Below are 91,487 nucleotides of genomic sequence, written 5' to 3'. Positions count from 1 at the left end.
CGCGGCATCCAGGTCCCGCAGGGACTGCTGCAGGACGACCGCCGACACGTCGGCGAGCCAGGCACGTTCCCCGGTGCGCTTGGCCTGGGTGATACAAAGCCGGGACAGCTCCGCCGACTTCACATACGGCAGCCCCGCCGCGTGCGCTTCCTTCCGGTCACGCAGGCAGTCGTTCCACACCACCCATGCGCACCCGAACGCACTCGCCAGCGCACCGCGCTGGGCGGCATCCGGGTAAGCCCGGTAGTTGTAGCGGAGCTGCACAACCACGACCTTAACTGCAACGGGCCTCATAGACGGACAGAACGACTACAGACGTGGCAGACACATTATTTTCGGCGATGCATGTGCACTTGGCCTTCGTGACGAAGTACCAGCGCGGGGTGTTCAACGACGAGATGCTGACACGCTGCGAAGAAATCATGCGCAAGGCCTGCGAGGACTTCGAAGCGGAGCTGAAGGAGTTCAACGGCGAACCCGATCACATCCACCTGCTGGTGCTTCCCCAAGCTCTCGACTCCGTTCGAGCAGGACAGACCCCTATCCCGCCCAAGGCCGCCAATCTCAAAAATGGTCAACAGCCTCAAAGGCGTCTCCGCCCGCCGGATACGGCTGGGGACACCTCCCGGCCGAAGACCGGGGGACAGTTCACCAGCGGCCGGATCAACCCCGCCATCACGCACGGACACCTGTGGTCGCCCCCGTACTTCTCCGCATCATGCGGCGGAACACCGTTGACGATCGTCCGCCAGTACATCGAGCAGCAAAAACGTCCGCTCTGACGTGCACGTCAGAGCAGCCTTGAGACGCATTCACCCCCGACGTGAACGCCCGGGCCTTCTGCAAGACTCCCCAGTAACTGCCGTGCCGTCACAGGCAGTTGACGATCACGTACCCCGGCTGTCACACGCTCGGCACAGACCTGACGACCCGCTGGCGCGGGCCCGGTGACCCCCCGGAACCGGTCAATGGTCCGTCGTCCACTGCTGCAGCTCCCGCGCGATGTCGGTCACCGACGCCTCTCCGCTCTTGACCAGCCGCGCGAGATCGCGGACCTGTTCCGGTGAGGTGGCGACCCCGAGGCCGCCGGCGACGAGATAGGCATAGGCGACGGCGGAGGCGAACAGGGCGTTGGAACGCTCCAGCGCGGGAATGTGGATCAGCAGTTGGAGCAGCGCGGCGGCACGCGCGTGCGGGCCCTCGTAGACGGGGATGCCGAATATCTCGGCCCGGTGCCGCTCGACCGCGGCGACCAGGGCACCCCAGTCGCTGACCTGCGGGTCCCCAGGAGTCTTCTGTTCGGCGAGCATGAGGAGCCAGGCGAGGTCGATGGTCAGATCGCTCAACGGTTCAGCGCCGGCCTTCGATCCGGACGGTGTCCCGGCCGTCACCGAACTCCTCCGCGAACACGTCCTCGTACTGCTTCATGAAGTCGGCGGCGGCCTCCACGAAGGTGCGGCCCGCCTCCCCCGTGTCCTGCTGGACCAGTTCCTCTATATAGCGATTGACGCTCATGCCACGGGCCTGGGCACGCTCGCGGGCGGCGCGGGCGGTGCCCTCGTCCACTCGCACGTTCAGTTGGGTCTTGGCCATACGTCGACGCTAGCGCCAGGATGCTAGCGGTGGCAAGCGGGGGCGGGCTCGGCCGGGGCCGGCGGTTCGGGCCGCGCTCGTCCCGTGCGTACCGCATGACGCGGACGCCCCGGGCGAAAGGGCTGGCGACCCTCGCGTACGGCTGATGGGTGCCGCTGCTGATCGGCGCCAACGGCGACCGGATGCTGCGGCTGACCGCAGAGCACGCGGACATCGCGGCCTTCACGGCGGTCCGTGCGGTACCGGGGAGCACGACCGGGAAGTTGGCGCCGGTCGGCCCCGATGAACTCGACGAGCGCGTGGCCCTCTACCGGGAACTGGCCGCGGGCCGCACGGAGCCCGCCCAGCGACGGGCGTCGGATCCGGGGCCCGGCCGCTCGGCTACGCCCCGGCCGACGAGGCGGGGACGGCCCCGGCCGGCGTTGGCGATCCGCCGAAGGACTGCCGGCAGTGCCGCAGCAGTTCGCGCAGCGCCGGGCTCTTGACCTGCGCCGCGATCAGCGCGAGCACCGCGGGCACGTCCGCGTCGGTGATGGCAACGGTCCGCAGACCCGTGTGCGGGGCGGCCATGGTGGCGGAGAGCACGGCGACACCGAGCCCGCGCTCGGCCAGGTTCACCACCGCCGCGGGAGCGCTCGCCTGGAGGGCGACGGCCGGAGTCAGGCCGCGCGCCGCGGCTGCCTGATCGAGCGTCGCCCGGACACCGGTCCCCTCGGGCAGGCAGATGAGCGGATGGGCCATGAGTTCGGCGAGGGTGATCCCGTCCGTTTCGGCCAGCGGATGACCGACGGGGACCGCGGCGACGATCGGCTCGCTGATCACCGGCCAGCCGTCCAGGTCCTCCGGAGCCTGGCGGGCCGCCCCGATCAGTGCCAGGTCGACGCTGCCCGCACGGACGTACTCGGCCAGCGTCGCGGAGCCGTCCTCGACGAGGCTGATCTCGACACCTGGATGGGCGAGGTGGAAGCTCGACAGTGCGTCGAACAGCGGCTGGACGGTGCAGGCGGTGACCATGCCGACGACGAGCCTGCCCCGCACGAGCCCGTTCATCTCGTCGACAGCCCGCCGCAGCGCCTCCATCGAGGACAGGACGGAGTGCGCATGGGCCAGCGCCACTTCGCCGACCGCGGTCGGCACGACCGTACGCCCCGAGCGGTCGAGCAGCGTGGCCCCGAGATCGTTTTCGAGCTGTCGGATCTGTGCGCTGATTCCAGGCTGGCTGATGTGCATCAGCTCCGCGGCCCTGGTGAAATTCGCTTCCTGCGCCACGGCGACGAAGTACCTCAGCTGCCTGATATCCATAACTTTTTATTCTAAGGCCGATCCAAACTATTGATTGGACTTCTACTCGGTCTCCGCCGGAAAATCGCCACGCCGGTCCCCGTACCGGAATCGCCACGCCGCTCCCGGGTACCGGGACCGCGGCCGGTGCCTGGACCACGGAACAGAACAGCCCGCACCTGAACGACAGGGCAGGAAGGGAACGATCATGCCCGAGCACGAGAAGGCCGTACACCCGGAGGACCTCACCCGTCTCTTCGTGGAGCGAGCCAACGCCGGTGATGCCGCCGGTCTCGCCGCCCTGTACGAGGAGGAGGCGGTGATGGCCTACCCGCCGGGCAGTGTGACGGTGGGCCGCGAGGCCATCCGGCAGCTGTGGGAGAAGGTGCTCGCCGGAGTGCCGCGCTTCGAACCGGAGCAGCCGCTCCCGACCCTGGTCTGCGGTGACATCGCGCTGACCGCCACGCCGCCCCGGGACGGCGCGGGCGCCCGCGCCCAGGTGGTCAGGCGGCAGGCGGACGGCAGTTGGCTGCGCCTCATCGATCAGCCGGAGTTCCGCCCGCCCACGAACTGAACGGGCCACCGCGCCACGCCCGCCGACGAACTGAGCGAACCCCCTGTCACACCCGCCGCGCCGCGGCCCCCGTTCGCCGCCGGCCTGTTGCTACCCGGCAGCCCTGGCGAACGAGCGTTCAAGACCGGTCTTCAGCGTCTTGGCCACCGGCCGCTCCACGAACCGGTGCACCAGCCAGCCCAGCACCAGGAACCCGGCGATCACGGCGACGACCAGCAGCCGGGGGTCCATGGCATCACGCAGGCGGTGGATCAGCGTCGTACCCGCCAGGTAGTGCGTCAGGTAGACGGGGTAGGTCAGGCCGCCGGCGGTGATCAGCCATTTCCAGCGGATGCGGTCGGTCGCGCCGAGGGCGACGGCCACCATCACGAGCATGAACACGGTGAAGATCAGCACGGCTCCGCGCCAGCTGGAGACGCCCTCATAGGCCACCCGGCTGCCCAGTTCCTGCTGGCCCATCAGCCAGGCCATGGCGAGGATGCCCCACAGCAGCAGATCCTGGCCGAAGCGGTACATGAGGTAGAGGGCGAGACCCGCGATGAAGTACCAGGCCCCGGTCGGATCGGCCGCCACCTCCAGCAGCCGGAAATCGGCGATCGGCGCGATCATCGCCGCCACGCCCCACACACAGCAGAAGATCACGACCCTGCGGTACGTCAGGCCCATGGCGACGACCATCAGGAAGAGGAGGTAGAAGCGCAGCTCCGACCAGAGGGTCCAGTAGACCGAGTCGACGTGCGGCACGCCCACGCCGGCCTGCAGCATCGTGAAGTTGACCAGGATGTCGTGCAGAGCCAGCCGCTGCCACACCCCGGGCAGCGCCACCAGCACGGCCGTGGTGAAGACGATGGCGAACCAGTACGCCGGATAGAGGCGGATCACCCGCGAGACGAAGAACTGGCGCGGAGTACGCCCCCAGCACGACATGCAGATGACGAAGCCGCTGATCACGAAGAAGATCTCGACGCCGATCCAGCCGAACGAGGCGAACCGGAAGACCGTGGGCATGATGTCGGACACCGGCCGGTCCCAGATCGCGTTGCCCGGTTTGTTGACCCGGTTCGTGCCGGCGTAGTGGTGCAGCACCACCATCAGGGCGGCCACCAGGCGGATGCCGTCGACGACGTACAGCCGAGGGCGGCTCCGGCCGGCGGCCGACGGTGTCCGGTGGCCCGCGGGTCTGGGCGGGCTCTCGGCAAGTGCGACGCCACCGGCGGGTGTCGACGTTCTGCCGCGCACTTCGTGCATCAGAGCTAAGCCAATCCCTCTTGAGACAACCAGGACCATTGGTCCACGGACGGTTCACGCTACGGCCAGGCCTTCCACGCCTTAGGGGCAGGGACGACTAAATCGCGCATGACGTGACGGAGAGTTACCGCAACGCTCGCCGAGTCGACTCGCAACGTTCTCCAATACTTCACCTGCCGTCACTCGCCGTGTCCGTCAGGTTGACCGGCCGTCGCCCCGGCCTGGGACCCACCGCCCAGCCGGTTCCTTTTGCTGATCCTTTACCCTTGGAGGACGGCGAGTGGCCGACCGGCCTCTCTCCCCGTCTCCCCCGCCTCCCCGACGAAAGGTGTGAGCGTCCACCCATGGACGAACCTCCCAGTCCGCGACATCGCGCGTTCCGCCCCGCCCTGGCCGATCATGGGACGGAGGTGACCCGATGACCGAAGTGCTCCTCCTGCTGGTGGCGGTGCTGCTTTCGCTCGCCTGCGGTGCCTTCGTCGCCGCGGAGTTCTCGCTCACCACGGTCGCACGCGGCGACCTCGAACGTGCGGCCGCACGCGGTGAGCGCGGCGCCGCCGGTGCCCTCAAGGCCGTACGGCATCTGACGTTTCAGCTCTCCGGTGCGCAGCTCGGCATCACGGTCACCAACCTGGTGGTCGGCATGCTCTCCGAGCCGTCCATCGCCAGGCTGATCGCGGGCCCGCTGCGATCGCTCGGCGTCCCGTCCTCCGCGGCAGGCACGGTCGCCCTGGTCATCGGCACCGCGCTGTCCACGGTCTTCCTGATGGTCGTAGGCGAACTGGTGCCCAAGAACTGGGCGATCTCCTCGCCGCTGGCCGTGGCCAAGCGGGTGGGCAGTCCGCAGCGCTGGTTCAGCGCCGTCTTCCGGCCCTTCATCGCGCATCTGAACGACACCGCCAACCGCGTGGTGCGCCGCTTCGGCGTGGAACCGGCCGAGGAGCTGGCCTCCGCCCGCGGACCGCAGGAGCTGGCGGCGCTGGCCCGGCACTCCGCCAAAGAGGGCGCACTGGAGCCGGACACCGCCGAACTGTTCGTACGGACCCTGAACCTCGCCGACCTCACCGCGGAGAACGTGATGACCCCGCGGGTCCAGGTCGTCGCCCTCGACACCCAGGCGAGCTGCCAGGACGTGGCCAACGCGACCCGGGCGACCGGGCTGTCCCGGTTCCCGGTCTACCGCGGGAACCTGGACACGGTCGTCGGGATCGCGCACATCAAGGACGTACTGACGCTGCCCGGCGAGGAGCGGGCCCGGTGCAACGTCGCGCAGATCATGCGCGAGCCGCTGCTCGTCCCCGAGTCGCTGACCGTCGACCGGCTCCTGGACCGTCTCTCCGGCAAGCGCACCATGGCGGTCGTCATCGACGAGTACGGCGGTACGGCGGGCGTGGCGACCCTGGAGGACATCGTCGAGGAGGTCGTCGGCGAGGTGCGGGACGAGCACGACCCGCACGAGACACCCGACCTCGCCCCCGCCGGGGCGGACGCCGACGGCAGGGCGGTGTACTCGGCCGACGGCGCCGCCCGCACCGACCAGCTCGCCCGGGTGGGCCTGCGGACGCCCGAGGGGCCCTACGAGACGTTGGCCGGCCTGGTCGCCGCCGAGCTGGGCCGCATCCCCGTGGCCGGGGACAGCGTCGAGGTCGCCGGGTGGCGGCTCGACGTGGTCGACGCGTCGGGACACCGGGCGGCCCGGCTGCTGCTGCACGCCCCGCCGGACGACATGACCGAGGAGAGCGCGGAGGACGGGACATGACCGCCGTACAGCTGCTGATCGGGCTGGCGACGCTCGTCGTCAACGCCTTCTTCGTGGGCGCCGAGTTCGCGCTGATCTCGGTGCGGCGCTCGCAGATCGAACCGCACGCCGAGGCGGGCGACCGGCGGGCGAAGATCGTGCTGTGGGGGCTGCAGCACGTGTCCGCGCTGTTGGCCGCCGCCCAGCTGGGCATCACGCTGTGCACGCTGGTCCTCGGCGTCGTCGCCGAGCCGGCCATCGCGCATCTGCTGGAGCCGGTCTTCCACGCGGTGGGCATACCCACGAGCGCGGGCCAGGCCGTGTCGTTCGTGATCGCGCTGGCGCTGGCGACCTATCTGCACATGCTGCTCGGCGAGATGGTGCCCAAGAACGTCGCGCTCGCCGAACCGGTGCGCAGCGCACTGCTGCTCGGCCCTCCCCTGGTCGCCCTCTCCCGGGCCCTGCGCCCGGTGATCTTCACGGTCAACGCCTTCGCGAACGCCCTGCTCAAGCTGCTCAGAGTGGAGGCGAAGGGCGAGGTCACCGCCACGTTCTCGGACGCGGAGCTGGCCCAGATCGTGCGCGACGCCGGCGAGGCGGGCCTGATCGACGACCGGGCGCGGGAACGGCTGCACGACGCCCTGGAGCTGGGCCGACGGCCGGTGCGGGACGTGGTGGTCCCGCTGGACGACGTGGTGTACGCGCGCGTGGGCGTCACGCCCGAGCAGTTGGAGCGGCTGTCGGCCCAGTCGGGCTTCTCCCGTTTCCCAGTGGTGGACGACGGACGCCACATCGTCGGCTATCTGCATGTCAAGGACGCGCTGGAGGCCTCGCCCCGGGACCTGCCGCTGCGGCAGCAGGACATGCGGCCCATCGCGCGCGTACGGGAGAACACACCGCTGGACGACGTGCTCACCGCGCTGCGCGGCAGCCGTACGCATCTGGCCGCGGTGCTCGGCGCCGACGGGCGGCTGGCCGGCCTGGTCACCATGGAGGACCTGCTGCGGGAACTGTTCGGCCAGCACGCGTGAGCCCCACCGGGCCCGTGCCACGGCGGCCCGCCGTGGCACGGGCCCGGACCGGTGAGCGGAAACGGACCCGGACGGGTGGGGCGGAAACGCACCGGGACCGGCGGGTACCGCCCCCGGGCCGACCAGCACACACGGGCCCTGGCCGGCCAGCCGGATCCCGGTCCGGACCGACCGGTGGGTACGGCCCCGCGACGCCGGGATAGCATCGCACTCGCCATGCACACGATCCCCTCGCAACCCACGCACTCCAGCCTGGTCGCGGTCGGCGACTCCTTCACCGAAGGCATGTCGGACCTGCTGCCGGACGGCTCCTACCGAGGCTGGGCGGACGTCCTCGCGGCGCGGCTGGCCGCCCGCACACCGGGATTCCGGTACGCCAACCTCGCGGTACGCGGCAAGCTGATCGGACAGATCGTCGCGGAGCAGGTGGACGTGGCCGCCGCCATGAACGCCGACGTGGTCACGCTGGTCGGCGGACTCAACGACACGCTGCGGCCCAGGTGCGACATGGGACGGGTACAAGGGCTGCTGACGGAGGCGGTGGAACGGCTGGCACCGGCCTGCAAGCAACTGGTGCTCATGCGCAGCCCGGGCCGCCGCGGGCCGGTCCTGGAACGGTTCCGGCCCCGCATGGAGCAGTTGTTCGCCTGCATCGACGACCTCGCCGAGCGACACGGCGCCCTGGTCGTGGATCTGTACGCGGCGCCGTCGCTGGCCGACCCGCGGCTGTGGGACGTGGACCGGCTGCACCTGACGGCCGATGGGCACCGCCGGGTCGCGGAGGCCATCTGGCAGAAGCTGGGCTACGCCCCCGAGGACACCGAGTGGCACGTCCCGCCGCTCGCGGACCTGCCGCCGGGCTGGGTCACCCGGCGGGCCGCCGACGTGCGGTTCGCCCGGCAGCACCTGCTGCCGTGGATAGGCCGCCGGCTGACCGGCCGTTCCTCCGGTGACGGCCGCCCGGCCAAACGCCCCGACCTGCTCCCGTACGAGAGCCGGGAGGAGCCCGGCGGCGGGGCACCGCGGCCATGACCACCGAGGTCATCGACCTCAGGGGCCGGATCCACGACTTCGGCCCCCGGCTGGAGGACGCCCCCGCGGACGTCGTCCACGTGGGCCGCCGCTGGACCCTGGGAGGCTGGGACCTGCCCCGGCACCCCGTGTACAACCCTTTCGCCCACGACACGGCGGCCAAGCGACGGGACGGCACCCGGGCCGAGGTCATGGCGATGTACCGGGCGTACCTCCTGGAACACCCCGAACTGCTCGAACTCGTCGCCGAGCTGCGCGGCAGGACCCTCGCCTGCTGGTGCGTCCCCGAGCTGTGCCACGCGCAGGTACTGGCGGAGCCGGCGGACACGGACGACACGCCCTGACTCCCGCCCCGGGCACGCCTGACGAAACGGCGGCAGGCAGCGTCGGCTGCCGATCACCGGCAGCCTCCCCGTAGCCCGCCGTGGCCCCGCGCGGCCCCCGTAGCTCCTCGTAGCCCCTTGTCCTGGTGCCCCGCGGCCCCTCGTAGCTTCCACCAAATCCCCCCGTGGCGCTGGCCTGCAGGAATCGCCAGTAGAATCTGTCCACGTGACTTCCGCGCCCGCCAAGCCCCGCATCCCGAACGTTCTCGCCGGACGGTACGCCTCCGCCGAACTGGCCACGCTGTGGTCCCCCGAGCAGAAGGTGAGGCTGGAGCGACAGCTCTGGCTTGCCGTGCTGCGGGCCCAGAAGGATCTCGGGATCGAGGTGCCGGACGCGGCGATCGCCGACTACGAGCGGGTTCTCGACACCGTCGACCTGGCCTCGATCGCCGAGCGCGAGAAGATCACGCGGCACGACGTGAAGGCCCGGATCGAGGAGTTCAACGACCTCGCGGGACATGAGCACGTGCACAAGGGCATGACCTCCCGTGATCTGACCGAGAACGTCGAGCAGCTGCAGATCCGGCTCTCCCTGGAGCTGATGCGCGACCGCGCGGTGGCCGTGCTGGCGCGTCTGGGCAAGCTGGCCGGCGAGTACGCCGAGCTGGTCATGGCGGGCCGCTCCCACAACGTCGCCGCGCAGGCCACCACCCTGGGCAAGCGCTTCGCGACCGCCGCCGACGAACTGCTGGTCGCCCACGGCCGGGTCGAGGAGCTGCTCGGCCGCTATCCGCTGCGCGGCGTCAAGGGCCCGGTCGGCACGGCGCAGGACATGCTGGACCTGCTGGGCGGCGACGCGTCGAAGCTCGCCGAGCTGGAGGGCCGGATCGCCGGGCACCTCGGCTTCTCGCAGGCCTTCACCTCCGTGGGCCAGGTGTATCCGCGCTCGCTGGACTACGAGGTCGTGACCGCACTGGTGCAGCTCGCGGCGGCGCCGTCGTCGCTGGCGAAGACGATCCGGCTGATGGCCGGGCACGAGCTGGTCACCGAGGGATTCAAGCCGGGCCAGGTCGGCTCGTCCGCGATGCCGCACAAGATGAACACCCGGTCCTGCGAGCGGGTCAACGGCCTCATGGTGATCCTGCGCGGCTACGCCTCGATGACCGGCGAACTGGCCGGCGACCAGTGGAACGAGGGTGACGTCTCCTGCTCTGTGGTGCGCCGGGTCGCGCTGCCGGACGCCTTCTTCGCGCTGGACGGCCTGCTGGAGACCTTCCTGACGGTGCTCGACGAGTTCGGTGCCTTCCCCGCCGTCATCGCCCGCGAGCTGGACCGCTATCTGCCGTTCCTCGCCACGACGAAGGTGCTGATGGGTGCGGTGCGGGCCGGTGTCGGCCGCGAGGTCGCCCACGAGGCCATCAAGGAGAACGCCGTCGCCACCGCGCTCGCCATGCGTGAGCAGGGCGCCGAACGCAACGACCTGCTCGACAAGCTGGCTGCCGACGAGCGACTGCCGCTGGACCGGGAGCAGTTGCGGACGCTGATGGCCGACAAGCTGTCCTTCACGGGAGCGGCGGCCGACCAGGTCGGCGCGGTGGTCGGCCGGATCGAGAAGATCGTCGAGCAGCACCCGCAGGCGGCCGGTTACACCCCGGGCGCGATCCTCTGATCCGGTCCGTCCGTACGTGGCCGCGACGGCTGGGCACGTGGCCCGCACGGGCGTGGGGAAATCCGGTGGCGTGGCGTGAGCGGGCCGCATGGCCCGGGGCCGCACGGGCGCGTTCCCGGGCCGGTGCGCGCAGGACCGACGGCGGCCCGGGACCGCAGCCGCCCCTGCGGGAGCCCTGCGCACCCTGAAGCGGGCACCCGCGTCGCTCCGCCTCCGGCCGTGTCTTCCCCGCCGCCGGGGCGTCCGCGCGGGAAGCGGAGCCCGCACCGGCGGGCGGCACCGCGTCAGGCGTCCCGCCGGTGCACGCTCCACGCTCCCGCGAGCAGTGCCCCCGCCGTCCACACCGCGGTCACCGCGAGGCCGGTCCACGGACCGAGACTGCCGTCCCAGTCGCTGTGCAGCACCACCTGGCCGGCCCGGTCGGGCAGGAAGTCGGCGACGCCGCCAGACAGATCACCGACCACGAACGAGACGATCAGAAGCAGCGGGATCAGCACGCTGAGTGTGGCCACCCCGCTGCGCAGCACCGCCGCGAGCCCGGCCGCGAACAGCGCCATCAGCGTCAGGTAGACACCGCAGCCCACCGCCGCTCGCAGCCCCTCGGACCACGTCGGCCGGTCCGGTCCTGGCCCGAGGGCGGCACGGCCGACCAGCAAGGTCGCCACTCCGGTGACCAGTCCGACGGCGAGGACGGGGGCCGCGATCGCGGTGGCCTTGGCGGCGAACCAGCGCAGCCGGTCGGGAACCGCCGCCAGGGTCAGGCGCAGTGCGCCCCCTTGGAACTCGGACGAGACGGCCGTCGTACCGAACGCCGTCGCCGCGATCTGGCCGAAGGAGACGCCGAAGAACATCGACGACAGGGAGTCGGTGCCGGTCTCGTCCGTCGAGGCGAGCAGGGCGAGGGCGGCCGTGACGAGCAGCACCGCGGCAAGACTGCCGACCAGCGAACGCAGCGTACGGATCTTGATCCACTCGGCGTGGAGTGCGGGCTGGAAGGACATGCTCAGACCTCCTGCGGCTGGGCGGCGAACTCGGTCTCGGCCGACGTCAGATCCAGATAGGCCTCCTCCAAGGTGGGCTCCACCGAGGCGAGTTCGAGGACGGGGACGCCCGCGTCGGCCAGCAGCCGCCCGATGTCCTCCACGCGCGCGTTGCGTACGGCCCACCTGCCGGAGGCGTCCGGGACGGCGTCGTAGCCGTGCCGGGCCAGCAGGTCGGCGGGGGTCGTGCCGTCGGCCGGACGGAGCCGTACGCCGGGTCGCACGCGCGCGTGCACGAATTCCTGCAGCGGGGTGTCGGCGAGCAGACGCCCGCGGCCGAGGACGACGAGGTGGTCGGCGAAGGCCGCGGTCTCGTTCATGAGGTGGCTGGAGACCAGGACGGTGCGTCCCTGGGCCGCCAGCCGGCGCAGCAGTTCGCGGATCCACACGATGCCCTCGGGGTCGAGGCCGTTCGACGGCTCGTCGAGGAGGACGACCTCGGGGTCGCCGAGGAGTGCGGCGGCGATGCCGAGCCGCTGGCGCATGCCCAGGGAGTACGTCTTCACCCGGCGCCGCGCAGCGGCGGCGAGGCCCGTCTCCTCCAGCAGCGCGTCGACCCGGCGCACGGGAATGCGGTTGCCGGCCGCCAGGGCGCGCAGATGGTCTCGTCCGGTGCGGGAGCCGTGCGCGGCCTGCGCGTCGAGCAGCGCGCCCACCGTGCGCAGCGGCTCACGGAGTCCGGTGTAGGGCCGGCCACCGACCGTGGCGGTCCCGGAGGTCGGCCGGTCCAGGCCCAGGACGAGCCGCATGGTGGTCGACTTTCCGGCACCGTTGGGGCCGAGGAAACCGGTCACCCGGCCGGGCCGGACGGTGAAGGTGACGTGGTCCACGGCCCGCCGGGCGCCGTACGCCTTGCAGAGTTCTCGTACGTCGATGCAGGTCATGGCACCACCCTGGCCGTTCGCGGGGGCTCCGCTCCTCCCCCGCCGGTGGGCACCTTCTCCCCCGCCCGGGGGAGGTCCGTTGTCGGTGGTGCGTGCCACGATGGGCCGATGGCCCGTTTTCTGCGCCCGCTGCTGCGCGGGAGGACGTACACGCGCGTGCTGCACCTGTGGGTGCCCATGCTGATCGTCAGCATCTGGCTGTTCATCGACATGTCGACGCCATGGGTGCCCGCGGCGGCGCTGCTCCCGGTGGGGCTGATCGGGGCGGTGCGGACCGGGGAGGGCGTGCAGGCGCAGCTGCTGCTGACGCCCGGCGAGGAGGAGTCCGGCATCTCGGTGACGCCGTCGGCGACCTGGCGGGACAGGATGCGCACCGTGCTCTGGCTGGAGGCACGGATGGCACTCTCCGTGGCCGCCGTGTTCGGCACCGTCTGGCTGCCGGCGCTGACCTGCGGTCTGGTCCGGCTCGCCCTCGGACACACCACCCCGTCCGTGCCGGTGCTGGACCAGGTACAGCCGCACTGGGCCTACGGGCTGCTCACCCCGCTCCCCCTGCTCGCCCTGTACGGCCTGGCGGTGGGCCTCGGCGAGCTGGTCACCGCCGTCGCACGCCGGCTGCTGGGCCCGTCGGCGGCGGAGCGCCTGGCCGCCCTGGAGGAGCAGACCGAACAGCTTCTGGAGCGCACCCGTATCGCGCGCGAGCTGCACGACTCCATCGGACACGCGCTGACGGTCGCGGTGGTGCAGGCGGGCGCGGCGCGGGCCGCGGGCGATCCCGAGTTCACCGACCGGGCCCTGGGCGCCATCGAGGAGACGGGCCGCGCCGCCCTGGGGGATCTGGAACGGGTGCTGGGCGTGCTGCGCGAGTCGCAGCGGCCGGCGGGCAGCCGCCCCACGCTGGCCGACGCCGACCGGCTCCTGGAGTCGGCGCGCGCCTCCGGGGCCAAGGTCGACGCCGAGACGACCGGTCCGCTGGAGACGGTTCCGGGTCCGGTGTCACGGGAGGGCTACCGCATTCTCCAGGAGGCGCTGACCAATGTGCTGCGGCACGCGGGGTCCGTGCCGGTCCTGGTCCGGGTCACGGTGGCGGCCGGTGTCCTCGCCCTGGAAGTGCGCAATCCGCTGCCGGACGGGGTGGCCGGTGCCGGCCGGGGCAGCGGCCTGCGCGGCATGCGCGAGCGCGCGGCCCTTCTCGGGGGCAGCGCGCTGACCGGCCCGGACGCGGGCGACTGGCAGGTACGCGTGGACCTGCCCCTGCACCCAGGGGGGCGGGCAGCCACGCAACCAGCCCCCCGCCCCCCGCACACGGCCGGACGACCCACCAGCACCCCCGTCGCAGCGCATACGCTTGGCGGATGCCGGTCACCGTTCTCCTCGTAGACGACGAACCCCTGGTCCGAGCCGGTCTGCGCGCGGTGCTCGCCGCTCAGCCGGACATCGAGGTGGTAGGCGAGGCGGCCGACGGCGCCGCGGTGATCCCGCTGGTCCGGCAACTGCGCCCGGACGTGGTCGCCATGGACGTCCGGATGCCGCTCATGGACGGCATCGAGGCGACGCGCGCGGTGCTGCGCACGGTGGCCGATCCGCCGAAGATCCTGGTGGTGACCACGTTCGAGAACGACGAGTACGTGTACGACGCGCTGCGGGCCGGTGCCGACGGGTTCCTGCTGAAGCGGGCCCGGCCCGCCGAGATCGTCCATGCCGTACGGCTGGTCGCGGAGGGCGAGTCGCTGTTGTTTCCCGCGTCGGTGCGGCAGCTCGCGGCCCGTTTCGGCGACGACGGGCACGGCAACCGGGCCGCACGGGCGGTGCTGGAGCGGGCCCGGCTGACCGAACGGGAGGCCGAGGTACTGCGGTTGATGGCCCGGGGGCTGTCCAACGCGGAGATCGCCGACCGGCTCGTCGTCGGCACGGAGACGGTCAAGTCGCACGTCAGCGCGGTCCTGGCAAAGCTGGGGGCACGGGATCGCACCCAGGCGGTGATCGCGGCTTTCGAGTCGGGCTTCGTCGCTCCGGGCTGATCACCCGTGCCCTCGCCCGCGACATCCCACATGACATCTCACACGGCATCTTCCGCGGCATCTTCCATGACATCTCCCGACTCATCTCCCGTGCGGCGAGAGGGAGTCGGTGCCAGGCACTCGCCGGGGGTTCACGGCGCCGAGTACGATCCGGCCAACATGCGCACGAGCTGGAAGGACGGACGTTGGGGCGGCTGACCGGCGGCGATCCCTCGCTGCTGCGAAGGATCAATTCCACTGTGGTGCTGCACGCGATGCGTGCGGCCGACTTCGCGACACTCACGGAGATCACCCGGGTGACCGGGTTGTCCAGACCGACCGTCGAGGGGGTCGTCGAAGGGCTCATCGACGCCGGTCTCGTGGTGGAGAGCGCAGCCGAGGAGGGCACCACCCGGCGCCAGGGGCGGCCCGCGCGGCGGTTCCGGTTCCGGGCCGAGGCCGGGCATCTGCTGGGCCTGGAGATCGGGGCGCACCGGGTCGCGGCGGTGCTGTCCGATCTGGACGGGCGGGTCCTGGGCGCGCAGTCCAGAGAGGTGACCGAGGCGGCCGCGGCGGACGAGCGGCTGGAGCGGCTGCGGAACGCCGTCGCTGAGCTGCTCAGACGGGCCGGTGTGGCGCGCAGCTCGCTGTGGGCGGTCGGGGTCGGCACGCCGGGGATCGTCGAGACCGACGGCACCGTACGGCTCGGTACGGCGCTGCCCCAGTGGACGGGCCTGCGGCTGGGTGAACGGCTCAGCCGTTCCTTCAAGTGTCCGGTGCTGGTGGAGAACGACGCCAATGCCGCCGCGGTGGCCGAGCACTGGAAGGGCGTGGCGACCGACTCGGACGACGTGGTGTTCGTGCTGGCCGGACTGAGCCCGGGCGCCGGAGCACTGATCGGCGGGCGGCTGCACCGGGGCTTCAGCGGGGCGGCCGGGGAGATCGGCGCACTGCATCTGCTGGGCCGGGAGGTGACACCGGAGACCCTGCTGTCCACCACGGGCCGGCCGCTTCCCCCGCTGGACGAACAGGCGGTCGCCGAGGTGTTCGCGCTCGCTCGCAAGGGCGACGAGCAGGCGCAGGCCGCTGTCGAACGGTTCAGTCAGCGGCTCGTGCACGACGTGGCGGCGCTCGCCCTGGCTCTCGACCCGGAACTGGTCGTGATCGGCGGCTGGGCGGCCGGCCTGGACGGTGTCCTCGAACCGCTGCGCCAGGAACTCGCGCGGTTCTGTCTGCGCCCGCCCAGGGTCGCCCTCTCCCTCCTCGGCGAGGCGGCCGTGCCCATGGGGGCCCTGCGGCTCGCCCTCGACCACGTGGAGGAGCAGTTGTTCGCGGTGGAGGGTACAGCGACGGCTCCGCGCTGACCGACGGCGCTCACACCGTCAGCGTACGTACGGCCGGTCGGCCGGAGCACGCCCAGGTGGGGAACGCCGCCGTGCGCAGCCTCGGCGCGCGGGGAGCGGAAGGCGACGCTACGAAGCCTGCCGCTCGGGCCCGTGGTGGATCTCCACCCCGCCGGAAGCGGCGAAGGTGAGCCGGCAGGTGTCCGCGCGGTACAGGGCGACGGAGAGCGCGGCCGTGCGTCCCTCGGCGAGGAAGCGCGTGGTGACGACCAGGACGGGCGCCCCGGGCAGCCGGTCCAGTTCCTTGGCGTCGTCCGCGTGGGCCGAGCCGAGTTCCACGGCGCGGTCCTGGCCCTCCAGCTCCAGGCGCTGCAGCTCGCGCAGTACGGCACGCGCGCGTGCGGGACCGGAAGGGGCGTCGATCGCCGGCAGGTCGGGCACCGAGGAGACGGGGACGTAGAGCAGTTCGGAGGCCACCGGCTGACCGCGCGACACCAGGGTGCGGCGCACGACGTGCACGGGCTCGTCGGGAGCGGTGTCCAGGGCCGTGACGACATGCGTGGGCGGCACCGCCTGATTGCATTCGGCGGGCTGCCAGGCGTCTGCGTCGGCGCCCGGCCAGGCGTGCTGCTCGGTGCCGACGGCGACGCCGAGGCGCGGCGGGGCGACGGTCGTGCCGACACCGCGGCGACGCTGCAGCCGGCCTTCCAGTTCGAGCTGTTCGAGGGCCTGGCGGAGCGTGGCGCGGGCCACGCCGAAGCGGGCGGCGAGGTCCCGCTCGTTGGGCAGGATCTCACCGACCGAGAACTCCGAGTCCAGTGCCTCGCTGAGTACGGTCCTGAGATGCCAGTACTTCGGTTCCGGCACCGATTCCAGCTGCGTGGTCCCCACCCTGTCCTCCGCTGTCGCCGTGGTCCGGCTGCGTTTTAGCGCCTTCTTTAATAAAGGTTGTTGCACTATCGGTGACGATAAGGCGGCACCGCACCCTTGGTCAAGACCAATCATCGAATCCTCGGGCCATGGAATGACCGTCCGCAGCGGAGCGTTCACGAAGCGTTCGCACGGAGCCGTCTTCGTTACGCGCAGGCAAAGCGCCCGTCGTACCGGCAAAGCGCCCGTGGTACCGGCGCGGGCGGCACACAACGGGGCTTCGGGCGAAGGGCAGAAGGCGGAAGGCAGAGGGAGAAGGCTGCAGAGGAAGGCGGAGGGCAGCGGAGGAAGCCGGAGGACAGGGGCGGAACGGACCGCCGGTCCGTCAGGGACCGGCGCAGCTTGTCGGGGTTCGGATCAGCGGTCCGTCAGGGAGCGCAGCTTGTCGGGGTTGCGGACGAGGTACACGGTGCGGATGAGGCCGTCGGCGACGTCCAGTTGAAGGACGGTGTCGGGCCGGCCGTCGCTGAGGGCCAGCACCGAGAAGCCGCCGTTGACCTCCAGGAAGCGCACGGACATCCGGGTCGCCCCGTCGCCGGTGACCGCGATGAGGAAGCGGCCCACCTTGTCCGCCGTCTCCAGGACGCGCACCGGCGCCTTCGTCTTGCCGCCGCTGTCGCCCACCAGACGCACGTCCGGGGCGAGCAGGGACAGCAGCCCGGCCAGGTCGCCGCCGGCCGCGGCGGCGAGGAACCGCTCCGTCAGGTCGCGCCGCTCGGCCGGATCGACGGTGTAGCGCGGCCGCCGTTCCTCGACGTGCCGACGCGCCCGCCCGGCGAGCTGGCGCACCGCCGCCTCACCGCGGTCGAGCACGGCCGCGATCTCGGCGTACGGACAGCCGAATGCCTCCCGGAGGACGAACACGGCGCGCTCCAGTGGCGACAGCGACTCCAGGACGACGAGCACCGCGAAGGAGACGGAGTCGGCGAGCACCGCGCGCTCGGCGCTGTCCGGGACGGTGTCCGCGAAGTCGGTGGTGTACGGCTCCGGGAGCCACGGACCGACGTACGCCTCGCCACGGGCCCGGATCTGGCGCAGCCGGTCGATGGCCAGCCGGGTGGTGATGCGCACCAGGTAGGCGCGCGGCTCACGCACCTGGGTGCGGTCGGCGGCGGACCAGCGCAGCCAGGCGTCCTGGACCACGTCCTCGGCGTCGGCCACGCGTCCGAGCATGCGATAGGCGACACCCATGAGGACGGGACGGTGCGCTTCGAAGACATCGGTCGGGGTCTCCACGGTCACCGGTCCATCCCATCCGACCGGTCCCGAGATGTCCAGGCGGCGGACCGGGGACGGGAATACGGCAGACCGGTCATCGGACCGGAGCCGGGCGGACCGGAGCCGCGTAGACCAGAGCCGCGTGTACCGGCGCCGCGCGAACCAGAGGCACGCCGACCGGGCGGGACACGCGGGAGCCGGGGGCTACCCGGCGGTAGCAATTGCTGACAAGCTGTCCACAGCGTCCGCAGCCCGTCCCAGAGGAGGAGCACACCCATGTCCGCGACCGCCTCCTTCGAGGTCCCCACCCCGTACGGCCCCCGGGGCGTCACCGTCTCCTACGCGCGCGTGGGGCAGGGCGAACCGCTGGTCCTCCTGCACGGCATCGGCCACCACCGGCAGGCATGGGACCCGGTGATGGACATCCTCGCCGCCGAACGCGACGTGATCGCGGTGGATCTGCCCGGGTTCGGCGCCTCCCCGGGTCTGCCGGACGGCCTCACCTACGACCTGCCGTCGACCAATGCCGTACTCGGCGCCCTGTTCGGGGCCCTGGAACTGGACCACCCGCACGTGGCCGGGAACTCGCTCGGCGGTCTGCTCGCCCTCGAACTGGGCCGCGAGAAGCTCGTACGGTCCGTCACCGCGCTGTCCCCCGCCGGATTCTGGACGCAGGCCGAACGGCGCTACGCCTTCGGTGTCCTGCTCGCGATGAGGCGGATCTCCCGACGGCTGCCGCCGCCGCTGGTCGAGCGGCTGGCCCGGACGCCGGCCGGACGGACGGCCCTGACCAGCACGATCTACGCCCGGCCCACCCGCCGTCCACCGCAGGCCGTGGTCGCCGAGACGCTGGCACTGGCCCGGGCCACCGGCTTCGACGCGACCCTGCGAGCCGGAACCGCCGTCCGGTTCACCGACGCACTCGCGGACCTCCCGGTCACGGTCGCCTGGGGCACCCGGGACCTGCTGCTCGTGCGCCGTCAGGGGATCCGCGCCAAGCAGATCATCCCGCGGGCCCGGCTGGTGCGGCTGCCCGGCTGCGGGCACTGCCCGATGAGCGACGACCCGGCGCTCGTCGCACGGGTGATCCTCGACGGCAGCCGCTGACCGGCGTGCCGAAGCGGTCGACGCGGCCGCAACCATGGAGGCGCCCTCCGATTCCCGTGTCCGCCGGGCCAGTTGTTCACCCGTGGTTTCCGTGCCGGCTGCGACGCGCCAGTAGTTGTGGCACGGCAGATCGACCGGTCCCCGACCCCGGAGGCGCATTCATGTCGCACCGTCACTCTCCCGGCCGCCGAAGCGTCCTGCGCGGCTCGCTCGCCGCGTCGGCGGCCCTGGCCCTTCCCGCCGGCGCAGGCGCGACGCCGGCGTTCGCCCTGTCGGGACGTCCGAAGGCGGGCTGGGGGGTGCAGGTCGGCGACGTGACCGCCGACTCCGGCCTGGTGTGGGTGCGCTCGGACCGGCCGGCCCGGATGGTCGTGGAGACCTCGGCCACCGAGTCGTTCCGCACCCCGCGCAGATGGTACGGCCCGCTGCTCGGCCGGGACACCGACTTCACCGGCACCACCGCGTTGCGCGGGCTGCCCTCCGGCGAGCAGATCCACTACCGCGTGCTGCTCGCCGACCCGGACGACCCGCGGCGCACCGGCGAGCCGGTGACCGGAACGTTCCGTACCGTCTCGGGACGCCGGCGCGACGGCGTGCGCTTCCTGTGGTCGGGTGACCTGGCGGGCCAGGGCTGGGGCATCAACCCCGACGTCGGCGGCTACCGGATCTACGACGCCATGGCCCGGCTCGACCCGGACTTCTTCCTGTGCAGCGGCGACAACATCTACGCCGACGGCCCGATCGCCGCCACCCAGGCCCTGCCGGACGGGCGGACCTGGCGGAACATCACCACCGAGGAGAAGTCCAAGGTCGCCGAGACGCTGGCGGAGTTCCGCGGCAACTTCCGATACAACCTGATGGACGAGAACCTCAAGCAGTTCAACGCGCAGGTCCCGTCGATCATCCAGTGGGACGACCACGAGGTGCGCAACAACTGGTACCCGGGTCAGGTGATCGCCGACTCGGACGCCCGGTACACCGAGAAGAGTGTCGACGTGCTGGCGGCGCGCGCCCGGCGGGCCTTCAGCGAGTACTTCCCGATCCCGACGCTGCGTCCGGGCGCCGCGGAGGGCCGCGTCCACCGCGCGGTGCGGTACGGTCCCCTGCTCGACGTGTTCGTCCTGGACATGCGGACCTACCGCAACGCCAACTCGCCCGACGACCAGACCGTCGACCCGCAGGGCATCCTCGGCCGCGAGCAGTTGGACTGGCTCAAGCGGGAGCTGTCCCGGTCGCGCGCGGTGTGGAAGGTGATCGCCTCCGACATGCCGCTCGGCCTGGTCGTGCCGGACGCGACGGAGGGCCGGCCGAACATCGAGGCGGTGGCGCAGGGCGACCCGGGCGCTCCGCTGGGGCGTGAGCTGCAGATCGCCGAACTGCTGCGGCACATCAAGCACCGGCGGATCACCGGGACGGTCTGGCTGACCGCCGACGTGCACCACACCTCGGCCCAGCACTACCAGCCGTCGCGGGCCGCCTTCACCGACTTCGAGCCGTTCTGGGAGTTCGTCTCCGGTCCGCTCAACGCGGGCGCCTTCCCGGCCAGCGCGCTCGACGCCACCTTCGGTCCGGAGCGGGTGTTCGTGAAGGCGCCGACCGAGGCGAACGTCTCACCGGCGGGCGGCTACCAGTTCTTCGGCCAGGTCGACATCGACGGCGACAGCGGGGAGCTGACGGTGCGTCTGCACGAACAGGACGGAACGGTGCTGTTCACCCAGCGGTTGCAGCCGGGCCGCGTCGGCCAGTAGGCGCGGCGGAACACACCGGGCGGCCGACTCCCGTACCCTCAATGGCGTGCCGCGCACCGGCGTCATCCCCCGGTGCGCGGCACGGTTCGCCTTCCTCCCCAACTCGGCGTCCGGATAACTGCTTTCGCCGGGTTGCGGCGACGAATCGCGGCGGCTCCGCAGACGTCTTCTGACGTCTCATCAGCTCGTTACCTGACGATTTCTCAAGTGTTCTCCTGACGCTCTTTCAGGCCGTTGAGGTGGCGGGTGATCGCACACCACCCGTCGGGCCGCGACGCGGCGGCGCAGGACGAGTGGGCGGCGGCAGCACGGGCCCGGGCCGGACGGACGGACGGCCGGGGCGGAGACCCGCAAGGGGTCCCGCTGCGAATAAAAGGATGACCAAAAAGCGCTAAATGGGACAGAAGCATGCTTTACCTATCAGTCACAGACCGTTCGTGATCACGCAACACCGCTCCTTCACAGTGGGTGCATGACTGGAAACATGTCGGATGTGACAAGTGCGAAGCGCGGACGCGCCGTACACCGCTGGCGACGGGACATCGTCGAACTCGCCGCCCTCTTCACGGCCGTCGCCGTGGCGGACGTGGTGGCCAACCTGATCGGGCACGGGCCCGACGGCCCGGCGCTGCTGGTGATCGCCGCGGTCGCGCTGATCGCCACGGCGGGGTTCCACACCTGGTGGGCTCGGCGTCATGGACACGCCCCACCGGCGAGCCATACCGGCGCCCGGCCGCCCGCCGAGGCGCGGCGGACCGGGCCGTCCGAGGAAACCGCAGCGACACCCGCGACCGGTGGCCGGGCGAGCGCGCTGTGGCGGATGCGGACGACGGTGCAGGACGAGCCGGGCTCACTGGCCGCGCTCTGCGCGGCCCTCGCGGGCCGCGGGGTCGACGTGCTGAGCCTGCAGACGCACCCGCTGGCCGAGGGCACGGTGGACGAGTTCCTGCTGCGTTCCCCGGCCACTCTCACGGCAGCCGAGATCACCCGGGCGGTCTCGCTGGCCGGGGGCGCGCACACCTGGATCGAGCGGGCCGACGCGCACGACCTCGTGGACGCACCGACCCGGGCCCTCGGCCTCGCCGCGCGCACCGCCCAGGACGCGGCAGAACTCCCGCTGGCACTGCGGCAGTTGCTGGGCCGCTGCACCGTACGCTCGCTGCCCGCCACGGCGGCCCGCAGCGACCCGGAGGCGGCGGAGCCGGCCGAGGCGCTGGAGGGCACGGTGATACGGCTGCGGGCGCCCGAAGGCGGAGTGATCACCGTGGAACGGCCCTGGCTGCCGTTCACGCCGACCGAGTTCGCGCGAGCCCGGGCACTGGTGGAGCTGGACGCGCGGCTCGGCCCGCGGATCCCGCGCGGCCACGACCTGCTGACACCGGCGGACGGCTCCGCGATCACCGTGTGCCGGGCCGACATGAGCGACCTGGAGGCGGCGAAGGCCATGCACGCGCGCTGCTCCGCGCGGACGCTCGGCATGCGCTACCACGGGCCGGCCCGGGACGCCGACCGCTATCTCGACCATCTGCTCAGCCCGCGCTTCGGGCGGACGCTGGCCGTGCGGACCGCGTCGGGCCGCCTCGTCGCTCTCGGGCATCTGCTGTGGGACGGCGACGAGACGGAGATCGCGCTGCTCGTCGAGGACGAGTGGCAGCGGCGCGGCCTCGGCGGCAAACTCCTCGGCCGCCTGGTGGCGCTGGCCGTCGAGGCGGGCAGCGACAGCGTGTACGCCGTGACGCAGGCGTCCAACACCGGCATGCTCGCCGCGATGCGCGGCCTCGGGCTGCCCCTCGACCACCAGGTCGAGGAGGACACGCTGGTCATCACCGCCCGCCTGGACGCAACCCCGGTCGTCTCGCGCCCGCCGTACGACTGCCGGCCGGAGCGGTTCGGCCGGCCGGCCGACCGGGACTGAGCGCCGCGGCGGGCGTCCCGGCCCACCCGCCGAGGGTCCGGCCACGCCCTGAGCAGAATCGGGGTGAAGATCGGTTCGTACAGGTGACGCGGACATCGTCGCCGTATCAGGATGGACAGCATGTCTGAAACCAAGAGCCCGCTGCCCCGTGAGGTGGCCGACGCCTACGTCGACGCGTTCGTCGCCCTGGACCCGGTCACCGGTACCTACCTCGGTGTGAAGGAGAGTTCCAGCCGGCTGCCGGACTTCTCGCCCGCGGGCCAGACGGCCCTGGCGGAGCTGGCGCGGGACACCCTCACCGCGCTCACCGAGGCCGAGCGGCAGCCCGGGGCGGACAGCGCCGTGGAGCGCCGCTGCGCGCGTCTGCTGCGCGAGCGGCTCACCGCCGAACTCGCCGTGCACGATGCCGACGAGCACCTGCGCGCGGTCGGCAACATGCACACGCCGGGGCACGCCGTGCGCGACGTGTTCACCGTGACGCCCACGCAGACGGAGGAGGACTGGGCGGCGGTCGCCGAGCGGCTGCGCGCGGTTCCGGCCGCGCTCGCGGGCTACCGCGAGTCGCTGGCGCTCGGCCTGGAGCGGAAGCTGTACGCGGCGCCGCGCCCGACCGCCACCTTCATCGAGCAGCTGACCGAGTGGTCGGACCCGGACGGCAAGGGCCGCGGCTGGTTCGAGGACTTCGCCGACGCCGGACCCGAGGCGCTGCGGGCCGAGCTGGACGAGGCGGCCCGCGCGGCGACGGCAGCCCTCGTCGAGCTGCGGGACTGGATGCGGGACGGGTACGCGCCGGCCGTCGAGGGCACCCCGAACACCGTGGGCCGCGAGCGGTACGCGCGCTGGTCGCGCTACTTCAACGGCACGGACCTGGACCTGGACGAGGCGTACGCCTACGGCTGGGCCGAGTACCACCGCATCCTGGGCGAGATGCGGCAGGAGGCGGAGCGGATCCTGCCCGGTGCCGAGACGCCGTGGGTGGCGCTCGCCCACCTCGACGAGCACGGCGCGCACATCGAGGGCGTCGAGGAGGTGCGCGTCTGGCTGCAGGGCCTGATGGACCGGGCGATCGGGGAGCTGGACGGCACGCACTTCGAACTCGCCGAGCGGGTGCGGAAGGTGGAGGCCCGTATCGCCCCGCCCGGCGGTGCGGCGGCTCCCTACTACACCTCCCCGTCGGAGGACTTCTCGCGTCCCGGCCGTACCTGGCTGCCGACCATGGGGCAGACCCGGTTCCCGGAGTACGACCTGATGTCGACCTGGTACCACGAGGGTGTGCCGGGCCATCACCTCCAGCTCGCGCAGTGGGCGCACGTGGCCGAGAACCTCTCCCGGTACCAGGCGACCCTCGGCGGGGTCAGCGCCAACGCGGAGGGCTGGGCGCTGTACGCCGAGCGCCTCATGGACGAGCTGGGCTACCTGACCGACCCGGAGCACCGCCTCGGCTACCTGGACGCGCAGATGATGCGCGCCGCCCGGGTGATCGTCGACATCGGCATGCACCTGGAGCTGGAGATCCCGGCGGACTCGCCGTTCCACCCGGGTGAGCGGTGGACGCCGGAGCTGGCCGAGGAGTTCTTCGGCGCGCACAGCAGCCGGCCGGCCGACTTCGTGGAGAGCGAGCTGACCCGTTATCTGACCATTCCGGGTCAGGCGATCGGCTACAAGCTCGGCGAGCGGGCCTGGCTGCTGGGCCGGGAGAACGCGCGCAAGCGGCACGGCGACGCCTTCGACCTCAAGGCGTGGCACATGGCGGCCCTGTCCCAGGGCTCGCTGGGTCTGGACGACCTGGTGGACGAGCTGTCCGCGCTCTGACCGGCGCGGCACGGGCCGGTTCCGGGCATGCCGACAGGTCCCCGTTTCGGCGCAGGTCCCCGTTCAGGACGGCTCGCCGTTCAGGACCGGGGACGACGCCCTGGACGGGCCCGGCGCGTGCCCGCCCGGCCGGTGGTGCGCACGTGTTCCGTCGCGGCACCGACCGGCCGGCGGCCCATCCGTTCAGTCCGGCAGCCGGCGGAGCTGGACCAGGCCGAGCCAGGTCTCCGGGCCGGGCTGCGCGTGTGCCGCGCGGACCGTGTACCGGCCGGGCTCCAGCGGCACGCGCAGGTGTTCGGTGCGGTCGGTCGCGCTGCCGGGCCAGGCCGAGTCGAACAGGACGACCGGGCCAGGCACCTGCCAGCTGACCTCGTTCTGCCACACGGCCACGTCCAGCGCGGCGGGCACCCCCGCCAGCAGCTCGTCCTCCGAGCCCGCGGCGCTCCACCGTACGAAGATTTCGTGGTCCGGCAGGAACGAGGTGGCGGCCGGTTCGTCGCCGAGCACGAGGGCCGCGCTGTCCCCGACCGGGAGCAGACCGACGTACCCGTCGACCTCGCACGCCCGGTCGTAGTCCGTGGCGAGATCCTCGCCGTCGGCCCCGGCCCAGAACGGCAGCACCGCCTCGGGAACCACGATCAGCGGGCCACCGCCCGATTCCACCCACTCCACCGTGCCTGGATCCGCGTATCGCGCCATGGGCAGAACCTACACGGAAAGCGATCAAGACGATTCACTGACCTGCCTTCGTCCGCCCGCCGGTCCGCTGACCCTGCGTCAGCACGCCGGCCCGTCCGCCGGTCAGCGCCGCCGTCCGGTCATCCGGCGTCCCGCTGCCGCAGCACCGAACCCGATCTGCCCTTCACGACCTCCAGTTGGGCGTGGACACGGCGGCGCAGATCGGCGACATGGCTGACGATGCCGACGCTGCGGTCCCGTTCACGCAGGGAGTCGAGCACGTCCAGGACCTCGTCCAGGGTCTGGTCGTCGAGGCTGCCGAAGCCCTCGTCGATGAAGAGAGTGTCCAGCCCGGCGCCGCCCGCCTCGTCGGTGACGACGTCCGCGAGGCCGAGGGCCAGCGCGAGGGAGGCGAAGAACGTCTCACCGCCGGACAGGGTCGCCGTGTCCCGCTCGCGGCCGGTCCAGGCGTCGACGACGTGCAGTCCGAGCCCGCTGCGGCCCCGCCCGGTGCGGTCGTCGGAGTGGACCAGGGTGTAGCGGCCGGAGGACATCCGCAGCAGCCGTACCGTCGCGGCCGCGGCGACCTGCTCCAGGCGGGCCGCCAGCACGTACGACTCCAGGCGCATCCGGCGCTCGTTGTCGGCGGCGGTGCCGGCGGTGAGGGCGGCGAGCCGGGCCACCCGGTCGTACTCCTCGCGCAGCGGGGCGAGCCCGCGCACGCCGTCGGCGGCGCGGGCGGAGAGCCGGTCGAGTTCGGCGCAGCAGCGGGCCGCCGCGTCGCGTGCGGACGCGGCCTCGCGCAGCCGCCCGGCCGCCGAGGCCGCGGCCCGTTCGGCCGCTTCGAGGTCGGCGGGCGGCCGTTGGGCGGCGGCGGCCGTGTCCGGCTCCGCGAGGATCGCGCGCATGGCGGCCTCCTCGGCCTGCCGGGCGTCCAGGCGGTGTTGCAGTTCGCGGTGGGCCGCGTCGTCGAGCAGGGCGGCAGCGGCGGCCCGCGGGGTGTCGAAGCCGGCACGGTAGGCGGCGTCGGCCAGCCGGGCGTCGGCGTCCTTGAGCCGCCGGGCGCATTCCTCGGCGGCGCGGGTGGCGTCGGCGGCGTCGGTGAGCAGCGCCGCCTGCCGCTCCAGTTGCCCGGCGCGGGCCGTCACGCTGACGGCAGCGCCCCGGGCCTGCGCCAACTCGGCCTCCAGAACGGCGCGTTCCCGGTCGAGGGTTTCCCTCCGGGTGAGCCGGGAGGCGGTCCTGACCTCGGCCTGCTGCCGGTCGGTCAGGCGGCGCTCGCGCTCCTGCTCGGCACGCCGCAGTTCCTCGCGGGCCGCATGCAGCCCGGACGCGTCCCGCCGGGCGCGCTCGTACGCCTGCTCCAGCTCCTCCGTCTGGGCGGCGAGTCGTTCCGTCGGGGTGTCGCCGGCCTCGGCGGTCGCCGCGGCCAGCGCCTCCCGTACGAGGCCCAGTCGGCGTTCGTCCTCGGCGCGCTGTTCGTCGGCGCTCCGATGGGCCGCGAGCGCGCGCTCCTCCGCCTCCCGGTCGACGTGCCCGACGGCTCTGCGGGTGGGCGCGGGATGTTCGGTGGCGCCGCAGACGGCGCACGGCTCGCCGTCGGTGAGGTGCGCGGCGAGTTCCGCGGCGATGCCGTTCAGCCGCTGTTCCTTGAGGTCGAGCCAGTGGGCGCGGGCCGCCAGGGCGGCTGCCTGGGAGCCGAGCGCCCGTTCCTGGGCCGCTTCCGTGTCCCCGGCCAACTGGTCGCGCAGTCGGGCCGCGTCGAGCCGGCGTCCGGCCGGTTCGCGCTGCACGGCGAGCTGTTCGGCGCGGGTGGCCGCCTCCTGGGCGGACTCCAGCCGGGCCTGGAGCCCGGCGCGGGCCGCGTCCCAGCCGGCCAGCCAGCTCCCGGTCTCCCGCAGGACGTCCTCGTCGGCACGTTCCTGACGGTCCAGGCCGGCGCGCTCGGCGACCAGTTCGGCGAGCCGCTGCTCGGCGCGGCGTGCCGACTCCAGTCCGCCCCGTTCCTCGGCCGCCCGGCGCGCGGCGGCGGCGAGCCCGGCGGTGCCGGCGTCCGCGAAGGTCTCCGGCAGCCGCCCGCGCGCCCGGGTCTCGGCGGCGGCGGCCCGCCGGTGCTCGGCCTCGGCGGCCTCCCGCAGCTCCAGGGCGGGCGCCACGGTCTCCGCCTTGCGGCCCCGCTCCATGCGGGCCTGTACCTCGCGGTGCGCGCCGGCCCGCTCCTCCAGGAGCGCCGCGCGCCGTCGGGTCTCGGCGAACCTGTCCTGGAGTCTGGCGAGTTCGCGTACGTCGGTCAGGGCGCGGTCGGCGGCGGCGTGGGCGGACTCGGCGGCGGTGAGCCGGCAGTGGGCGACGGTGAGCCGTTCGCGGGCGGTGCTGCGCGCGACGGCGGCGGCACCCAGGACGGCCGCGGCCAGGCCCGGTTCACCGGGGGCGAGTTCCGGCAGCTCCATGGCCTCGCCCGCCGCCTGCTGCATGCGGTGGGCGCCGGCGAGCAGCGCGGCGTCGCCCTCGCGCACCCGGGCCTCGGTGGCCCGGCGCCGGTCGGCGAGGCGTTTTTCGACGTCGGCGAAGCGCCGGGTGTCGAAGAGGCGGCCCAGCAGCCGTCCCCGGGCCTCGGCGTCGGCCCGCAGGAACCGGGCGAAGTCGCCCTGCGGCAACAGGACGACCTGGCAGAACTGTTCCCGGCTCATGCCGAGCAGCTGGGTGATCTCCTCGCCGGTCTCCTGGTGCGAACGGCTCAGGTCCCGCCAGGCGCCCACCGCCGGATCGTAGCCGCGCAGCCATGTCTGGGCCTTGTCGAGCGTCGTTCCCGACCCGCGCTTCTTGGGCCGCTCCCAGGGTGGTTGCCGGGTGACCTCCAACCGCCGTCCGGCGACGGTCAGTTCGAGCCGGACCTCGGTGCGGGTGCCGGGGTCGGCGTGGTCGCTGCGCAGGGAGAGGCCCTGGCCGCTCTGCCGGGCGCCCGGCACGGAGCCGTAGAGGGCGTAGCACACGGCGTCCAGGACGGAGGTCTTGCCGGCGCCGGTCGGTCCGTGCAGCAGGAACAGGCCGGCGGAGGACAGCGCGTCGAAGTCGACACGCTGGGAGCCGCCGAACGGGCCGAAGGCGGTGACGTCGAGCCGGTGCAGCCTCATCGCGCCACCTCACGCGGCGTCGTGTCCTCACCGGTCACGTCCGCGCGCGCCCCGTCCGCCCGCAGGGCCTCCTCGGCGCGCACGGCGTCGAACGCCTCCCGCAGCACGGCCCGCTCGCGCTCGTCCGGTGCCGCGCCGCGCACATGGGCCACGAAGTCCTGGGCGATCTGCTGGTCGCCACGGCCGGCGAGGCGGCCGGCGTACGTCGTGTCGGGGTCCTCCGGGGGCCGGTCGGGGGCGAAGACGAGGCTGAGCGTGTGCGGGAAGCGGCCGGTGAGCCGGGCCATCGGGTCGGCGGGGCGCACCGGGTCGGTGAGCGTGGCCTCGACCCAGGCGGCCTCGCTGCCGGTGAGGGCCGGGTCGGCGAGCAGGTCCTCCAGGGTGCCCCGGATCCGGGCGAGCGGGCGCGGCACCGGGCAGTCGACGCGTTCGGCGGCCACCGAGCCGTCGGCGCCGAGGTCGACCAGCCACATGCTCTTGCGGTGGGCGGCCTCGGAGAAGGAGTAGGCCAGGGGGGAGCCCGAGTACCGCACCCGCGGGGTGAGGGTCTGGCAGCCGTGGAGATGGCCGAGCGCCACATAGTCGACGCCGTCGAAGACTCCGGCCGGGACGGCGGCCACCCCGCCGACGGTGATGTCCCGTTCGCTGTCGCTGGCCTCGCCGCCGGTGACGAAGGCGTGCGCGAGGACTACGGAGCGGGTGCCGGACGGCCGGGCGGCGAGGTCGGCGCGCACCCGGTCCATGGCCGCGCCGAGCACGCTCTCGTGGCCCGCGCGGTCGACTCCGAACGCGTCCTTCACCAGGGCGGGTTCCAGGTAGGGCAGGCCGTAGAAGGCGACGTCCCCGAAGGCGTCCGCGAGCAGGACCGGGGTGCCGCAGCCGGCCGGGTCGGTGCGCAGGTGGACGCCCGCGCGGTCGAGGAGTCCGGCGCCGACCCCGAGCCGGCGGGCCGAGTCGTGGTTGCCGGAGATCATCACCGTGGGCACGCCTAGGTCCGCGAGCCGGTGCAGCGCGTCGTCGAACAGCTCGATCGCGGCGAGCGGGGGCACCGCCCGGTCGTACACGTCTCCCGCCACGACCACCGCGTCCACCTCGCGCGCACGCACGGTGGCGACGAGGTGTCCGATGAACTCGGCCTGGGCGCCGAGCATGTCCACCCGGTGGAACGCCCGGCCGAGGTGCCAGTCGGAGGTGTGCAGGAGTCTCATGATCCCCGAGACTAACGGCCGGGTCCGACAACACCGGCGGTTACTCCCGTACGGGGCCGTCACCAGCCGTGCGCCGACCGCCCGTCATACCCGGCCGGCCGCGCAGGTCACGGGTGTCACGGGTGTCACGCGTCCCCGTAGGACTCCCCGCCGGTCTCGAACAGGGCGGTCCCGGCCGTGATGTCGGCCAGCCAGGCGCGGAAGGCGGCCACGTCCGCGTCCGGCAGGCCGATCTCGATGGTGACCGCCTCTGCGTAGCGGACGTCGCGCACCGTGCGGCCGGTCGCGCGCAGGTCGTTCTGCACCTTGCCCGCGCGCTGGTGGTCGACGGTCACCGTGGCCAGCCGGAACCGGCGCCGGGTGACGGTGCCCAGCGCGTCCAGGGCCTCGCCGACGGCCCCGCCGTACGCCCGGATGAGGCCGCCCGCGCCCAGTTTGACGCCGCCGTAGTAGCGGGTGACGACGGCGACGACGTACCGCATGTCACGGCGCAGCAGCATCTGGAGCATCGGGACGCCCGCGGTGCCGCCCGGTTCGCCGTCGTCGCTCGCCTTCTGGACGGACGCGTCGGCGCCGATGACGTACGCCCAGCAGTTGTGGGTGGCGTCGGAGTGCTCCGCGCGGACCGCGGCGATGAACTCCTGCGCTTCCTGTTCGGTGGCCGCCGGGGCGAGCGCGCACAGGAAGCGGGAGCGGTTGACCTCGGTCTCGTGCACGCCCGCGCGGGGGACGGTGCGGTACTCGTCCTGCATCCGGCCAGCCTATGCGGACGCCCGCGGCGGCCCCGGGCCGAGGGGCGGTACGCGAGGCCGCCGCCGTCCCGGTCCGGGGTGCGGTGCGGCCTTCTGGGGTCGCCCCCCCGGGGCACGGGGCGTTGCGGGCTTCGGCGGTCGCCCCGCGGCACGGGGCGGTGCGGGCATCTGCGGTCGCCCGGGGACGAGGGGCGGGTCACGATGTGGTGGACGCCGCCCGCCGGCCGGACGTCCCGCCCAGGCAGCCGTCGTGAGCCCGAGCAGGCAGGAGGAGACCGATGACCGGCACCCCGGTGCGCAGCACGGCCCTCCATGACCGCTGCCGGGGGTGGCTGCTGAAGGGGCTGAACGAGCAGCCCGCGCGGCACCCAGGGCCGCACCGCAGACCCCGGCCGGGCCAGGAGGGCCACTCGTGGTGGCGGGTGATGTGCCTCACCGGGGTGGACTACTTCTCGACGCTGGGCTACCAGCCGGGCATCGCCGCCCTCGCGGCCGGTCTGCTCTCCCCGTTGGCCACCGTGGTGCTGATCGCGCTGACTCTGCTGGGTGCGCTCCCGGTCTATCGCAGGGTCGCCCACGAGAGCCCGCACGGCTCGGGTTCGATCGCCATGCTGGAGCGGCTGCTGCCCTGGTGGACCGGGAAGGTCCTGGTCCTGGTGCTGCTGGGCTTCGCGGCCACCGACTTCATGATCACGATCACCCTGTCGTCCGCGGACGCCACCGCCCACGTGGTGGAGAACCCGTACGCGCCGCACTGGCTGCGGGGCGGGAACCTGTGGATCACCCTGGTGCTGATCGGTCTGCTCGGCGCGGTCTTCCTGAAGGGCTTCCGGGAGGCCATCGGCGTCGCGGTGCCGCTGGTCGCCGTCTACCTGGGGCTCAACCTGATCGTGCTCGCGGTCTGCGCCCAGGAGATCCTCACCCACCCGGCGCGCGTCGGCGACTGGACCACCGCGCTGACGGCGCAGCACGCCTCGCCCCTGGCGATGATCGGCGTGGCGCTCGTCGTGTTCCCGAAACTGGCGCTCGGCATGTCCGGCTTCGAGACCGGCGTCGCGGTGATGCCGCAGATCAAGGGCGACCCGACGGACACCTACGACAACCCGGCCGGCCGCATCCGCCGTACCCGCAAGCTGCTCACCACCGCCGCGCTGATCATGAGCTGCTTCCTGCTGCTGTCCAGTCTGGCGACGACGCTCCTCATCCCGCAGGCCGACTTCAGGAGCGGCGGCCCGGCCAACGGCCGTGCGCTCGCCTATCTGGCCCACGTGCACCTGGGCCAGGTCTTCGGCACGGTGTACGACCTGTCGACCATCACGATCCTGTGGTTCGCGGGGGCGTCGGCGCTCGCCGGGCTGCTGAATCTCGTCCCGCGCTACCTGCCGCGGTACGGCATGGCGCCGGAGTGGACCCGCGCGGTGCGTCCGCTGGTCCTCGTCTTCATGCTGGCCGCCGTCCTCATCACCGTGTGGTTTCGCGCGAACGTCGACCGGCAGAGCGGGGCGTACGCGACCGGGGTGCTGGTGCTGATGCTGTCGGCGGCGTTCGCGTCCACGGTCGCGGTACGCGCGCGTGGCCGTCGCGGTGCCACCGTCGGCTTCGGTGCGATCACCGTCGTGTTCGCGTACACGCTCGTGGCGAACGTCCTGGAGCGGCCCGACGGCATCAAGATCGCGGCCATTTTCATCGTGGCGATCCTGGTCACGTCGTTCTTCTCACGGGTGCACCGGTCCTTCGAACTGCGCGCGGGCGAGGTGGACCTGGACGAGACGGCACGGCGGCTCGTCGACGAGGCCGCCCGCGCCGGTCCGCTGCGGCTGATCGCGAACTATCCGCAGGAGCGCAGCAGTCGGGAGTACCGCTCCAAGGAGCACGATCAGCGCCGGCACACGCTCATCCCGAAGGGCGCGCGGGTGCTGTTCCTGGAGGTGACGGTGACGGACTCCTCGGAGTTCACCACCGATGTGACCGTGCACGGCGACGAGCGGTTCGGGGTGCGCAGGCTGCGGGCGACGGGGCCGACGGTGCCCAACACCATCGCGGCCGTGCTGCTGGCGCTGCGCGACCGCACCGGCGAGGTCCCGCACGTCTACTTCAGCTGGTCGGAGGGCAGCCCGTTCGGATTCCTCATCCGCTTCCTGGTGTTCGGCGAGGGCGAGGACGCGCCGGTCACCCGTGAGGTGCTGCGGCGGGCGGAGCCGGATCCGCGGCGACGGCCGTGGGTGCACGTGGCGTGAGCCCGGGGCTGTCCCGCTGGTCCCCGGGCCGTCGGGCCCGCCCCTGTCCTACGGTTGCCGGCCTGCCGTCCCAGGGCTCTCCGCCGGCCCGGTCCTACGATTTCCCGCCGGCCTTGCCGTGGGCCTTTCCGCGCGGCACGGTGACCGAGGTCAGCAGGGCGGTGCCGGGGGCGAGGGCCTGCCAGCCGGTGCCGTGCCAGGCCAGCACCGCGATGGCCGAGGTCGGGAACTTCCCCCGGACCACGGTCAGGGTGTCGTCGAGGCCGTCCCCGGCCAGGTCGAGGACCAGTTCCGCCAGTCCCGGGTTGTGCCCGACCAGCAGCAGCGTCTCGACCTCGGGCGGCACCTCGTGCACGACGCGCAGCAGGTCCGCCACGTCGGCCGCGTACAGCCGCGGGTCGAACCGGGCCGGCGGCGGGGTGCCCCACTGGGCGGAGGCCAGTTCCCAGGTGTGCCGGGCGCGCAGCGCGGTGGAGCACAGGGCGAGATCGGGCAGGCAGTCGGCCTCGGCGAGGGCGCGGCCCGCGGCGGGTGCGTCACGTCGGCCGCGCGGCCCGAGGGGGCGCTCGTGGTCGGCGATGTCCTCCGGCCAGGCCGACTTGGCGTGTCTGAGCACGATCAGGCGGCGCATCGGGCCGACGCCCGCGCGGGCTCTCACGCGAGGCTCCCGACGTCACGGACGAGGTCGAGGCCGAGCAGCCGGTCGGCGTACGCGTACGTCTCGAAACGGGCGCCGTCCGGTACGTCGGCGGCGTCCGCCACCGTGTTCAGGACGTTCAGTACCTCGGTCACATCCAGATTGTCCTCCCAGGCGGCGCGCAGCCGCCCGCGTACCTCGTCGGGGATCGGCCGGGACGGCTGCCGGGCCCACCGGGCGACGGCCCGCCGCCAGTGGGCGAGCGTCCGGCCGGCCTGGTCGAGCGCGCCGGGGTCGACACGCACGGGTGCGTCCCTCCGGGTGGCGAGCAGGGCGAGGCGGAGCACGGCGGGTTCGGCGTGCGGGTCGGTCGGGGCCGTGCCGGACCCGTCGGCGGCGCGTGCCACCGGGGCTTTCCGGATGCTGTCGGTGCCTACGGCGGGGGCGACTCCGACGACGACCCCGCTCGCGGGCATGGCCTCGTCGGCCGCGACGACGTGCACGACCTGTGCCTCGCCCAGCCCGCCGGAGAGGCCGTGTCCCTCCTCGAAGGGCCGGATGCCGAGGGTCGCGGCCGCGGCCCGCAGTTCCGCCTCGCGCTGTCCGCCGGTGAGCAGCGACCACACGGGCGTGCCGCCGAGTTCCAGGGCGCGGGTCAGCAGATCGGCGACGAGCAGCACGCGCAGGTCCGAGGTATCGGAGCCGGACGCGTGCGCCTCGACCCGGGTCAGGCCCCGGCGGGCGGGAGCGGCATGGACGGGGCGGCCGGTTCGGGTGTCGATGATGCGCAGCACGGGGTGAGCGTAGGCGTACGGGGCCCCGTACGCAGGAATTGGCACCGGAACCGGACACCGTGCGGACGCGTGCGGTAGGACGGCGCGACGTCCGCCGGGTAGGCGTGCCGCACGGGGAATCACCGCCCGGCGGGCGCTGTTGCCCCGAGGACAGTCCGGTGCCACGTCCGAGGAGGCCGCGTCCGTGTACGGCGACGAAGAGACGATCCGCAGGATCATGACCGAACTGGGTGACACCTGGGCCGTCGTCGGCCTGTCGAACAACCAGGGGCGGGCGGCCTACCGGGTGGCGGAGGTGCTGCGGCGGTTCGGCAAGCGGGTGGTCCCGGTGCATCCCGAGGCGGAGACGGTCCACGGTGAACAGGGGTACGCCGCCCTCGCGGACATCCCGTTCGACGTGGACGTCGTCGACGTGTTCGTGAACAGCGATCTCGCCGGGCAGGTCGCCGACGAGGCGGTCGCCAAGGGGGCGCGGGCCGTCTGGTTCCAGCTCGGGGTGATCGACGAGGCCGCGTACGACCGCACCCGGGCCGCCGGACTCGACATGGTGATGGACCGCTGCCCGGCGATTGAACTCAACTCGCTGCGTTAGCGCCCGCCGGCCCGCCCCCGCGTCCGCCGGTGTGCCGTCTGCGCCCGAGTGACCACCAGTTGACGGTGAACAGCGCCACGATCAGGCCCGCGACGGCGGTGTCCGTGACGCGTGCCCGCAGTGCGACCGGGGACGTGGCGACGGTGGGGTCGGCGAGGACCAGCACGATGACGGTGACCAGCCCGGTGTGGAACGTGTACGCGGCATCGGTGGCACCCGGGAGGACCGTGCCGACCACCAGGGCGAGCAGCAGCACCTCCCAGCCGTGCGGTGCCGCGGCGGCGACCGCCAGGACCAGGAGGGCGCCCAGCGCCGTCCCTGCCGTGCGGTGCTTGAGACGGCTGGTCTGTTCGGCCCTGTCCAGACGGCAGATCATGATGGCGGTCAGCGGCAGCCAGTAGGCGTAGGCGGGGTGCATGAGGTTCGCCACCAGCGCCGCGGTCCCGATACAGGCGGTGAGACGGGCGACGTCGAGCCAGGGTACGGGTGGACGCCGGGCCCGGACGGGGCGACGGGCGGGTGCGATCCGGGCGGGCCGCGCGAGGAAGGCGGGAAGGAGCAGCAGGCCCATCGGGGCGAGTCCGAGCAGGAACAGCAGACCGGCCTGCCAGGCGGGGGCCGCGCCGTTCATGCCGACGCCGATGGCGGTGAGCAGCATGAGTTTGACTCCGCCGAGTTGCCCCACGGGACCTTCGGCCGCCGCGACCGCGGCCAGCAGGGCGGCCACCGTCATGGCCACGACCTGCGGCCATCCGCTGTGGTGCACCAGGGTTCCCAGGGTGACGCCTGCCGTCCCGCCGGCGGCGACGGCGCCGAGGCGGGCCAGCCGCTCCCCCCGCGGACCGCTGTGGTCCCCGTTGATCGCACTCAGCCCGCCCACCACCAGGGCGGCGGACGCGTCGACGTGGGTGACGAGCGCCAGCCCCACCGACCAGCCCATCGCGATCGCACCGCGGAGGGTGCGGTCCCACGGGATACGGCCGAACCGCCCGGGCACGCCGCCGCCGGCCGGGGGGCGTCGGGCCTCCTGCCGGTCCGTCATGTCAGGTGTCTCCTCGCACGGTCCTGCCGCTGGTCGGCTCCGGGATTAACTTAGATGCAAGTTGCATCTCACTCTGGAGCGTGATCGGCCCCGGGCACACACCGAATTCGCGGTCGGCCCGAGAGCATGCACGCAGACATGCCCACACGCACGCAGATGGGTCGACGAACGACCCGACCGGCCCGGCCTGAACGGCCGCCTGAGGCGACCGCCGTACGGCGCTAGACCAGGCCGAGCGCCGAACGCGTGCTGGCCAGGTGGGTGCGTACGGCCGCGAGCGCCCGTTCCGCGTCGCCGGCCCGGACGGCGTCGGTGATCTCGGCGTGTTCGGCGAGGATCGAGTCGCTTCGCCCGGGGGTGGCCAGCACGGAATCGGCGGTCATGCGGACCTGCCGGTCCCGCAGCGAGGTGTAGAAACGGGCGAACAGCGGATTCTCGGCCGCGGTCAGCAGGCTGGTGTGGAACAGCCGGTCGTCCTCGAAGAAGCCGTCGAGGTCGCCGGTTCTCAGCAGCGCACGCTGGCGTTCGATACTCCCGGCGAGTTCCTCGGTGAGCGCCTCGCGCACCGCGGCCCGGCCGTCCATCACCTTCCGCACCGCGAACTGCTCCAGGACTTCGCGTGCCTCCAGCACGGACCGGACCTCGCCGGGAGAGACGGGCACCACCAGGGCGCCCCGCTGCGGATAGAGCCGCAGCAGCCCTTCGATCTCCAGTCGCAGGAACGCCTCACGCACCGGAGTGCGCGACATGTCCAGTTCCTTGGAGACATCCCCCTCGCTGATGAGGTCGCCGCCCTCGTACGCGCCGCTCAGGATCTGGCGCTTGACGAATTCGTACGCCCGGTCCTTCGCCGGCACCTTCACGCTTCCGGCCACCGCGTCCTCCAGCACTGCCGCATCCGCCCCGGGGTCCAAGTCCGGTTCATTCTAGATCCCGGCGGGATCCCGCCCGCCGGAACGGGTACGGGCGGCCTCCGGCCGGCTGAGCGCGGTCCCGAAGCCAGTACCCGGGACCGCGCCCAGCCGGCCATGCCCGGCCTCAGCGGCGGTTGGTGAAGCGGATGTCGAGGGAGCGCAGGTAGGTCTGCAGACCTGCGTCCTGGACGGGGATGAGGTGGGCGTCCTGGTCGGACTCGTTGAAGTGGGCGTGCCACTTGCCGGGCGGCGTGACGAAGGCACCGCCGGGCTCCCAGTCGACGCGCTGGGGGTTGATGATCTCGCCGCGCTCGTCGAGCCGGTCACCCAGCAGGGTGTAGCAGCCCTCGGGGGCGTCCAGGATCAGGTCCAGGGCGACCGACTGGTGGCGGTGGGGCCGCTGTTCCTGACCGGCGGGCAGGACGCCGAACATCGCCCACAGCGTGTGGGTGATGGTGAGGGTCTGCTCCTGGTCGGCGTTGTTCAGCAGGACACTGACCCGGGACTTGTCGTTCGCGCCCGGCCGGGAGGCGATCCGGTCCAGTTCCGCGACGGCGTCGGTGCGGGCGAACTTCGTCGCGCGAAAGCGCGGCTCGGTGGCGGTCGCGCCGAGGTAGCGCAGCAGCGGCTCGTCGGTGACGTAGTAGAAGACGGTCTCGGCCTGCGCGTAGTGCACGGCGGCGCTCTGGGCGGGCAGGACGACGAAGTCGCCCTTCTCCCAGTTGACCAGGCGGCCGTTGACCGCGGAGTAACCGTGGCCCTTGAGCACGTAGTACAGCTCGCTCGTGGCGTTCGGCCGGGTCGGCACGGACTCGCCCGCGTTGATGCGCACGAAGTGCGCGAGCAGACCCGGGCTGGTCGCGGGGCCGTCCTCGATGCCGAGTTCCTTGGACAGGTCCAGCGGGATGATCCGCGAGGGGCCCTCGGCGTGCAGGGACGGGCTGAAGGTGCGCACCGGAACCTTCGGCGTGTGCCCGGACCCGATCGGGTTGGCGGCCTTGGAGTACTCGAAGTAGCGGGCGTCGGCCGCCCAGTCCTCGAACCGCCCCTCGAAGCCGTACTCGGCGACGTTGACGACGGCGGGGACCGTCGGGTCGAACTCGTCGCTCTTGGTGGATGAAACCTGCAAGGTCGCGAGGCCCATCTCGGATCACTCCCTCTCATAGGCACAACTTGTATCTCAGTCGTGCCTCGCACGGTACCCCTGATGCATCTATTACGCAAGGGGGTGCAGGCGAGGCAGATCGGGCGAGAATGCCGCCATGGGAAGATCATGCTCATGACAACACTGATCCTTCCGGAGTCGTAAGGAGGACCGGGCCGGGGGCGCGGCCCGGTCCTGCTCGTCGTCTCCGCCCGCGTCCGCGCCATGCGGTGCACGCGGTGTGCGGGGCAGGGACGGTCTGGTTCGGTTCCGGTGCCCGCGGGCGGCACCGGAACCCTCGGACCCGGAGCCGCCTCAGCCGACCGGCTCGGCCACCCGGACCCGTTCGGTGCCGGTGTAGACGTTCATCGACCTGCCGCGCAGGAAGCCGAGCAGGGTCAGTCCTGCCTCGTCCGCCAGGTCCACGGCGAGCGAGGACGGGGCCGACACCGCGGCCAGCACCGGGATGCCCGCCATGGCCGCCTTCTGCACCAGCTCGAAGGAGGCCCGGCCGCTGACCATGAGCACGCTCCCGCGCAGCGGCAACAGCCCCTGCTGCAGCGCGTGTCCGACCACCTTGTCGACCGCGTTGTGCCGCCCCACGTCCTCGCGCAGGCACAGCAGTTCGCCGGTGGCGCCGAACAGTCCGGCCGCGTGCAGCCCGCCGGTGCTGTCGAACACCCGCTGGGCGGCGCGCAGCCGGTCCGGCAGGGTGAAGACCACTTCGGGGTCGAGGCGCGTCTCGTCCTCCGCCACGCTCCAGCGGGCGGTGGTCCGTACGGCGTCCAGGCTCGCCTTGCCGCACAGACCGCAGGAGGACGTGGTGTAGAAGTTGCGCTCCAGGGACGAGTCCGGGACGGGCACGCCCGGAGCCAGTGCGATGTCGACGATGTTGTAGGTGTTGCCGCCGTCGTCCGTGGCGCCGGCGCAGTAGCGGATCCCGAGGACATCGCTCGCGGCGTGGACGACGCCCTCGCTGACGAGGAACCCCACGGCGAGGTCGAAGTCGTTGCCGGGTGTGCGCATGGTCACCGTGAGCGGCCGTCCGGCGACCCGGATCTCCATCGGCTCCTCGGCGGCGAGGGTGTCCGGACGGTATCCGGACACCCCGTCCCTGAACCGCAGAACCCGTTTACGGGCGGTCACACGCCCCATGGTTCCCTCACCCCTCGTCCGGACCAGCCGGCTCCAGCCGGACGACGATGCCCTTGGACGTGGGGCAGTTGCTGATGTCGGCCACGCTGTCCAGCGGAACCAGGACGTTGGTCTCCGGGTAGTAGGCGGCGGCCGAGCCCCGGGAAGTGGGGTACGGCACCAGCCGGAACTGCTCCGCGCGCCGTTCGACACCGTCCTGCCAGATGCTCACCAGGTCGACCAACTGCATCTCGGCCAGGCCCAGGTCCTTGATGTCCTCGGGATTGACCAGCACCACCCGGCGGCCGTTGTGGATGCCGCGGTAGCGGTCGTTCATCGAGTACGGGATGGTGTTCCACTGGTCGTGCGACCGCAGCGACTGGAGGATGAGGTACCCCTTGGGGGCCCGCAGGTCGACGAAGTCGTTGCTGGTGAACACGGCCTTCCCGGTCTCCGTGTGGAAGGTATGGCTGTTGACCGGGTTGGGCAGATGGAAACCGGCCGGGTGGGCGACCCGCTCGTTGAAGTCCTCGAAACCGGGGACCACCCGGGAGATCCGGTCGCGGATGGTGCCGTAGTCCCGCTCGAACTCCTCCCACGGGATGTCCGGCGAGTCACCGAGGGCGCGCCGGGCCAGGCGGGAGATGATCGCCACTTCGCTGAGCAGGTGCTCGGAGGCGGGGCTGAGGCGTCCGCGGGAGGCGTGGACCATGCTCATGGAGTCCTCGACGGTGACGAACTGCTCGCCGCCGGCCTGGATGTCCCGGTCGCTGCGGCCCAGCGTGGGCAGGATCAGCGCGGTCTCCCCGCACACCGCGTGGGAGCGGTTGAGCTTGGTGGAGATGTGCGCGGTCAGCCGGCAGCGGCGCATCGCCGCCTCGGTCACGTCGGAGTCGGGGGTCGCCCGGACGAAGTTGCCGGCCACGCCGAGGAAGAACTTCGCCGTGCCGTCCCGCATGGCCCGGATGGCGTTGACCGAGTCGTGGCCGTGTCTGGTGGGCGGGGTGAAGCCGAACTCCCGCTCCAGCGCGTCGAGGAAACTCTGCGGCATCTTCTCCCAGATGCCCATGGTGCGGTCGCCCTGCACGTTGCTGTGTCCGCGCACCGGGCACACGCCCGCGCCGGGCTTGCCGATGTTGCCGCGCAGCATCAGGAAGTTGACGATCTCCCGGATCGTCGGCACGCCGTGCTTCTGCTGGGTCACGCCCATCGCCCAGCAGACGATGACGCTCTTGGCGTTCAGGACCCGCTCGTGGATCTCCTCGATCTCCTCGCGGGTGAGACCGGTCGCGGCCAGGACGTCGTCCCAGGAGGTCTTGCCGACGTGCTCGGCGAACGCCTCGAAACCGGTGCTGTGCCGACGGATGAAGTCGTGGTCCAGCACGGTGCCCGGGCGGGCTTCCTCGGCCTGGAGCAGCAGCAGGTTCAGCGCCTGGAACAGCGCCAGGTCGCCGCCGGCCCGGATGTGCACGAACTGGTCGGCGATCTTCGTACCGCGGCCGACGATGCCGCGCGGCCGCTGCGGGTGCTTGAACCGCATGAGGCCGGCCTCGGGCAGCGTGTTGACGGCGACGACCTGGCCACCGTTGCGCTTGGTCTCCTCCAGCGCCGTCAGCATCCGCGGGTGGTTGGTGCCCGGGTTCTGGCCGACGACGAAGACCAGGTCGGCGTTGTGGATGTCGTCCAGGCTGACGCTGCCCTTGCCGATGCCCAGGGTCTCGTTCAGTGCCGATCCGCTGGACTCGTGGCACATGTTGCTGCAGTCCGGCAGGTTGTTGGTGCCATACGCACGGGCGAGGAGCTGGAGGAGGAACGCCGCCTCGTTGTTGAGCCGGCCCGAGGTGTAGAACAGGGCCTCGTCCGGCGAGTCCAGGCCGCGCAGTTCACCGGCCATCAGGTCCAGGGCCTCGTCCCAGCCGATCGGCTCGTAGTGCTCGGAGCCCGGCCGCTTGACCATGGGTTCGGTGAGCCGGCCCTGCTGGTTCAGCCAGTAGTCGGACTTGCCGTTCAGCTCGTCGACGGTGTGCTGCGCGAAGAACTCACGGGTGACGCGGCGCGAGGTGGCCTCGTCGTTGATGTGCTTGGCGCCGTTCTCGCAGTACTCGTTGAGGTGCCGCTTGCCCGGCTCCGGCTCCGGCCAGGCGCATCCCGGGCAGTCGATCCCCTTGCCCTGGTTGATGTTCAGCAGGGTCAGCATGGTCCGGCGGGGCGATGTCTGACTCAGCGAGTACTGCAGTGCGTGCACGACGGCCGGGACACCTGTCGCCCAGGTCTTGGGCGGCGTGACCTCCAGAGCGTCGTCCCTAGGATCTTCCAGAACACTCATGGCCCGCCTGCTTTCCTTTCAGAACTTCACACAAATAGCCGCGAATACGCGCCGCCGGAAAGCTACGCCTGCCGCAGACCTGCGTCAAAAAGCTTTTTCCTTTCTCGCGATAGACCGCTTCTATCAGCCGCCTTGACTTTTCCCCGGAAAGCACTTCAGGATTTCTGGCCGTGGAGACTGGTTCAGTGAATTCCGACGCGGCCGCCCGGCCCGACCGCCCTGCCCACCAGGTCAGTGCGCCATTGATCGATCGATTCGGCCGGATCCACACCGATCTACGGTTGTCCGTGCTCGACCGGTGCAATCTGCGCTGCTCGTACTGCATGCCGGCCGAGGGTCTGGAATGGCTTGCCCGCACCGATGTGCTGACCGATGACGAGATCCACCGCCTGGTCCGAATTGCGGTTGCCCGGCTGGGTGTACGTTCCATTCGGGTCACCGGAGGAGAGCCGCTGTTGCGTCGGGGACTTCCCGAACTCGTCCACCGAATTTCCACCCTCTCCCCCACACCCGAGGTCTCCCTCACCACGAACGGAATCGGCCTGGCACGCCTGGCCGGGCCGCTGCACGCCGCGGGTCTTGAGCGGGTGAACGTCAGCCTGGACACCCTGCGCCGGGAGCGGTTCCGCGAGATCACCCGGCGCGATCATCTCGGCCGGGTTCTGCAGGGGCTCGCCGCGGCGCGGGACGCCGGGCTGCGGCCAGTGAAGATCAACGCGGTGCTGGTGCGCGGTGTCAACGACGACGAGATCCTCGACCTGGTCTCCTACGCGGTCGACGGCGGGTACCGGCTCAGGTTCATCGAGTCCATGCCCCTGGACGCGCAGGGCGCCTGGGACCGCGAGCGGATGATCACCGCCGACGAGATCCTTGCCGTGCTGGGCTCCCGTATGACGCTTCGTCCCCTGCCGCGGGCCGACGGCGACACCGCTCCCGCCGAGGAGTGGCGCATCGCCGGAACGGACACCGTCGTCGGCGTGATCGCCAGTGTCACCAGGCCGTTCTGCGGTTCGTGCAACCGGCTTCGGCTGACCGCCGACGGACAGTTGCGCACCTGCCTCTTCGCCACCGAGGAGTCCGACCTGCGCGGCTTGATGCGCAAGGGTGCCGACGACGAGGAGATCGCCGCCGCCTGGCGCCGCGCGGTGGCCGGCAAGGGCCGCGGTCACGCCATCGGTGCCGCCGATTTCCGGCAGCCGGACCGGCCCATGTCCGCCATCGGCGGCTGACCGCACACGTTCAGGCCGTCCTCCCCAGGACCATCCGCCGGGGAAGAAACCCGCGCCCCTCCTCGACGCCGGGACCACGGTCGTCCCCGGCCGTCGCCGCACCGGCTGCGGCAGCCGGCGACGACCGGCGGCACGTCCGCCCGCAACCGATGGCGGCAGTTGACGGTGACGGGCAGGCAACTCAGTACGCCCGGACGGAACCTCGGCGGACACCGGCGTGGAAGCACCCGATCCACCCCGGTGACGCCTTGCGGCCGCCGTCGACCTGGGCTCCGCCCAAGGGTCCGTCGCCCCGCGGCGGAACGGCACACCGCCGCACCGGAGGCCGCCCCACCCCCGATGGCATGGAGCTGACAAGTCACCGTCATAAAATGACCGGGTGACATTCCCCTCCCCTCGCCCCGCGTCCGCGGGCCGGCGGCCGGTCGTCGTCGTGGGTGCCGGTCCGGCCGGGCTCACCGTCGGCAACATCCTGCGGGCCGCCGCCGTCGACTGCCTGGTCCTGGAGACCGAGAGCAGGGAGTTCATCGAGACGCGGCCGCGCGCGGGCGTCATCGAGGAGTGGGCGGTGCGCGGGCTCGACCGGCGCGGGCTCGCGGCCGGTCTGCCGGCGCGGGCGCAGGTGCACGAGGAGTGCGAGTTCCGCTTCGGCGGCGAACGGTACCGGCTCTCGTACAGCGAACTGACGGGACGTCATCACTACGTGTATCCGCAGCATTTGCTGGTGACGGACCTCGTGCGCGAGTACGCCGACGTCCGCGGCGGGGACATCCGCTTCGGCGTGCGCGACGTACGCCTGCACGGCCTGGACACGGACCACCCCTCGGTGTCGTACCTGTGCCCGGAGACCGGCGAACGCGAGGTCGTTCACTGTGATTTCGTCGCCGGGTGCGACGGGGCGCGCGGGGTGTCCCGGCAGGCGCTGCCTCCGGAACGGGCCCGGCTCGCGCGGCACGACTACGGCATAGGCTGGCTGGCGCTGCTGGCCGAGGCACCGCCGTCGGCCGACTGTGTGGTGTTCGGCGTCCATCCGCGCGGATTCGCCGGACACATGGCACGCAGCCCGGAGGTCACCCGCTACTACCTCCAGTGCCCGCCCGGCGACGACCCGGCGGCCTGGTCGCACGAGCGGGTCTGGTCCGCACTGCGGGAACGGCTCGGCGCCGCGGGGGCGGCGCCGCTCACGGAGGGCCGGCTGATCGAGAAGCGCGTTTTGGACATGCACAACTACGTGGTGGAGTCCATGGCGTCCGGGCGGCTGTTCCTCGCGGGCGACGCGGCCCATCTCACCGCGCCGATAGCGGCGAAGGGCATGAACCTGGCCCTGCACGACGCCTTCCTGCTCGGCGACGCCCTCGTCGCCCACGTCACGAAGGGCGACCCGAGCGGCCTGGCCGGATACTCGGCGGCGTGCCTGCGGCGGGTGTGGGACTACCAGGAGTTCTCCGAGTGGCTGTCCGGTATCTACCACGGCACCGCGTCGGGCGACCCGTACCAGGTCGGCACCGCCCTGGCCCGGCTGCGCCGGCTGTTCACCTCGCCGGCCGCAGCGACGGCGTTCGCGGAGCAGTACCTGGGCGCCGCCGCCTCGTTCTGAATTGGCCGGGACATCCGGCGCGGCTCAGTCCGGCGTCCCCGAGCGGGTTTCGCCGAGCCGGTGATCCGCCACGTCCAGCGCCTCGGCCACCAGGCGGCGCAGATGGTCGTGGCGCAGCGAGTAGACCACCCGGCGGCCGTCCTTGCGCGTGTTCACGAGTCCGGCCAGCCGCAGCCGGGCCAGATGCTGGCTGACCGCGGGACGGGCCGCGCCGCACGCCTCGGTGAGCGTGGTGACGTCGGCCTCCCCCGCCGTGAGGGCGTGCAGCAGGGTGAGCCGGGTCCGGTCGCCGAGCAGCGCGAGCAGGTCGGCGGCGACCGCGAACTGTTCCTCGCCCGGGTTACGCGGGTGCGCATGATGCGCAGGTGATAGGTGCAAGCGTGCGCTCATACGCACATAATGGCTCCATGGGCGTCGTGCGTCCACTCACGCGCACCGGAAGGGGATCCACGTGAGCGACCGGCACCAGCACGACCACGCGCACGGACACGAGCACGGCCACGGACACGGTCATGGGGACCGGCCGGGAGCCGGGCAGGCGGACGGGCAGGCACAGGCACCCGGCCACGGCCACGGCCACGGCCATAGCCACCCGCACGAACCCGCACCCGGACACGACCACGTCCCCAGGCACGAGCACGGTCACGACCACGGCCACGGCCACGAGCACGGGCGTTCCCGGCCGGTTTCCGGTCTGCGGCACCGCCTCGGGCATCTTCTGACCCCGCATTCCCACGACACCGGCGACAAGCTCGACGCGGCCCTGGAGGCATCGGCGCGTGGCCTGCGCGCGCTGTGGGTCTCCCTGGCGGTGCTGGGCGTGACCGCGCTCGTGCAGGGCGCGGTGGTGGTCGTGTCCGGATCGGTGGCGCTGCTCGGTGACACGGCGCACAACACGGCGGACGCGCTGACCGCCGTGCCGCTCGGCATCGCGTTCGTGCTCGGCCGCCGCGCCGCCAACCGGCGCTTCACCTACGGTTACGGCCGCGCCGAGGATCTGGCGGGCATCGCCATCGTGCTGACCATCGCCGCGTCCGCGGCCTTCGCGGCATGGACGGCGGTGGACCGGCTGCTCGACCCGCGTCCGGTGCAGCACGTGTCGGCCGTGGCCGTGGCCGCCCTGATCGGGTTCGCGGGCAACGAGTGGGTGGCCCGCTACCGGATCCGGGTGGGGCGGGAGATCGGCTCCGCCGCACTCGTCGCCGACGGACTGCACGCCCGTACCGACGGCTTCACCTCGCTGGCGGTGCTGGTGGGCGCCGCCGGATCCGCGCTGGGCTGGCAACTGGCCGACCCGCTGGTGGGGCTGGCGATCACCGCGGCGATCGTGCTGGTCCTGCGGGACGCCGCGCGCGAGGTGTTCCGGCGGGTGCTGGACGCCGTCGACCCGGCGCTGGTGGACCGGGCCGAGCGGGCGTTGCGCGAGGTGCCGGGGGTGCACGGGGTGGGCGAGCTGCGGCTGCGCTGGATCGGGCACCGGCTGCGGGCGGAGGTGGCGATCGTGGTGGACGGCGACGCCACGGTGCGGCGGGCACACGCCATCGCCGTCGACGCCGAGCACGCCCTCCTGCACGCCGTCCCGAAGCTCGCCGCGGCCCTGGTGCACGCCGATCCTGCGCCGCTGCCCGGCGAGGCGGACCCGCACCGGGTGCTGGCGCACCATCTGACGGCGTGAGTCAGGAGACGCCGAGCCCCTCCAGGACCACCGCGCCCGGCAGCTGTGCGAACGCCTTGCCCGGCACGAGCAGCTTGCCGCGCCGGCGTCCGCTGCCGACCAGGACGTAGGGCAGGTCGACGACGGCGGAGTCCACCAGCACGGCCCAGTCGGCGGGCAGCCCGACCGGGGTGATGCCGCCGTACTCCATGCCGGTCTCCCCGGTCGCCGTGTCCATCGAGGCGAAGGAGGCTTTGCGGGCGCCCAGTTGGCGGCGGACGATCCCGTTCACGTCGACCCGGGTGGTGGACGGCACCACGCACGCCGCCAGCGTCGTCCCGCCGCCGCGCCTCCCCGCGACGACCACGCAGTTCGCGGACCGCTCCAGCAGATCACGGCCGTAGTGCTCGACGAAGACGGCGGTGTCCGCCCACTCGGGTTCGGTGTCGACGTACACGATCTGCTCGGCGGGGACGGCGCCGCGCCAGGTGCGCACGGCATCGGCGACCGGGGCGACCAGGTCGTCGAGGCAGTCGGGAGCCGGGAGGGCGGTGTCGAAGTCTCCGAGGGGTGCGCGCATGTCCGCACGCTAACAGCCCGGCGGGACGGCGACGGGACGGCCGCCGGTGGCCGAACGACGGCGGACGGGCGAACGGAACTGCGGCCCCGCCGGCCCGACGACGGGACGGTGGCCCGAGGGCAGGACCGCGAGGCGCGGGCAGGACCGGGCCTCCGGTTTCGGGGTCAGCCCACCGGCGGGACCGAGACGGCCATCACCATCTCCATCGGTACGTCGCCGTCGTTGCCGTAGGTGTGCGCCGTCCCGGCGTCGAAGGACGCACTCGCGCCGGCCGGGACGCGGTGCCCGACCCCGCCGACGGTGAGCGTCAGCTCCCCCGCCGTGACATGGACGAGTTCCACCGTGCCCGCAGGGTGCGGATCGGAGGAACTGCTTTCACCCGGCATCAGCCGCCAGTCCCACATCTCCAGCGGGCCGGGGGCCTCGGCACCCGCCAGGAGCCGGTTGTAGCTGCCGGCGTCGGTGTGCCAGAGCCGTACGGCCCGTTCGGCGGGGACGATCCGGACCACGGGGCCCTGCACGTGGTCGAGCAAGGTGGTGATGCTGACCCCCAGCGCGTCACCGATCTTCACGACCGTGCCGAGGCTGGGGTTGGTGCGGGCCTGCTCGATCTGGATGACCATGCCGCGGCTGACCCCCGCCCGGGCGGCCAGCGCGTCCAGGGTGAAGCCGCGCTCGGAGCGCCAGCGCTTGACGTTGCGGGCCAGTGACTGGGTCAGCAGATCGAGGTCCGACACGGTGGGTCCCGACCCTCCCGGGGGTCCAATATTTTACATGAGCAGTTTGCTTGACTGCACTACGGTGGGGTGCACCCGAGCGTTCACCGAACTGTACTGCGAAGGAAGGGGGCCGGCCCGCGGACACTGTGGCCGACGTGGTCAGCCGTCCAAGTCACGTTCGGCGAGCCGGGCCACGGCCTCCTCGTCGAGGTCGGCCAGTGCCAGCAGTTGCTCCGGGGTGATGCCGGCCGGGATGGGCACCGGGGCGGGCGTGCGCAGCGGGGGCTGCCAGCCCTCGTCGGGCGTCCAGCGCCGTACCACCCGGGCGGGTGCGCCCGCGACCACGGCGTGGTCGGGCACCGTGCCGCGCACGACGGCGCCGGCCGCGACGACCACGTTCCGGCCGAGCCGCGCACCCGGCAGGATCACGGCACCCGTCCCGATCCAGCATCCGGGCCCGATCGCCACCGCCTCCATCCGCGGCCACTGCCGGCCGATGGGCTGGTGCGGGTCGTCGTACGAGTGGTTGGTGGACGTGACGTACACGTACGGACCGAAGTAGCAGTCGCTGCCTATGGTGACCGTCGTGTCCGCGATGACGTGGCTGCCGCGGCCGAGGACGACTCCGTCGCCGATGCGCAGGATCGGCTCGGGGCCGAGGTCGAGGTCCGGCATCAGGCCCGCGGTCAGGGTGACCTGTTCGCCGATGATGCAGTGGGCGCCCAGGTGGATCCAGGGTTCCCCGAAGACCGTGCCGAGGGGGAAGGCGAGTCTGGTACCTGTTCCCATCGCGCCGAAGCGCAGCCGCCCGGGGTGCTCGGCGCTGACGGAGCCCATGCGCTGCGCCCAGGCCCAGCCCGCCTGGACGGCTCGCTGGGCGAGGCGGCGCCCCCAGGACGAGAACGTGTTCTTGGGCTTCGGCACCCGCTCACGGTACTCAGCGCGCGCCACGGCCATGCGCCGGTACCGCTGTGATCTTCGCCCTACCGGTGGCGTACGGTGCCGGTGGACTTCCCCCGGCAGACCAGAACTTCCCGCGCCTGACCGCGGCAGACGAAACGGTGGACGCACATGACGCACAGGGCGCTGATCGTCGGCATCGGCGGCAAGGAACCCCGCATCGACGAGGGGGTGTTCGTGGCCCCCACCGCGTCGGTCATCGGTGACGTGACGCTGCACGCGGGTGCGAGCGTCTGGTACGGCGCGGTGGTGCGCGGCGACGCCGAGCGGATCACCGTCGGGGCGGACGCGAACATCCAGGACAACGTCACGCTGCATGCCGACCCCGGTTTCCCGGTCAGCATCGGGGAGCGGGTCTCCGTCGGGCACAACGCGGTGGTGCACGGGGCGACCGTGGCGGACGACTGTCTGATCGGCATGGGGGCGACCGTGCTGAACGGGGCGGTGATCGGGGCGGGTTCGCTGGTCGCCGCGCAGGCGCTGGTGCCGCAGGGAATGACGGTCCCGCCGGGTTCACTGGTCGCCGGGGTGCCCGCGAAGGTGAAGCGGGAACTCACGGACGAGGAGCGGCAGGCGGTGACGCTGAACGGCACCCTGTACACGGGACTGGCCGCGGCGCACCGCGAGGTGCACGAGTAGGCCGGTGGCGGACGGACCGGAGCGGTACGGCCCGCGCTGCCGTCGCACGGAGCCGGTACGGCCGCCCGCGCTGCCGTCGCACGGAGTCCCACCCCGTGGACTGCTTCCGCTGAGTCCCCTGAGGGCCGGTCCCCGGTCCCCTGGGGGCCCGCCTCACTCGCTGGCGGGTACCGATTCCGCCTCGGCCCGGGACTCCTGTGCCTGCTGCTCGGCCTTCTTCGCCCGGCGCTTGAGGACCAGCAGCGAGCTCAGGCCGATCAGGACCGCCGCCACCAGGCCCAGCCAGGAGAACTTGCTCAGCCACTTCTCGGCGACCACGCCGACGTAGTAGATGACGGCTGTGGTGCCGCCGGCCCAGCAGATACCACCGAGGACGTTGGCGATCAGGAACTTCCAGTACGGCATGTGGAGCACGCCCGCGAGCGGTCCGGCGAAGATCCGCAGCAGGGCGACGAAACGGCCGAAGAACACCGCCCACATGCCCCACTTCTCGAAGGACCGCTCGGCGGTGGCGATGTGTCCCTCGCTGAAGTGCCTGGGGAACTTCTTGCCGAGCCAGGCGAGCAGCGGACGCCCGCCCTTGCGGCCGATGAGATAGCCGATGGAGTCGCCGACGACGGCACCGAGCGTCGCGCAGGTACCCAGGATGACCGGGTTGACACCGGAGTTCTGTGAGGAGAGCAGCGCCGCCGAGACCAGGACGATCTCGCCCGGCAGCGGGATGCCCAGGCTCTCCACGCCGATGATCAGGGCCACTACGGCGTAGACGGCCACCGCGGGCACGGTGTCGAGCCATTCCTGGACGTGCAACGCCGATTCCTTCCCTGTCGGATCCCTGCTTCATCGGGCGGCGTTCAGCGCGCGCCCCCTGTGCAGGCTACCCGCTCGCCGCGATGATGCGGTCGCAGTACCGGTCCGCGGCACCGTCCCGCCGACGGTCCTTCGGTTTTCGGACATCCCCCGGTCACACGGAACGGGAATGCTCCGGGCGGATTCCCGCCTCGCACCCAGGTCCCCCGCCGCGCGGCCCGATGCGGAAGGACGACGTACCCCGTGTCCTCAGTCCCGACCGTCCGGCCCGGAGCCTCCCCACTCCGGCCGCAAGCTCCCGTGCTCGGGGCCGCAGCGCCCGTGCCCGGACCCGAGCCCGCCCCGCCCGGGGCCGAACCGCCCGTACCCGGATCCGAGCCGCCCGCGCCCGGCGCCGAGGCGCTGACGTCCGGATCCGGGCCGTCCCCGTTCGGGGCCGACGCTCTCGCGCGTCCGGTGCCGTTCATGGCGAGCCGCCCGGTCCGGCTGGCGCTGTGCCTGAGTCCCCTCCTGCTGGTGGGGAGCTGGGGGCTGGTCAACCGTCCCCTCGTGTCCGAGGGCGCCTCCCGGCTGGTCGCGGCCGACCCCGCTTGGCTGCTGGCCGGGGTCGCCTTCACCTGCCTGGGCTGGGTCGCGGCCTCCTGCGTCCGGCAGGGCGCCCTGCCCGACCGGCTGCCGCCGGGACTCCTGCTGGCCTCGCAGTTCGCCGCCGGGGCCGCGAACCACGTGCTGCCCGCGGGCCTCGGTGCGCACGCCGTCACCCTGCGCTTCCTGCGGGGCCGCGGCATTCCGCTCGACCGGGCCACGGCCTCGATCGCCCTGTACTCCCTGGTGAAACCGGTCGCCAAGACACTGGTGCTGCTGGCGTTCCTGCTGGCCTCGCCCGCCGGGCGGCGGCTCGGCGACCTCGTCCCGGACGGGCGCACCCTGATCGCGGTGGCCGCGGTCGCGGGCAGCTGTGTCGCCGTCGCGGGCCTGCTGGTCACGGTCGTACGGCCGCTGCGCCGCCCGCTGACCGGTCTGCTGCGCACCGCCCTCGCCGACGCGCGCCAGTTGCACACCCGGCCCTGCCGCATCCTCGCGCTGTGGGGCGGGGCGGCGGCGATGCCGCTGCTCCAGGCGTGCGTGCTCGCCTCGGTCGGGGCCGCGCTCGGGCTGCCGGTGCCGTGGACGCATGTGGTCGTCGCGTTTCTGGCCGCGGGTACCGCCGTGGGGGCCGTGCCCGCGCCGGGCGGCCTCGCGGTGGACGCGGCGGTGGTGTTCACGCTGGTGGCGTTCGGTTCGCCGGTCGCCCTCGCCACGACGACCGTCATCGGATTCCGGGTGGTCACGGACTGGCTGCCGCTGCTGCCGGGTGCCCTGGTGCTGTCGGCGCTGATCCGCGCCAAGGTGCTGTGAGGGCGGCTCGGCCACTCCTGGCGCGGGGTCACGGGCTCGCGGGCCGCCTCGGGTCGGCAGGTCGGCTTGGGTCGGCAGGTCGCCGAGCGGGCGGGCAGGTCCGCCCGGTCGGCGGCCGGCCTGGACCGATCCGGGCTGACCCAACCCGGACCAGCCCGAGCCGCCGCCGCGGCGAGCTACCGCTTCGGTACGTACCTGACAAAGTCCGGTGACAGAATCGGGCCCCGCGCGGCACTAGGGTTGCTGCTCATGTGGCCAGGACAGCAGCCGCCGGGGGGCGAGCAGAATCCGCAGGACAACCCGTATCAGCAGCCGGGTTACCAGCAGCCGAATCCCTACACACAGCCCGGCTACCAGCAGCCGGACCCGTATGCGCAGCAGCCGCAGTGGGGGACGCCCGGGCCCGTCGGGGCGCCCTGGCCGCCCCAGCCGCCGCAGGGAGACGGCGGGAACCGGACGAAGGTCATCGCGATCGTCGCGGCGACGGCGGTGGTCGTCACGGCCTGCGTGACGGGATTCCTGGTGCTGGGCGGGGACAAGGACGGCGGGAACGGCAGGGACGGCAAGGCGGACGGCGGCGGGGCGGGCGGGAAAGCCAGCCGGTCGGCCTCGGCGGAGCCGACCGCTGCCGAGGCATCGGCCACGGACGACAATCCGCACGGCGCCGAGACCGAGAAGCCGCTCGTCGCGGGCTGGAAGACGGTCATCAACCCGAAGTGGGGCACGGCCTTCGACGTGCCCGCGGACTGGCAGGTCGGCATCCCCGGTGCGCTCGTCGGCTTCGAGGACCGCAAGTCGCCCGACGCCAAGCCGCTGATCGCGATGTCGGCGCCGGCCACGTACAAGCCGAAGTGGTGCACCTCCGACGGCGACAAGAACGGCCGGAGCCACGACACACCGCTGGCCGTCGCGGGCACCAAGGGCCACAACGGCGCCAGGAATCCGGGCGACGCGGCGGTCAAGACCGTGCCCTGGTGGGTCTACGGCGGCTACACGCAGCCGGACAAGAAAAGCGTCACCCAGGACAAGCAGGCCACCGACTACACCACTGCTTCGGGCGTCGAGGGCGCCTACGCCTGGGCGAGTTCGACCGGCACCCCGCGCAGGGGCAAGTGCGCCGGCGACGGCAAGGCGATCACGTTCGCGTTCCGGAACGCGGCCGACGACATCGTGTCCTTCAACCTCTACGCCGCCAAGGGCGTGAAGGGGGAGGTCGACAAGGCGACCATCATGAAGATCCTCAACACGGTGCGGGTGCACGGCCAACCGACGGAGCCCTGACCGCGGCCCGGCCGGGCGCCGCGTGCCGACCCGCGGATGTCCGGCCGGGGGACTTCCGCGCGCGGGAACGGGGGACGGCACGGTCCGTGCCCCGGCATTTTCCGGACGGCCGCGCGGGCACTTACGCCCGGCCGGGATGCCGTCCCGGATGTCCCGCGGCTCACCGAACATCAAGACCAGCGGTCAGGCGTCAGGCACCAGGTATGAGGCGTCGGGCGTCAGGTGATGCTGAACGCCCCCTCGGGAGGCTCGGGCGACGGTGCGGCCTCCGCGTCCGAAACCGGCCGGGCCGCGCCGATGAACTCCCGTAGCGCGGCGCCGTGTTCCACCCGGGCCGGGAAGGCGTCGGCGGCGGTTCGCCGCGCCACCGCCGCCATGTCCAGGGGCCGGTGCGAGGCGACGAGCACCGCGTTGCCGAACCGGCGGCCGCGCAGCACACCCGGCTCGGCGATCAGCGCCAGCTCCTCGAACACGGCCGCGAACGTGGCGAGTTGGGAGCGGAGGAAGCCGAACGGCGCGGCGTCGGCCAGATTCGCCAGATAGCAGCCGTCGGTGCGCAGCACGCGCTCGGCCTCGCGGGCGTAGCCGAGCGAGGTGAGGTGGGCCGGGACCCGGGAGCCGCCGAAGACGTCGGCGACCAGCACGTCCGCCGTGTCGTCGGGGGCCGATTCCAGCCAGGTTCGGGCGTCGGCGGGGTGCAGGGCGATGCCGACGCCGTCCGGAACCGGCAAGTGCTCGGTGACCAGCATGATCAGGCCCCGGTCGGCCTCGACGACGTCCTGCCGTGAGCCCGGCCGGGTCGCCCCGACGTACCGGGGCAGGGTGAGCGCTCCCCCGCCGAGGTGCACCACGGCCAGCGGCCGGCCCGGCTCCGCCGCCGCGTCCAGCACGTGTCCGAGCCGCCGCGCGTACTCGAACTCCAGATGCGTGGGCTCGTCCAGGTCGACGTACGACTGCGGGGCCCCGTCGACCGTCAGCAGCCAGGCCCGCGCCCGGTCGACGTCGGGCATCAGCTTCGCGGTGCCGTGGTCGGTGGTGCGGACGACGGGTATGGGTTCGTTCACGTCCCCATTGTGCCGGTTCCGGGTGCGCGGCCGGTCGGGCCCGGCGTCCCCGAATCGGGGCGCCGGACCCGGCCGAGGTGCCGGACCGACCGCCTCGTCGGACCGACCGACCCAGCGAGGCGGCGGCCGTCAGCCGACGGAGGTCACCGTCCCGGCGCCCACCGTCCGCCCGCCCTCGCGGACCGCGAACCCGAGACCCGGCTCCAACGGGACCGCACGGCCCAGCTCGACCGTCATGGTGACGGTGTCGCCCGGCCGCGCGACCGCCGTCGCGCCGAGGTCGACGTCCCCGACCACGTCCGCGGTGCGGATGTAGAACTGCGGCCGGTAGCCGGTCGACACCGGGGTCCGCCGGCCACCCTCGCGCGCCGAGAGCACGTACACGCGCGCAGCGAAGCGGTGGCTCGGCACGACGCTGCCGGGCTGCGCCACGACGTGCCCGCGCCGCACCGCGTCCCGGGGCACCCCGCGCAGCAGCAGCGCCACGTTGTCCCCGGCCTGCGCCTCCTGCATCGGCTTGCCGAAGGTCTCCAGGCCGGTGACGACCGTCTCAAGACCGGCACCGGGTACCTCGACCCGGTCGCCGACGTGCAGCGTGCCGCGCTCCACCGCGCCGGTGACCACGGTGCCCCGGCCGGTGATGGTGAGCACATTCTCGACGGGCAGCAGGAACGGCGCGTCGAGATAGCGCTCCGGGACGGGCACATAGGTGTCCACCGCGTCCAGCAGCGCCTCGATCGCGGCGGTCCAGCGCGGGTCGCCGTCGAGAGCCCGGAGCCCGGAGACCCGTACGACGGGTACGGAGTCACCGGCGTAGCCCTGCGCGGTGAGCAGTTCGCGGACCTCCAGTTCCACGAGGTCGGTCAGCTCCTCGTCGCCGGCGTCGGCCTTGTTGAGGGCGACGACGATGTGGTCAACGCCCACCTGCCGGGCCAGCAGTACGTGCTCGGCGGTCTGCGGCATGATCCCGTCGACCGCGGAGACGACGAGGATCGCCCCGTCGAGCTGCGCGGCGCCGGTCACCATGTTCTTGACATAGTCGGCATGACCTGGCATGTCGACGTGCGCGTAGTGCCGCGTGTCCGTCTCGTACTCCACGTGCGCGATGTTGATGGTGATGCCCCGCGCCGCCTCCTCCGGGGCGCGGTCGATGCGGTCGAAGGGCACGTAGCGGGTGCCCGAGCCGGTGCCGCGCTCGGCCAGCACCTTGGTGATGGCGGCGGTCAGGGTGGTCTTGCCGTGGTCGACGTGGCCCATGGTGCCGATGTTCAGGTGCGGCTTGGTGCGCACGTATTCCGTCTTGGGCATGGCTGTACCTCGAAGCCTCAGAAGTGGATCAGAAGTGAAGACGGGGACCCCGGCCAGGCACCGACCCTCCCCCTGCGGGGTCCGCCGGACGATCCGGAGAGGGTCAGCTTCGGGCGCCGTCGACGGCCACGACGATCGGGACGGCAGCCTTCGGAGCATCCGCTACCGCGGATGCTGCGAGGACGAAGGCGTGCCGGAACATGACATCGAGCATCGCCGACGCGGCGTTGCGCGTCGAATGGTTTTCCGGCGCGCGGCCGTGCCCGGTGGCTGGTATTCCCGTGCGGGACGGCGGCCGGTCGTCCGGTGCGGCCCGGTGGCCGGTGTCCCGGCGGGAACTGATGGTTCGTCACCGGAATCGCGGTCCGGCAGCAGCGGCGGGACGCGACGGTGACCGGCATGAGACGGTCCGTGCGGCGATCGGACACGTTCGTCGGTTACTGTCACCGGCATGCTCGATGCCACCGACCGCTCTGGGGGCACCGCCGCGGCCTCACCCCGGGCCGGCACCGCGCTCGTCTCGCGCGCGGGATTCGCGGCTCGCTGCATGCGTGTGTTGCTGTCGCCCTGGTCGCGGCTGTCCCTGCTCGTGGTACTGCTCGCGGGGTCCGCTGCGGTCGTACTGTTGTTCGAACCACAGAAGCTGCTCACCCACGGCTGGCCGCCGCAGCTCGACGGGGCCGCCGCCGCGACCGTGTTCGCGGTGGCCTACGGGCTGTGCACGGTGGCGTTCGTGCCACGGCCGCTGCTGAACCTCGCGGCGGGTGCCCTGTTCGGCTCCCAAGTGGGGCTCGGCACGGCCCTCGTGGGCACCGTGCTGGGTGCCGGTGTCGCGTTCGGCCTCGGCCGGGTGCTGGGGCAGGACGCGCTCCGGCCGCTGCTGCGCGGGCGCTTGCTGCTGGCCGCCGACGGTCAGCTCAGCCGGCACGGCTTCCGCTCGATGATGGCGGCACGGCTGTTCCCGGGCCTGCCCTTCTGGGGTGTGAACTACTGTGCCGCAGTCTCCCGGATGGGCTGGCCGTCGTTCCTGCTCGCGACGGCGCTCGGTTCGATCCCGAACACCGCCGCATACGTCGTGGCGGGCGCGCGCGCCTCGGCTCCGACGTCACCCGCCTTCCTGATCGCGATGGCGTGCATCGCCGTACCGGCGCTGGCGGGTGCCGTGGTGGCCTGGCGCAAGCGGCACAGCCTGCGCGCGCGGTGAACCGTCGTACCACCCGTCGGTCCGTCCCTGCGACGCACGGGGCGGCCCGGCGGCCGTCGACGCCTGGTCCGGCCTGGTGTTCCCCGCCGAACCCCTGTGCAGTCCCCGTCACTTCGGGACGCTACGCTGTGCCCTCGGTACAGAAGATCACCACATTCTCCGACTTCCCCGATCCGCACTTGGACGTCTCACCTCCATGTCTTGGTTTGAATCCCTCATCCTCGGACTCGTCCAGGGGCTGACCGAGTTCCTGCCCGTCTCCTCCAGTGCGCATCTCCGGTTGACCGCCGCCTTCTCCGGCTGGAAGGACCCGGGCGCAGCCTTCACGGCCATCACCCAGATCGGCACGGAGGCCGCGGTGCTGATCTACTTCCGCAAGGACATCGGCCGGATCGTGTCGGCCTGGTTCCGGTCACTGTTCGACAAGGCGATGCGGCACGACCACGACGCCCAGATGGGCTGGCTGGTGATCGTCGGTTCGATCCCGATCGGGCTGCTGGGCTTGACGCTCAAGGACCAGATCGAAGGGCCGTTCCGCGATCTGCGGATCACGGCGACCATGCTGATCGTCGTCGGCCTCGTCATAGGCTTCGCGGACCGGCTCGCGGCCCGCGACGAGAAAGGCGGCCGGCACCGCGCCCCCAAGCAGCGCAAGGGCCTGGAGGACCTGGGCGTACGGGACGGCCTGATCTACGGTCTGTGCCAGGCGTGCGCGCTCATCCCGGGGGTCTCCCGCTCCGGCGCGACGATCAGCGGCGGTCTGTTCATGGGCTACCAGCGGGAGTCTGCGGCGCGGTACTCGTTCCTGCTCGCCGTTCCGGCGGTCCTCGCCTCCGGGGTGTTCGAGCTGAAGGACGCGATGAGCAGCGGCCACATCGCCTGGGGCCCGACCCTGTTCGCGACGGTGATCGCCTTCGCCTCCGGGTACGCGGTGATCGCCTGGTTCATGAAGTTCATCTCGTCCAAGAGCTTCATGCCGTTCGTCTACTACCGGGTGGCTCTCGGCATCGTCATCATCGCCCTGGTCACGGCGGGTGTACTGAGCCCGCACGCGGCCGAGTCGGCGGGCTGAGGGGGGAAGTCGCTCCAGGGTTTCCGCCATCGGAACCTCGTGGCTTCTCGCGGTCGCCCGCAATTGATTGCGTCCGCTCCTCGTGATCATCTCCCAGTTGTCTCCCGCTCTCCCGCCACCCACCGTGGATGGCGATGGCCCCCGCGAAATTCTTGCGGGGGCCATCTGCTGCCGCCAGCCGGTTCGGAGCCGGACATGGACGCCCCTCGGCCTCGTCGGCCTGGTGGCGGCCAGGGCGCCTTTCCCCGGACCGCGCCCGAGGCGGCAGGTCGCGTGGCCGGGACGCAGTCCTGAAGTCCTGGCGGCGACACGCAAGATCTGACCATTTAGCTCGATCGGGTGCGGTAGGCCCGATTCTCCAAAGAGGCAACCCGACAGCGTGGATGATCTTGGCCGAGGTGCCTTCCGCCCTGGGCCACGTTCCGGCCCCGGGGCGTTTTTTGCAGATCCTGGAGGATCCATGCGACACCCTGTCTCCCGCCTGCGAACGCGCGCGCTGGCCGTCGGGCTCGCGCTGGCGGCGTCCGCGCTTCTGCCCTCGGGCTCCGCCGGTGCGGCCGACCAGTACGAGTGGGCCGCGTTGGGCGACTCGTACACCGCCGGCGTCTTCGTCGGCGACCCGCTGCCCGCGCTGGGTGATGCGTCGCGGGACGGCTGCGACCGCACCACCAACGCCTACCCCGACGTCGTCGACCGGGAGCTCGCCGAATTCCCGCCGGGCAAGCCCGTGCACCTGGACAACGTCAGCTGCGGCAACGCCACCATCGCCGACATCGCCAAGGACAAGCAGACGCCGATCAGCCCGGTCCAGCCCACCGAGCGCGGCTGGCCCGCGGTGGACCCGCAGATCCAGCGGGCCAAGCTGGGCGACCAGACCGACATCGTGACCATCGGCGTCGGCGGCAACAGCCTGCCCTTCGGCGGAATGCTCCTCAAGTGCCTCGAACAGGGTGTGACCGGCAAGTCCTGCCGCGACTACTACACCAATCCCCCCGAGGGGGAGGAAAGCATCCAGGACAAGCTCGCCCGGGTCCAGGACGAGTACATCGAGATGCTGGCCCAGGTGCACCAGGCCGCACCCAACGCCAAGGTGATCACGGTCGGCTACCCTGCCGTCCTGCCGGACAACGGCAGCGACTGCAACCGCCTTGCCCTCACCGAGCTCGGCTCGATCACCCACGCCGACGTCGACTGGCTCCGTGACAGCGTCCTCAAGCAGCTGAACAGCACGATCCAGCGGGTCTCGGAGTTCTTCGGCGACCGCTACGTCGACGTCTACTCCTCCAGCGTGGGCCACGACGCCTGCCAGCCCGCGGGCACCAAGTGGGTCGAGGGAATCTGCGGCGACGCCGCGGACTACTGGCCCGCCAAGCTCCCCGGCACGCTGCTGAACTGCGGTCTCATCGGCAAGCGCATCACCCTGGTCCACCCCAATGCCGCAGGACACGCCAACACCGCGGCCCACGTGGAGCGAGCGATCCGTATCGCCCTCCTCGAAAGGTGACCGATCGGACCAACCTCCGGCGTGAGGGCATTCCCCCGGGCTGCACCCCTACGGACTGACCGGGCGCCATCGCGGACCGGATCCTGATCCTCCAACGCCGCTGTCGCGTCACGGCGATGGGGGATCAGACCGCCGCAGACAGCTTGACGGGGGCATTGAGAACGGGGGCATCGAGATGCCCCGGCCGGGCGGCGCGAGGCGGGCGGGGCAACGGCGTGGAGTCAGGTGGCGGACTGGTAGGTGCCCCCGACGCGGACGATGCCGCCTGGTCACGGCGGGCGCGCTGGGCCCGCACGCGGCCGAGTCGGCGGGCCGACCGCCCGGCGCCCCGCCCCGGATCGCCCCGCCCGTCACCGCGGGCCGTCCGGGCGGCGCCGCGCCCGTGACCGACTCCATACGGTCTGAGTATCTGTGCGGTAGCGCAGTGTCAGTCCTTGCCCCTAGGCTTGTCCGCATGTCCCCCAATTCCGTGCTCCCTGGTTCCGTGCGGTCTGCCGCCGAGGTGAACGAACAGATCCGGGCGCTGTGGCTGCGTGCGGGTGGATCGCTGTCGGCCCAGGAGCGCGCGGAGTACGAGTTGCTGGTGGTCGAGTGGGCCGAGGCCATCCGCGGCGAGATCATCGAGGCGGCCTGAGGTTCCGGGCCGTAAAACACCCGCCTCGCCTCGCCACGCACGGCTCGTCAGCCCCGGAACCGGTTGCCGGGCCCGAGCGGACCGGGCAGCGCCCCGCCCCGTACTCGACCCGCCACGTTCACGATCCGGCACGCTCTCGCTTTTACGTGCCGCCGAGTGCGCGCGAATCCACGCCCGCCCACCACAAAAACCCCATCTGCCCCGCCCGCACACCGAGATACGCGCCGACCCGCACCGAAGCTGGATACGACACGACGCCACCCGATCGGCGCAGTCCCTGCCGTGTACGGTCCGCCGGTCCGCCGATCGCCCGCTACCGGCCGCCCGCTACCCGCAGCACCGCGCCCGTGGTGTACGAGGCGTCCGGGGACATCAGCCAGGAGATCGCGGCGGCGATCTCCTCCGCCCGTCCGGGGCGGCGCAGCGGGATCGCCTCCGCCATGCGGTGTGCCCGGTCGGGGTCGCCCATCGTCGCGTGCATCTCCGTGTCGATCGCCCCGGGGGCGACCGCGTTCACCCGGATGCCGTCCGGGCCGAGTTCCTTCGACAGGCCCAGGGTGAGGGTGTCGACGGCCGCCTTGGTCGCCGCGTAGTGGACGAACTCACCGGGGCTGCCGAGCGTGGCGGCTCCGGACGAGACGTTCACGATCACGCCGCTCCCCCGCGCCGCCATGAGGCGGGCCGCACGACGTGAGCAGAGCAGTGTGCCGAGGAGATTGACCTCGACCACCCGGCGCAGATCGGCGGGGTCCGCATCCGCCAGCCGCCCCAGCGGGCCGGTCACCCCCGCGTTGTTCACCAGCCCGGTGATGGGACCCAGCCGCTCCTCCGCCGTGTCGAACAGCCGCTCCACGTCCGCCTCCACGGCAGTGTCCCCGCGTACGGTCGTACACCGGGCCCCCGCCGCCCGTGCCGCCTCGGCGACCGACTCGGCCGCCGCCGCGTCCCGGACGTAGCCGACGACCAGGTCGTGGCCGTCCGCCGCGAGCCGCAGACAGGTCGCGGCGCCGATCCCGCGGCTGCCGCCGGTGACGACGGTGACGGGGCGTGTCATGGGAGCCTCCCGGTGACGCTGGTGACGCATACGATCCGAAGATCGCTCACTCTACGGCGGGCGGGGACGCGAGTGCCCGTGGGCGCGAGAGTTCCCCGGACCGTGGGGTCTCATGGTCCGCGGACACGGGAGAGCCCCGTGGTCAGATCGGATCACCCGGGCGGCCCGCTGCACGGCGGTCGGGGCGACATCGACCGCGGTGACCTGCCGTCCGCGCCCGGCCAGCCAGTGCGCGTCGGCGCCCTCTCCGCAGCCCACGTCGAGTGCGTTCCAGCGTTGCCGGCCGTTCCCCGTCTGAGGCCGGACCGCGCCGGTCCTGCTCTGCTTCAGGCGCGCGGGCGTCGCTACGCCGCCGCGGGCAGCATGACGTGGTCCTTGACCAGCTCGTACGACCTCAGGCGGTCGGCCAGGGCGTAGACGGGCGTCACCAGCATGAGTTCGTCGGCCCCGGTCTCCGCCACCACGTCCGCGAGGCGCCGCGCGACCGTCTCGGGCGATCCGTACGCCTGGTGGGCGTGGAAGGCAGCCAGTGCCTTCGTCTCCTCCGCGGTGAACGTGTGGGCCGCCGCCGCTTCGGGGGTGAGGAAGGGACGGCCGCCGCCTCCCACGAGGAGACCGGCCCTGAAGACGTCCATCGGGCCCGCGAGCCGGGACGCCTCCCGCTCCGTTTCGGCGCAGACCGTCTCCACGCAGACCAGGACGCGCGGGCGCGGGCACCAGCGGGACGGCGAGAAGTGTTCGCGGTAGTGCTGGAGCGCGGCGCGCGTGTTGCCGGGACGGATGTGGTGGGCCAAGGCGATCGGCAGACCGACCCGGGCGGCGAACGCGGCACCCGCCGTGCTCGATGCCAGCAGCCAGGGCTCCGGCAGCGTCCCGAGGTCGATCTCGTCCACCAGGAAACGCAGTATCGCCGACACGTCGTCGTGGTATTCGTCGTCCGTCGTGGGTCCGGCACCGCGCCGCAGGGCCCGTGCCGTCGCCTCGTCGAGGGTGCCCGGGCCGCGGCCGATGCCCAGGTCGATCCGCCCCGGGTGCAGTCCGGCCAGCGTGCCGAACTGTTCCGCCAGCATGATCGGGGCGTGGTTCGGTGCGAGCACACCGCCGGATCCGAGCCGGATGGACGACGTCGAGGCGGCAGCGTGCGCGGTCAGGACGACCGGCGGGAACGCTCCGATGGCCGGGGAGTGGTGATGCTCGGCGTACCAGAGGCGCCGATAGCCGAGGTCGTCCAGACGCCGGGCGAACTCGCCGGTGTCCTTGAGCGTGTCCACGGCCCGGGTGCCGGTCTGGACCATGGCCACTTCGAGCGCGCTGAACGGAACGTTGATCATCTCGTCAGTATAGAAACCGTGTTGACGAGGGCGAGGCGTGAACCACCGCGGGTCGCTCCGGACTTCCCCCGAGCCGAGACGAACTGCGCCTGGCCGTCCCGGACTTTCTCGAGCCGAGACCAACTTCGCCTGAACGTCCGGGACTTGCCTCGGGCCGTCTCGGGCCACCCCGATCCCGCATCCGCTTTCCTGCCCACCCCGGGATCTCCCGGACATCGTGGACCTCCCGGCCGGTCCGGCCTGCCGCACGAGCCTCCCTACGTCCGAATGTTCGCCCGAATGTCGCCGCACACCCTCTTGGCTCCGTGCGTCCGTTGGCCAACACTGAGCCGATGACGCAGCGCGTGGACCTCGCTACCGTGATGGACCGGCTGGCCGTGGACGAACTCGTCACCGAGTACGCGATGGCCGTGGACGACGCGGACTGGGCGGCGTACCGGGGCCTGTTCACGGACGACGGGCGGGCGGACTACCGGTCCGCCGGCGGCATCGAGGCAGAGGCGGCCCGGGTCGCCGAGTGGCTCGCCGAGAACCTGGGCCTGTTCGCGATGCGTCAGCATCTGATCGTCAACCGCCGGGTGCGGTTCGGGAATCTGCAGCGGGACGCCGGTGACACCGCCCGGGTGCGGGCCGACTACATCAATCCGATGCGGTTCGCGGCGGGCGACGGTGGGGCGACGGCGCCCGACTTCGTGTGCGGCGGCCGGTACTCCTTCGGGCTGCTGCGCACCCGGGACGGCTGGCGGCTGTGTGAAGTGGTGGTCGAGGAGAAGTGGCGCCGCCTGCCCGCACCGCGCCGGTGACCGGCCGAGCCGGCCGGCGCCGGTGACCGACTGCACCCGAGGCACCCTGTCGGCAGGGGCCGCCCGGCGCGCACACTGGAGTCAGCGGCTGCGCGCAGGGAGGCTACGCATGATCACGCTCGACCACCTGCTCGCCTCCGGCCGGCGGCGCTCCGTCGCCGCCGTCCTCGCGGGCGCGCTGCCTGTGCTGTCCTTCCCGGCGCCCGCGCTGTGGTGGTTCGCGTACGTCGCCCTGGTCCCGTGGATCCTGCTCGCCCGCTCCGCTCCCACCGGGCGACGGGCCGCTCTCGACGGCTGGTTCGGCGGCATCGGCTTCATGGTGGCGGTGCACCACTGGCTGCTGCCGAGCCTGCACGTGTTCCTGTTCCTGATCGCGGCGCTGCTGGGCGCACTGTGGCTGCCCTGGGGCTGGCTGGTGCGCCGGTTGCTGGGCGGGGTGCCCGGGCCGCGGCGGGGCGCGGCCGCGCTGCTGGTGCTGCCGTCGGCGTGGCTGGCGGTGGAGCTGGTCCGGTCCTGGCAGGGGCTCGGCGGCCCCTGGGGCATGCTCGGGTCGAGCCAGTGGCAGGTCCAGCCCGCGCTGCGGCTCGCCTCGGTGGGCGGGGTGTGGCTGCTCAGCTTCCTGGTGGTGGCCGTCAATGTCGCCCTCGCCGTACTGGTGGCGGTGCGCGACGTGCGGTTTGTGGCCCTCGCGTCGCTCGTCGCCACCGCGGCGGTGTCCTCGGCGGCCTGGGTGTGGTCGCCGCGGCCGTCCGTCGACGAGCGGGTCCGGATCGCGGTCGTCCAACCGGGCGTGGTCGGCGGCAGCGACAGCGGCGACCGGCGCTTCGACCGCGAGGAGCGGCTGACCCGGCAGTTGGCGGGGCAGCGCGTCGACCTGGTCGTCTGGGGCGAGAGCAGCGTCGGTTTCGACCTCGGCGACCGGCCCGGCCTGGCGCGCAGGATCGCCGTGCTGTCCCGGGAGACCGGCGCGGACGTGCTGGTCAACGTGGATGCCCACCGCTCGGACCGGCCCGGCATCTACAAGAGTTCGGTGCTGATCGGTCCGGACGGCCCGACCGGCGCCCGTTACGACAAGATGCGGCTGGTCCCCTTCGGCGAGTACATACCGGCCCGTTCGCTGCTCGGCTGGGCGACCTCGGTCGGCAAGGCGGCGGGCGAGGACCGCAGGCGGGGTACCCGGCAGGTCGTGATGGACGCCGGGCACGGGCTGCGCATCGGCCCGATGGTCTGCTTCGAGACCGCGTTCCCCGACATGAGCCGGCACCTCGCCGAGGACGGCGCGGACGTACTGCTGGGCCAGTCGGCGACCTCGACGTTCCAGGACAGCTGGGCCCCCGCGCAGCACGCCTCGCTGGCCGCGCTGCGCGCCGCGGAGACCGGCCGTCCGATGGTGCACGCGACCCTGACCGGGGTCTCCGCGGTCTACGGCCCGGACGGGCGGCGGCAGGGCCCGTGGACCGGCACGGACGCGAGCACCGCCCGCGTCTACGAGGTGCCGCTCGCGCACGGGACCACGCCGTACGTCCGCCTCGGCGACTGGCCCGTCGAGGTGGCGCTGCTCGTGCTGGCGGGCCTGGGCGCGACGGAGGGCGTGCGGGCGGTCAGGCTGCGCCGGGGCCTTCCTGCACCGCACGTACCACGCGCTCGCACAGTTCGTGAGTCGCCAGTGCGTCACGGGCGCTGAGCACCTCGCCCGCGCGCACCGCGTCGAGGAAGGCGAGCACCGCCTGTTCGATGCCGCGCTGCCGGGCCACCGGCACCCAGTCGCCGCGCCGCCGTACGGACGGCTGGCCCTTGTGGTCGATCACCTCGGCGAGGTTGACCACCTGACGCTTGGCGTCCCGCCCGGAGACTTCGAGGATCTCCTCCGTGGAGCCGCTGAGCCGGTTCATCACACCGAGCGCGGTGAAGCCGTCCCCGGCGAGTTGCAGCACGACGTGGTGCAGCAGTCCGTCCCGCAGGCGGGCGCGCACGGTCAGGTCGTCGAACGGGCCGGGCAGCAGGAAGCGCAGGGTGTCGACGACGTGGATGAAGTCGTCGAGGATCATCGTGCGGGGTTCCTCGGGGAGCCCGACGCGGTTCTTCTGCATCAGGATCAGCTCACGGGGGTGGTCGGCGCACTGCGCGTACCCGGGGGCGTGGCGCCGGTTGAAGCCGACGGCGAGGGCGGTGCCGCGCTGCTCGGCGAGCGCCACCAGCCGCCGGGAGTCGGTGAGTTCGTACGCCAGCGGCTTGTCCACGTAGGTCGGTATGCCCGCTTCCAGGAGCCGGGTGACGATCTCGGGGTGCACCTCGGTGGGGGCGTGCACGAAGGCGGCGTCGAGATCCTGGGCGAGCAGGGAGTCGAGGGTGGCGTGCCGCTGGGCGGCGGGCACGTGCAGGGAATCGGCGACCCGGTCGAGGGTCGCGGGCGTCCTGGTCTGCAGGTGCAGTTCGAGACCCGGCTGCATGCCGAGGACCGGCAGGTACGCCTTCTGCGCGATGTCACCGAGTCCGATGCAGCCGACCTTCACGTGCTCTCCTTCAGCGCTCGCCAACCGGTGCCTGGTCGGAAGCATACGGCGGCCGCCAGTCGGCGACGCCGTCGAGTCCGCGCAGGAGCAGGGCCGGTGCGGCCTTGGACAGTGCGGTGATCGCGGTGTTGCGGACGGCGGCGGCGCCGCGGTTCCCGGTGAGGTTGAGGCGGCCGGTCCGGACGGCCTGCCGGGCGATGGCGGTGGTGCGGGGCAGCCGGGCCGCCGTGTAGGCGCGGAGGTCGCGGGCGTGGTGGGCGAGGACGACGGCGTCCTCGATGGCCTGGTTGCCGCCCTGGCCCAGGGTGGGCGGCATGGCGTGCGCGGCGTCACCGAGGAGCGCGGCCCGGCCGCGGTGGTAGGCGGGCAGTGGCTCGGCGATGTGGTGGACGTCGTGCCGCAGGACGTCCGCCGGGCGGGCGGCGGCGAGGACGGCGGGGATCGGGTCGTGCCAGTCGCCGAACCGGCGGACGAGCTCGGCCTGCTCGTCGTCGGGGGCGTGGCCGCCGGCCGGGACCGTGGCGGCGGCGTACGCGTACACCCGGCCGTCCTTGAGCGGCTGGGTGCCCCAGATGCGGCCCCGGCCCCAGGTCTCGTGCGGAGCGAACGCGCATCCGGGCACCGGGATCACGAGGCGCCAGGTGGTGAACCCGGCGTACACCGGCCCCGGATGGGCGGGGAACAGGGCGCCGCGCACGGCGGAGCTGATGCCGTCCGCGCCGACCACCAGGTCGGCCTCCCACTCCTGGCCCGCGGCGGCCACCCGGGCGGGCCGGCCCGTGTCACCGGGGTCGGTGAGGACGGCGTCGGCGGCGGTGCGGACGGCGCCCGGCGGGAGCAGCGCGGCCAGGGTGGCGACGAGGGTGGCGCGGTGCAGCAGGACGACCGGGCCGCCGAAGCGGGCCGCGACGGCGACGGCGTCGGTGCGGGAGAGCCAGCGGCCGCGCGGGGTGCGCAGCCCTCCCCCGCCGTCCTGCCAGGCCGCCAGGTCGCGGATCCGGTCGCCGATGCCGATGACGTCGAGGGCGCGCAGGGCGTTCGGGGCCAGTGAGATGGCCGCGCCGACCGGTTCCAGACAGGCGGCTCGTTCCAGGACGGTGACCTGCCAGCCCTGCTGGTGCAGGGCGGTCGCGGCGGTCAGGCCGCCGATTCCGCCGCCGACGACGACGGCGCGCGACGACTGTGCCATGGCTCCTCCTGGGGCGCGCGGCCGGCGCACCGCGGACTTCGTCACCGGCCTTGACGGTCCACTACAGCTGTAGTGCGAGCGGACCTCGACCGTACTACAGCTGTAGTGCCACGGGTAGGGTCGTGCCATGCCCGTCCACACCCCGGCCGCCTCCCGTGCGGATCTCGTCGCCGACACCGCCATCGCGCTGTTGGCGGAGCGCGGCATGCGCGGCCTGACCCATCGGGCGGTCGACGAGGCGGCCGGACTGCCGCAGGGCTCCACCTCGAACGTGGCCCGGACCCGTCAGGCCCTGCTGGAGCTGGTGGTGCGGCGGCACGCGGTGCGGGAGGCCCGGGTGCTCGCGCTGGACGAGATGCCCGATCCGCGCGGCGGCCGGGACGCCCTCGTCCAGGCCCTGGCCCTGGCGACGCACCGGTCCCTCACCGGCCACCGCGACCTGCTGGTCTCCCGTTACGAGCTGGCCTTGGAGGCCACCCGCCGCCCCGCGCTGCGGGCTTTCTACGACGCGACGGGCGCCGTCTTCCGCGACCAGCTCGCCGCGATGGTCGGCGCACTGGGCTCGGCCGACCCACAGCGGCACGCGCTGTCCCTGGTCGCCTGGACGGACGGGCTGATGTTCTCCTGCGTGGCCGGGTCGTTCAGCGCGCGGGTGCCGAGCCTGGACGAAGTGCGGGCAGGGATGGGGGAGTTGCTCGACGGGATGCTCGGCCGCTGAAATCCGCTGCCCGGCCCGGTCGGGGCGGACCAGAATGACGGTCATGACGAGTGATCGCCGGGAACCGGCCCTGGACGCGGACGAACGGACCATGCTGGAAGGCTGGCTCGACTACCACCGCGAGACGCTGGCCCGGAAGTGCGCGGGCCTGACCGGCGCACAGCTGAGGACCGCCTCGGTCGAGCCGTCCGAGCTGTCCCTCATGGGGCTGGTCCGGCACATGGCGGAGGTCGAACGGAGCTGGTTCCGCAAGGTGCTGACGGGCGACGACCCGGGCCCGATCTACTACAGCGAACAGGACCCGGACGGCGAGTTCCACCTCACCGAGGCGGACACCTGGGAGGAGGCGTACGCCACCTGGCAGAGCGAGATCGACACCGCCCGGCGGCACGCGGCCCGCTTCGCGCTCGGCGATCTCTCCGAGGGGGTGAGCCGCCTCACCGACAAGTCGTTCAGCCTCCGCTGGATCTACACGCACATGATCGAGGAGTACGCCCGGCACAACGGCCACGCCGACCTGATCCGGGAACGGATCGACGGCACCACCGGCGACTGACGTCAGCCCGCACGCACCCGAGCCACCCGTACGGGGCAGGAGATCACCCGTGTGGGCCATCGCGCGCTGGCCCGTCGCCTCGATCAGGAGGCTGAACCAGCAGAGTTGCGCGGGTGCATCGAACGACGACCGCCGCCGCGCTCCTGGTCACCGTGGCCGTCTCGGCCCTCTCCGGCTGTGTGACGGTCCAGCGCCCGCCGGCCGCCGGGCCGCCGGGTACCGCTCCGGCGCAGCCGCCGGCGCCCCGGCCGGACGGCACCACCGAGCCCCGGGTCGTCCAGGCACCGGCGCGGGAGGCACTGGAGATGGTCGGACCGTCCCGGCTGCCCGAGCGGCCCGAGCGGGCGGAGCCGGTCGCGCCGAGCAGGCCGGCGGCCACGCCCGCTCCGCGGCAGCCGCCGTCGCCCCGCGACCGCCCCCGCCCGCACCGCGCGCCTGCTCAGCCGCCGCACACCGACGCACCCGCGCCGCCCGGGCCCGGCCCCGTGGCCTCCGACGTGTGCGACCTGGGCAAGCGGTACGGCGGCTGGCGCGGGGACAGCCCGGAATCGCGGATCTGCGAGCAGGCGCACGGCCGCTGAGCGGGGCCGGGCGCGGTCCACTGCGGCAGACCGGTACCCGGAGGAAGGGGCACGCGGAGCCGCGGGACCGGCCACGGTGCCATCACGTGGCGCTTCCTCCTGTGAAGGGACCCGTTCGGACGGGCGCGCTCGGACGGACCCCTGCAGACCGGATCCCTTCGGAGCGGGAATTTGGGGTAGGGCGCGATGGTCTCCCCCGTCGGCGGTCTCTCCCCGTCGGCGAGGCGCTCGGCCGTGCGCCGGTCACGAGTGGTCGTGGCCCGGTGGCTCCCCGGGCTCGTCGTCGGGCGGGTCCGTCTCGCCCAGCCGCCGGGCCAGTTCGCCGATCGCCGCCCGTACTCCGTCGCCGTAGCCGTCGTCGGCGAGGGCGACGGCGGCCCCACGGGCCCGGCGCAACTGGCTGCGGGCGGCGTCGGGGCGGCCCAGCTTCGCGTAGTCGGCGGCGAGGTTGAGGTGCAGGGAGGGGTAGAAGCCGCGGACCGTGTCCCGGTCGCCGTCCGGCCGCCCGGCGGCGGCCTCCTGGGCCGCCGACAACGCCCGCAGGTCCCAGGCCAGTTCGTCCGTGGGATCGTCCTGCGTGTCGGCCAGGTAGTGGGCGAGCGTGCAGCGGTGCAGCGGGTCCCCGTCCTGCCCGACCTCCGTCCACAGGTCGAGGAGGCGGCGCCGGGCCTCCTCGCGGTCCCCGCCGTGATGCAGCATGACGACCTGCCCGATCCGGGTCGGCACGCCGTCCGGCGCGGCCTGCTCGTGTCGTTCCACCACGGCGATCTCCTCCGTCTCGTGGCCGGTCCGACGACCGCGGGCACCGGTTCCCGTCCCAGGGATGCCGCACCCCCGTCGTCCCACCGACGCTAACCGGGGGCGCCGGGAATCCCGGTCAGGCGGCCCCGTACGACACCGAGCTGCCCCGGCGCGGTCAGCCGAGGTCGGGGACGGTCCAGTCGACCGGCTGGTGGCCCTGCCGGGCGATCGCCTCGTTGATCTGCGTGAACGGGCGGGAGCCGAAGAACTTCTTCGCGGACAGCGGCGAGGGGTGCGCACCCTTGACCACCACGTGGCGGGTCTCGTCGATCAGGGGGAGCTTCTTCTGCGCGTAGTTGCCCCACAGGACGAAGACGGCCGGGTCGGGCCGGTCGGCCACCGCGCGGATCACCGCGTCCGTGAACTTCTCCCAGCCCTTGCCCTTGTGCGAGTTCGCCTCGCCGGCGCGGACCGTGAGCACCGCGTTGACCAGCAGGACGCCCTGCTCGGCCCACGGCATCAGATAGCCGTTGTCCGGGATCGGCGTGCCCAGTTCCTCCCTCATCTCCTTGTAGATGTTGCGGAGGGAGGGCGGGGTCTTCACCCCGGGACGGACGGAGAAGCACAGGCCGTGGCCCTGGCCCTCGCCGTGGTACGGGTCCTGACCGAGGACGAGCACCTTGACCTTCTCGTACGGCGTCGCCTCCAGCGCGGCGAAGACCTCCTCGCGCGGCGGGTAGACAGGACCCTTCGCCCGCTCCTCCTCGACGAACTCGGTCAGCTCCTTGAAGTAGGTCTGCTGCAGTTCGTCGCCCAGAACCCCGCGCCAGGACTCGGGCAGCATGGCGATGTCGGTCACGTCAACGTCCTTACGGTGTGCGGTCGCTTGCAGGTTCCCGAACCTACAGGCGGGCACTGACATCCGCTGCCGCGACCGCCGTCGCCGGCGGGCGGGGGCGCCGTCCCCCGGCGGGAACGGCGCCCCGGGCGTCCCGTCGTCGTCCTCGTGGCCGCTCGCCCGGACCGTGCCGGTCAGGCCACGCTCACGTTGAGGAACAGGCCGCCGTCGAGGACGAGCGTCTGCCCCGTGATCCACTCCGACTGTTCCGAGGTGAGGAAGGCAGCGGCGCCCGCGACGTCGGAGGGCAGGCCGAGCCGGCCGAGCGGGTAGAGGGCGGCCGCCTCCTCTTCCCGGCCCTCGTACAGCGCCCTGGCGAACTTGGTCTTGACGACGGCCGGGGCGATGGCGTTGACCCGCACCCGGGGCGCGAACTCGTGCGCCAGTTGCTGGGTCAGGTTGATCAGCGCGGCCTTGCTGACGCCGTAGGCGCCGATGAAGGGCGAGGGCGCGAGACCGGCCACCGAGGCGATGCTGACGATCGCGCCGCCGTTGTCCTTCTGCCAGGCGTGCCAGGTCCGCTGGGCGAAGCCGAGCGCCGAGATCACATTGGTCTCGAACACCTTGCGCGCGACGCCCAGGTCGAGGTCGGCCATCGGCTCGAACACCGGGTTGGTGCCCGCGTTGTTGACGAGGAAGTCGACCCGGCCGAACGCCGCCATGGTGCGCTCGACGGCCTCGGCCTGGTGCGCCGGGTCGTGGGCCTTGCCCGCGACGGCGATGGCCCGGTCGGAACCGAGCCGCTCGACGGCCTCCTTGAGGGCATCCTCGCCCCGCCCGGTGATACAGACCCGGTCGCCGCGCGCCACCAGCGCCTCGGCGATGCCGTAGCCGATGCCCTTGCTGGCACCCGTGATGAGGGCCGCCCTGCCGGACGGCTCCGGAAGTTCAGTCATGTCTGTGCTTCCCATCGCTGCCTGCTCGTCTCCCGTCACGTCCTAGTCGAGCGGCCCGCCGGCCACGTACAGCACCTGCCCGGAGACGAAGCCGGCCGCCTCGCCGGTGAAGAAGGCGATGGCGTTCGCGACGTCCTCGGGCTCGCCCACGCGCTGCACCGGGATCTGGGTGGCGGCGGCGGCCTTGAACTCCTCGAAGCGCATCTTCACCCGCTCGGCGGTGGCCTTGGTCATCTCGGTGGCGATGAAGCCGGGGGCGACGGCGTTGGCGGTGATGCCGAACCGGCCGAGTTCGACGGCGAGGGTCTTGGTGAAGCCCTGGAGACCGGCCTTGGCGGCCGAGTAGTTGACCTGGCCGCGGTTGCCCAGCGCGGAGGACGAGGAGAGGTTGACGATCCGCCCCCAGCCCGCGTCCACCATGTGCTTCTGCACGGCCCTGGTCATCAGGAACGAGCCGCGCAGGTGCACGTTCATGACGGTGTCCCAGTCGGCGGCCGTCATCTTGAACAGCAGGTTGTCGCGGAGCACACCGGCGTTGTTGACGAGGATCGCCGGGGCACCGAGGCCCTCGGCGACCCGCGCCACGGCGGCCTCGACCTGCGCCTCGTCCGCGACGTCCGCGCCGACCGCGAGCGCCCTGCCACCGCCGGCGGTGATCTTCTCCACGGTGTCCTTGCAGGCGGCCTCGTCGAGGTCGACGACCGCGACCGCTCGGCCCTCGGCGGCCAGTCGTACGGCGGTGGCGGCGCCGATGCCGCGCGCGCCGCCGGTGACCACGGCGACCCGCTGCTCGGTGGTGGACATCGCTGGTTCTCCTCACCCTAGAGAAAGTCCGGTCGGCAGAGCCGGTCGGCAGGTGGTCTGCGGCTGCCACGGCATGTCCCGCTATGAGCAACCGCTTAGTACCTTCGGTGGACGTGACGCTAGAAGCCCCGGCACCCGGTGTCAACGGCATCCCGGGCGCGTGTGATCCATTACCGCACCAGGAGGTCCAGCAACCGCTCCGCCTCGGCCGCCGGATCGGTGGTGAGCCCGGTGTGCACGGGACCGGGCTGCACGACCGTCGAGCGGGGCGCAATCAGCCAGCGGAAGCGGCGCCCCGCGTCGTCCGCCGCCGCCTGTCCGGCCGCCGCGCCACCGGCGCACACCCGCTCGATCGCGCCCAGCGCCGCCCGTACGCCACCCGTGTCCGCGTCCGGGTCGAGCGCCCGCAGTCTCGCCTCGTCGAGGTGGATACGGGCACCCACATAGCCCTGGGCCCGGCAGTACACGACGACGCCCGCGTTGATGCACTCGCCGCGCTCGACGCGGGGCACGACGCGCAGCACGGCGTACTCGAAGACGTCACGGCCACCGCCCTGGCCCGGCCTGATGATGTGCCGCTCGGTCACGTCGCCTCCTCGATGCCGGTGAGGCGCTGGTGGACGACGGCGGCCCGGGCGAGCAGCGGCCGTGCGTAGGCCCGCCGGAGGTCGTCCGGCGTGTCGAAGCCGGGCTCGTCCAGGAGCCAGGCATCGGGGATCTCGGCGGTCACCTCGGCGAGCAGGTCCTCGGTCACCAGGGGGGACAGCGTGGCGGCGGCCGTCGCGACATCCGGCGCGAACCGGGCCAGGGCGTGGTCCGAGGCGTCGTAGGAGCGGGCGGCCGAGGTCTCGGCACCGGGCCAGTTGTGGTGCCAGATCATGGTGGCGCCGTGGTCGATGAGCCACAGGTCGCCGTGGTGCATCAGGAGGTTGGGGTTGCGCCAGGAGCGGTCGACGTTGTTCACCAGCGCGTCGAACCAGACGATCCGGCCCGCCTCCCGGGGGTCCACCGGGAAGGCCAGCGGATCGAAGCCGAGGGCACCGGAGAGGAAGCCCATGCCGAGGTTGGTGCCGCCGCTGGACCTGAGCAGTTCCTGCACTTCCCGGTCGGGCTCGCCGAGGCCGAGCACCGGGTCCAGCGCGATCGTCACCAGCGGCGGCACCCGCAGGCCCAGCCGGCGGGCCAGTTCGCCGCAGACCACCTCGGCCACCAGGGTCTTGCGGCCCTGGCCCGCGCCGGTGAACTTCAGGACGTACGTCCCCGAATCGTCGGCCTCGATGAGCCCCGGCAGTGAGCCGCCCTCGCGCAGCGGCGTGATGTAGCGGGTCGCGGTGACCTCTCTCAGCATCGTCCAAGGCCCCACAGGTCGTTCGGCTTGTTTTCCACGGCCAGCTCCACGCGATGCACTCCATGCGCCCGTCGTCGACGGGACTTCGGCAGGAAGTGAGCATAGTAACCGAGCGTGACACCCGGGGAGTCGGGCCCGACCCGTCGCACCACTGGGCCGACGGCGGCCGGGCGCGGGGCGGCGGCCGGTCAGGACGGGTGGGTCGTCAGCTGTCCCGTGGCGCTGCCCGTCAGCCACTGCGGCCAGGCCACGTTGTAGTCGGCGTACCCGTTGTCCCCCGCGGCCTTGCCGCGCGGGGAGCCCGAGACGGTGACCGGGTCGCCCTGTTCGACGTAGCCGTAGAACCATTTGGCGTCGGCGCCGGACAGGTGGACGCAGCCGTGCGAGCCGTACGAGTGCCCCGGCTTCGGGTCGCCGGGGGAGTAGTGGACGTAGGTGCCCGAGGCGGTGAGGTGGACGTCCCAGGGAAGCGTCAGGTCGTAGAAGTCGGGGCTGTGCTTGTCACAGCTGATGCGCACGCTGCAGGACGTCATGTGCACCTTGCGCTGCTTGTCGATCACCGCCATGGTGCCGTCCCAGGAGGGCCAGCTCGGGCTGCCGGCGTCGATCGGCATGGTGCGCACCAGTGTGCCGTCGCGGTAGACCTTCATGGTGTGGCCGGGGACGTTCACCTTGGTCTCGACGTCCGCTCCGACGGTGAAGGCGTGCTGGTAGTCGTGGGTGCCGTAGCGGCCGTTCCCGTCGCCGACCCCCTTCAGCCGGGCGTCGAGCGTCACGGTGGTGCCCGACGGCCAGAACGCCTTGGGGCGGAAGTCGACGCGGGTGCCGCTGAACCAGTGCCAGGCGCCGGTGACCGGCGTGGACGTGGTCACCTTCAGATGCCGCTCGACCGTGGCGCGGGCGGACGTGGCCACCGGTTTGCTGAAATCGACTGAGATCGGCATGGCCACGCCGACGGTGCTGCCGGGCTCGGGAACGATCGTGTTGAGCAGCATCGCCGGGGGCGGCGGCTTCGTCGGGACCGGGCTCGCACTCGCGTAGGCCGTTGCCGAGGGCCCCGAAGCCGCCGAAGCGGAGCCGCCGCCACCGGCACCGAGCCCGGTGACCAGCAATCCCATGACACCGGCGGCACCGGCCGTTCGCGCTATCCGATTGATGTTGATGTTCCTGCTCCACTCGCGTCGCTGCATATTCAGGGGAACGTGGCCCCGGTTTCCTAAGTTGCCATATGACAGTAAAGATAGTGACTTGGCTAGGTTACGCAGACGCCAAGAACCGACCGTATTGGACTGGTTACCGAACGCATTTGACCAGCGCAGCGGGCGGGGTGTCTCACCGCGGCGGCCCCGGAGAGGCAAGCCGGAGCCTCGTCCGCGGCCGTCGCGCCGGCCGGGTCTGAACACGCGGCGCCTGTGGGCCGTACCCCTGAGCGGTTCACCACACAGTTCCGCGGAAGGGAATCCCATGACCAGTGCATCCTCCGAGCCCACAGTGGGGCCGGCCCGCCGTACCGTCATGACGGCGGCAGGAGCGGCGGGGCTCGCCGCCGCGTTGACCGCCTGCGGTTCGCAGGACGGTTCCGGCTCCTCCGACACCGCCCGTGCCGCCGACCCGCAGGGCGGCGGGGACGGCGCCACGGGCGGTGGCACCGTGCTCGCGAAGACCTCCGAGATACCGGAGGGCGGCGGCAAGATCTTCAAGGACCGGGGCGTGGTGGTCACGCAGCCGACGGCGGGCCGGTTCAAGGCGTTCTCGTCGCAGTGCACCCACCAGGGGTGCGCGGTGGGCAGCGTCTCCGGCGGCGCGATCGTCTGCCCGTGCCACGGCAGCGAGTTCTCCGTCACGGACGGCGCGGTGCGGCGCGGCCCCGCCACCCGGCCGCTGCAGACCCAGGACATCACCGTGTCCGGGGACGAGATCACGCTCGCGTGAGGCTCAGCCGCCCCGGCCCGGTCGCCTGAGACAGCCGAGCACCTCGTCGGTGGTCACGACCGTGGCGACCAGGGCGAGGGTGTTGCGAATCATCGCGGGGGTGTAGTCGGCGGGCACCCCCGCGATCGCGTCGGCGGGCACGACGGCGGTGTAGCCACGGTTCACCGCGTCGAACACCGCGTTGGGGATCGCGACGTTGGCCGAGACACCGGTGACGACCAGGGTGCGGCAGCCCAGGTTGCGCAGCAGCGCGTCGACGTCGGTGCCCTGGACGGGCGAGAGGCCGTGCAGCCGCCGTACGACGATGTCCTGCTCGGCCACCTCGATCGGCGGCGCGACACGTACCGCGGCGGTGCCGGACAACTGCTGGACGGGGAGCCGTTCGGCGGCGCGGAACAGCCGGGCGTTGCGGCTGGCGCCCCGCCCGTCCGGGCGGCGTTCGGCGACGGCGTGGACCACCTGGACACCGCTGTCGTGCGCGGCGGCGACCAGCCGGGCGACCCGGTCGAGGGCCCCCGACGAACGGGCCTGGGCGGCGAGTTCGGGCAGCGCGCTGTCGGGTCCCACGACGCCCTGCTGGCATTCCACGGTGAGCAGCACGGTGGTGGGGGGATCGAGGAGTTCACGGAGCCGTTCGTGCGACGGCACGACGCCCCCTTTCGCTCGGGTGCGGGGCGGGCGAGACTAACCAGCATTGCCCGAGAGGGGAAGAAAGGGGGCCGTATGACTGTCGCGCAACGCCGGGGCCGGAGAATCATGATGACGCCCGGTGAACTGGACGAGTTCCTCGCCGGCCAGCGCACCTGCCGGGTCGCCACCGTCTCCGCGGACGGCGCACCGCATGTGAGCGTGCTCTGGTTCGCCTGGGACGGCACCTCGTTGTGGCTGTATTCGGTGGTGCGCAGCAAGCGATGGACCGATCTGTGCCGCGATCCGCGGGTGGCGGTCGTGGTGGACGCGGGCGAGGAGTACGGGCAACTGCGCGGCGTCGAGCTGTCCGGCACCGTGGAGTTCGTCGGCGAGGCCCCGCGCACGGGCGAGCTGTGCGCCGAACTCGACACTCCGGAGATCCTGTTCGCCCGCAAGAACTTCGGCCTCGACGAGATGCCGTACGACGGCCGGCACGCCTGGATGCGACTGACCCCGCACAAAGTCGTCTCCTGGGACTTCCGCAAGATGGGCTCGGCCTAGGACCGGGCGCGTAGGACCAGGCGTGGCCCCGGAGCCCCTCCGGGGTTCAGCGCATCGTCTCCGGCGTTCAACGCATCGCGTCCGTCTCCGGCGTTCAGTTCATCGTCCGGGCCACCGTGCGCAGCGCCTCCACCGCCGCCCTGATCGACGGCCGGCGGTCGGCGTCGGCCCGCCAGACGACGTACACATGACGGCGTACGCGCTGCTTGAGCGGGACGGTGACGACTCCGGGCGGTACCGGGGTGCGGCCCAGGCGTGGGACGATGCACACACCCAACCCGGCGGCGACCAGACCCAGTTGGGTGTGCGTCTCGGCGGCACGGTGGCCGAGGATCGGTTCGACGCCGCGGGAGCGCAGCGTGAACATCAGCCACTCGTGGCAGAACTCGCCCTCGCCCCAGGTGATCCACTCGTCCTCGGCGAACTCCCCGAGGTCCACCTCCGTGCGCCCCGCGTGCCGGTGGCCCGCGTGGACCGCGACATCGGCGGGATCGTCCAGCAGGGGCGCCTTCACCAGCCCGTCGGGCACCGGCATCGGCTTGTTGTACCAGTCGAGGACGACGGCCAGGTCGAGGTCACCGCGCACCACCCCGGCGACGCCGTTCGCCGGTTCCAGTTCGCACGAGCGGATCCGCAGCGCCGGGTGCCGGTCGCGCAGGGCCGCGAGGGCGGTGGGAAACAGACCGCGGGCGGCGGTCGGGAACGCGGACAGCCGGAGTTCGCCGACCACCTGACCGCGGTGCGCCTCCAGGTCGGACTGGGCCAGCTCCACCTGGGAGAGGATGCGTGCCGCGTGCTCGGTGAGCAGCCGCCCCGCGTCGGTGAGGCGCACGCCCCGCCCGTTCCTGGCCAGGAGCTGCTGCCCGACCTCCCTTTCCAGCTTGCCCAGTTGCTGGGAGACGGCGGAGGTGGTGACGTGCAGCGCCTCGGCCGCGCCGCTGACCGAGCCGTGCCGGGCGAGGGCGTCGAGGGTGCGCAGGCGCTCCAGGTTCAACATGTAAGCAAGGCTAATAGGTAGCTGGTGAGAAATTTCGATTGTGCTACGAGGTCGGCTACCGCATCGTTGCGTCCATGACAGCCGCCTCCGCCCCTCGCACCGAGGCCCGGCCCGCCTCCGCCGCGCGCGCCCGCCCCGACTGGCGCCTCCGGTTCGGCGCCCTGTCGCTGATCTGGGGTTTCAGCTTCCTGTTGATCAAGGTGGGGACGGACGGATACGCGCCTTTCCAGGTCACTCTGGGCCGGCTGGTGTTCGGCACGGCGGTGCTCGTGGCGGCGATGGCGGTGAAGCGGGAGCGGCTGCCGCGCGGGGCGCGCGTCTGGGTGCATCTGACCGTCGCCGCGTTCCTGCTGAACGCCCTGCCCTTCTCCCTGTTCGCCTACGCGGAGCTGACCATTCCGTCCACCTTGGCCGGCATCTGCAACGCCACTTCGCCGCTGTGGGGCATGGCCCTGTCCCTGGTCGCCCTCTCCGAGGACCGCCCGACGCGGCTGCGGGTCGCGGGGCTCGGCCTCGGCTTCCTCGGCGTCCTGACGGTCCTCGGTGCCTGGCAGGGCTTCCACGGGCTCGACGCGACGGGCACGGCGATGGCCCTGCTGGCGTCGCTCAGCTATCCCGTCGGCTGGATCTACGTCCGCCGCACGCTGACCGGGACGGGCCACTCGCACCTGTCGATGACGGGCGCGCAGTTGTCCCTGGCCACCGTCCAACTGGCCGTCGTCACCCCCCTGTTCACGTCCTTGCCGGGCCGTTTCCCGGTGGTCCCGCTGCTCGCCGTCGCCGCCCTGGGCGCGCTCGGCACGGGGCTGGCCGTCCTCGTGCAGTACGGCCTGGTCGCCGAGGTCGGCCCCACGACGGCTCAGATGGTCACCTACTTCATCCCGGTGATCGCCACCGCCGCGGGCGTGGCGGTCCTGGGCGAGTCCCTGCACTGGACGACGCCGGTCGGGGCGGTGATCGTGCTGGCGGGCGCCGCCCTCACCCAGGCCCGCCCGAAACCCGGCACCACCCCTGACCCTTGAGCCCGCCCTCGACGAACACCGAGGCCGTCCCCGCCCCTTGAGGGCGCTTCTGATCTTTGAGCCTCCCGCGGCCCGCGCGTCCCGGGCCGTCTAGACGTAACTCCGGGAGCGCACCGGCGCCAGGGCCGCCGCGACGGCCTCCGCCAGAGGGACGGTCTCCTCCGCGGTGAGGGTGGAGACGGTGATGCGCACGGCAGGCGGCGCGGCGAGACGGAAGGGGGCGCCCGGGGCGACGGCCCAGCCCGCGTGCAGCAGACGGGCGACCGCGCCGGTCTCGTCGGGGACGGGGAGCCAGACGTTCATGCCGCTGCGCCCGTGGGCGCGGATCCCGCGTTCCGCGAGCGCGTCGGTCAGCAGCTCCCGGCGGGCCCGGTAGGCCGCCGCCACCGCGGGTCCGTCCACCGCGCCATCCGTCCACAGCCGGACCACGGCCCGCTGCAGCAGCCGGCTGACCCAGCCCGGTCCCAGCCGCTGCCTGCCCCGCACCCGGTCGACGGTGACCGGGTCACCGGTGAGGACGGCAAGCCGCAGGTCGGGGCCGTACGCCTTGGCCACCGAGCGGACGAAGGCCCAGTGGTCGGTTCCGCCGGCCAGGGGGTGCAGCGGCAGATCGACGATGCCGTGGCCGTGGTCGTCCTCGATCAGCAGCGTCCGGGGGTGCGCGCGCAGCACGGAGCGCAGGGCACGCGCGCGTGCGGCGCTGACCGCGGCGCCGGTGGGGTTCTGCGCGCGGTCCGTGACGATCAGCGCACGCGCCCCGGACTCCAGGGCGTTGCGGAGGTCACCGACGAGCGGCCCGTCGTCGTCGACGCCCACGGGGACCGTGCGCAGTCCGAGCGCGGGCATCAGGTCCAGGGTCCGGCCCCAGCCGGGATCCTCCACGGCGACCGCGTCACCGGGCCTGAGATGGGCGACGAGGACCCGTTCGACGGCGTCCAGCGAACCGGACGCCACGTCGATCGGGCCGTCCGGCACCCCGTCCGCGTCGAGTTCGCTCCGGGCGATCCGGGCCAGGGCGGGCTCCACCGACTCGGCGCCGTACAGGACGGGTTCCCCGTCCCCCGCCGCCGCCACCGCCGCCAGGGCGGACGCCAGCGGCGGCAGCAGCGCGGGGTCGGGATTGCCGCTGGACAGGTCGCGCACTCCGGGCGGCACGGTCACGTGCAGCTGCTCACGGCCGGTCGTGGCCGGCTTGGGCCGGATCCGGCTGCCCCGGCGCCCGGCGGTCTCGATGACCCCGCGCTCGCGCAGGGTGCGGTAGGCGGCGGCCACGGTGTTCGGGTTCACGCCCAGGCGGACCGCCAACTCCCGCATGGGCGGCAGCAGTCGGCCCGGCTCCAGACGGCCGTCGCCCACCGCGCGTTCGACGCTCGTCGCGATCTCCGCTGCGCCGCGGCCTTCGATCGGATACTCTCCTAGCACAAATGACATTATGCACTAGTGCAATGGAGACCGCAGATGCAGGGGCCCCAGCTGACACCGCAGCCCGCCGCCTACCCCGCGACCGAGCGCACCGTGCCGACCCGTTCCGCGGACCGTGCGTCGTACGACCACGACGTGGTGCACGCGATACTCGACGAGGGTTACGTCTGCCACCTCGGCTTCGTACGCGACGGCGCACCGGTGGTGCTGCCGACGCTGTACGCCAGGGTCGGCGAACGGCTCTACGTCCACGGCTCCACCGGTTCGCGCCCGCTGCGGATGACCGGGCAGGCCGATCCCGGGCTCCCGGTCTGCCTGACGGTGACCCACGTGGACGGCCTGGTGCTGGCCCGGTCCGCCTTCCACCACTCGATCAACTACCGCTCCGTGGTGGTGCACGGCACCGCACACGAGGTCACGGACCCCGAGGAACGGCGCCTGGCCCTGGACGCGCTGGTCGACCACGTCGTCCCGGGCCGCGCCGCCGACTCCCGGCCCGCCAACAGGAAGGAGCTGGCCGCCACCGCGGTGATCCGGCTCGACCTGGAGGAGGTCTCCGCCAAGTACCGCACCGGCGGCGCGGACGACGAGCCCGAGGACCTGGCCCTGCCGCACTGGGCGGGCGTCGTACCGCTGCGCAAGGGCTACGACGCCCCGCTCCCCGACGCCGGCCTCGCACCCGGCACGGAACTCCCCGGTTACCTCAAGGCCCTGTGATGCTGATCCACCCCTGGGACGCGCCGCGGGACGACACCGAATGGCAGACCTGGCTGGCCGCGCACGACTTCGGCCAGCTGGCCGTCAACGGCCTGCCCGGCGAGCCGCCCACCGTCCAGCCCCTGCACTTCGCCTACGACGCCGAGCGCGCCGAGGTCGTCACCCACTTCGCCCGCCCGAACCCCCTGTGGGCCGCGCTGGAAGCCGATCCCCAGGTGCTGCTGAGCGTGGTCGACGACTACGTCTACGTCCCCGGCCCCTGGCAGGCCGCCCCGGGCAGCGCGGCCGAGCACGGCGTCCCGACCAGCTTCTACGCGGCCGTCCAACTCCGCTGCACGGCTCATGTGGTGGACGATCCCGCCGAGAACGCCGGCCTCCTCAACCGCCAGCTCGCCCATTTCCAGCCCGCGGGCGGCTCGGCCCGTGCGACGCCGGACGGGCCGCCGTACGGCAGGATGCTGCCCGGCATCCGCGGACTGCGGCTCGAAATCACCGGCGTACGGGCCAAGTTCAAGTACGCGGGCCAAAAACCCGAGGAGGTCCGGGAGCGGATCGCCTCGGGACTCGCGCAACGCCGGGGCCCGCGCGACGAGGCGGCGCGGGAGCACCTGATGCGTCGGCGGAACGGCTGAGTCCCGGCGGCTACCGGGCCCTCGGGAGGCTGGTTCCCCAAGAGGAGACCGAGTCCCCGAGGGGAGACCGGATCCCGTGGGAAAGCCGTGCCTTACGGCCTCGAAGCGCGGCGGCCCCGGCTCAGGCCAAGGCAGGTTCGCCCTCCGTGCGGCGGGCGTCCCGTGCCTCCGCCGCCGCGAGGCCGCCCACCGAGCCCAGCATCAGGAGGGTGCCCGCCACGGTGGCCGCCGTCAGGTGCTCGCCAAGCAGCGTGACCGCGAGAACCGCCGCGCTCACCGGCTCCAGGAGCATGATCACGGAGACGGTGGCCGACCGCACCACGGCGGCGCCCGCGAAGTAGAGGACGTACGCGAGCGCCGTGGGGATCGCCGCGATGTAGACCAGCAGCCACAGGACCCGCGCCGGATGGGCGGTGTGCGGGACCAGGCCGTCCGCCAGCGCGAACGGCAACAGGCACAGACTGGTGACCGCGAACGCCCACACGGTCGTACCGGAGCTGTCCGCGCCGCCGTGGCGGCCCCACCACCGGGTGAGCAGGGTCATCGCGGAGTAGCCGGCCGCCGAGGCCAGCGCGAGCAGCACCCCCGAGGGGCGCACGGTCGCGCCGCCGCTGCCGAGCGTGAGCACGGCCAGCCCGGCGAGCGCCCCCGCGACGGCGGCGGCCCCGGCGCGGCCCAGCCGCTCCCCCAGCGCGAACCGGGCGCCGAGCGCGATGAGGACGGGCCCGGCGCCCAGGGTCACGACGGTCGCCACGGCGAGCCCGGTGGCGGCGACGGCCGCGAAGTACGCAGTCTGGAAGACAGCCAGGCCGAGGCCGGTCGCGACCGCCTTCACGACCTTGCGGCCGAGCGGTTCGACGACGGCCGGACGGGGGCCGCGGCGCAGCAGCCGCCCGGCGAGCAGCAGCACGAGCCCGGCCGCGCAGCGCCAGAACGACAAGGTGACGGCGCCCACGTCACTGGCCCGGTAGACCAGGGAGGCGGCGGCGCCCGCGGTGCCCCAGGCGGCACCCGCGACGGTCAGATAGAGCAGGCCGCGCCCGACGGGCAGGCCGAAGGAAGGGTTCGACACGAATCTTCTCCGCAGATGTCCAGAAGTACGGAAGGCGACCCGCTCAGGCGGGGCGCGCGGACTTCATCTGCGGGCAGCACCGTCCGGCCCGGCGAGGTGCCGGGCCTGGTCCCGGAGGCCCGCCTCAGGCGGCCGGAGGCGGAAGGACGAGTGCGTTCGTCTGCATGTCCGGCACCCTACGCGGCCGTTCGCCGGACGGCCAGTTCGCGTTCCGCGGCCGAGCCCGCCGCGGGCTCGGCCATGTCCCTGGCGGGCGTCGACGACTGCGCGATGAACGCGCCCACCAGCACGACCGCGCCGCCGGCCAGCTGCGGCAGGGACAGGTGCTCGCCGAGCAGCACCCAGGCGAGCACGGTCGCGACGACCGCTTCGAGGCAGGCCACGACCCCCGCGACCGGCGGGGAGAGGCGGCGCACGGACAGCACGCCGGTGATGTACGCGACGACCGTGGCGACCAGGACGATCCAGACGAGCAGCGCGATCGCCGGCACCGTGCCGCCGTTCATCCGCGCGCTGCCGGTGAGCACCGTCCAGTCCATGGTCCAGGGGCGGGCGACCGCGGTGAGGACGACGGCGCCGGCGAGCAGGCCGTAGGCGATGACACCGAGCGGATCCGGCGCCTCGGCGCCCGCGTCGCTGCCCTGGTCGGACAGGACGAAGTAGCCGACCTGGCAGCAGGCGGCGCCCAGGGCCAGCAGCAGCCCGAGGGCGTCGAAGCTCAGGCCCGACCACACCTCGACCACGCAGGCGAGGCCGGCGGCCGCGAGGACGACGCCGAGCGCGGCGGCACGGGTCACCGGCCGCCGCTGCACGAACCGCACCCAGCCGAGCACCAGGGCGGGGGCGAGGTACTCGATGAGAAGCGCGACACCGACCGGGATACGGGAGAGCGCGGCGAAGTAGCAGGCCTGGACACCGGCCACGGCGAGCAGCCCGAATCCCGCGAGCAGCCCCGGGCGGCGACGCAGCAGCGCGCGATGGCGCACGGCGAACGGCAGCATCACCGCGGCACCGCCGGCCACCCGCAGCCACACCACGTGCAGGGGATCGAGGCCCGCCTCGATCAGCGGCTTCGCCGCGACACCGGACCCGCCGAAGGCAAGCGCCGAGCCGAGCGCGAGGCCGAGTCCGACGCCCTTCCCACGGCCGCCCGGCCCGCTCTCAGAGGTACGCACCGAGCCATGATGACATGCGGCGACATGACCGTCACCCCTGTTGACACCTGTCTCGCCGGGCGGATGGAAGCAGTCGCGCCACCGCACGGTCCGCACGCCGCGCAACCCGCCCGCCCCGCACCTCCCCGGAATCCCGGGGATCCCCTGAATTCTTGGAGTTCTCCGGATTCTTGGAATGCTCGGGATTCTTGGAAACCCCGGAATCGAGCGGCCCGCGCGCCCCGGCCGTCCACTGGGCGCGCACCGGCGGGCGCCGTCCGCCCCACGTGCCCAGCGGGCCGCGCCGGCTCAGCAGGGCGCCCCGCCGTCGGCCGCGTACTTCCCCGAGCGGCCGTCGATCCGCGCGAACACGCCGGGCACGTCGACCCCGGCGCGGCCGAGCACCTCGACGGCCCGGGACTGCGGGTCCGCGACGATGGCCGCGAGCAGATCGGTGCAGTCGGCACGGCCGGCGCCCCGGAGGGCGGCCCGGGCGACGGCGCACCGCATCGCGGTCGCGGCCAACGGCGACCAGCCGTCCGTCTCCTTCGCGTCGAGACCTCTCGTATCCGGGCCCAGGGCAGGGCTCTTGAGGTCTGTTCCGGTCAGCCCCGGACCCGTCAGTTCCGCGGCGCTCACCACGGCGATCGGGCCCGAGTCCTCCACGGAGTTCTGCCAGCGCAGGCCGTAGCCGATGCTGCGCTGCACGAGGTAGCCGAACAGGCGGGCGTTCTGCGGGACGTCGCCGATGACGGCGCGCACGTCCGGGCCGGACTCCAGTAGCGAGTGCAGCAGATGGGCGGTGTCGACCTGCCGGTCCCCGTCCCGGACGGCTCTCCGGCGGGCACCGGCGACCACCGCTGCCAACTCGGCACTGAGTACGACGTCGCCGCCCGCACGGTCTGCGCCCAGGTCATGGGCGGGCTGGCGGGGAACACGAGGTTGCACATCCCCTACCCCATCAGCCCCGCAGGCCGGAGTCATCCCCGGTGGGGAGCATTTCGGCGTCCCACACAAAGTGGACGCCGCCGGCCGGAATCTCCTCCTTACGGAGGAGATCAGGCCGTTTTACCCGCGAGGGGCGCGCGTCGCCTTGCCCCGCGCCCGGCAGGAAACCGCCGACGCGCCGCGGCACGTCCACAGGAACGTGGAGAGCGGGTGCTGGCTGGTGGCCCTGCCGGCGATCGACGGCAGGCAGTACGTGTACCGGGTGTACGCCCCGGCGGACGCACTGCCCGCCGACCTGTTCTGGGACGCGTGGCACTGCCACGACGAGAGCAGGCTTCCGCGCGCATGGGACCTGTTCGATGCGGCGGTGATACGGCGGGTGGGCTGATCCGGGACGGTCGGCACCGGCCCGGGTCGCCCCGGCAGCCCCGGAGTTCTGGTAACCCCCGGCATCCTGACAACTCCCGGCTCCCCGGGCGGTAGCACGGCCTCCGCATTTTCTGACGGTTCATCAGTATTGAATGTTTGCGGCCCTGCGGCTACGTTCCGCGACACCGTAGCCCGACACGAAGGGGTGGTCGCATGGCCGAAGTCAGCGCGGAAGCACGCATCCAGGCACCGGCCGAGAAGGTGTGGGCCCGGCTCACGGACTGGTCGACGTACGGAGAGTGGAACGCCACCCACGCCAGTTTCCCCAAGGGCGGCCCCGCGACCCTGGCGGTGGGCGGGACTTTCCAGGAGAACATGAAGCTGATGGGCTTCCCGGCGGAGGTCGAGTGGACCGTCGAGGAACTGGAACCGGCCCGGGTGTTCGCCATTCGCGGCAAGGGCCCGATGGCGGTGACCGTCGCCACCCGCTACACCCTCGCCCCCGAGGGCGAGGCCACGACGGTCCGCATCGACGGCGAGTTCACCGGCGCCGCCGTCTCACTGATGGCAGGCAAGCTGAAGGATTCGGCGACCGCCGCCCTGACCGAGTCGCTGCGCAAGCTGGAGGGACTGCTGACCTGAGCGATCGCACGGACGCGCGGATGGCGCCTCGCGGAGCGCTCCACGAGGCGCCATCCGGAGCTTCTCTGCGCCTGCCACGCCTTCCCGGGGCTCGCATCCCGGTCTTCGGGCCCCGAGCGCGCGCCACACCGGCGGCGACGGCTCGCCGGCCCAGTCCGCAGACCGTTCCGGCGCTCAGCGCCCAGAACCCAGAACCCAGAACCAAGAACTCATCACACAGCGCTCAGCGCTCGTCCTCGTCGGCGAGGATCAGATACAGCCGCTTGCGGGTCTCGTTGATGAGGGCCAGCGCCTTGTCGCGCTGCTCCTTGCTGCCGGACCTCCACACCTGGCCGAATGCCTCCATCAGCCCGAAGCCGGCCTGCCGGATCTCGCCGAGCGCCTCCCAGTCGACCCCGCGCGACGCCTCCTCCCAGGGGGCGTCGGGCCCTTCGTCGGCCGCGGTGCGACCGGTCCCGGTGAGCGAGAACAGCTTCTTGCCGCCCTCGCTCTCACTGGCGATCAGCCCCTCGTCCTCCAGTAGCTGAAGGGTGGGGTAGACCGAGCCCGGGCTGGGTTTCCACGCCCCGCCGCTGCGCTCGGCGATCTCCTGGATCATCTCGTATCCATGCATCGGCCGGTCCTTGAGCAGGGCCAGGATCGAGGCCCGCACGTCGCCGCGCCGGGCCCGGCCGCGCGGTCCGCCACGCCCTCGCGGGTCCCAGGGCCCGGGTCCGAAACCGGGGCCGCCCGGCCCGAAACCAGGTCCGAAACCGCGCCCTCCGGGCCCGAAGGGGCCGAAGGCCGCCCGCCGCCCGCCGAAGCCGCCCCTGCTGCGCCAGGAAGCGCCGTCCTGCCGGTGTCCATGCTCGAATCCGTGGCTGCGCATCGCCATCACTCCATTCGGTCGTTGATCTGTCGCGATGCCTCAACGATATATCGGTAGAGTTGGTACGGCAATCCCCCTTGGACCTCCGCTTCACCGCCGGGTCCGGCACCGGAACAGGGCCAGGATTCGCGGATTGGCCGTGGCCCGCCGGGCGCCCGGGCCTCTAGCGTCGGCGCCATGCGCATCCGAATCGTCGACGCCTTCACCGACCGCCCCTTCGCCGGCAACCCGGCCGGAGTCATGCTCCTCGACGCCTTCCCCGGGGACGACCGCCTCCAGGACATCGCCAGAGAGGTCAACCACGCCGAAACCGCGTTCGCCCACCGGCTGCCCGAGGGCGGTCCGGCCGACTGGGCCCTGCGCTGGTTCACCCCGGTGACCGAGGTCGCGATGTGCGGCCACGCCACGCTCGCCACCGCCCACGTCCTGCACACCACCGGCGCCCACGACGGGCCGGTGCGCTTCGAGACCCGCAGCGGCGTGCTCGTCGCGACGCCCGGCGCGGACGGTTCGATCACCCTGGACTTCCCGACCGCCCCGCTGACGGCCGTCGCGGTACCGGCCGGCGTGGCCGGGGCACTGGGCGCCGAGCCGGTCGCGGCGTTCGACACCGGTCCGCAGGTCGGCGACCTGCTGCTGGAGCTGGCCGACGAACAGACCGTCCTCGCCCTCTCCCCCGATCACAAGGCGCTGGCCGCGTACTCGGCGCGGGGCATCATCGCCACGGCGCGCGCCGCGGATCCGGCCCGCGGCTACGACTTCGTCTCCCGCGGCTTCTTCCCGAACGTGGGCATCGACGAGGACCCGGTCACCGGCAGCGCGCACACCGCTCTCGCCCCCCACTGGTCCGCACGCCTGGGCCGCTCCGACCTCACCGGCCTGCAGGCGTCCCGGCGCTCCGGGACGGTCCGTACCGGGCTGCGCGGCGAGCGCACGCTGCTCACCGGTCGCGCGGTCACCGTCATCGACGGCGAGCTGCTGGTCTGAGGTCCCCGCGCGGGGACCTACGAGGATCCATGCGCGGACGTCGGACAGGGTGCCGGTCCGAGGTCCCCGCGCGGGAGCGTACGAGGCGGGGTACGCCTCACCTCCAGGCGGACCGGTTCACGCCGTGGGCAACCATCCCACCTTTCCCGCGAGCAGCGCGTATCCCACGAACGCGCCGATGTCGAGCAGGGAGTGCGCCACCACCAGGGGCCCGACCCGGCCCCAGCGCCGGTACAGCCAGACGAAGACCACGCCCATCGCCATGTTCCCGATGAAGCCGCCCACGCCCTGGTAGAGGTGGTAGGACCCGCGCAGTACGGAACTGGCCAGCAGCGCGGCGCCCGGGGTCCAGCCCAACTGACCGAGCCTGCGCAGCAGATAGCCGACGACGATCACTTCTTCAAGGATCGCGTTCTGCAACGCGGAGAGGACCAGGACGGGGTACTTCCACCACACGTCGGGCAGCGCCTCGGGCACCACCGTGAGGTTGAATCCGAGGCCGCGGGCGGCCAGGTAGAAGGCGATCCCGGTGCTGCCGATCACCGCCGCGACCCCGGCTCCGCGGGCCAGGTCGGGCAGGCGGCGGGTGCGGTCGAAGCCGAGGGTGCGCAGGCTCTCGCCCTCGCGCAGGAGGAGGTGCGCGACGAGCGCGACGGGGACGAGCGCCGTCGCGATGCCGAACATCTGCCAGGCCAGATCCAGCCAGGGGCGGCCAGGCGCGGCCGAGGGGTTCAGGGTCGCGGCCTGGTCCTTGAGGCCACCCGGTTTAGTGACCGATCCGATGAAGCTGATCAGCGCGGACACTCCGCTCGCACCGAGCGACAGCCCCAGTACGAGCAGCGTCTCGTCCCGGAGAATCCGCCGCGGAGACCGCCTCCACGACACAGAACCGGCCTCCGGGTCCGCCTCCACCTGCACACCTGCCTCCAGTTGAGTGATCCCGCTCCACGCTCATCTTCGCCCAGCCAGGGTCCCGGCAGAAGCAGCGAAGATCGTGCGCGGCAGGCGGCCGGCGGACGCCGTACGGGTCGTATCTGCCCCGGGCCTGCCCCGCGGCCGGTTCCCGGGAGCGAGGTCCGCCGAGGCGGGCGCCACCGGCCTGGGATGTCACAGCTTGCCCGATCCGCATCGGACGGGCGCGGGCGACCCTCGCACCGCTTCCGGCGGCAGCGGCGTGCGTGCCTGAGGAGACCACCCGGCGGAGGCGATCGTCGGAGGTCACGAGCAGGAGTGACCGGCAGAGGTCACCGGCAGCGGGACCTTCGGAGGCCACCGGGCGGGACGGTCCCGGCGCTCGATGGTCCCGCCCCTCGTCCGGCCGGCCGGTCCGTGCCCGCCCGCGGCCCCGCTCAGCCGAGCGTGGCCGGCTGCGGCAGCCCCACCGGCCAGCTGTGGACCGGCTCGCCGACGTGCATCAGCTGGGCGTAGCGGCGGGTCGTGGCGGCCAGGGCGGCTTCGCGGGACATGCCCTGGGCCAGCGCCTGGTGGAAGGTCGCCGCCTGCCAGGAGGCGCCGTTGACCCGGCGCCGGCAGCGCTCCTCGATGACGCCCAGGTAGACGTCCCGGTCGGCGGCCTCGACGCCCCATGCGTCCAGGCCGGCCGCGGCCAGCGGGAGCAGTTCGTCGCGTACGAGGGTGACCGCGTCGACCTCTCCGGTACCGCCGTAGCGGCCCCGTCGCGGCCAGACGAAGCGGGCGTCGATGCCGTACCGGCAGGCGGCGTCGAAGTTGGCCTCGGCCGCCTCGAAGGACATCCGGGTCCACACCGGCCGCTGCTCCTCGGCGAGGGCGCGCACCAGACCGTAGTAGAAGGCCGCGTTGGCGATGACGTCGGTGATCGTCGGGCCCGCGGGCAGGACGCGGTTCTCCACCCGCAGGTGCGGTACGCCGTCCGCGATGCCGTAGACCGGGCGGTTCCAGCGGTACACCGTGCCGTTGTGCAGGACGAGTTCGGCGAGCCGGGGCACGCCTCCGGCGTCGAGCACCGCCAGCGGGTCCTCGTCGTCGCACATCGGCAGCAGCGCCGGGAAGAAGCGCAGGTTCTCCTCGAACAGGTCGTAGGCAGAGGAGATCCACCGCTCGCCGAACCAGGTGCGCGGCCTGACCCCTTGGGCCTGGAGTTCCGGCGGGCGGGTGTCGGTGGACTGCTGGAACAGCGGCGGCCGGGACTCGCGCCACAGTTCGTGGCCGAACAGGAAGGGCGAGTTGGCGCCGACGGCGATCTGGGCGGCGCAGGCCGCCTGCGCGGCGTTCCACACGTCCGCGAAGCGCGCCGGGGTGACCTGGAGGTGCAGTTGTACGGAGGTGCAGGCCGCCTCGGGCACGATCGACTTCGAGGTGCAGACCAGGTGCTCCACCCCCGCGATGTCGAGGAGGAAGTCCTCGCCGCGCGCGGCCACGATCTGATCGTTGAGCAGCGCGTAGCGGTCGGCCTCGGAGAGGTTGGAGGAGACGAGGTCGTCACGTCCGAGGGTGGGCAGGATACCGATCATCACAATGCCGGCATCCACCTCTCCCGCCTTCCGGTCGGCGTATGCGAGCGAGGTACGGAGTTCTTCGGCTAGCCGGTCGAATACCCGGCCGCCCAATCGGTGTGGAGCTATGTTGACTTCCAGATTGAACATGGCAAGTTCTGTTTGGAAATCGCGGCTCGCGATACGTTCAAGCACTTGCCCATTCAGCATTTTGGGCATGCCGTCCGGCCCGGCGAGATTCAATTCGATCTCTACGCCCATGAGGTTCTTCGGGCGGTCGAACCGCTTCTCGGCCAGCAGTCGCTCCAGTCCCGTCAGGCACCTGGCGAGCTTTTCTCGGTGGCGCCGGCGCTCGGACAGGTCGAACTGCCCCGCAACGACCTTCTCCCCCATCGAAGCGTCCCTCCTCGGATGGGCGGGCCGAGCATGCGGCCGCCGGTGGTACCGGGTCAGGTTGGATGATGCCCAGCCGAAGCGATTGATAACGCCCCACGCGGCCCCGGCGCCCGCTAGTCTGTCGTTTGTGGCCTGCGGCACATTCACGGGGCATGACGGAGCCCGTCGCTCCGAGTACCCCTCGGGCCTCGTGAAAAACGCCGACGACATTCGGCCGACCGCACGGGGAGCGTATTCCGAGGTCAGCGGGGGCGGACCGGGCGAGAAATCGGCATGAATACCGCGAATCGGCGACCGATTAACGCCTTGCGTTATTCACCGGCAACGGTTAGCTGAAACATCGGCTGAACATTTGTCGTATAAACTCCACCAACAGGCAGAAGGCTGGCGCCCGCGGTCCCGATACCTGCCGTCAAGGTGACGTGCCGGCAGGTTCTCGCCCGTACGTCGCTCACCGACCCGGGCCCCCGCCTCTCTGACCTCCATCGAGCTGACAGCGTCGTCCGCCCCCGCCCTCGCGCCCTCGCGCCTGTCGAACGAGAGAGGCGACCCACCATGCCGCTGCAAGTACCCCCTGCCCCCGCGCCCGCACTGCGCTCCGTCCTCACGGCCCTCGGTTCCCCCACCGCCGTCCGTGAGGCACCGACGCCCTCCCTGCGAAACGCGGAGGAACCCACCACCGCGGAACTCCCGCTGCCCGTACACGTGTTGGACTCGATCACCGAGGAGGGCAGGTCGGCCACCCGGCTGACCGGCTGGCGGTTCCTGATTCGCTCCGGCGGCCGTTCGGTGGCCGCAGCGGAGACCATGCTCACCGCGGACGGCTGGGCGTTCTCGCGCTTCTTCGAGGGTCCGTACATCGCATCCACCGAACTCGCGCTGCGCCAGGCCGAGGCACTGCCCGAGACGTACCAGCCGCGTCTGCTGTCCGTTCCGGGCCTGTACATGCTCACGCTGTGGCTGCACGGGGACTGCGCGGCGGACGGCGCCGAGGGCCATCCGGCCGCCACCGACCTGCTGGTGCCGCTGGCACCGGCACCGCCCGGGATCGCGGCCCACCGCCCGCACCGGGTGGCCGAACTGCTGCCGGTCCTCACCCTCCGGGTGACCCCCGGCCCGCTGCTCGGCTCACCCGCCTGACCGCCCCGTCCCCACCCGCGCCCCGCCTCCGCCGCCCGGAGGCGGGGCGCGTCTCTCCCTTCCGGTGCCCCGGTCGGGCCGCTGAGCAGGCCGGACGACGTTCGCCACGGCGGCGGCAGCACCCGCAGAGGAGCACCGCGTGCGGTGCCCCGGCGGCGCGGACGACGGGCGGCGCAGGACGGCCTTTCCGGCAGCGTCCTCCGCTTCGCGGGCCAGGACCAACCAGCCGCGGGGGCCGCCCGGTTGCCACCCGCCGGCGTTGAACCATACGCGTGCGCGATGCGTCATCAACCCGTGAAGAAGCGGTGCGGTGAAATCCCTGCGAAGCGACGCCCAGACGGGAAAACTGGATTCCGACCGACTCATCATCACGGGGGCCAGCCATGACCACGACACAGCGAAAGATCCCACCCATGTGCCAGCACCAACCAGCCTGTCCGACCGCCGAGTCCGCCGACCGGGAGTCCGCCCGCCTCGTGGCGCACCACCCGGAGCAGGGCTGGAGCCTGCTGTGCAACGGCGTTCTCCTCTTCGAGGACACCGGTGAGCTCCTGCCCGACGGGCAGGTCATCGCACCGCACCGCCAGGTGATGACGGCCGCCTGACCGGCCGGATCCTCAGCGCCCCTCGGCCAGTTCCCTGACCGCGATGTTGAGCCGGAGCACGTTCACCCTGGGCTCGCCGATGAACCCGAGGGTGCGGCCGGAGGTGTGCTCCGCGACGAGCTTCTGCACCTGGGCGACGGGCAGGTGGTTGCGTTCCGCGACCCGGTGCACCTGGATTTCCGCGTAGGCCGGGGAGATGTCCGGGTCCAGTCCGGAACCGGACGACGTCACGGCTTCGGCGGGCACCTGGGCGGGCCGTACCTGGTAATCCGGCGTGGAGTTGTCCCTGACGACCTTGGCCTTGGCCTGCTCGACCGAGGCAACGAGTTTCGGATTGTCGGCCGCGAGGTTCGTCGCGCCGGACACCAACAGCTTGTACTGCGTGTTGACCGTGTTGGTACTCAACCCGTTCGCCGGACGCGGCTGGAAATAGTCCAGGCTGTAGCCCTGCTGCCCGATCAGGGCGGAACCGACGACCTTGCCGCCCGCTGTGATCTTCGAGCCGTTCGCCTTGTCGTCGAACAGCCCCTGGGCGATCCCGGTGATCACCAGCGGATAGCCGACGCCGGTCACCACGGTCAGCACGATCAGGGCCCGCAGCCCCGCACCCAGCAGGCGTGCGGTCTTGCCCATGGACGAGTTCATGATGCGTCACCCGACCCCGGGGATGAGGGAGATGAGCAGGTCGATGATCTTGATGCCGATGAAGGGTGCGATCAGGCCGCCGATGCCGTAGATCCCGAGGTTGCGGCGGAG

At 72.5% G+C, this 91,487-nt stretch carries 90 protein-coding genes and 2 pseudogenes; 42 read left to right on the top strand and 50 right to left on the bottom strand.

Annotated elements, in window-relative coordinates; all coding sequences use genetic code 11:
- A partial coding sequence (locus tag ACFYPJ_RS35185; RefSeq protein WP_389025676.1) for a helix-turn-helix domain-containing protein occupies positions 1–264 on the bottom strand: 264 nt, incomplete at its 3' end.
- 28 nt (positions 265–292) lie between these two features.
- Here ACFYPJ_RS35185 and tnpA point away from each other — a divergent pair.
- Positions 293–782 (top strand): annotated as a pseudogene (tnpA, locus tag ACFYPJ_RS35180) (IS200/IS605 family transposase).
- A 183-nt stretch (positions 783–965) separates the two neighbouring features.
- Here tnpA and ACFYPJ_RS35175 read toward each other — a convergent pair.
- Positions 966–1,346, bottom strand: a complete 381-nt coding sequence (locus tag ACFYPJ_RS35175) for a fic family toxin-antitoxin system, toxin component (protein WP_389025674.1) — start codon at positions 1,344–1,346, stop codon at positions 966–968.
- 4 nt (positions 1,347–1,350) lie between these two features.
- Positions 1,351–1,593 carry a toxin-antitoxin system HicB family antitoxin gene (locus ACFYPJ_RS35170; RefSeq protein ID WP_389025673.1) on the bottom strand — a complete coding sequence of 81 codons (243 nt, stop codon included), beginning with the start codon at positions 1,591–1,593 and terminating at the stop codon, positions 1,351–1,353.
- 149 nt (positions 1,594–1,742) lie between these two features.
- On the opposite strand from ACFYPJ_RS35170, the pseudogene ACFYPJ_RS35165 reads away from it, so the two are divergent.
- Positions 1,743–1,940 (top strand): annotated as a pseudogene (locus tag ACFYPJ_RS35165) (LLM class F420-dependent oxidoreductase); the annotation flags it as partial.
- A 34-nt stretch (positions 1,941–1,974) separates the two neighbouring features.
- On the opposite strand, the gene ACFYPJ_RS35160 reads toward ACFYPJ_RS35165, so the two are convergent.
- A complete protein-coding gene (locus ACFYPJ_RS35160) occupies positions 1,975–2,895 on the bottom strand; it encodes a LysR family transcriptional regulator (RefSeq protein ID WP_389025672.1) in 921 nt (306 codons plus the stop codon).
- A 187-nt stretch (positions 2,896–3,082) separates the two neighbouring features.
- Here ACFYPJ_RS35160 and ACFYPJ_RS35155 point away from each other — a divergent pair, with 187 nt between their 5' ends.
- On the top strand, positions 3,083–3,448 hold the full coding sequence (locus tag ACFYPJ_RS35155; protein ID WP_389025671.1) for a YybH family protein: 366 nt from the start codon (positions 3,083–3,085) through the stop codon (positions 3,446–3,448).
- A 90-nt stretch (positions 3,449–3,538) separates the two neighbouring features.
- Here the strand turns inward: ACFYPJ_RS35155 and ACFYPJ_RS35150 are convergent, their stop codons facing one another.
- Positions 3,539–4,696, bottom strand: coding sequence for an acyltransferase family protein (locus tag ACFYPJ_RS35150; RefSeq protein ID WP_389025670.1), 1,158 nt, complete (start codon positions 4,694–4,696; stop codon positions 3,539–3,541).
- A gap of 418 nt (positions 4,697–5,114) precedes the next feature.
- Between ACFYPJ_RS35150 and ACFYPJ_RS35145 the strand changes: the two genes are divergently transcribed.
- The 5 genes from ACFYPJ_RS35145 (at position 5,115) to purB (ending at position 10,489) form a co-directional block, all read left to right on the top strand.
- Positions 5,115–6,455 (top strand): hemolysin family protein, encoded by a 1,341-nt coding sequence (locus ACFYPJ_RS35145; protein ID WP_389025669.1) that lies wholly within the window; start codon positions 5,115–5,117, stop codon positions 6,453–6,455.
- Complete coding sequence (locus tag ACFYPJ_RS35140; RefSeq protein WP_389025668.1) at positions 6,452–7,465, top strand: hemolysin family protein; 1,014 nt, start codon at positions 6,452–6,454, stop codon at positions 7,463–7,465. Before ACFYPJ_RS35145 ends, ACFYPJ_RS35140 begins: the two co-directional genes overlap by 4 nt.
- Before the next feature lie 216 nt (positions 7,466–7,681).
- Positions 7,682–8,497 carry an SGNH/GDSL hydrolase family protein gene (locus ACFYPJ_RS35135; protein WP_389025667.1) on the top strand — a complete coding sequence of 272 codons (816 nt, stop codon included), beginning with the start codon at positions 7,682–7,684 and terminating at the stop codon, positions 8,495–8,497.
- A complete protein-coding gene (locus tag ACFYPJ_RS35130) occupies positions 8,494–8,841 on the top strand; it encodes a DUF4326 domain-containing protein (RefSeq protein WP_389025666.1) in 348 nt (115 codons plus the stop codon). The genes ACFYPJ_RS35135 and ACFYPJ_RS35130 overlap by 4 nt, the downstream gene beginning before the upstream one ends.
- Positions 8,842–9,046: 205 nt before the next feature.
- Positions 9,047–10,489, top strand: a complete 1,443-nt coding sequence (gene purB / locus ACFYPJ_RS35125) for an adenylosuccinate lyase (protein ID WP_389025665.1) — start codon at positions 9,047–9,049, stop codon at positions 10,487–10,489.
- Positions 10,490–10,773: 284 nt separating this feature from the next.
- On the opposite strand, the gene ACFYPJ_RS35120 is transcribed toward purB, so the two are convergent.
- Entirely contained in the window at positions 10,774–11,490 is a 717-nt protein-coding gene (locus tag ACFYPJ_RS35120; protein ID WP_389025664.1) for an ABC transporter permease, read from the bottom strand.
- A 2-nt stretch (positions 11,491–11,492) separates the two neighbouring features.
- Entirely contained in the window at positions 11,493–12,413 is a 921-nt protein-coding gene (locus ACFYPJ_RS35115; protein ID WP_389025663.1) for an ABC transporter ATP-binding protein, read from the bottom strand.
- Positions 12,414–12,521: 108 nt separating this feature from the next.
- Here ACFYPJ_RS35115 and ACFYPJ_RS35110 point away from each other — a divergent pair, with 108 nt between their 5' ends.
- The 3 genes from ACFYPJ_RS35110 (at position 12,522) to ACFYPJ_RS35100 (ending at position 15,777) form a co-directional block, all read left to right on the top strand.
- Positions 12,522–13,793, top strand: coding sequence for a sensor histidine kinase (locus tag ACFYPJ_RS35110; RefSeq protein WP_389025662.1), 1,272 nt, complete (start codon positions 12,522–12,524; stop codon positions 13,791–13,793).
- Entirely contained in the window at positions 13,769–14,434 is a 666-nt protein-coding gene (locus ACFYPJ_RS35105) for a response regulator (protein WP_389025661.1), read from the top strand. Before ACFYPJ_RS35110 ends, ACFYPJ_RS35105 begins: the two co-directional genes overlap by 25 nt.
- Before the next feature lie 185 nt (positions 14,435–14,619).
- On the top strand, positions 14,620–15,777 hold the full coding sequence (locus ACFYPJ_RS35100; RefSeq protein ID WP_389025660.1) for an ROK family transcriptional regulator: 1,158 nt from the start codon (positions 14,620–14,622) through the stop codon (positions 15,775–15,777).
- A 108-nt stretch (positions 15,778–15,885) separates the two neighbouring features.
- Here ACFYPJ_RS35100 and ACFYPJ_RS35095 read toward each other — a convergent pair whose 3' ends face one another.
- Positions 15,886–16,647, bottom strand: coding sequence for a GntR family transcriptional regulator (locus tag ACFYPJ_RS35095; protein ID WP_389025659.1), 762 nt, complete (start codon positions 16,645–16,647; stop codon positions 15,886–15,888).
- A gap of 396 nt (positions 16,648–17,043) precedes the next feature.
- Entirely contained in the window at positions 17,044–17,928 is an 885-nt protein-coding gene (locus tag ACFYPJ_RS35090; protein WP_389025658.1) for an RNA polymerase sigma-70 factor, read from the bottom strand.
- 252 nt (positions 17,929–18,180) lie between these two features.
- On the opposite strand from ACFYPJ_RS35090, the gene ACFYPJ_RS35085 reads away from it, so the two are divergent.
- The 4 genes from ACFYPJ_RS35085 (at position 18,181) to ACFYPJ_RS35070 (ending at position 24,486) form a co-directional block, all read left to right on the top strand.
- Positions 18,181–19,011 (top strand): alpha/beta fold hydrolase, encoded by an 831-nt coding sequence (locus ACFYPJ_RS35085; protein ID WP_389025657.1) that lies wholly within the window; start codon positions 18,181–18,183, stop codon positions 19,009–19,011.
- Positions 19,012–19,172: 161 nt separating this feature from the next.
- Positions 19,173–20,759 (top strand): alkaline phosphatase D family protein, encoded by a 1,587-nt coding sequence (locus tag ACFYPJ_RS35080; protein ID WP_389025656.1) that lies wholly within the window; start codon positions 19,173–19,175, stop codon positions 20,757–20,759.
- A gap of 472 nt (positions 20,760–21,231) precedes the next feature.
- Positions 21,232–22,674 (top strand): GNAT family N-acetyltransferase, encoded by a 1,443-nt coding sequence (locus tag ACFYPJ_RS35075; protein WP_389025655.1) that lies wholly within the window; start codon positions 21,232–21,234, stop codon positions 22,672–22,674.
- Between the two features lie 120 nt (positions 22,675–22,794).
- Positions 22,795–24,486, top strand: a complete 1,692-nt coding sequence (locus ACFYPJ_RS35070; protein ID WP_389025654.1) for a DUF885 domain-containing protein — start codon at positions 22,795–22,797, stop codon at positions 24,484–24,486.
- Positions 24,487–24,669: 183 nt separating this feature from the next.
- Here the strand turns inward: ACFYPJ_RS35070 and ACFYPJ_RS35065 are convergent, their stop codons facing one another.
- The 4 genes from ACFYPJ_RS35065 to ACFYPJ_RS35050 all read right to left on the bottom strand — a co-directional run bounded on the left by ACFYPJ_RS35065 (position 24,670) and on the right by ACFYPJ_RS35050 (position 30,258).
- A complete protein-coding gene (locus ACFYPJ_RS35065; RefSeq protein WP_389025653.1) occupies positions 24,670–25,185 on the bottom strand; it encodes an immunity 21 family protein in 516 nt (171 codons plus the stop codon).
- 119 nt (positions 25,186–25,304) lie between these two features.
- Entirely contained in the window at positions 25,305–28,298 is a 2,994-nt protein-coding gene (locus ACFYPJ_RS35060; protein ID WP_389025652.1) for an AAA family ATPase, read from the bottom strand.
- Complete coding sequence (locus ACFYPJ_RS35055) at positions 28,295–29,506, bottom strand: exonuclease SbcCD subunit D (RefSeq protein ID WP_389025651.1); 1,212 nt, start codon at positions 29,504–29,506, stop codon at positions 28,295–28,297. Before ACFYPJ_RS35055 ends, ACFYPJ_RS35060 begins: the two co-directional genes overlap by 4 nt.
- A 125-nt stretch (positions 29,507–29,631) precedes the next feature.
- The gene (locus ACFYPJ_RS35050) at positions 29,632–30,258 is read right to left on the bottom strand and encodes a YigZ family protein (RefSeq protein ID WP_389025650.1); all 627 of its coding nucleotides are present in this window, start codon (positions 30,256–30,258) and stop codon (positions 29,632–29,634) included.
- A gap of 278 nt (positions 30,259–30,536) precedes the next feature.
- On the opposite strand from ACFYPJ_RS35050, the gene ACFYPJ_RS35045 reads away from it, so the two are divergent.
- Complete coding sequence (locus tag ACFYPJ_RS35045; protein ID WP_389025649.1) at positions 30,537–32,495, top strand: amino acid transporter; 1,959 nt, start codon at positions 30,537–30,539, stop codon at positions 32,493–32,495.
- A 94-nt stretch (positions 32,496–32,589) separates the two neighbouring features.
- On the opposite strand, the gene ACFYPJ_RS35040 is transcribed toward ACFYPJ_RS35045, so the two are convergent.
- Entirely contained in the window at positions 32,590–33,153 is a 564-nt protein-coding gene (locus ACFYPJ_RS35040; protein WP_389025648.1) for a SixA phosphatase family protein, read from the bottom strand.
- Positions 33,150–33,926 carry a hypothetical protein gene (locus ACFYPJ_RS35035; protein ID WP_389025647.1) on the bottom strand — a complete coding sequence of 259 codons (777 nt, stop codon included), beginning with the start codon at positions 33,924–33,926 and terminating at the stop codon, positions 33,150–33,152. The genes ACFYPJ_RS35040 and ACFYPJ_RS35035 overlap by 4 nt, the downstream gene beginning before the upstream one ends.
- Positions 33,927–34,110: 184 nt before the next feature.
- Here ACFYPJ_RS35035 and ACFYPJ_RS35030 point away from each other — a divergent pair, with 184 nt between their 5' ends.
- Complete coding sequence (locus ACFYPJ_RS35030) at positions 34,111–34,518, top strand: CoA-binding protein (RefSeq protein ID WP_389025646.1); 408 nt, start codon at positions 34,111–34,113, stop codon at positions 34,516–34,518.
- Here the strand turns inward: ACFYPJ_RS35030 and ACFYPJ_RS35025 are convergent.
- The 6 genes from ACFYPJ_RS35025 to ACFYPJ_RS35000 all read right to left on the bottom strand — a co-directional run bounded on the left by ACFYPJ_RS35025 (position 34,502) and on the right by ACFYPJ_RS35000 (position 41,403).
- Positions 34,502–35,560 carry an FUSC family protein gene (locus ACFYPJ_RS35025; RefSeq protein WP_389025645.1) on the bottom strand — a complete coding sequence of 353 codons (1,059 nt, stop codon included), beginning with the start codon at positions 35,558–35,560 and terminating at the stop codon, positions 34,502–34,504. The genes ACFYPJ_RS35030 and ACFYPJ_RS35025 overlap by 17 nt on opposite strands.
- A 221-nt stretch (positions 35,561–35,781) precedes the next feature.
- A complete protein-coding gene (locus tag ACFYPJ_RS35020; RefSeq protein ID WP_389025644.1) occupies positions 35,782–36,474 on the bottom strand; it encodes a GntR family transcriptional regulator in 693 nt (230 codons plus the stop codon).
- A 124-nt stretch (positions 36,475–36,598) separates the two neighbouring features.
- A complete protein-coding gene (locus tag ACFYPJ_RS35015) occupies positions 36,599–37,618 on the bottom strand; it encodes a cupin domain-containing protein (protein WP_389025643.1) in 1,020 nt (339 codons plus the stop codon).
- Between the two features lie 315 nt (positions 37,619–37,933).
- Positions 37,934–38,773, bottom strand: coding sequence for a formate dehydrogenase accessory sulfurtransferase FdhD (gene fdhD, locus ACFYPJ_RS35010; protein ID WP_389025642.1), 840 nt, complete (start codon positions 38,771–38,773; stop codon positions 37,934–37,936).
- A gap of 7 nt (positions 38,774–38,780) precedes the next feature.
- A complete protein-coding gene (locus ACFYPJ_RS35005; RefSeq protein WP_389025641.1) occupies positions 38,781–41,078 on the bottom strand; it encodes an FdhF/YdeP family oxidoreductase in 2,298 nt (765 codons plus the stop codon).
- Positions 41,056–41,403, bottom strand: coding sequence for a hypothetical protein (locus ACFYPJ_RS35000; RefSeq protein ID WP_389025678.1), 348 nt, complete (start codon positions 41,401–41,403; stop codon positions 41,056–41,058). Before ACFYPJ_RS35000 ends, ACFYPJ_RS35005 begins: the two co-directional genes overlap by 23 nt.
- Here ACFYPJ_RS35000 and moaA point away from each other — a divergent pair.
- Both moaA and ACFYPJ_RS34990 read left to right on the top strand, forming a co-directional pair.
- Positions 41,321–42,307: a GTP 3',8-cyclase MoaA gene (gene moaA, locus ACFYPJ_RS34995; RefSeq protein ID WP_389025675.1), complete on the top strand. Its 987-nt coding sequence runs from the start codon at positions 41,321–41,323 to the stop codon at positions 42,305–42,307. The two genes, ACFYPJ_RS35000 and moaA, sit on opposite strands and share 83 nt — an antisense overlap.
- Positions 42,308–42,686: 379 nt before the next feature.
- Entirely contained in the window at positions 42,687–43,904 is a 1,218-nt protein-coding gene (locus ACFYPJ_RS34990) for a 4-hydroxybenzoate 3-monooxygenase (RefSeq protein ID WP_389025640.1), read from the top strand.
- Between the two features lie 24 nt (positions 43,905–43,928).
- Here the strand turns inward: ACFYPJ_RS34990 and ACFYPJ_RS34985 are convergent, their stop codons facing one another.
- Positions 43,929–44,294, bottom strand: coding sequence for an ArsR/SmtB family transcription factor (locus ACFYPJ_RS34985; protein WP_389025639.1), 366 nt, complete (start codon positions 44,292–44,294; stop codon positions 43,929–43,931).
- A 61-nt stretch (positions 44,295–44,355) separates the two neighbouring features.
- On the opposite strand from ACFYPJ_RS34985, the gene ACFYPJ_RS34980 reads away from it, so the two are divergent.
- Complete coding sequence (locus tag ACFYPJ_RS34980; protein WP_389025638.1) at positions 44,356–45,579, top strand: cation diffusion facilitator family transporter; 1,224 nt, start codon at positions 44,356–44,358, stop codon at positions 45,577–45,579.
- Position 45,580: 1 nt separating this feature from the next.
- On the opposite strand, the gene ACFYPJ_RS34975 is transcribed toward ACFYPJ_RS34980, so the two are convergent.
- The 3 genes from ACFYPJ_RS34975 to ACFYPJ_RS34965 all read right to left on the bottom strand — a co-directional run bounded on the left by ACFYPJ_RS34975 (position 45,581) and on the right by ACFYPJ_RS34965 (position 47,781).
- Complete coding sequence (locus ACFYPJ_RS34975) at positions 45,581–46,138, bottom strand: YbaK/EbsC family protein (RefSeq protein WP_389025637.1); 558 nt, start codon at positions 46,136–46,138, stop codon at positions 45,581–45,583.
- Positions 46,139–46,302: 164 nt separating this feature from the next.
- On the bottom strand, positions 46,303–46,875 hold the full coding sequence (locus ACFYPJ_RS34970; RefSeq protein ID WP_389025636.1) for a helix-turn-helix domain-containing protein: 573 nt from the start codon (positions 46,873–46,875) through the stop codon (positions 46,303–46,305).
- Positions 46,876–47,016: 141 nt separating this feature from the next.
- Positions 47,017–47,781, bottom strand: a complete 765-nt coding sequence (locus ACFYPJ_RS34965; RefSeq protein WP_389025635.1) for an acyltransferase — start codon at positions 47,779–47,781, stop codon at positions 47,017–47,019.
- 147 nt (positions 47,782–47,928) lie between these two features.
- Here ACFYPJ_RS34965 and ACFYPJ_RS34960 point away from each other — a divergent pair, with 147 nt between their 5' ends.
- Positions 47,929–48,456, top strand: a complete 528-nt coding sequence (locus ACFYPJ_RS34960) for a gamma carbonic anhydrase family protein (RefSeq protein ID WP_389025634.1) — start codon at positions 47,929–47,931, stop codon at positions 48,454–48,456.
- Between the two features lie 153 nt (positions 48,457–48,609).
- Here ACFYPJ_RS34960 and ACFYPJ_RS34955 read toward each other — a convergent pair whose 3' ends face one another.
- Positions 48,610–49,266 (bottom strand): DedA family protein, encoded by a 657-nt coding sequence (locus ACFYPJ_RS34955; protein WP_389025633.1) that lies wholly within the window; start codon positions 49,264–49,266, stop codon positions 48,610–48,612.
- Between the two features lie 321 nt (positions 49,267–49,587).
- Here ACFYPJ_RS34955 and ACFYPJ_RS34950 point away from each other — a divergent pair, with 321 nt between their 5' ends.
- Complete coding sequence (locus tag ACFYPJ_RS34950; RefSeq protein ID WP_389025632.1) at positions 49,588–50,664, top strand: YbhN family protein; 1,077 nt, start codon at positions 49,588–49,590, stop codon at positions 50,662–50,664.
- 249 nt (positions 50,665–50,913) lie between these two features.
- A complete protein-coding gene (locus ACFYPJ_RS34945) occupies positions 50,914–51,945 on the top strand; it encodes a hypothetical protein (RefSeq protein WP_389025631.1) in 1,032 nt (343 codons plus the stop codon).
- Between the two features lie 218 nt (positions 51,946–52,163).
- Here ACFYPJ_RS34945 and ACFYPJ_RS34940 read toward each other — a convergent pair whose 3' ends face one another.
- Positions 52,164–53,009 carry a spermidine synthase gene (locus tag ACFYPJ_RS34940; protein ID WP_389025630.1) on the bottom strand — a complete coding sequence of 282 codons (846 nt, stop codon included), beginning with the start codon at positions 53,007–53,009 and terminating at the stop codon, positions 52,164–52,166.
- Between the two features lie 129 nt (positions 53,010–53,138).
- On the bottom strand, positions 53,139–54,317 hold the full coding sequence (tuf, locus tag ACFYPJ_RS34935; RefSeq protein WP_389025629.1) for an elongation factor Tu: 1,179 nt from the start codon (positions 54,315–54,317) through the stop codon (positions 53,139–53,141).
- Between the two features lie 451 nt (positions 54,318–54,768).
- On the opposite strand from tuf, the gene ACFYPJ_RS34930 reads away from it, so the two are divergent.
- The 4 genes from ACFYPJ_RS34930 to ACFYPJ_RS34915 all read left to right on the top strand — a co-directional run bounded on the left by ACFYPJ_RS34930 (position 54,769) and on the right by ACFYPJ_RS34915 (position 58,731).
- Positions 54,769–55,521 carry a TVP38/TMEM64 family protein gene (locus ACFYPJ_RS34930; protein WP_389025628.1) on the top strand — a complete coding sequence of 251 codons (753 nt, stop codon included), beginning with the start codon at positions 54,769–54,771 and terminating at the stop codon, positions 55,519–55,521.
- 196 nt (positions 55,522–55,717) lie between these two features.
- Positions 55,718–56,593, top strand: a complete 876-nt coding sequence (locus ACFYPJ_RS34925) for an undecaprenyl-diphosphate phosphatase (RefSeq protein WP_389025627.1) — start codon at positions 55,718–55,720, stop codon at positions 56,591–56,593.
- Positions 56,594–57,053: 460 nt separating this feature from the next.
- Complete coding sequence (locus ACFYPJ_RS34920; protein WP_389025626.1) at positions 57,054–58,097, top strand: SGNH/GDSL hydrolase family protein; 1,044 nt, start codon at positions 57,054–57,056, stop codon at positions 58,095–58,097.
- A 454-nt stretch (positions 58,098–58,551) separates the two neighbouring features.
- Positions 58,552–58,731: a hypothetical protein gene (locus tag ACFYPJ_RS34915; RefSeq protein WP_389025625.1), complete on the top strand. Its 180-nt coding sequence runs from the start codon at positions 58,552–58,554 to the stop codon at positions 58,729–58,731.
- 313 nt (positions 58,732–59,044) lie between these two features.
- Here ACFYPJ_RS34915 and ACFYPJ_RS34910 read toward each other — a convergent pair whose 3' ends face one another.
- The 3 genes from ACFYPJ_RS34910 to ACFYPJ_RS34900 form a co-directional block, all read right to left on the bottom strand.
- Entirely contained in the window at positions 59,045–59,785 is a 741-nt protein-coding gene (locus ACFYPJ_RS34910; protein WP_389025624.1) for an SDR family NAD(P)-dependent oxidoreductase, read from the bottom strand.
- Positions 59,786–59,836: 51 nt separating this feature from the next.
- Positions 59,837–60,043 (bottom strand): methyltransferase domain-containing protein, encoded by a 207-nt coding sequence (locus tag ACFYPJ_RS34905; RefSeq protein WP_389025623.1) that lies wholly within the window; start codon positions 60,041–60,043, stop codon positions 59,837–59,839.
- A gap of 86 nt (positions 60,044–60,129) precedes the next feature.
- Complete coding sequence (locus ACFYPJ_RS34900; protein WP_389025622.1) at positions 60,130–61,116, bottom strand: LLM class flavin-dependent oxidoreductase; 987 nt, start codon at positions 61,114–61,116, stop codon at positions 60,130–60,132.
- Between the two features lie 332 nt (positions 61,117–61,448).
- Between ACFYPJ_RS34900 and ACFYPJ_RS34895 the strand changes: the two genes are divergently transcribed.
- Together ACFYPJ_RS34895 and lnt are read left to right on the top strand one after the other, a co-directional pair.
- Complete coding sequence (locus ACFYPJ_RS34895) at positions 61,449–61,919, top strand: nuclear transport factor 2 family protein (RefSeq protein WP_389025621.1); 471 nt, start codon at positions 61,449–61,451, stop codon at positions 61,917–61,919.
- 109 nt (positions 61,920–62,028) lie between these two features.
- Positions 62,029–63,603, top strand: a complete 1,575-nt coding sequence (lnt, locus tag ACFYPJ_RS34890) for an apolipoprotein N-acyltransferase (protein ID WP_389025620.1) — start codon at positions 62,029–62,031, stop codon at positions 63,601–63,603.
- Here lnt and ACFYPJ_RS34885 read toward each other — a convergent pair.
- A complete protein-coding gene (locus tag ACFYPJ_RS34885; RefSeq protein WP_389025619.1) occupies positions 63,521–64,432 on the bottom strand; it encodes a Gfo/Idh/MocA family protein in 912 nt (303 codons plus the stop codon). The two genes, lnt and ACFYPJ_RS34885, sit on opposite strands and share 83 nt — an antisense overlap.
- Before the next feature lie 10 nt (positions 64,433–64,442).
- A complete protein-coding gene (locus ACFYPJ_RS34880) occupies positions 64,443–65,621 on the bottom strand; it encodes an FAD-dependent monooxygenase (RefSeq protein WP_389025618.1) in 1,179 nt (392 codons plus the stop codon).
- A 127-nt stretch (positions 65,622–65,748) separates the two neighbouring features.
- Between ACFYPJ_RS34880 and ACFYPJ_RS34875 the strand changes: the two genes are divergently transcribed.
- The 3 genes from ACFYPJ_RS34875 to ACFYPJ_RS34865 all read left to right on the top strand — a co-directional run bounded on the left by ACFYPJ_RS34875 (position 65,749) and on the right by ACFYPJ_RS34865 (position 67,476).
- Positions 65,749–66,339, top strand: coding sequence for a TetR/AcrR family transcriptional regulator (locus ACFYPJ_RS34875; protein WP_389025617.1), 591 nt, complete (start codon positions 65,749–65,751; stop codon positions 66,337–66,339).
- 43 nt (positions 66,340–66,382) lie between these two features.
- The gene (locus ACFYPJ_RS34870) at positions 66,383–66,895 is read left to right on the top strand and encodes a DinB family protein (protein ID WP_389025616.1); all 513 of its coding nucleotides are present in this window, start codon (positions 66,383–66,385) and stop codon (positions 66,893–66,895) included.
- A gap of 113 nt (positions 66,896–67,008) precedes the next feature.
- Complete coding sequence (locus ACFYPJ_RS34865; protein WP_389025615.1) at positions 67,009–67,476, top strand: hypothetical protein; 468 nt, start codon at positions 67,009–67,011, stop codon at positions 67,474–67,476.
- Between the two features lie 243 nt (positions 67,477–67,719).
- On the opposite strand, the gene ACFYPJ_RS34860 is transcribed toward ACFYPJ_RS34865, so the two are convergent.
- From ACFYPJ_RS34860 to ACFYPJ_RS34830, 7 genes are all read right to left on the bottom strand, one after another.
- Positions 67,720–68,238, bottom strand: coding sequence for a hypothetical protein (locus ACFYPJ_RS34860; RefSeq protein ID WP_389025614.1), 519 nt, complete (start codon positions 68,236–68,238; stop codon positions 67,720–67,722).
- Between the two features lie 154 nt (positions 68,239–68,392).
- Positions 68,393–69,076: a uracil-DNA glycosylase gene (locus ACFYPJ_RS34855; protein WP_389025613.1), complete on the bottom strand. Its 684-nt coding sequence runs from the start codon at positions 69,074–69,076 to the stop codon at positions 68,393–68,395.
- Between the two features lie 173 nt (positions 69,077–69,249).
- Positions 69,250–70,011, bottom strand: a complete 762-nt coding sequence (locus ACFYPJ_RS34850) for an SDR family oxidoreductase (RefSeq protein WP_389025612.1) — start codon at positions 70,009–70,011, stop codon at positions 69,250–69,252.
- A 42-nt stretch (positions 70,012–70,053) separates the two neighbouring features.
- Positions 70,054–70,815, bottom strand: a complete 762-nt coding sequence (fabG, locus tag ACFYPJ_RS34845; RefSeq protein ID WP_389025611.1) for a 3-oxoacyl-ACP reductase FabG — start codon at positions 70,813–70,815, stop codon at positions 70,054–70,056.
- A 170-nt stretch (positions 70,816–70,985) separates the two neighbouring features.
- Positions 70,986–71,402, bottom strand: a complete 417-nt coding sequence (locus ACFYPJ_RS34840) for a DUF3037 domain-containing protein (protein ID WP_389025610.1) — start codon at positions 71,400–71,402, stop codon at positions 70,986–70,988.
- On the bottom strand, positions 71,399–72,163 hold the full coding sequence (locus ACFYPJ_RS34835) for a HipA family kinase (protein ID WP_389025609.1): 765 nt from the start codon (positions 72,161–72,163) through the stop codon (positions 71,399–71,401). The genes ACFYPJ_RS34840 and ACFYPJ_RS34835 overlap by 4 nt, the downstream gene beginning before the upstream one ends.
- A 188-nt stretch (positions 72,164–72,351) precedes the next feature.
- A complete protein-coding gene (locus ACFYPJ_RS34830; RefSeq protein ID WP_389025608.1) occupies positions 72,352–73,281 on the bottom strand; it encodes an Ig-like domain-containing protein in 930 nt (309 codons plus the stop codon).
- 346 nt (positions 73,282–73,627) lie between these two features.
- Here ACFYPJ_RS34830 and ACFYPJ_RS34825 point away from each other — a divergent pair, with 346 nt between their 5' ends.
- The gene (locus ACFYPJ_RS34825) at positions 73,628–74,095 is read left to right on the top strand and encodes a Rieske (2Fe-2S) protein (RefSeq protein ID WP_389025607.1); all 468 of its coding nucleotides are present in this window, start codon (positions 73,628–73,630) and stop codon (positions 74,093–74,095) included.
- A 3-nt stretch (positions 74,096–74,098) separates the two neighbouring features.
- Here ACFYPJ_RS34825 and ACFYPJ_RS34820 read toward each other — a convergent pair whose 3' ends face one another.
- Entirely contained in the window at positions 74,099–74,743 is a 645-nt protein-coding gene (locus tag ACFYPJ_RS34820; protein WP_389025606.1) for a cysteine hydrolase, read from the bottom strand.
- A 75-nt stretch (positions 74,744–74,818) separates the two neighbouring features.
- On the opposite strand from ACFYPJ_RS34820, the gene ACFYPJ_RS34815 reads away from it, so the two are divergent.
- A complete protein-coding gene (locus ACFYPJ_RS34815) occupies positions 74,819–75,286 on the top strand; it encodes a pyridoxamine 5'-phosphate oxidase family protein (protein ID WP_389025605.1) in 468 nt (155 codons plus the stop codon).
- Between the two features lie 94 nt (positions 75,287–75,380).
- Here the strand turns inward: ACFYPJ_RS34815 and ACFYPJ_RS34810 are convergent, their stop codons facing one another.
- Entirely contained in the window at positions 75,381–76,283 is a 903-nt protein-coding gene (locus ACFYPJ_RS34810) for a LysR family transcriptional regulator (protein ID WP_389025604.1), read from the bottom strand.
- Positions 76,284–76,357: 74 nt separating this feature from the next.
- Between ACFYPJ_RS34810 and ACFYPJ_RS34805 the strand changes: the two genes are divergently transcribed.
- Positions 76,358–77,305 carry a DMT family transporter gene (locus tag ACFYPJ_RS34805; RefSeq protein ID WP_389025603.1) on the top strand — a complete coding sequence of 316 codons (948 nt, stop codon included), beginning with the start codon at positions 76,358–76,360 and terminating at the stop codon, positions 77,303–77,305.
- Positions 77,306–77,395: 90 nt separating this feature from the next.
- Here the strand turns inward: ACFYPJ_RS34805 and ACFYPJ_RS34800 are convergent, their stop codons facing one another.
- Positions 77,396–78,727 (bottom strand): aminotransferase class I/II-fold pyridoxal phosphate-dependent enzyme, encoded by a 1,332-nt coding sequence (locus tag ACFYPJ_RS34800; protein WP_389025602.1) that lies wholly within the window; start codon positions 78,725–78,727, stop codon positions 77,396–77,398.
- 36 nt (positions 78,728–78,763) lie between these two features.
- Between ACFYPJ_RS34800 and ACFYPJ_RS34795 the strand changes: the two genes are divergently transcribed.
- Together ACFYPJ_RS34795 and ACFYPJ_RS34790 are read left to right on the top strand one after the other, a co-directional pair.
- Positions 78,764–79,444 carry a pyridoxamine 5'-phosphate oxidase family protein gene (locus ACFYPJ_RS34795; RefSeq protein WP_389025601.1) on the top strand — a complete coding sequence of 227 codons (681 nt, stop codon included), beginning with the start codon at positions 78,764–78,766 and terminating at the stop codon, positions 79,442–79,444.
- The gene (locus ACFYPJ_RS34790) at positions 79,444–80,076 is read left to right on the top strand and encodes an FMN-binding negative transcriptional regulator (RefSeq protein WP_389025600.1); all 633 of its coding nucleotides are present in this window, start codon (positions 79,444–79,446) and stop codon (positions 80,074–80,076) included. Before ACFYPJ_RS34795 ends, ACFYPJ_RS34790 begins: the two co-directional genes overlap by 1 nt.
- Before the next feature lie 121 nt (positions 80,077–80,197).
- Here the strand turns inward: ACFYPJ_RS34790 and ACFYPJ_RS34785 are convergent, their stop codons facing one another.
- The 3 genes from ACFYPJ_RS34785 to ACFYPJ_RS34775 all read right to left on the bottom strand — a co-directional run bounded on the left by ACFYPJ_RS34785 (position 80,198) and on the right by ACFYPJ_RS34775 (position 83,250).
- The gene (locus ACFYPJ_RS34785) at positions 80,198–81,148 is read right to left on the bottom strand and encodes a DMT family transporter (protein ID WP_389025599.1); all 951 of its coding nucleotides are present in this window, start codon (positions 81,146–81,148) and stop codon (positions 80,198–80,200) included.
- A gap of 176 nt (positions 81,149–81,324) precedes the next feature.
- Positions 81,325–82,323: a DMT family transporter gene (locus ACFYPJ_RS34780; protein ID WP_389025598.1), complete on the bottom strand. Its 999-nt coding sequence runs from the start codon at positions 82,321–82,323 to the stop codon at positions 81,325–81,327.
- Between the two features lie 288 nt (positions 82,324–82,611).
- Positions 82,612–83,250 carry a Clp protease N-terminal domain-containing protein gene (locus tag ACFYPJ_RS34775; protein WP_389025597.1) on the bottom strand — a complete coding sequence of 213 codons (639 nt, stop codon included), beginning with the start codon at positions 83,248–83,250 and terminating at the stop codon, positions 82,612–82,614.
- Positions 83,251–83,395: 145 nt separating this feature from the next.
- Between ACFYPJ_RS34775 and ACFYPJ_RS34770 the strand changes: the two genes are divergently transcribed.
- Together ACFYPJ_RS34770 and ACFYPJ_RS34765 are read left to right on the top strand one after the other, a co-directional pair.
- Positions 83,396–83,638, top strand: coding sequence for a hypothetical protein (locus tag ACFYPJ_RS34770; protein WP_389025677.1), 243 nt, complete (start codon positions 83,396–83,398; stop codon positions 83,636–83,638).
- A 194-nt stretch (positions 83,639–83,832) separates the two neighbouring features.
- Positions 83,833–84,261: an SRPBCC family protein gene (locus ACFYPJ_RS34765; RefSeq protein ID WP_389025596.1), complete on the top strand. Its 429-nt coding sequence runs from the start codon at positions 83,833–83,835 to the stop codon at positions 84,259–84,261.
- 223 nt (positions 84,262–84,484) lie between these two features.
- On the opposite strand, the gene ACFYPJ_RS34760 is transcribed toward ACFYPJ_RS34765, so the two are convergent.
- Positions 84,485–85,129: a PadR family transcriptional regulator gene (locus tag ACFYPJ_RS34760; RefSeq protein ID WP_389025595.1), complete on the bottom strand. Its 645-nt coding sequence runs from the start codon at positions 85,127–85,129 to the stop codon at positions 84,485–84,487.
- Between the two features lie 177 nt (positions 85,130–85,306).
- On the opposite strand from ACFYPJ_RS34760, the gene ACFYPJ_RS34755 reads away from it, so the two are divergent.
- Positions 85,307–86,116: a PhzF family phenazine biosynthesis protein gene (locus tag ACFYPJ_RS34755; RefSeq protein WP_389025594.1), complete on the top strand. Its 810-nt coding sequence runs from the start codon at positions 85,307–85,309 to the stop codon at positions 86,114–86,116.
- 117 nt (positions 86,117–86,233) lie between these two features.
- Here ACFYPJ_RS34755 and ACFYPJ_RS34750 read toward each other — a convergent pair whose 3' ends face one another.
- Both ACFYPJ_RS34750 and ACFYPJ_RS34745 read right to left on the bottom strand, forming a co-directional pair.
- Positions 86,234–87,034: a CPBP family intramembrane glutamic endopeptidase gene (locus tag ACFYPJ_RS34750; RefSeq protein WP_389025593.1), complete on the bottom strand. Its 801-nt coding sequence runs from the start codon at positions 87,032–87,034 to the stop codon at positions 86,234–86,236.
- A 431-nt stretch (positions 87,035–87,465) separates the two neighbouring features.
- Positions 87,466–88,983 (bottom strand): glutamate--cysteine ligase, encoded by a 1,518-nt coding sequence (locus tag ACFYPJ_RS34745; RefSeq protein WP_389025592.1) that lies wholly within the window; start codon positions 88,981–88,983, stop codon positions 87,466–87,468.
- A gap of 558 nt (positions 88,984–89,541) precedes the next feature.
- On the opposite strand from ACFYPJ_RS34745, the gene ACFYPJ_RS34740 reads away from it, so the two are divergent.
- Positions 89,542–90,126 (top strand): hypothetical protein, encoded by a 585-nt coding sequence (locus ACFYPJ_RS34740; protein WP_389025591.1) that lies wholly within the window; start codon positions 89,542–89,544, stop codon positions 90,124–90,126.
- A gap of 413 nt (positions 90,127–90,539) precedes the next feature.
- Positions 90,540–90,731: a DUF5999 family protein gene (locus tag ACFYPJ_RS34735; RefSeq protein ID WP_389025590.1), complete on the top strand. Its 192-nt coding sequence runs from the start codon at positions 90,540–90,542 to the stop codon at positions 90,729–90,731.
- Between the two features lie 12 nt (positions 90,732–90,743).
- Here ACFYPJ_RS34735 and ACFYPJ_RS34730 read toward each other — a convergent pair whose 3' ends face one another.
- Entirely contained in the window at positions 90,744–91,376 is a 633-nt protein-coding gene (locus tag ACFYPJ_RS34730) for a potassium-transporting ATPase subunit C (protein WP_389025589.1), read from the bottom strand.
- Between the last annotated feature and the right edge of the window lie 111 nt (positions 91,377–91,487).

It is taken from the genome of Streptomyces sp. NPDC006012, assembly GCF_042871185.1.
Lineage (GTDB): Bacteria > Actinomycetota > Actinomycetes > Streptomycetales > Streptomycetaceae > Streptomyces.
This window is presented reverse-complemented; position numbering and strand designations above follow the sequence as displayed.

Coding starts and splice junctions, on each gene's coding strand:
- ACFYPJ_RS34730 (WP_389025589.1), bottom strand. CDS start 91,376: ATGAACTCGTCCATGGGCAAGACCGCACGCCTGCTGGGTGCGGGGCTG.
- ACFYPJ_RS35140 (WP_389025668.1), top strand. CDS start 6,452: ATGACCGCCGTACAGCTGCTGATCGGGCTGGCGACGCTCGTCGTCAAC.
- ACFYPJ_RS34735 (WP_389025590.1), top strand. CDS start 90,540: ATGTGCCAGCACCAACCAGCCTGTCCGACCGCCGAGTCCGCCGACCGG.
- ACFYPJ_RS35150 (WP_389025670.1), bottom strand. CDS start 4,696: ATGCACGAAGTGCGCGGCAGAACGTCGACACCCGCCGGTGGCGTCGCA.
- ACFYPJ_RS34895 (WP_389025621.1), top strand. CDS start 61,449: ATGACGCAGCGCGTGGACCTCGCTACCGTGATGGACCGGCTGGCCGTG.
- ACFYPJ_RS35085 (WP_389025657.1), top strand. CDS start 18,181: ATGTCCGCGACCGCCTCCTTCGAGGTCCCCACCCCGTACGGCCCCCGG.
- ACFYPJ_RS35135 (WP_389025667.1), top strand. CDS start 7,682: ATGCACACGATCCCCTCGCAACCCACGCACTCCAGCCTGGTCGCGGTC.
- ACFYPJ_RS35145 (WP_389025669.1), top strand. CDS start 5,115: ATGACCGAAGTGCTCCTCCTGCTGGTGGCGGTGCTGCTTTCGCTCGCC.
- ACFYPJ_RS34745 (WP_389025592.1), bottom strand. CDS start 88,983: ATGGGGGAGAAGGTCGTTGCGGGGCAGTTCGACCTGTCCGAGCGCCGG.
- ACFYPJ_RS35160 (WP_389025672.1), bottom strand. CDS start 2,895: ATGGATATCAGGCAGCTGAGGTACTTCGTCGCCGTGGCGCAGGAAGCG.
- ACFYPJ_RS34765 (WP_389025596.1), top strand. CDS start 83,833: ATGGCCGAAGTCAGCGCGGAAGCACGCATCCAGGCACCGGCCGAGAAG.
- ACFYPJ_RS34880 (WP_389025618.1), bottom strand. CDS start 65,621: ATGGCACAGTCGTCGCGCGCCGTCGTCGTCGGCGGCGGAATCGGCGGC.
- ACFYPJ_RS34760 (WP_389025595.1), bottom strand. CDS start 85,129: ATGCGCAGCCACGGATTCGAGCATGGACACCGGCAGGACGGCGCTTCC.
- ACFYPJ_RS34850 (WP_389025612.1), bottom strand. CDS start 70,011: ATGACTGAACTTCCGGAGCCGTCCGGCAGGGCGGCCCTCATCACGGGT.
- ACFYPJ_RS34960 (WP_389025634.1), top strand. CDS start 47,929: ATGACGCACAGGGCGCTGATCGTCGGCATCGGCGGCAAGGAACCCCGC.
- ACFYPJ_RS34875 (WP_389025617.1), top strand. CDS start 65,749: ATGCCCGTCCACACCCCGGCCGCCTCCCGTGCGGATCTCGTCGCCGAC.
- ACFYPJ_RS34900 (WP_389025622.1), bottom strand. CDS start 61,116: ATGATCAACGTTCCGTTCAGCGCGCTCGAAGTGGCCATGGTCCAGACC.
- ACFYPJ_RS34925 (WP_389025627.1), top strand. CDS start 55,718: ATGTCTTGGTTTGAATCCCTCATCCTCGGACTCGTCCAGGGGCTGACC.
- ACFYPJ_RS35060 (WP_389025652.1), bottom strand. CDS start 28,298: ATGAGGCTGCACCGGCTCGACGTCACCGCCTTCGGCCCGTTCGGCGGC.
- ACFYPJ_RS34810 (WP_389025604.1), bottom strand. CDS start 76,283: ATGTTGAACCTGGAGCGCCTGCGCACCCTCGACGCCCTCGCCCGGCAC.
- ACFYPJ_RS35065 (WP_389025653.1), bottom strand. CDS start 25,185: ATGGCGCGATACGCGGATCCAGGCACGGTGGAGTGGGTGGAATCGGGC.
- ACFYPJ_RS34870 (WP_389025616.1), top strand. CDS start 66,383: ATGACGAGTGATCGCCGGGAACCGGCCCTGGACGCGGACGAACGGACC.
- ACFYPJ_RS34825 (WP_389025607.1), top strand. CDS start 73,628: ATGACCAGTGCATCCTCCGAGCCCACAGTGGGGCCGGCCCGCCGTACC.
- ACFYPJ_RS35045 (WP_389025649.1), top strand. CDS start 30,537: ATGACCGGCACCCCGGTGCGCAGCACGGCCCTCCATGACCGCTGCCGG.
- ACFYPJ_RS35015 (WP_389025643.1), bottom strand. CDS start 37,618: ATGGGCCTCGCGACCTTGCAGGTTTCATCCACCAAGAGCGACGAGTTC.
- ACFYPJ_RS34945 (WP_389025631.1), top strand. CDS start 50,914: ATGTGGCCAGGACAGCAGCCGCCGGGGGGCGAGCAGAATCCGCAGGAC.
- ACFYPJ_RS35155 (WP_389025671.1), top strand. CDS start 3,083: ATGCCCGAGCACGAGAAGGCCGTACACCCGGAGGACCTCACCCGTCTC.
- ACFYPJ_RS34755 (WP_389025594.1), top strand. CDS start 85,307: ATGCGCATCCGAATCGTCGACGCCTTCACCGACCGCCCCTTCGCCGGC.
- ACFYPJ_RS34975 (WP_389025637.1), bottom strand. CDS start 46,138: ATGCGCGCACCCCTCGGAGACTTCGACACCGCCCTCCCGGCTCCCGAC.
- ACFYPJ_RS35005 (WP_389025641.1), bottom strand. CDS start 41,078: ATGAGTGTTCTGGAAGATCCTAGGGACGACGCTCTGGAGGTCACGCCG.
- fabG (WP_389025611.1), bottom strand. CDS start 70,815: ATGTCCACCACCGAGCAGCGGGTCGCCGTGGTCACCGGCGGCGCGCGC.
- ACFYPJ_RS35080 (WP_389025656.1), top strand. CDS start 19,173: ATGTCGCACCGTCACTCTCCCGGCCGCCGAAGCGTCCTGCGCGGCTCG.
- ACFYPJ_RS35120 (WP_389025664.1), bottom strand. CDS start 11,490: ATGTCCTTCCAGCCCGCACTCCACGCCGAGTGGATCAAGATCCGTACG.
- ACFYPJ_RS35055 (WP_389025651.1), bottom strand. CDS start 29,506: ATGAGACTCCTGCACACCTCCGACTGGCACCTCGGCCGGGCGTTCCAC.
- ACFYPJ_RS34740 (WP_389025591.1), top strand. CDS start 89,542: ATGCCGCTGCAAGTACCCCCTGCCCCCGCGCCCGCACTGCGCTCCGTC.
- ACFYPJ_RS35115 (WP_389025663.1), bottom strand. CDS start 12,413: ATGACCTGCATCGACGTACGAGAACTCTGCAAGGCGTACGGCGCCCGG.
- ACFYPJ_RS35025 (WP_389025645.1), bottom strand. CDS start 35,560: ATGACGGACCGGCAGGAGGCCCGACGCCCCCCGGCCGGCGGCGGCGTG.
- ACFYPJ_RS35105 (WP_389025661.1), top strand. CDS start 13,769: ATGCCGGTCACCGTTCTCCTCGTAGACGACGAACCCCTGGTCCGAGCC.
- ACFYPJ_RS35170 (WP_389025673.1), bottom strand. CDS start 1,593: ATGGCCAAGACCCAACTGAACGTGCGAGTGGACGAGGGCACCGCCCGC.
- ACFYPJ_RS35070 (WP_389025654.1), top strand. CDS start 22,795: ATGTCTGAAACCAAGAGCCCGCTGCCCCGTGAGGTGGCCGACGCCTAC.
- ACFYPJ_RS34795 (WP_389025601.1), top strand. CDS start 78,764: ATGCAGGGGCCCCAGCTGACACCGCAGCCCGCCGCCTACCCCGCGACC.
- ACFYPJ_RS35110 (WP_389025662.1), top strand. CDS start 12,522: ATGGCCCGTTTTCTGCGCCCGCTGCTGCGCGGGAGGACGTACACGCGC.
- ACFYPJ_RS35000 (WP_389025678.1), bottom strand. CDS start 41,403: ATGCAGTACGAGCAGCGCAGATTGCACCGGTCGAGCACGGACAACCGT.
- ACFYPJ_RS35050 (WP_389025650.1), bottom strand. CDS start 30,258: ATGCAGGACGAGTACCGCACCGTCCCCCGCGCGGGCGTGCACGAGACC.
- ACFYPJ_RS34830 (WP_389025608.1), bottom strand. CDS start 73,281: ATGGGATTGCTGGTCACCGGGCTCGGTGCCGGTGGCGGCGGCTCCGCT.
- ACFYPJ_RS35130 (WP_389025666.1), top strand. CDS start 8,494: ATGACCACCGAGGTCATCGACCTCAGGGGCCGGATCCACGACTTCGGC.
- ACFYPJ_RS34930 (WP_389025628.1), top strand. CDS start 54,769: ATGCTCGATGCCACCGACCGCTCTGGGGGCACCGCCGCGGCCTCACCC.
- ACFYPJ_RS34790 (WP_389025600.1), top strand. CDS start 79,444: ATGCTGATCCACCCCTGGGACGCGCCGCGGGACGACACCGAATGGCAG.
- tuf (WP_389025629.1), bottom strand. CDS start 54,317: ATGCCCAAGACGGAATACGTGCGCACCAAGCCGCACCTGAACATCGGC.
- ACFYPJ_RS34910 (WP_389025624.1), bottom strand. CDS start 59,785: ATGACACGCCCCGTCACCGTCGTCACCGGCGGCAGCCGCGGGATCGGC.
- ACFYPJ_RS34985 (WP_389025639.1), bottom strand. CDS start 44,294: ATGAGCGCACGCTTGCACCTATCACCTGCGCATCATGCGCACCCGCGT.
- ACFYPJ_RS34920 (WP_389025626.1), top strand. CDS start 57,054: ATGCGACACCCTGTCTCCCGCCTGCGAACGCGCGCGCTGGCCGTCGGG.
- ACFYPJ_RS34805 (WP_389025603.1), top strand. CDS start 76,358: ATGACAGCCGCCTCCGCCCCTCGCACCGAGGCCCGGCCCGCCTCCGCC.
- ACFYPJ_RS34915 (WP_389025625.1), top strand. CDS start 58,552: ATGTCCCCCAATTCCGTGCTCCCTGGTTCCGTGCGGTCTGCCGCCGAG.
- lnt (WP_389025620.1), top strand. CDS start 62,029: ATGATCACGCTCGACCACCTGCTCGCCTCCGGCCGGCGGCGCTCCGTC.
- ACFYPJ_RS34835 (WP_389025609.1), bottom strand. CDS start 72,163: ATGCTGAGAGAGGTCACCGCGACCCGCTACATCACGCCGCTGCGCGAG.
- ACFYPJ_RS35075 (WP_389025655.1), top strand. CDS start 21,232: ATGACTGGAAACATGTCGGATGTGACAAGTGCGAAGCGCGGACGCGCC.
- fdhD (WP_389025642.1), bottom strand. CDS start 38,773: ATGGGGCGTGTGACCGCCCGTAAACGGGTTCTGCGGTTCAGGGACGGG.
- ACFYPJ_RS34815 (WP_389025605.1), top strand. CDS start 74,819: ATGACTGTCGCGCAACGCCGGGGCCGGAGAATCATGATGACGCCCGGT.